The sequence below is a fragment of the Pseudoalteromonas sp. JC3 genome (assembly GCF_030291895.1).
Taxonomy (GTDB): Bacteria; Pseudomonadota; Gammaproteobacteria; order Enterobacterales; family Alteromonadaceae; genus Pseudoalteromonas.
In genome coordinates, this window is record NZ_CP127855.1 from 1 (window position 1) to 107500 (window position 107500).

Sequence of the window (107500 nt, forward strand, 5' to 3'; positions counted from 1 at the left end):
GTGTATCTGTCGGTTTGGCAAAGTTGTTTATATGTTTTGCAAGATGAATTGCCATCTCAGCAATTTAGCATGTGGGTAAGACCACTACAGGCAGAAAGTACTGATGATACGCTAACTATCTATGCGCCGAATCGTTTTGTATTGGATTGGGTACGAGAAAAGTATCTCCACCGCATCAATGAACTGCTGATTGAGATCTGTGGTGATGAAGCACCAGAGCTGCGCTTTGATGTGGGTAGCAAACCTGTGTTAGCTGCACAACCAAGTGTATCTAACGAAAAGGCCTCAAGTGTAGGTCATGCCGCTGATAACATGTCAATGCTGCAAGGCACTCAGCCAAAAATGGCAGAAAAAGTTGAGCCTGCTCCTAAATCTTCGCACAAGTCTAATATTAAAGAGAATTACACCTTTGATAACTTTGTAGAAGGTAAATCTAACCAATTGGCTAAAGCTGCTGCAACACAAGTTGCTGATAATCCAGGTTCTGCATTCAACCCCGTATTTATTTATGGTGGTACAGGTTTGGGTAAGACGCACCTGTTACACGCCGTAGGTAATGGCATCATTGAACAAAAACCGGATGCAAAAATTGTTTATATGCATTCAGAGCGTTTTGTTCAGGACATGGTTAAAGCACTGCAGAATAATGCCATTGAAGAATTCAAGCGTTACTACCGCAGCGTTGATGCATTGATGATTGATGATATCCAATTCTTTGCAAACAAAGAGCGTTCGCAAGAAGAGTTCTTCCATACTTTTAATGCGCTGCTTGAAGGCAACCAACAAATTATTCTAACTTCTGACCGTTACCCTAAAGAAATAGAAGGGGTTGAGGACCGACTGAAGTCGCGTTTTGGTTGGGGGTTAACTATTGCTATTGAGCCACCAGAATTAGAGACTCGCGTTGCTATCTTAATGAAGAAAGCGCAGCAAAGTAATATTAACTTGCCACACGAAGTTGCCTTTTTTATTGCGAAGAAATTACGCTCTAATGTGCGAGAGTTAGAAGGTGCGTTAAACCGCGTGATAGCTAATGCCAACTTCACTGGTCGTCCAATTTCTATCGATTTTGTTAAAGAAGCGCTACGCGATTTATTAGCGCTACAAGACAAACTCGTTACCATCGATAATATCCAGCGCACCGTGGCGGAATATTATCGAATTCGTGTTTCTGACTTATTGTCAAAACGTCGTAGCCGTTCAGTTGCAAGACCAAGACAAGTTGCCATGGCATTGTCTAAAGAACTGACAAACCACAGCTTACCAGAAATAGGTGATGCATTTGGTGGGCGCGACCATACCACCGTGTTACACGCGTGTAGAAAAGTAAAAGCACTTCGTGATGAAAGTCATGAGGTAAAAGAAGATTATCAAAACTTAATTAGAACGCTGTCTTCTTAAGGGTTAAATGATGCAAATAACGATTCCAAGAGAACTATTTTTAAAGCCACTGGTACAGGTGTCGGGTGCCATTGAGCGCAAACATACACTGCCTATTTTGTCTAATGTATTGCTAGAAGTGAAAAATGGCGCGTTACATATGACAGGTACAGATTTAGAGATAGAGCTTGTTGCATCTGTTGCCCTTGAAACCAATGTGCCAGACGCCAAGATCACTTTACCGGCGAAAAAGCTCCTAGATATTTGTAAGAGCTTGCCTGATAACTCGGATTTAGTGCTGAGTAGCCAAGAGCATCAATTGCTACTGACTAGCGGTCAAAGTCGCTTTTCTTTGACAACCTTAGCCGCTGAAGACTTCCCTAATCTTGAAGAGTGGGACGGTGAGGTTGAGTTTGCCATAACGCGTTTAGAGCTTAGAAAATTGCTAGAAGCAACGCATTTCTCTATGGCTAACCAAGACGTACGTTACTATTTAAATGGTATGTCTTTCGAAGTAGATAATAATGAAATTAAAACGGTAGCCACTGACGGTCACCGTTTGGCAATTGCGCAGCAAAAATTACCTGAGTCATTGCAAACGCAGCGTCAATTGATCATTCCTCGTAAGGGCGTGCAAGAGATCATGCGCTTACTGCCTGCGGATGATGAAACTATCACCATTCAATTTGGCGCTAATCATGTGCGTATCATCGACAGCGAATTTACTTTTACGAGTAAGCTGGTGGATGGGCGATTCCCTGATTATCGTCGCGTATTACCTCGTGGCGGGGACAAGTTGGTTACCGCAAATCGCGATTGGCTACGTAGTGCATTTCAGCGCGTATCTATTCTTTCTAACGAGAAGTTTCGTGGTGTGCGATTGAATCTGAGTAATGGGCAATTAAAAATTAGTGCCAATAACCCAGAGCAGGAGCAAGCTGAAGAAATTGTTGAGGTAGGTTACCAAGGCGATGATCTTGAAGTTGGTTTTAACGTTTCTTACTTATTAGACGTGTTAAATACAATAAAGTCTGAAGATGTACAGTTTACGCTTTCTGATGCGAACAGCAGTGCGCTTATTGAAGCCGCTGGTGACGAACATGCAATGTATGTAGTTATGCCGATGCGTTTATAGAGTTATGAGTTTAACTCACCTTAGCCTCAATGCGTTTCGAAACATTGAGGCGATGGCGCTTTCACCTAGCAATGCCGTTAATGTCATTCTCGGTGAAAATGGTAGCGGTAAAACCAGTCTGCTCGAAGCCATTTACTTTCTCTCCAGTGGTAAATCTTTCCGTACCAATCTGCAAAAATTAATGATCAAGCATGAGGCTTCTCATTGCGTTGTTCATGCTAAAAAACAACTACATAACTTGTCTATACCGCTTGGTATTAGTAAATATACCAGTGGTGAAACTAAGCTTCGAATTCAGGGGCAAGCAAGCCGGAAAGTGGCAGAATTAGCACAGGTTTTACCTGTTCAAGTTATTACACCAGAAAGCTATGAGCTGTTTTTTGGTGGTCCAAAAGAGCGTCGTAAGTTTCTTGATTTAGGTGTGTTCCACGTGGAACATCAGTTCTATTCCACATGGAAAATGTTTAATCAGGTGCTCAAGCAACGTAACGCTTTATTGAAATCTAAACCGAGAGATCTCCAATCCCAGCTAAGTTATTGGGATAAGGAGTTTGTACGCCTTGCTGAGCAAATAAATATGTTTAGAGAGGCTTATATAGGTAGGTTTCAGACGCATTTTTTTGATAAGATAGGGGATATAAGCCCTATATTTAAAGGCCTTGAAATTCGCTTTCAAGCGGGCTGGAAGGGGGAACTCGCTGAGGTATTAACGAATCAGTTAGAGCGAGATGTAAAACTTGGCTATACAAGTAAAGGGCCGCATAAGGCTGACTTTAACTTTTATACTCAAGGAAACAGCGTAGAACATATTTTTTCTCGTGGGCAACTCAAGCTCTTACTGTATGCACTTAAAGTAATGCAAAACAGTTTGATTGACCAAGAGAGTAATAAGCAGTCAATTCTGCTTATTGATGATTTACCTTCGGAGCTTAGTGAAGATACTAAGGTGGCGGTATCGCGTCTGTTGGCGCAATGTCAGTCACAGCTGTTTATCACTGCTATTACTCCAGAAAGTATTGCCGCCGTTATTGAACCAATGGAACGTGAAATTAAAATGTTCCACGTGGAACATGGCAGCTTAATAACAAAATAATTGGAAGAAACCATGTCGGAAAATTACGATTCGTCGAGTATTAAAGTACTTAAAGGATTGGATGCTGTAAGAAAGCGTCCGGGAATGTATATCGGTGACACAGACGATGGTACTGGTTTACATCACATGGTGTTTGAGGTCGTTGATAACTCAATCGACGAAGCACTAGCAGGATATTGTGACGATATTTTCGTAACAATTCATACCGATGGCTCTGTATCTGTTCGAGATAATGGTCGTGGTATCCCAACTTCAATTCACGAAGAAGAAGGGGTTTCTGCGGCGGAAGTTATCATGACTGTACTACATGCCGGTGGTAAATTTGATGATAACTCATATAAAGTATCTGGCGGTCTGCACGGTGTAGGTGTTTCTGTTGTAAATGCACTTTCTGAAAAACTACAATTAACAATCCGCCGTGATGGCAAAGTGCATCAGCAAAAATACACAATGGGTGTTCCAGATGCGCCGCTAGGTATTATCGGTGAAGCGGAATCTACTGGTACAGAATTGAGATTCTGGCCAAGTGCTGAAACTTTCTCAGATACAAATTTCCACTACGATATTCTAGCCAAGCGCCTACGTGAACTATCTTTCCTTAACTCTGGTGTAAGCATCATTTTGAGTGATGAGCGCGAAGAGAATAAACAAGATCACTTCAAATACGAAGGCGGTATTCAAGCATTCGTTGCATATCTAAATCGTAAGAAGACGCCAGTTCATCAAAGCGTTTTCCACTTTTCGACTGAGCGTGATGATGGCATTAGCGTAGAAGTCTCTATGCAATGGAATGATGGTTTCCAAGAAAACATCTACTGTTTTACCAATAACATTCCTCAACGCGATGGTGGTACTCACTTAGCGGGTTTCCGTGCAGCACTTACGCGTACGCTTAACACCTACATGGAAAAAGAAGGCTTTAATAAAAAGTATAAAACCAGTGCTACGGGTGACGATGCCCGTGAAGGTTTGACCGCTGTTGTTAGTGTTAAAGTTCCTGATCCTAAATTCTCTTCACAGACAAAAGATAAGCTCGTTTCTAGTGAAGTGAAAGGGGCTGTTGAGCAAATGATGGCTGAAAAGCTAACGGAATTCTTGCTAGAAAACCCAGGCGATGCAAAAACCGTTGTAAACAAAATCGTTGATGCTGCGCGCGCACGTGAAGCTGCACGTAAGGCCCGTGAAATGACTCGTCGTAAGGGCGTTATGGATTTAGCTGGTCTACCGGGTAAACTCGCTGACTGCCAAGAACGAGATCCTGCACTTTCTGAACTATATATAGTGGAGGGTGACTCGGCGGGTGGTTCTGCTAAGCAAGGTCGTAACCGTAAGAACCAAGCCATTCTGCCGCTCAAAGGTAAAATCTTGAACGTAGAAAAAGCACGCTTTGATAAGATGCTTTCTTCTCAGGAAGTGGCAACACTAATTACTGCATTAGGCTGTGGTATTGGCCGTGATGAATATAACCCTGAAAAGCTAAGATATCACCGCATCATCATCATGACCGATGCGGACGTGGATGGTTCACACATCCGTACGCTGCTACTGACTTTCTTCTATCGTCAAATGCCAGAGATCATCGAGCGCGGTTATGTCTATATTGCTCAGCCACCACTATATAAAGTGAAGAAAGGTAAGCAAGAGCGCTATATTAAAGATGATAATGCACTAACTTCATACCTAACGACATTAGCACTTAACGATGCTGCGTTATACCCAGCAGAAGGTGCTGAGCCAATTTCTGGTAACAAGTTAGAAAACTTAGTGCATGATTATCAAAATACGATAGATATTATTGAACGTTTAAAGCGTAAGTACCCGTCTTCAATCATGAACCGCTTGCTTTATCATCCAGAGCTCACCGAGTCAGACTTATCTGATGAAGCAAAGGTAACTGCGTGGACTGAAAACTTGGTTGCTGACCTTGTGAAGAAAGATGAAGACGCCACTATCTTCAACGCAGAAGTTGCATTTGATGAAGAGCGCCATATGTATTATCCGGTGATCAATATTCGTCAGCACGGTGTTGATAAAGCGCATACTTTGAACTTCGATTTTATTACATCTAAAGATTATGTTCGCATTGCGAATACGGGTCGTCAGATTGGTAGTTTGATCAGCGAAGGCGGTTATGTACAGCGTGGTGAGAAGACTCAAGCAATCGAATATTTTGAGGCTGGTCTTGAATGGCTTATCTCAGAGTCTAAGCGTGGCTTGTATACACAACGCTATAAAGGATTGGGTGAGATGAACCCTGACCAACTTTGGGAAACAACGATGGATCCAGATGCTCGCCGTATGCTACGTGTGACTATTGAAGATGCCATTGCTGCAGACCAATTGTTTGCAACCTTGATGGGTGACCAAGTTGAACCTCGTCGAGAGTTTATCGAAACAAATGCACTGAGAGTTGTTAACTTAGACGTATAAACTCAAACATCTAGTAAAAAGGAGGGATTTTCCCTCCTTTTTTTATGCTTTAAAGCTTAAAACCCTCCTGCGCTCGCGGTATACTGAGCATAATTTTCAATCATTGAATCTAGCGTAAGCGCCAAATTACTGCAGGCGTTTACATACGATAAGTACCAGATAAAAATAAGCCAACTATGCAAAAATACGATATCAAAACCTTCCAAGGTTTGATCCTGGCTTTACAGGATTACTGGGCGCAGCAAGGCTGTGTTGTAGCTCAACCTTTAGATATGGAAGTTGGTGCGGGTACATTCCACCCGATGACCTTCCTTAAGTCCATTGGTCCTGAGCCAATGTCGAGCGCATACGTACAACCTTGTCGCCGCCCGACGGATGGTCGCTATGGTGAAAACCCTAACCGTCTTCAGCATTACTACCAATTCCAAGTTGTTTTGAAGCCATCGCCTGAGAATATTCAGGAGCTCTACCTAGGCTCTCTAGAAGCGTTGGGCATTGATACATTAACGCACGAAGTACGTTTTGTTGAAGACAACTGGGAGTCACCAACGCTAGGTGCTTGGGGATTAGGTTGGGAAGTATGGTTGAATGGCATGGAAGTGACTCAGTTTACTTACTTCCAGCAAGTTGGCGGTATTGAATGCTCACCGGTAACGGGTGAAATTACTTATGGTTTAGAGCGCCTTGCGATGTATATACAAGGTGTAGACAGCATTTATGATCTCGTTTGGACAGATGGTCCGATGGGGCGCGTAACTTATGGTGACGTGTTCATGCAAAACGAGATCGAACAGTCGACATATAACTTTGAATATGCGGATGTAGAGGCATTATTTAAGCAGTTTGATCAGTGTGAAAAAGAAAGTGAAAAGCTAATCGAAGCAGGGCTTCCTCTACCTGCTTATGAGCAGGTAATGAAGGCATCTCATGCATTTAACCTGTTAGATGCACGTCATGCTATCTCAGTAACTGAGCGTCAGCGCTATATATTAAGAGTTCGTGCTTTATCAAAAGCTTGTGCACAGGCTTACTATGACGCACGTGAAGCACTTGGCTTCCCGCTTTGTAAGGATAAATAATGTCGATTGAAAACTTACTCGTAGAAATTGGTACCGAAGAGCTACCACCAAAGGCGTTACGCAACCTTGCTGAGTCATTCGCAGAAAATACTAGGCAAGAACTTGAAGCATTAGAGCTTAGCCATGAAGGCGTGAGCTGGTATGCATCACCTCGTCGCTTAGGCATTCAAGTTAAAGCATTGCAAACGCAACAGGCCGATAAAGTGGTTGAAAAGCGTGGTCCAGCTATTCAGGCGGCATTTGACGCGGATGGTAACGCGACTAAAGCGGCGCTAGGTTGGGCTCGTGGTTGTGGTATTGATATTAATGATGCTGAGCGTTTAGAAACTGACAAGGGTACTTGGCTGCTACACAAAGCGAAAGTAGAGGGGCAACAGACCTTAGCGTTACTAAGCGATGTGATCAACAAAGCACTGGCTAAGTTACCTATTCCAAAGCCGATGCGCTGGGGTGCGAACAAGACGCAATTTATCCGTCCTGTGCATACTGTGGCTGCACTACTTGGTAGTCAACAAGTTGAAGGTGAAGTGCTAGGTAAAGCTATCAGCAATGAGCTGCAAGGACATCGCTTCCATCACCCTGAACGTGTTCGTGTTGAACATGCTGATGATAGCCATGCAGTGCTAAAAGGCGCATACGTTATTGCGGATTATGAAGCACGTAAAGCGTTAATTCGAGGCCAAATTGAAGCTGAAGCTGAAAAGCTCGGCGCGCAAGTAGCGATGGATGAAGATCTTCTTGAAGAAGTCACATCACTAGTCGAGTGGCCAGTAACTTTAGTTGCATCTTTTGAAGAAGCCTTCTTGCAAGTGCCTGATGAAGCACTTATCTACACCATGAAAGACGACCAAAAATACTTTCCACTGTTAGATAAGCAAGGCAACTTGATCAACAAGTTCTTGTTTGTTTCTAACATTGAAAGTAAAGATCCGAGCGTAGTGATCTCGGGTAACGAGAAAGTGGTTCGTCCACGTCTGGCAGATGCTCAGTTCTTCTTTGAAACGGATAAGAAGAAAACGCTGGAAAGTCGTCTTGAGTCACTTGATTCAGTGTTATTTCAGAAGCAGCTTGGCACACTAAAAGACAAGTCAGAGCGTATCTCGGCACTCGCAGGTTTTATTGCGGAGCAGCTTGGTGCTGATAAGGCATTAGCAGAGCGTGCCGGTTTACTAAGTAAAACGGATTTAATGACTGAAATGGTCATGGAATTTACTGACGTTCAGGGCGTGATGGGTATGCATTACGCGCGCATTGATGGCGAAGCGGAAGAAGTCGCACTAGCACAAAATGAGCAATATATGCCGCGTTTTGCTGGTGATAATCTACCGTCTAACCCAATCAGTTTTGCTGTGGCGCTTGCGGATAAGTTTGATACTCTGGTTGGCATTTTTGGTATCGGCCAGACACCAAAAGGCGATAAAGACCCGTTTGCACTTCGTCGTGCTGCCATCGGCGCATTGCGTATCATGGTAGAAAAAGAACTACCATTAGACATTCAGGATATCGTTGCCAAAGCAATGACGTTATTCGGTGATAAGCTAAGCAATGCAAATGTTGCCGATGAAGTGGTTGAGTTTATGTTAGGTCGTTTCCGTGCCTGGTACCAAGATGAAGGTATCAGCGTGGATGTGATCCAAGCAGTACTTGCAAGACGTCCAACGAGCCCAGTTGATTTTGATCGCCGAGTAAAAGCGGTTAGTCACTTTAGAACGTTGGCGGAAGCTGAAGCGTTAGCTGCTGCCAATAAGCGTGTAAACAACATTTTAGCGAAGAATAACGTCGCGTCAGAAGCTGCGGTGGAGAGTTCACTCCTGCAAGAAGAAGCTGAGCAAACATTGGCTGCACAAGTTGCTGCGTTAACTGCTGAGCTTGCACCTGTTTACGCTGAAGGTGATTATCAAACTGCACTGACGCGTTTAGCAAGTTTACGTGAAGCAGTAGATAACTTCTTTGATAATGTTATGGTAATGGCGGACGATGAAGCGGTTAAAGCCAATCGTTTAGCGCTACTTGGTCAGTTAAGTAAGTTATTCCTTAATACTGCAGATATTTCAGTGTTACAAAACTAATTGCTGATACAAAAGCCAGCAATTGCTGGCTTTTTGCTGATTGGTAAAAGCAAGTAAAAGGCAGTCTAGCTATGATTAAAAAACAAGGGGCAATGGCGATTGCGCTATTAGCACTTACCGCTTGTAGTAGTAACTTTCAATTGCCAACAACGTCAACTTCACCGGTAGTTGCTGGTGAGTTGGATAAGACAATGTATTTACGCGGTGACTTCACTCTGTGGGATGCCGAACCTCAGTATCGCTTTGAAGAAACACAACCGGGGATCTACGCAACAAAAGCAAGATTCATGAGCCCAGGTAAAGTGTATGAATTTAAAATTGCTGATGAGCAGTGGAGTGAAGGCTACAACTGTGGCTATAAGAGTGAAGGGCAGTTAACGCTAGGACAACCGCTGGTTGCGGATTGTAACACGGTGTATAACTACTTTAGCTTTAAGCCAAGTAAAAAAGGTTGGTACGAAATCCGCTTAGATTATCGTAATCCTCGCTCACCAAAGGTGGTGATTGTAAAATCTTAAAAAAGCGGCATCAGCCGCTTTTTTATTGTCTATGACTCATGAGTTCAAACAGTGTGTTAAAGAGGAGATCACTGACCTTTCTTAATCACATATTTGTAAGGAGATTCGGCCACTGCTTTGGCAACCAAAGTGTGATCCATAAATTCACAGAAGCTCGGAATGTCCCGTGTCGTTGATGGATCATCTGCGATAACTAACAACGTCTCACCTAAGTTCATCCGTCTCACCATGCCTCTAATCATCATTACCGGCTCCGGACAACGTAAGCCTACTGCATCTAAGGTGTGGTCGGTATTATCAAAACTCATTGTGGGTGGCCTTGTTAGTTACGTTGTTAGTGACGAAAACTGCTATTTTAACCGCATGTTGTAAGTAAGCTCAAGTTTGGATAACTCAAGTCTTAGCCAACCGAGGTGAGGTAAATGCGGGTAATAAAAAAGGCAAAACAGCTGTGCCGTTTTGCCTTGGTCACCAAGTTGAAGTTGTGTGCTGGTATTGTCTTATAAAAGCCCAGTACCAGCTGGTTGGAATTAGTTATCTACGCGCTCGAATACGGTAGCGATACCTTGGCCTAAACCAATACACATAGTTGCAAGACCATACTTCGCGTCTTTCTCTTCCATTAGATTGATAAGCGTTGTGCTAATACGTGAGCCTGAGCAACCAAGTGGGTGACCGAGTGCAATTGCACCACCGTTGAGGTTCACTTTCTCATCTACTTTGTCTAGTAGACCTAGATCTTTTAGCACTGGTAGTGATTGTGCTGCAAAGGCTTCGTTTAGTTCAGCAACATCAATATCATCGATAGTAATGCCCGCCTGCTTCAAGGCTTTTTGTGATGCTGGAACTGGACCATAACCCATGATGGAAGGATCGCAACCTGCGACTGCCATTGACTTAACACGAGCACGAATTGGAAGACCGAGTTCTCTTGCTTTAGACTCGCTCATGACCAACATAGCTGAAGCACCGTCAGAAAGCGCTGAAGAGGTACCTGCAGTTACCGTACCCGATGCTGGGTTAAATACAGGACGTAGCTGTCCTAGACCTTCTAGGCTTGTCTCAGGGCGGATAACTTCGTCATGCTCGACAAGTACAGGTGTACCATCGGCATCATGACCTTCCATTGGCAGGATTTCTTTTGCAAAACGCCCTTCAAGGGTTGCGGCATGTGCGCGCTGGTGTGAACGTACGGCAAATTCATCTTGCTGCTCACGACTGATACCATGCATTAGCGCTAAGTACTCAGCTGTTAACCCCATCACGCCAGCAGCTTGCGCAACTGATGTCGCAAGGCCTGGGTGAAAGTCATTACCATGTGTCATTGGTACGTGACCCATGTGCTCAACACCACCGATAAGGTAAGTGTCACCAGCACCTGTCATGATAGCGCGAGCTGCGTCATGCAATGCCTGCATTGACGAACCGCATAGGCGGTTCACGGTTACCGCCGGTACGGTGTGAGGAATGCCAGCTAAGAGTGCAGCATTACGACCAACGTTAAAGCCTTGCTCTAAAGTTTGCTGTACACAGCCCCAGTAAATATCATCAATTGAGTCTGGTGCTACTTGAGGGTTACGCTCAAGTAGGCCTTTCATCAAGTGTGCGCTGAGGTCTTCGGCACGTTTATGCTTAAATACACCGCCTTTTGAACGGCCCATTGGGGTACGAATACAATCTACGATTACCGCGTTTTCCATGTTACTGGCCCTCCACTTGATAGAACACTTTACCTTCATCTGCCCACTGTCTAGTTTGCTCAGAAACTCGATAAATTTCACCAAGATGAGCGTACTTATCAGCCATAGCTACAAAGTTTGCGAGGCCGATTTGGTCTAGATAGCGGAATGCACCACCTCTGAATGGAGGGAAGCCGATACCGTAGATCAGTGCCATGTCTGCTTCTTGCGGTGAAGCAACAATGTTTTCTTGCAGACACAGTAACACTTCATTGATCATTGGCACCATACAACGCTCAATAATCGTTTGTTTATCAAATTCAGTTGGTGCGTCACAAATACCGCTCAGCAGCTCAAGCGCGCTGTCGTCTTTACTCTTCTTCAAACGACCTTTGCGATCTGGTGCGTATTGGTAGAAGCCTTTTTGGTTCTTCTGACCAAAGCGCTCAGCCCCCGCAAGTACTGCGACAGGGTCTTTGTCTTTACGTGCCATGCGAGTAGGGAAGCCATCAGCCATTACACCAGTACAATGGTTTGCCGTATCGATACCCACTACGTCTAGTAGGTACGCTGGACCCATTGGCCAGCCGAAGACATTTTCCATAACCTTATCTACTTTTGCGAAGTCAGCACCTTCTACAACAAGTTGGCTGAAGCCTGCAAAGTAAGGGAATAGAACACGGTTCACGAAGAAACCTGGGCAATCGTTAACAACGATAGGAGACTTGCCAAGCTTTAAGGCATAATCTACCACTGCAGCAACGGTTTCATCCGATGTTTGCTCGCCACGAATGATTTCTACCAATGGCATTTTTGGCACTGGGTTAAAGAAGTGCATACCACAGAAGTTTTCTGGCTTCTCAAGTGCCGTGGCTAACTCATCAATACGAATAGTTGATGTGTTTGAAGTCAGGATCGTACCTTCTGGTAATTGCGACTCTAAACTCGCCAATACCGTTTTCTTGACTTTAGGGTTTTCAACAACGGCTTCTACGATGATGTCTGAGCCTTGTAGATCGTGATCGTTGAGCGTTGCTTTGATTTTACCTAAAGTGGCAACCATCTTGTCCATTGACATGTGGCCGCGCTGTACTTTTTTACCAAGTAGTTTTGCAGCCTCACCCATACCAAGGTCTAGGGCACCTTGCTGGATGTCTTTCATGACAATTGGCGTACCTTTGTAGGCCGATTGGTAAGCGATACCGCCACCCATAATACCAGCACCAAGTACCGCTGCTTGTTTGATCTCTGTTTTACTTTGTTTTGCTTGTTTCTTGGCAACCGTTTTGATGTATTGATCCGCTAAGAAAATACCGGTTTGCGCTGCGGCTTCTGCCGTTTTGGCAAGTTTAGCAAAGTTTTGGTTTTCGAGTGCCATCGCTTCGCTGCGGCTAAGGTTAGCTGCCGCTTTAAGCGTTTGTACCGCCATCATTGGTGCTGGGTAATGACCTTTGGTTTTTGCCATGACTAAGCCTTCGGCCATACCAAAGCTCATACCTTGCTCAACACGATTCATCTTCAATGGGTCAAGCTTGATTTGGCGTTTCGCGCGCCAATCTAATTTACCTGCAATGGCTTGCTCCAAGGTACGAATAGCGGCAGCCATGAGTTTGTCAGCAGGTACTACACCGTCAACCGCACCCACTTTTAGTGCGTCATTCGCTCGGTTTTCTTGACCTGTGGTTATCCACGTCATTGCGTTGTCAGCGCCGATTAAGCGAGGAAGTCTTACGGTACCACCAAAGCCCGGCATAATGCCAAGCTTAACTTCTGGTAGGCCAATTTTTGCGTTGTCAGTTGCAATACGGTAATCCGTGGCGAGCAACCACTCGCAACCACCGCCAAGCGCAAGGCCATTTACTGCCGATAGTGTAGGGAAAGGTAAATCTTCTATTGCGTCGAAGACATCGGTTGCGGTTTTAATCCAACCAACAAGTTCTTCTTCTGAGCGTTGGAAAGTCGGAAGGAATTCAAAAATATCAGCGCCAACAATAAAGTGGTCTTTATCGCTGGTAAAAATTAAGCCGTCGATGTCGTCGCGCTGGCTCAATTCGATAAGTGCTTCGTGGCTTTCCTTTAGTACTTGCTGAGATAGTTTGTTTACTGAGCCTGGTAGGCAAAACTTAAACTCAGCGATATTGCCTTTGCAAAAATCAACTACAAAGGACTCGCGTTTGATTAACATACATGTTCTCCCGTGCTTTACACTGGTACGATGAGTTGTAATTTCAATCAGTGTGGATCCTTTGGCGGCAAATTGCAATGAAAAATTTACCGCACATTTACTGAAATACCTGAGTCGGTTTGCTATGGTGGCTTAACGCACCTCGCATTTAGTGTCATTTATGAGCATGCTCGCAAGTGACAAGCCGAGTTTTGGTCTTCAGCGCCATCTTTAGATAAGCATAATTTGGCTGTATTTCAATTTAGGTGTGTATTCTTTTGGCAGATAAAAAAGGGTTTGCATGACATATTGGTTACCCCGCTTAGCTGCAGGCAGCTTATGTATGGTGAGCTGGCTCTGTGCAGCCGATAGCACTCACGACGAATTTAAAGAGGCTGAGCGTGTCGCTTGGTCTGGTAATTATAATAATTTTAAAGCTGCAACAGCGCAGCTCGATCATCCACTTAAGCCATACGTTGAAATGGCATTTTACAAGCGTCACCCTAAACTCAAGTACCAGCAGGAAATTCAGCACTTTTTAACGGTATACGAACACACCCCATTAGAATGGCCTGTACGTTCAGCTTGGCTCGATTATTTAAAGCGGTATAAAAAGAAAGCACGATTCATCGAGTTCTATCGTGAAACCAGTGATGTTGAACTCAAGTGTACGTATTTGGTGTATCAGTTGGACTTGGGTGCACCGAAAAAAGCCATTCTTGATCAGGTAGCCGATATTTGGACGGTGGGAAAGTCTCAGCCCAGAGCTTGTGATGGTCTTTTTAACCAATGGCAAAAAGCGGGGTATAGAACGCCTGAGCTAGTCTGGCAGCGAATTTCTAATGCTGCGCAATCTGGTCAAACGTCACTGCTAGACTATCTTGAGAAGCTGTTACCAAAAAATGAGGCATACCTTGCCGAGCTATATAAAAAGGTTCGCCAAGATCCGAGTGCCGCTGCTGGGCTTTATCGGTTTAGTAAACGCACCGAAAAAGAAGCCGAAATTGCGGTATATGGTATAAGACGCCTCGTTTGGCGCGATCCTGATTTAGCGCTGCGTGCCTGGCAGAAGATGCAGGATATGTTTACCTTTACTCAGCGGCAAAAGGATAGTGTTGCTTATCGTTTCGCTCTAGCGCTTGCGTCTAAAGGGCATGAAGACGCACGGTTTTGGCTTAATAAAGTGCCCAAATCGTTGCAGGACAGAAAGCTACTACAGTGGCTGATGAGTAACATGCTGAAAGAGCAAGATTGGGAAGGGATTTCGGCCTTATTCGTGGGTCACGAGCAACTAAGCAATGGTCAACAATACTGGCTTGCATATAGCCTCGCGAAGCGTGACGAGTTAGCTAAGGCTAACGAGATTTGGCAGCAATTAGCGCAAGAGCGTGATTACTACGGTTTTTTGGCTGCTGCGCGTTTAGGATTACCAGTCTCACTGAATGAAGAGCCGTTAAATGTTGACCCCAGCATTGTCGAACGAGTATCTCATGCGCCAGGTTTTAAGCGAGCAAAGGCTTTATACGAACTGGAAAGGTATACTCAAGCACGTCGAGAGTGGAACTACCTTACTAACACCTCAAGCAAAGAGGAAAAGCTTGCAGCATCCATATTGGCTGCTGACTTTGATTGGTACGACAGCACTATTTTTACTCTTGCACAGATCAAAGCTTGGAATTACGTTGATTTGCGTTTCCCGATAGCGTTTAAAGAGCTGTTCACTAAATATAGTGAGCGTAATCGAGTCGATGTTGCATGGAGCATTGCGATTGCTCGCCGGGAAAGCTCTTTCGCACCGGATGCACGCTCGAGTGCGGATGCTCACGGTTTAATGCAGCTGCTGCCAAGCACAGCCAAATACGTCAACAACCGCAAACGCGTGGCAAAAAATCGCCTATATCATCCGGCCACAAACATTCGCTTGGGGACCAGTTATTTAGAGTATTTGAAGCGTAAAAATGCTGGAAATGAGGTTTTGGCGACAGCATCGTACAACGCGGGTTATCATAGAATTAAGCGTTGGCTGCCGTCAGAGGCTATGCCTGCTGAGCTTTGGATTGAGCTGATCCCGTACCGAGAAACACGTGACTACGTAAAAAATGTGATGGCATATCGACAGGTTTACCATACCCGCCTTGGTCGTGATGGCAACATATTGGCAAGTATCTTGGATATGAAAATTGTGAAATAACCGCACATGGCTGGTGCTTAGACTCAGTTCGTCGTTTTTAGGTAGCAGCTATGATAGACTCGATAGTATGTGAATTTTTGAAAATGGGTACACCATGGATAAGTTAGCAAATTTATACGCAGAGCACATTGCCACGTTGCAACAGCGTACAAGAACGATAGTAGAACGAGAAGGACTGGATGGACTTGTGATCCATTCGGGGCAAGCAAAGCGTCAATTCCTTGATGATATGTACTATCCGTTTAAAGTTAACCCGCAATTTAAAGCTTGGTTGCCTGTTATCGATAATCCGCATTGCTGGGTTGTGGTTAATGGCAGTGACAAGCCGAAACTCATTTTTTATCGTCCGGTTGATTTTTGGCATAAAGTGCCTGACGAGCCGAGAGATTTTTGGGCAGAGTATTTTGATATTCAACTGCTGGTTAAGCCAGATCAGGTTGAACAGTTACTGCCATACGACAAAGCAAACTATGCCTATATCGGTGAATATTTAGAGGTTGCACAAGCGCTTGGCTTTACTCAAGTGAATCCAGAGCCGGTGATGAACTTCTTGCATTATCATCGTGCATATAAAACTCAGTATGAAATGGCATGTTTACGTGAAGCAAGCCGTCTTGGCGTGCTTGGCCACATGGCGGCGCGCGATGCCTTCTTTGCTGGTGGTTCCGAGTTTGAAATTCAACAAGCTTATCTTAATGCAACTCAGCATATGGAAAACGATACGCCATATGGCAATATTGTCGCCTTGAATGAAAATTGTGCGATTTTGCACTATACCCATTTTGAGCGTAAAGCACCGAGTAAGCACTTATCATTTTTGATTGATGCCGGTGCAAACTTTAACGGTTATGCGTCAGATATTACCCGTACTTATGATTTTGCTAAACAAGGTGAGTTTGCCGAGTTGGTGAAAGTCATGAACGATCACCAAATTGAATTGGGCAGAGCATTACAACCGGGCAAACTATACGGTGAGCTGCATATCGATTGTCATAATCGTGTGGCGCAAGTGTTGAGTGACTTTGGTATTGTTAAGCTTGGTGCTCAGGCCATCGTCGAGAAGGGAATTTCTTCCACTTTCTTCCCTCATGGTCTCGGTCACCATATTGGTCTACAGGTACATGATATGGGCGGATTCATGGCTGATGAAGCCGGCACGCACCAAGCACCGCCTGAAGGTCACCCGTTCTTGCGTTGTACTCGTAAGATAGAGGCTAATCAGGTGTTCACTATTGAGCCTGGGTTGTACTTCATCGATTCATTGTTGGAAGACTTGGCGCAAACAGAAAACAAACAGTATATCAATTGGGATAAGGTTGACGCACTGAAGCCTTACGGTGGTATCCGTATTGAAGATAACATCATTGTGCATGAAGATAGACTAGAAAATATGACGCGAGATTTCGGTCTCGAGTAAGCTGACTTCTAGCGCTAAAAGTAAGTATATTTGGGGGCCGATTGGCTCCCTTTTAGTTTGGAACATTATGTCTGAATATTTCATTCCGAGTGAATCAATTAGTCATCATGAGGAAATTAAGAAAAGCACGTTTATCGTACATTTGGCCCACACGCCAACCATCGAAGATGCTAAAGCGTTTATTAAGCAGATTAATGACGCGTATCCTGATGCACGGCACAATTGTTGGGCACACATAGCTGGGCCCCCTGGTGGCAGCCATGTGTTAGGGTTTTCTGATGATGGTGAGCCTAACGGGACCGCTGGTAAGCCAATGCTCAATGTGCTAATGGGATCAGGGATTGGTGAAATAACCGCGGTGACGACGCGTTATTTTGGCGGTATAAAACTTGGCACCGGGGGGTTGGTTAGAGCCTATGGAGGCACGCTTAATAACGCTTTAGCACAGCTAAGCACGACTAAAAAGGTACCGGCTTCTATTATTGTTGGTCACAGTGATTACCATCTCCAAGGTGTGATAGAGCAGCTATTACAAAGCCAGTTTACAGTGCTAAATTTAGATAAAGAATACACGGCTAATATTACCTGGCAAATAGCAGTAGATAGTCGTGAAACACAACAAATCATTGATGCTATTTATGAATTAACCAATGGTGTTGTATTATTTAAGCAACTCAAGGAGTAGGTTCTACTTCTTTACATTCACTAATTAACCTCTGGTTAAATAACAAAAAGCGCAGCGTACAAAATGCAATTTCGTACCATAATAAAAATACTCGGGCAGTTAGTCGCTCTATTTAGTATCACTATGGTGCCACCAGCCATTGTATCTTTGATATACAAAGATGGTGGTGGTGTACCTTTTGTTTTAGCTTTCATTTTTAGTGTGCTGATGGGTTTGTTTGCGTACTACCCAAACCGCAAGGAAAACGGCGATCTTAAAGCCAGAGAGGGCTTCTTAATCGTTGTTTTATTCTGGTTGGTACTGGGATCGTTTGCATCATTGCCGCTCATTTTCTTAGATAAACCGAATCTATCTTTAGCAGATGCCGTGTTTGAAGCTTTTTCTGGGCTGACAACTACTGGGGCTACGGTATTGACGGGTATAGAACATTTACCCAAAGCGGTATTATTCTATCGCCAGCAGTTGCAGTGGCTTGGTGGTATGGGGATCATCGTATTGGCCGTAGCCGTTCTTCCTATGCTTGGGGTTGGTGGCATGCAGTTATATCGTGCCGAAACACCAGGTCCAGTTAAAGACTCAAAGATGACACCGCGTATTGCCGATACCGCCAAGCACCTTTGGTATATCTATGTGTCTCTAACAGCAGCTTGTACGCTGGCTTACTGGATAGCAGGAATGAATTGGTTTGATGCTATCTGTCATGCGTTTGCTACGATAGCTATCGGTGGCTTCTCGACTTATGACGCTTCTATGGGCTACTTCGATAACCCGCTCATTAACGTTATTTGCGTCATCTTCTTGCTGATTGCTGCCATTAACTTCTCGCTACATTATGCTGCTGTGTCGAGCCGCAATATTAAAGCCTATTTGCGAGATCCTGAGTTTAAAGTCTTTCTATTTATCCAGTTAGCGTTGGTAGTGATTTGTTTTGCGGTATTATCGTCAAGCAATGTCTATGAAACGGGTGATGAAACCTTAGATCAAGCGATGTTTCAGGCTGTGTCAATTAGTACAACTGCTGGGTTTGCGACCGATAGCTTCTCAACGTGGCCGCTGTTTCTACCTATTCTCTTGATTTTCTCTAGCTTCATTGGTGGCTGTGCTGGTTCTACGGGTGGTGGGATGAAGGTTGTGCGTGTCTTCTTACTCTATTTACAGGGGATCCGCGAGCTTAATCGTTTAGTGCATCCACGCGCTATTTACTCGATAAAATTAGGCCGCAAGGCATTGCCTGATAAAGTGGTGGAAGCGGTGTGGGGGTTCTTCTCGGCTTATGCGCTGGTGTTTGTGATTATTATGATTGCATTACTGGGGACGGGACTCGATAACATTACTGCATTTTCAGCAACTGCGGCCTGTCTAAATAACTTGGGCCCAGGATTGGGAAGTGTTGCAGCGCACTACGGCGACATTAGCGATGCAGCAAAGTGGATCCTTACTCTTGCTATGGTCTTTGGCCGCTTAGAGATCTTCACGTTGTTAGTCTTATTTACTCCTACCTTCTGGCGTGGGTAACAGTGCTTAAGTTGTGGGCTCTTTTGCTAGGAGCCTACAACTGACAGTATCACTACCTTGTTTCTGCCACTTTGTGACAAGTTGTCATCTTCCTTTTGAACTTCGCAAAGAAAAAGTTAATAAAAATTTCAAAAACTCGGATTTTCGGGGTTTTCAAGTGTCAGTATTTTTACAACGATTTAACTTGGAGGCGACGATATTGCTTGCCACACGCTTTTCAGATAAAGGGTTTAAAGTGATTGAGGGATTTGCTGCTAGCCATGAGCAGGACTTGGGTATGCAGCTTATAGAACGAAGCGTAATACAGTTAAATAGCTTAATCAATGAGGTCGGTTACTTGCAACATAACCAGCCCACATTAGGTAGTGCTCAATCATATGACTTGTTTCATCAAATTGGCTGTGAGAGTGGTATACGGTTTGTTGTTCAAGTGATTTCAGAAAATGAGCTCTGGCAAAAGCGCCAAATACCAGCGATTGTCGATGACTTCGAGACGGAGGGAGCAGGCTGCTTATTCAAGCATGATGTCTCGGGTATATTATTTGTTGCTAAGCGTAACGGCGAACCTATGATGTTGTTTATTGAGGATAACGAGCTTGGTATGCCACAAAGTTCGCTTGAGGTACAAAGTAAAATGATGACGTTAAGAGATGGTGCGATAGTATTAAAAAGCCATTTTTTAGTCAAATAAACGGATCTTTGTTAGGTATTGCTGATGATCGGGGAGTTGTAATTAATCTGAATTCAGTTTTAAATGGCCTTCCGCTAAAACTGCTACAATAAAAAAGTAGTAGAGTGAACTCAGGAAGGGTTGGATCCATGTTAAAAACTCAAGAGGTTGGGCAAGAAACTTTGCTCACCGCAATCAGCGCTGGAAGTATTGTTGATTTAGAAATTTGTTTACCGGCAAATAGTAAAAGAATAAAAACAGAATATGTCGGTATGCTACAAGGGGCGTTTTTAATTCTTAACCATCCCAACCCTAAGCGATTAGGCGCGGCGCTGGACTTTGTTATGGAAGGGACTTCGGTTATCGTTCGGGCTTTGCTCGAAAATGGTGATGGCCAAGTCATTGCATTCAAATCGCAAATCAAAGCGGTTTCAGTCCATCCCGCGCGGCTTATTTTTCTCTATTTACCCGAAAAGGTACAAACATACAAACTCCGCTCGCAAAACCGGGTGCCAACCTTAATCCCCGCTAAGTTTCACTGTCATGGCAGCAAAGATGTTGGGGTAATAAAGGACATCTCACTTGCTGGTTTACAGCTCGACTTAACGTCAATTGATGCTGAACATATGGAAGAAGGTTTAAAGTGCGAAGTGTTTATCGAAGGTAAAGAAGGGAATCAGATCTCGCTAGAAGGGGATATTCGGCGTATAAAAAGTCATGAGCAAATCGTCTCTCTAGGCATTCACTTAACCTCAGAACCAGAAATAATCCGCAGCGTATTAAAAGACTATTTAATCGATTTATCTATTTTTCAAGACCAACAAGATACCTAGTGAGTACGGCGCTTTACACCATTTAAATGAGATAATTCACCCTTAAAATTGATTGGAGAATTAACTCAATTGGCATTAAACGAATAAAGCGCTTACCTGGAAGAGTTTTTCCACAACACCGATTTGCTTTTTATCGATTAGGAACATGATCACATGGTCGCCAGAGAGAATTATAGTATCGTCATGTGCGATCAGTACATCTTCATCACGGACAATGGCACCGATAGTCGCACCCGGCGGTAATTTGATATCGCGAATAGCACGACCGACAACCTTAGAGGTGTTTTCATCGCCATGTGCTACAGCTTCAATGGCCTCTGCAGCACCTTTACGCAATGAATAAACGTTAACGATATCTCCACGACGAACATGGGTGAGTAGCGCTGATATAGTCGCTTGCTGTGGTGAGATGGCAATATCAATGTCGCCACCTTGCACGAGGTCGACATAGGCACCACGTTGAATAAGCGCCATGGTCTTTTGTACGCCCATACGTTTTGCAAGCATCGCAGCCATAATATTGGCTTCGTCGTCGTTCGTCACCGCGATGAACACGTCTACTTGCTCTATATGTTCTTCTGATAGCAGTTCTTGGTCTGAGGCATCGCCACAAAAAACTACTGTATTATCAAGCGTTTCAGATAGTTGTGTGGCACGAGCTTGATTGCGTTCAATAAGCTTGACGCTATGGTTCTTGTCTAATGAACTTGCCAATCCCGCACCTATGTTACCGCCACCGGCAATCATAATTTTCTTGTAAGAGCGTTCGAGCTTTTGTAGCTCGTTCATGACCGCACGAATATGCTTGGTTGCGGCGATAAAGAAGACTTCATCATCGGCTTCAATTACGGTGGTGCCGAGTGGCTTGATGGCTTTGCCTTGGCGATAAATAGCGGCAACGCGGGTGTCGACGTTTGGAATATGCTCTTTTAATGCAGAAAGTGCATAGCCAACGAGTAAACCGCCGTAATAAGCTTTAACCGCCACGAGTGACAGCATGCCCTCTGCAAATTGCAACACCTGCAAAGCGCCTGGGTAATCTATTAGCCTGCGGATATATTGCGTTACTAGCTGCTCCGGTGCGATGTAATGGTCGACCGGTAGGTCGTCATTGTGAAACAGCTTTTCTTTGTACTTTAAGTATTGCTCAGAGCGGATCCGCGCAATTTTGGTTGGCGTATTGAAAATACTATAGGCAACCTGGCACGCAACCATATTAACCTCATCCGAGCTGGTTACGGCGATTATCATGTCGGCGTCCTCAGCACCTGCTTGACGTAAGATCTCAGGGTGAGCACTGTGGCCAGTGACTCCCTGTAGATCGTATTTGTCTTGCAGCTCTCTTAAGCGCTCGCCATCGATGTCGACAACGGTAATTTCATTTTCTTCACCGACGAGGTTTTCTGCCAGTGTCCCGCCGACTTGGCCGGCGCCTAAGATGATGATTTTCATATTGGTTATGGTCGATTTTCTATTATTGTTTTGTCAACTTTGCGTAGTAAAACCCATCACTCAATCCGGGTAATAGCTGCAAGCCTGGTTGTGTTTGTGTGTCTGCATCGTGCAAAGGTACAAGCGTTGCATCAGGGGTCGCAGAAAGAAAGCGTGCGATCTGTTGCTGGTTCTCTTGTGGCAGTACCGAGCAGGTAGCATAAACTAGTGTGCCACCGGGCTTAAGCAATGGCCAGATTTTATCAATAATTTGTGCCTGTAACGTCACCAAGTTATCAATATCAGAAGCACGTCTTAGCCATTTGATGTCCGGGTGTCTTCTAATAACGCCAGTTGCAGAGCAAGGTACATCCAATAAGATGCGATCATATTGCTCGTCATCCCACCATGCTTCGGGGTCACTTGCATCGCCCTCAAGGCATTTGGCCGACAATCCAATCCGCTCAAGGTTTTGCTCTACACGTAGCAAGCGGTCACCATCAGCATCAATTGCAGTCACTTTGGCATCTGCCAACTCCAAAATATGGCAAGTCTTACCGCCAGGGGCGGCACAAGCATCAAGGATATTTTCACCTGCTTGTGGTGCTAATAATCTCGCGGCTTTTTGGGCAGCGGCGTCTTGCACTGAGCAAGCGCCAGCAGCAAATTGTGGTAGTGCGTAAACGTCGATTGGGCTATCAAGTAAGATCCCGTCAGGGTATTCGCTATGAAGCTGATAGGCTACCCCTTCTTGGTCTAGCAGAGCTGCATAATCGGCAGTAGAGAATTGCGATTGGTTAACACGCAGCCACATTGGTGCTTGTTGTTGGTTCGCTTCTAAAATAGCTTGCCATTGAGTTGGGTAAGCTGCTTTTAGTTGATTGATAAACCAGCCTGGGTGGTTGTATAAACAAGCTGGGATTTCGGCAGCGCTGGTTTCTAATTCGACCTGATGACGTTGGAAGCTGCGTAAAATTGCATTAACTAAGCCTTTCATGCCGGGCGCTCTTAGTGGCGTAAGTGCGTTTACAGTTTCGGCTACTGCAGCATGAGCTGGTACACGCATATGTTGCAGTTGGTAAATACCCACATACAGCAAAAACTGGAAAACACGGCGCTTACCTTTAAGTGGTTGCTCAAGTAATTGCTGGCAATAATGTTCAAGCGAAGGCAAGTACCTTAATACGCCATAGCAAATTTGCTGTAGCAAGGCTTTGTCTTTACCGTCTAACTGGCTGGTGGCAAGTGGTAATTGAGCACTTAACGATGCGCCTTTATCGACGACTTGAAATAGGGTTTGGGCGGCAAGTGCGCGAACATTACTCACGCTTCACCAACCTTAGCACCAATTGCTACCCAGTCAGCTCGACCATTCAAAAAGTCTTGTGCAGACATGGGCTTTTTACCTTGTGGTTGCAAGGTGTGAATTTCTAATGACTGTGTGCCACAGGCAATTACAATACCGTGCTTGTCCGCACGTAGCACATGTCCTGCATCACCTTGTTCGTCAACTACCTTCGCTTGCCAAATCTTGACGCTGTTACCCGCCATATTGGTAAAGCAAACCGGCCATGGATTAAATGCGCGGATGTTACGTTCAATTTGCGCGGCTTCCATCTGCCAGTCAATCTCGGCTTCTTCTTTGCTTAGTTTCTTAGCATAATTCGCTAGCGTATCGTCTTGCTTTTCTGGCGTGATCTCGCCCGCAGATAAGCGTGCTAGCGTATCGATCAGTGCATCAGGGCCAAGTTCAGCAAGCTTGTTGTAGAGATCTGCACTGGTATCAGTAGCTGTAATAGGGCAGCGGGCGATGTGCAACATATCACCGGTATCTAGGCCCTCATCCATTTGCATGATGGTTACGCCAGTTTCATTGTCGCCAGCCCAAATAGCACGCTGAATAGGCGCTGCGCCTCGCCATCGTGGTAAAATTGAGCCATGAACATTCAGGCACCCAAGTCGAGGAGTATCTAAAATAGTTTTTGGTAATAATACTCCGTAGGCAACAACAATCATGACATCGGCATCAAGCGCGGCTAGCTCTGCCTGTGCGTCCGATGTTTTTAATGATTGCGGTTGTAGCACTGGCAGGTTGTGTTCTTGTGCTAATACTTTTACTTCACATGCTTTGAGCTTTTTACCACGTCCAGCTGGACGGTCGGGTGGGCAGTACACTGCCACGACGTCATGTTGTGATTGAATAAGTGCGTCAAGGTGGCGCGCTGCAAAATCAGGCGTGCCTGCGAAAACGATACGCAAAGGATTACTCACGAAATACCCTAAAATCAGTTGGTTGGAGATTGGTTAAGCTTGCTTTGCAGCGAACTTAGCTTCTTTTTCAAGCTTCTTACGAATACGGTCACGTTTAAGTGGTGATAGGTAATCGATAAATAGCTTACCAACTAAGTGGTCTAATTCGTGTTGAATACAAACGGCAAGCAAACCATCAGCGTCCAGCTCATATGTTTCACCACGTTCGTTCGTTGCCTTTACCGTGACCGTTTCAGCGCGATCTACTTTTGCGTATGAATATGGTACTGACAAGCAGCCTTCTTCGCTCACTGTAGTACCATCGCGTTTGGTTATTTCTGGGTTGATTAATACGCGTGGCTCATCGCGCTCTTCAGAAACGTCAATAACGACGATACGCTGATGAATATCAACTTGCGTAGCCGCAAGGCCGATACCATTTTCATCATACATTGTTTCCAGCATGTCTTTAACTATTTGACGTACTTCGTCATTAACCTCTGCTACAGGCTGTGCAACAGTGCGTAAACGCTCGTCTGGAAACTTTAAAACTTCTAATATAGCCATGATTACCCTAAATCAATTTATCGTGTAAGCTAGTGTATGGTCTTATTTTAGCCATTCAAGTTCCCCTTTAACAGGTTTTGGTGGATAATAACCAAAAATAACCACAAGGAAGCCATCATGAAATATCCGATTGCTGCATTAATACTCGCTAGCTGCTCTGTTTTCTCTGTGAAAGCGGACACTTTGGCTGTAAAAGCAGATGCACCACAGCGTTATGTGGTGAAAAAAGGCGATACCTTGTGGGATATTTCAAAAATGTACCTACGTTCTCCATGGAAGTGGAAGCAATTGTGGCAGTGGAATCCTAGTATTCAAAACCCAGATCTGATTTATCCAGGAGACAGTCTTAAGCTACTTTACGATGAAAATGGCAATCCAATACTGGTGTTAGACAAAGGTGTGAAGAAGCTGTCACCGCATACACGTATTGTTAACCAAAAAGTGGCTGCTATTCCTACCTTGCCACTACCCATCATGGAACCGTTTTTGCGTTTCGAGCAAGCACTTTCTGAGTCGGAGTTTTCTGATAGCCCAATTGTACTGGGAGCTAATCGAAATATTAAAAATGCGACTCCGGGTCATCTTTTGTATGTTAAAGCTGATTTAGTAAAAGGTGGGCACTATGCCATCTATCGTCGCGGTGAAATCTATCGTGCAATAGATAGCCAACAATTGCTTGGCTTGGAAGCTGTGTTAGTTGGTTCTGGCCACGTGGTTGAGCAAGGTGACCTAGCTGCGGGGCGTCCGGCAAAGCTACAGTTAGAGGTTGCCAAACAAGAGGTTAGAGCTGGGGATATTGTACTACCCATATCTACCGGACAAAGCTTTCCGGCACAGTTTTCTATGTCTCGTCCTGAGGAGCAAACTTTGGGCCGTATTATTGCGAGCGATAATAAGCTCAGAGAGTTTAGTACCATGAGTGTTGTGGTACTAGATGTGGGTAGTAAAGCACGGCTAAAAGAGGGACATGTCCTTGATATTATAAGGCAATCACCTACAGTTATAGAAAGTCAACACGGTCCGCGCTATATTGAAGATGCATCACGACTTGACAAACTGATCACCGAAATGGGATCTTGGTTTGGTGAGGAAAACGATGACGATAGTGTGGTATGGCATATGCCAAAGGAAAAAGTCGGTGAGCTGATGGTCTTTAAAGTGTATGAAGACTTAAGCTACGCTATGGTTGTTGAAACTTCGGAGCCGATCCGCGTTGGTGATCATGTACAAGCATTCAAGGAAACTGCCAGTAACTAGGTGGTAGAATTTCTCCTTGAGTGAGTCAGTAAACTCAAGGAGAGAGTATGAAACAAGCTAAACTAGCTCAAGCTTTGGCATTAACCCTTTGCCAAGGGCTGGGTATCAAAACCATCACTGCATTACTTAATCACGTCTCCCTTGCGCAATTATTCACATTAAGCCAAGTTGAGCTTTGTCAGCTTGGGCTACAAGAAAATGTTGCTGCCAATTTAGCGAGCACAGATTGGTCTCGTATCGAGCACATATTGGCTTATTGTCAATGTCAGCAAATTCATGTTGTATCTTTGTTTTCTCCTGAGTACTCCGAGCAACTAAAAGAGATCTGTAACCCTCCCTTAGTGCTCTTTTGCAGAGGGAACATTGCGTTATTAAAACAACCACAAATTGCGGTTGTCGGTAGTCGTAGTTCAACGAGAACTGGGCTTGGGCTTGCACATGAGTTTGCACAGGGCTTAAGTCGCTCGGGGTTGGTGGTGACGTCGGGTATGGCAAGAGGGATTGATGGCGCAGCGCACCAAGGTGCACTTGATGTTCAAGGAGGAACCATTGCTGTGCTAGGGACTGGTGTTGATGTTGTTTACCCCAAACGCCATCAACGACTTTATGAAGACATCGTACAGCATGGTTTGGTGGTGAGTGAATTCTTACCAAATACTCAAGCAAATAGTAATCACTTTCCGCGGCGTAATCGCATAATCTCAGGTTTATCTTTGGGTGTTTTGTTGGTTGAAGCCGAAGTAAAAAGTGGCTCGCTGATTACTGCACGCTATGCACTGGAGCAAAACAAGGAAGTATTTGCGATCCCTGGCTCAATTAAAAATCGATTAAGTAGCGGTTGTCATTACTTGATTAAGCAAGGCGCAAAACTCACCGAAAATATTGAGGATATTTTGGAAGAAGTGAGCTTTTTTTGTGAAAACAGTCTATATAGTATAGAAATAGGGGAGCAAAAAGAGGAGCAATGTCCCGTATTAGAAAACCTTGGCTTTGAGGTGACGTCAGTCGACACTTTAACGCAAAGGACCCAGTGGCCAGTAGAACAGGTGATTGCCAGACTATTGGACCTAGAACTCGAAGATAAAGTAGAGCGTGTACTCGACGGCTACATAAAACTCGCGAGGGGTTAAGAAGATGTTTGATATTTTAATGTATTTATTTGAGAACTATATTCACAGTGAGGCAGAAATCTTTGTCGAACAAAATGAACTCACCGATGAACTCCTTCGCGCCGGCTTTAATCAAGGCGAAATATACAAAGCGCTTGATTGGCTTGAGCAACTTGCAGATTTACAACACAGTGACGAAAACCCCTATTTAAATGCTAAACCGGACCATGCAACGCGGATCTACACCGACAGCGAATGCAATATGCTAGACGTTGAAAGCCGTGGTTTTTTAATGTTTGTGGAACAAGTCGGAGTGATTGACAGTACCACCAGAGAAATGGTGATGGATCGCTTATTCGCGTTGGATAAAACCTATATCAGCCTAGATGATTTAAAGTGGGTGATACTAATGGTGCTATTTAATGTGCCGGGTAAAGAACATGCTTATGCGCAGATGGAAGATCTGATTTTTACCGAGCCTGCATCTGTAGTTCATTAACTCTGCTCTAGCATGGCAAGTTTCCTTCGGTAAGTTGAGGTTCTGGTTTCAGCTTACCGCCTTTCAAATAATGTTCCTGCTTAGTTGAAAACACTGATATCAAATACTTGCAAGGGGGAATTTCCATCATTTCCTTGACCCTAAAAACGAGGCTATTATATTAGGCGCATACTTGCACAAGGGGGCGGTGGTAAAGCGATGAGTAAAATAGACCATGCATTATTTAATGCAGACAAACATGCATTAGAAAAAGAGTATGAAGTATGCCCAGAATGTGGCTCTGAGCTGGTAATCAAAAACAGTAAAAATGGTCCATTTATTGGCTGCGCTAGCTACCCGACTTGTGATTATATTCGCCCGCTCGCACATCATGATAGCCATGTAATTAAAGTACTAGAAGATGTGGCTTGTCCTGAATGTGGCAAAGATCTAGTGATAAAAAATGGCCGCTACGGCATGTTTATTGGCTGTACTGGGTATCCTGATTGCCACTATATTGGTTATGAAGATGCGCCACCCACAGCGGCGTTGCCTGCGTGTCCAAAATGCCAAAAAGGCAACCTAATTCAGCGTAAAAATAAGTTTGGTAAACACTTTTATAGCTGTGACACTTACCCAAGTTGTAAGTATACCTTGAACGCCAAGCCTGTAGAGCAGGCTTGTCCTGAGTGTCATTGGCCCGTGCTGGTGGAGAAAACCCGAGCGGGTAAAGCTGTGCTACAATGCCCGCAGAAATCATGTCAAAAGATAGTGGAAATACCGTGAGTAATGACAATAAAGCGGATGCTGCGACAATAACAACGCCCGAGTCGGCACTTCAAGCTGGCAAAGTGATCTGTTATCCAACGGAAGCCATTTATGGTTTAGGTTGTGATCCTGATAACCAAGATGCGGTCACTAAGTTGCTAACAATCAAATCTCGACCCATAGAAAAAGGGTTAATCTTAATTGCCGACAATTATGGTCAATGTTTGCCCTACGTGGATGACAATAAAATCCCGATGGATAAGCGCGCTGATATTTTTTCGTCATGGCCAGGCGCCATTACTTGGTTATTGCCAGCGAAAGCCAGTACGCCGCATTGGTTAACAGGGGGACACGACACTATCGCTATTCGTGTTACTAGCCATCCCATTGTAAAGCAGTTGTGTCAACGTTTTGGTAAGCCGATTGTATCTACCAGTGCCAATGTAACGGGTCAAACTCCAGTTGTTTCGTTGTCGGAAGCTCGTAGCCAGTTTGGCTCGCAAGTTGGCTATTATGTTGAAGGTGAGTTAGGCGGTAATACGACCCCAAGCGTCATCAAAAATGCAATGACTGGCCAAGTGATCCGAGGATAAAAAGTACCATGAGTAAAATAAACCTAGAGACCGTAAAAGCCTTTTTATTACAACTACAAGATAATATCTGCCAAGGCTTAGAGGCTGCCGATGGTAACGCTCAGTTTGTTGAAGATGCCTGGGAGCGTGCTGAAGGTGGTGGCGGTCGCACTCGCGTGATCCGTAATGGCGATGTTATTGAGCAAGGCGGGGTAAACTATTCACATGTTTTTGGCGCTTCCATGCCAGCCTCTGCGACGGCACACCGTCCAGAGTTAGCAGGCAGAAGCTTCCATGCCTGTGGGGTATCTTTAGTGATCCACCCGAAGAATCCCAATATTCCAACTAGCCACGCCAATGTGCGTTTTTTTATTGCTGAGAAAGAAGGTGAAGAGCCGATTTGGTGGTTTGGTGGCGGTTTTGATTTAACCCCATTTTATCCAGTTCTTGATGATGTGAAGCACTGGCACCAAGTAGCAAAGGATTTGTGCGCACCATTTGGTGACGCGGTATACGGTGACTACAAAAAGTGGTGTGATGAATATTTCTATTTAAAACATCGAGATGAGACTCGAGGTGTGGGTGGTTTATTCTTTGATGACTTAAACCAATGGGGCTTTGAAAAGAGCTTTGCATTTATGCAAGCTGTTGGTAATGGCTTCCTTGATGCTTACCTGCCTATTATTGAAAAACGCAAAGATACACCGTATAGCGAACAAGAGCGTCAATTCCAGCTATATCGCCGAGGCCGTTACGTTGAATTTAATCTGGTATGGGATAGAGGCACATTGTTTGGTCTACAAACAGGTGGACGTACCGAGTCTATTTTAATGTCGATGCCACCTTTGGCACGTTGGGAGTATGACTTCCAGCCAGAGCCAGGATCGAAAGAAGCTGAGCTTTATAATTATCTTACGCCAAAGAATTGGCTGGCGATGTAATAGAGTAAAAAAGGAGCCGAGGCTCCTTTTTACTCTTAGCTATTCACTTAGTTTAATTTAAATCCGCGCACTTGCTCATCCAAATCGCGCGCAAGGGTGAGCAACTCTTCACTGATCTGTTTTGAGCCATGGGCATCAACTAGCGAGCGCTCAGCATTATCGCTAATCGCCACTACGCTACGATTGATTTCTTCAGCGGCCAAGTTTTGCTGCTCAGTGGCATCGGCAATTTGCAGGTTTAAGGCATTAATTTCGTGCATCTGTGTCGAGATGTCTTTAAGCGCTTGTGCCACTTTCTTGACCTGATGTGCGCGGTCATCTGCTTCTTCGCAAGAAGCACTCATTGCTGCCACGGTTTGCTGTGCCTCGGACTGTAGTTTATCGATAGTGCGTTTGATTTCATCGGTTGAGTCATGTGTTCGTGTCGCAAGTGTTCTGACTTCGTCCGCAACAACCGCAAACCCTCTTCCTGCTTCCCCGGCTCGTGCGGCCTCTATTGCTGCATTGAGCGCTAAGAGGTTGGTTTGCTCCGCGATACTACTGATCACTTCGAGTACTTTACCCACTTCTAGTGTTTGTGCTTGAAGCTGAGAAACTTGTTCTGCAGCTTGCCTTACATCTTGTGCTAATTGGTTGATACTTTGCTCAGTATGATTAGCAACAGCCATGCTTTCCTCCGCGAGGTGATTGCTGCTATCAGACTTTTCTGATGCAAAGTGGGTGGTATTTTTTACTTCACTTGAAGAGCTTTCAAGCTCATTAATTGCGGCTGCAACAGAGTCCGTCCCTTGTTTTTGCTCTTGAATGGCCAGCTCGGTAGTTTCAGCTGAAGCATATATAGATTCTGCTGAGTGAATAAGTATTTTTGAAGAGTTGGATAACTGCGCAATATTGTCTTTAAAGCTATCCATCATTTTATTGAAGTTAATCGCCAAGCGTCCAAGCTCGTCATCGACTTGGTCGTCTATTCGTAATGATAAGTCTTTGTTCGTCGTTGCGAGGCGCATGGTTCGGCCTAGCGTTTTTAGTCGTACTATAAAGAGCTTCCTAAAAAGTACGCCTAAAATCACAAAGGTGGTAATAAAGATAGCAGAGAGAAGCGCAGTGCTAAACCATGTATTAGTGTGTACCGTATTATCAATATCATCCAAAGAGTAGCTGATCCGCACAACACCGAGCACATCGCCTTCCTTTGCCTGATGACAACCCAAGCAATTTGTTCCTTTATAGCTTTCTTTGGCCACCATCGGCTTTAAATAAGTCATGATGCGACTACCGTCGCGCTGTTCAATAACTAAGGTTTCTTTCCCGTTCAATGCATCAAATTCAGCCTCAGAGTTAGGTGCTTGATTTGCATTACCTGGACCGTAAAGCTTATTAACTTGCTCGGAGCGGATAATATGCGCATCTTCGATATTTGGATGATTGCGAATTTTATCACTCAGAATTTCACGGTTTGCCATGGTGCCGGTCAGCATCATAGTATTGATAGAGTCAAAGTAATTATCTGCCAGTAGCTTAATATTACTTTCGACGGTTTCTTCAGCGAGCGTCTTTTGTTGACTGCTGCTACTAAGGATACTGGCAATCAAGACGAGCACGCCCGTCACAGCCAGTAACGCATAAATTTTATGTTGAATAGATTTCACACGCATCGCACCTGTACACAATTAGAACAGTGATTATGCATCTCTACTCAAGAGCGGGATTTGACCTAGCGCAAAATAGCCGTGTAATTTTAATTAACTAGTACTTTAGTTTTATTCCTGATTAATCATATGTGTCGCAAGCTGAGCGAGGGACTGCCTTAATCCTTCTCTTAATAATGGATTTCCTACCTCTAAGTCTAATGCTTTATTCATGCAGTGCATCCATTGATCCCGTAAATCTTGGTCGATAGGGAAGGGCATATGGCGCATTCTTAGGCGTGGGTGACCATATTTCTCTGCAAATAAATCGGGCCCGCCTAACCAACCAGAAAGAAATTCAAAAAATACCTGTCTGATCCTATCTAATGGCTGTGGATGCATATCGTAAAGCGGCTTTGCATAGGGGTCGGTTGCCATAATATCGTAAAAGCGGTTGGCAAGATCGCGGGCACCTTGTTCTCCACCAATGATTTCATAAGGTGTTTTTTCTGGCGTGGGGGCACTATTTGTTTGTTCTACGGTTGCATCTTTATTAAAGATACGTTTAATTAACTGCTTCATAATGACTCTTTCAAGGCGCTCTTATAACGATGGACAAATACGCGGTATTCGGTAATCCGATAAAGCATTCTAAATCGCCGGCAATCCATGCGCAATTCGCACAGCAATGCCAGCAGCAATTAGAATACGAGGCTATTTTGGCACCAGAAGATGCCTTTATTCAAACTGCATCGACATTTTTTGCCCAAGGTGGTTGTGGTGCGAATGTGACTTTACCTTTTAAAGAGCAGGCATTTGCCTTTGCAGATACCCTCACCGAACGAGCTAAGCTCGCTGGTGCCGTCAATACCCTAATCAAACAGCAAGATGGCAGTATTACAGGCGATAATACTGATGGTGCAGGTCTGGTACGAGATCTCATGAAACACCAAACTAAACTTGAGGGAGCTAACGTACTATTGATTGGTGCAGGTGGCGCCGCCAAAGGCTGTATCTATCCGCTCCTCCAGGCCGGAGCAAAACGGATCGTCGTGACCAATCGTACTGAGTCAAAGGCATTGCAACTAGCAGAGCAATTTTCCTCGTATGGAGAGGTTACAGGGTGTGGCTTAAACAATACCCCCGACATTGGTTTCGATATTGTGATTAACTCCACCTCATCGAGCATCACAGGGCAAGTGCCAGATGTTAGCCCTACTGTTATTACATCCTGCGTAGTTGCCTACGATATGTTCTACAGCGACCAGCAAACAAGTTTCTTAGACTGGGTGGCGCAACATAATCAACAAACGCAATTGATTGATGGCATAGGTATGTTAGTTGAGCAGGCCGCAGAAGCGTTTTACCAATGGCGAGGGGTGAGACCTGATACGTCCGAAATATTTAGGCTTATTAGAGGGTAAATATGAACCAAGCAATACTGTTTAATGATGACATCAGTTATCAACAGGGAGAATTGACGTTTACGGCGATGGCCAATGGTCAGCTGATCCGCTGTAAAATTGCAACCAAGCTTGAGCAGGAAGCTGCAATAGCACACTTTGCTCAGCACCAATTCGATTATGAAATGCAGGCTGAGCAATTAATAGAGGATGAAGCGTTTAATGAGGCGGGAGAGATAAGTTTAGCTTTCCTCTAAATATTCATCTTTGAGTTCCACGTAATTTTGGGCGGACACTTTTAAAAATTGTAACTCTTGTTCGGTGAGGGGTCTGGCTTGTTTTACCGGACTACCGACATATAAAAAACCGGACTCAAGATTTTTATTAGGCGGGACAAGTGCACCACCACCAATAATAACGTCATCTCCTACGGTGACGTTATCCATAATAATTGCACCCATACCTACGAGAATACGATTACCAAGTTTGCAACCATGCAACATGACTTTATGGCCAACAGTCACATCATCACCAATAATAAGCGGGTAACCGTTAGGTACTGAAGCGCTCTTTCTTGTTAAATGCAGTACGCTTCCGTCTTGAACATTGGTTCGTTTCCCTATCTTGATGTAGTTCACATCGCCTCTGGCTGCAACCAATGGCCAAACGCTGCTGTCTTCGCCAATTTCAATATCACCGACCAAAACGGATGATTCATCAATATAAACGCCTTGTGCCAAGCGCGGGGATTTACCTTTATAACTTCTAAGCATGTCTAGATTACTCATCTCTCGTGTCTTGTGTCACTAGTGTAGAGTGTTGAATTGTAAAACTCTAGTACGAAAAAACTGCAAAAAGATAAGTAAAAGTGTCAAAAATAAGCGCTTCGCTTCATTTTTGCTCGAACAAACGTTTTTTCGCAATTTTCTTTAAAAAAAGGGTTGCACTAAAATCGGATCGCCCTATAATGCGACCCCACTGACACGGAGCGCTACGCTGAAAAGCAAAGCAGCAACGAGTTAGCGTCAAGTAAAGCTTAGGTTCGAAACTTCTTATAAAGAAATTCAAAATTAAGTGTTGACAAAAAATTGGGAATGCTTAGAATGCACATCCCTCGAAACAACGAAATGTTTCGAAATGTTCTTTAAAAATATGAAGCAATCATCTGTGTGGGCACTCGTACAGATTGAGTTCTAACAGCAGATTCTAGTTCGCTAGATGACGCAAACAAATTTAGAGTCTCAATTGTAACTGAGTGACTATATAGTCAATTCGTTTTGATTTTACTTTTTTGAAAAGTAGAAACAAACAATCAGAATTCAATGAGCACGAAGCTTAGGCTTCAAAAAAACTTTTAATTGAAGAGTTTGATCATGGCTCAGATTGAACGCTGGCGGCAGGCCTAACACATGCAAGTCGAGCGGTAACATTTCTAGCTTGCTAGAAGATGACGAGCGGCGGACGGGTGAGTAATGCTTGGGAACATGCCTTGAGGTGGGGGACAACCATTGGAAACGATGGCTAATACCGCATGATGTCTACGGACCAAAGGGGGCTTCGGCTCTCGCCTTTAGATTGGCCCAAGTGGGATTAGCTAGTTGGTGAGGTAAAGGCTCACCAAGGCGACGATCCCTAGCTGGTTTGAGAGGATGATCAGCCACACTGGAACTGAGACACGGTCCAGACTCCTACGGGAGGCAGCAGTGGGGAATATTGCACAATGGGCGCAAGCCTGATGCAGCCATGCCGCGTGTGTGAAGAAGGCCTTCGGGTTGTAAAGCACTTTCAGTCAGGAGGAAAGGTTAGTAGTTAATACCTGCTAGCTGTGACGTTACTGACAGAAGAAGCACCGGCTAACTCCGTGCCAGCAGCCGCGGTAATACGGAGGGTGCGAGCGTTAATCGGAATTACTGGGCGTAAAGCGTACGCAGGCGGTTTGTTAAGCGAGATGTGAAAGCCCCGGGCTTAACCTGGGAACTGCATTTCGAACTGGCAAACTAGAGTGTGATAGAGGGTGGTAGAATTTCAGGTGTAGCGGTGAAATGCGTAGAGATCTGAAGGAATACCGATGGCGAAGGCAGCCACCTGGGTCAACACTGACGCTCATGTACGAAAGCGTGGGGAGCAAACAGGATTAGATACCCTGGTAGTCCACGCCGTAAACGATGTCTACTAGGAGCTGGGGTCTTCGGACAACTTTTCCAAAGCTAACGCATTAAGTAGACCGCCTGGGGAGTACGGCCGCAAGGTTAAAACTCAAATGAATTGACGGGGGCCCGCACAAGCGGTGGAGCATGTGGTTTAATTCGATGCAACGCGAAGAACCTTACCTACACTTGACATACAGAGAACTTACCAGAGATGGTTTGGTGCCTTCGGGAGCTCTGATACAGGTGCTGCATGGCTGTCGTCAGCTCGTGTTGTGAGATGTTGGGTTAAGTCCCGCAACGAGCGCAACCCCTATCCTTAGTTGCCAGCGATTCGGTCGGGAACTCTAAGGAGACTGCCGGTGATAAACCGGAGGAAGGTGGGGACGACGTCAAGTCATCATGGCCCTTACGTGTAGGGCTACACACGTGCTACAATGGCAGGTACAGAGAGCAGCGAGCTAGCGATAGTGAGCGAATCCCTTAAAGCCTGTCGTAGTCCGGATTGGAGTCTGCAACTCGACTCCATGAAGTCGGAATCGCTAGTAATCGCAAATCAGAATGTTGCGGTGAATACGTTCCCGGGCCTTGTACACACCGCCCGTCACACCATGGGAGTGGGTTGCTCCAGAAGTGGATAGTCTAACCTTCGGGGGGACGTTCACCACGGAGTGATTCATGACTGGGGTGAAGTCGTAACAAGGTAGCCCTAGGGGAACCTGGGGCTGGATCACCTCCTTATACGATTTAGAACTTATTTGTTCGAAGTGTCCACACAGATGATTGTTGCTTGGCCTGATGGCTAAGTGATATTGCTCTTTAAAAATTTGGAAAAGCTGAAAAATTAAATTCTGATAGATAACGAAAGTTATTTATCGAGTTTTCGAAAGAAAATGCCGATTAATCATTTCGATGATTAATTAGCGTCTACTTTAGTATTCAATATTAACTTCTGGCGAAGTTAAACTGTCTTTAGCAGTACAACTTAAAACTATTTTGGGTTGTATGGTTAAGTGACTAAGCGTACACGGTGGATGCCTTGGCAGTTGGAGGCGATGAAGGACGTACTAACTTGCGATAAGCCTAGTCAAGCCAGTAAGAGGCGCTTGAGACTAGGATTTCCGAATGGGGAAACCCACCTGCTTGCAGGTATCGTTAACTGAATACATAGGTTAACGAGGCGAACGCGGAGAACTGAAACATCTAAGTACCCGTAGGAAAAGAAATCAACCGAGATTCCGAAAGTAGCGGCGAGCGAAATCGGAGCAGCCCTTAAGCTTTAGTGTAGTTAGTGGAATATGCTGGAAAGCATGACGAAACAGGGTGATAGTCCCGTACACAAAAACTTATCTAAAGTGAAATCGAGTAGGTCGGAGCACGTGAAACTTTGACTGAATATGGGGGGACCATCCTCCAAGGCTAAATACTCCCAACTGACCGATAGTGAACCAGTACCGTGAGGGAAAGGCGAAAAGAACCCCTGTGAGGGGAGTGAAATAGAACCTGAAACCGTGTACGTACAAGCAGTAGGAGCCTACTTGTTGGGTGACTGCGTACCTTTTGTATAATGGGTCAGCGACTTATATTCTGTAGCGAGGTTAACCATTTAGGGGAGCCGTAGCGAAAGCGAGTCTTAACTGGGCGATTAAGTTGCAGGGTATAGACCCGAAACCCGGTGATCTAGCCATGGGCAGGTTGAAGGTTGAGTAACATCAACTGGAGGACCGAACCCACTAACGTTGAAAAGTTAGGGGATGACCTGTGGCTAGGAGTGAAAGGCTAATCAAACCGGGAGATAGCTGGTTCTCCCCGAAATCTATTTAGGTAGAGCCTCGGACGAATACTTACGGGGGTAGAGCACTGTTAAGGCTAGGGGGTCATCCCGACTTACCAACCCTTTGCAAACTCCGAATACCGTAAAGTAATATCCGGGAGACACACGGCGGGTGCTAACGTCCGTCGTGGAGAGGGAAACAACCCAGACCGTCAGCTAAGGTCCCAAAGTGTATGTTAAGTGGGAAACGATGTGGGAAGGCTAAAACAGCTAGGAGGTTGGCTTAGAAGCAGCCACCCTTTAAAGAAAGCGTAATAGCTCACTAGTCGAGTCGGCCTGCGCGGAAGATGTAACGGGGCTAAACATACCACCGAAGCTACGGCTGCGAATTTATTCGCGGGGTAGGGGAGCGTTCTGTAAGTGGCTGAAGGTGTGCCGGGAGGCATGCTGGACATATCAGAAGTGCGAATGCTGACATGAGTAACGACAAGAGGAGTGAAAAACTCCTCCGCCGGAAGACCAAGGGTTCCTATCCCATGTTAATCAGGGTAGGGTGAGTCGACCCCTAAGGCGAGGCTGAAGAGCGTAGTCGATGGGAAACGGGTTAATATTCCCGTACTCGGTATGAATGCGATGGGGGGACGGAGCAGGCTAGGCAAGCATGGCGTTGGTTGTCCATGTGAAAGGCTGTAGGCTGGTGACTTAGGAAAATCCGGGTTGCCAAGGCTGAGAGTCGAGACGAGCCACTAAGGTGGTGAAGTTGTTGATGCCCTACTTCCAGGAAAAGCCTCTAAGCTTCAGTTCATACTGAATCGTACCCTAAACCGACACAGGTGGTCAGGTAGAGAATACTAAGGCGCTTGAGAGAACTCGGGTGAAGGAACTAGGCAAAATTGTACCGTAACTTCGGGAGAAGGTACGCTCTTGTTTGTGAAGGACTTGCTCTGTAAGCAAACGAGAGCCGCAGTGACCAGGTGGCTGGGACTGTTTATTAAAAACACAGCACTGTGCAAAATCGTAAGATGACGTATACGGTGTGACACCTGCCCGGTGCCGGAAGGTTAATTGATGGGGTTAGCTTAGGCGAAGCTCTTGATCGAAGCCCCGGTAAACGGCGGCCGTAACTATAACGGTCCTAAGGTAGCGAAATTCCTTGTCGGGTAAGTTCCGACCTGCACGAATGGTGTAACCATGGCCACGCTGTCTCCACCCGAGACTCAGTGAAATTGAAATCGCAGTGAAGATGCTGTGTACCCGCGGCTAGACGGAAAGACCCCGTGAACCTTTACTACAGCTTGGCACTGAACATTGACCCTACATGTGTAGGATAGGTGGGAGGCTTTGAAGCAGGAACGCTAGTTTCTGTGGAGCCGACCTTGAAATACCACCCTTGTAGTGTTGATGTTCTAACTTAGGCCCCTGAATCGGGGTTGAGGACAGTGCCTGGTGGGTAGTTTGACTGGGGCGGTCTCCTCCCAAAGAGTAACGGAGGAGCACGAAGGTTTGCTAAGTACGGTCGGACATCGTACGGTTAGTGTAATGGTAGAAGCAAGCTTAACTGCGAGACAGACACGTCGAGCAGGTACGAAAGTAGGTCATAGTGATCCGGTGGTTCTGAATGGAAGGGCCATCGCTCAACGGATAAAAGGTACTCCGGGGATAACAGGCTGATACCGCCCAAGAGTTCATATCGACGGCGGTGTTTGGCACCTCGATGTCGGCTCATCACATCCTGGGGCTGAAGTCGGTCCCAAGGGTATGGCTGTTCGCCATTTAAAGTGGTACGCGAGCTGGGTTTAGAACGTCGTGAGACAGTTCGGTCCCTATCTGCCGTGGGCGTTTGAGAATTGAGAGGGGCTGCTCCTAGTACGAGAGGACCGGAGTGGACGAACCGCTGGTGTTCGGGTTGTGATGCCAATTGCATTGCCCGGTAGCTACGTTCGGAACTGATAACCGCTGAAAGCATCTAAGCGGGAAGCAGGCCTCGAGATGAGTTCTCACTTTGACTTAGAGTCAACTGAAGGGCCGTTGAAGACTACAACGTTGATAGGCGAGATGTGGAAGTGCTGTGAGGCATTAAGCTAACTCGTACTAATTACCCGAGAGGCTTAACCATACAACGCCAAAGTGGTTTACTAAAATTGTTCCAGACAATTCCTAGCATGACCTCCATCCATGGAGGCCTTAGCTAACAGAAGTTAATAGACTAAAGTAGACAAAAGAATTTAATCGCTTTTCCGGATTTAAGAATTAAACAAGGTGACCAACCTAAGCGGTATCGCGAAATCGGTTCACCTTGCGCAAATGGAATGCTCGTGCGAGGCACGATGTCATTAGACATTTGCACCCAGTTTTCCTGGTGACTATAGCGTTTTGGACCCACCTGACCCCATGCCGAACTCAGAAGTGAAACAAAACAGCGTCGATGATAGTGTGGATTACCCATGTGAAAGTAGAACATCGCCAGGGCCAAATAAGAGAAACCCGTTGCAGCAATGCGACGGGTTTTTTGCTGTTCGGGGTAAAGTACTTCCATGTAGCATCTCCCCTTCGCGCGTCCTTGCGCTCACTTCCTCGAACTGCGAAGCGGTGCTTCGGTTTCTCGTCACCCAAACTCAGAAGTGAAACAAAACAGCCGAAGGGTCGGCCCCGGTCAATGATAGTGTGGGCTTCCCATGTGAAAGTAGAACATCGTCAGGGCCTTATAAGAAAAACCCGTTGCAGTAATGCGACGGTTTTTTTGCTATGTGTGATTTAAAAATCTCGCGAGGTTTTCTAAACCTAAGTAAATGCGCTCCTACCACAGTATAGGCACAGTGCAACATGGTAGGAGGTGGTTTATCCACCGAGCATTTGTAAGCGAGAAGCTGCTATATGGTTTTATGCAATAAGGGCTATAAGGAAGGGTCAATTAACGATATGATGGGCTAAAAAGCGGGGATTTAGCGTGTCATTTCATTTAATTGCACTGTTGGTAATATTTGCATTGTTTGGTACTTCAGCCACTTACTTAATTCGCTTTATGTATAGCTATTGGATTAAGAAGCAGCTTGAAGTGAAGTACATTATTAATGCGAGTATTTGTGCGCTGTTAGTGATGGTGATCTCAGTGATCAATGAGCTTATCCGATAACCTGAGTGCTCATCAGTCTATAGAGGCACAGCCTGACAGGTATGGGCAATACATAGTGTTTGTATTGGCATCACAGGTTCACAACTAACCGCTGGCGCTTTTCCTTTGTTATTCAGCTTTTCTTGCTCTGTAATGGCGCTAACGGCTGCTTCTACATCTTGCTCATCAGTATGCTTCGTTGAATAGATCAGGTATTCTCTTGGTCCACCACAGGTTAATCGCTCACCTACTCCAATTACTTTACACTGATAGCTTGCATCACATCCTATATTTGCTCTTATATCGCTGAGTGTATACGTAGCATTCGAGCGACTTGTTGCATCGCTTGGTGTCATTTCACAGCCAGATAACGCTGCAATTAGCGTGCCGATGCAAGCGAGAGAAATAGCTAACTTCATTATTGCCTCTAGTATGTAGGACGACTATTTTCTAGTTTAACACACTTATTTTCAACGCATTGTGTTGCGGGTTCAATTAAATGCTGACAGATACTCATCATCTGATTTTGCATATTATAGGCGCGCTCTAATGTAGTAATTTGCTCCGCTAACTGCTTAACTTGGGCCTCATCTGCTGATCTTGTTGAATACACTAGATAAGAAGAGGGGCCACCACAGGCACGATCGCCAACGGCAATGACTTTACACTGGGTATCGTTATCACAGCTTTTGTCGGCCACGACGCTTTCCAATGATTGTTTATGGGTTTTGATGTCAGAGGTATCGAGCTTTTTACCATCTTGTTGAATAGGTAAGCTTGCTTCTTTTGATTCTTTAATTTCGGTGTGCTTTTCGCTTACAGGCTTGGTCTCTTGTGCTTTTTGTTCTACAGCCTCTTCTTTAGTTACTTCTTCTTGGCAACCAAACAGCAAAAAGGTTGCAAGTAAAGTGGGGATCATCTTGTTCATTATATGCTCTCCTAATGTTTGCTAAATAAACTACGCAAGTCCTTAAGGAATAGCAAGCTCTGCAGCCTGCATACACTATATGTGATTGCAGGCTGTGAGGGACAGCGCTATAGTAGACCGCCTTTGGTGAGTTTTTGTGGGTCGAGTAATGATTGGAGCTCGTGTTCACTCAGATCGGTTTGCTCAGCAGCGACCTCTATGATTGGACGCCCTTCTTTGTAGGCAAGCTTGGCAATTTGTGCTGCTTTTTCATACCCGATCACAGGATTTAACGCGGTAACTAAAATCGGGTTTTTAGCCAGTGCCTTTTGAATATTCTGCTCATTCACCTTAAAGCTTGAAATAGCTTTGTCCGCAAGTAGCCTCGCGGTATTTGAGAGGATCTCAATGCTTTGCAAAATATTTAATGCAATCACTGGCAGCATAACATTCAGCTCAAAATTGCCAGACTGGCCTGCAACACTAATCGTTGCGTCATTACCTATCACTTGAGCACTGGCCATTGCAGCCGCTTCTGGAATAACTGGGTTTACTTTACCTGGCATGATTGAAGAGCCTGGCTGTAGCGCTTCAAGCTCGATTTCACCTAGGCCAGCAAGCGGTCCTGAATTCATCCAGCGCAAGTCATTGGCTATCTTCATTTGTGCTACTGCAAAGGTTTTAAGTTGGCCTGAAAGTCCCACAATCGCGTCTTGTGAGCCGATATGATAGAAAAAGTTATTGCCTTTACTGAAACGGATCCCGATGTTAGTGCTCAGGTTTTGGCTAAATAATTTAGCGAACTGAGGATCGGCATTAATACCTGTGCCTACCGCTGTTCCACCTTGACCTAACTCGTAGACTTTTTCTAAGGAATGAACAATGCCCTGACAGGCATTATCTACTTGCGCTTGCCAGCCACTTAATGTTTGTGCAAAGGTCACTGGCATTGCATCCATCAAGTGCGTCCGGCCAGTTTTGACGTGATGACCAACTTGCTCTACTTTTTGTTCAATACTACTAGATAAGTGTTTTAGTGCTGGCAGAAGGTCATACACTGCTGTGATTGCACTACTCACGTGAATCGCTGTTGGGATCACATCGTTTGAGCTTTGGCCCATGTTAACGTCATCATTAGGATGAATTGCGACACCGCTTAACTCAGTCGCCAACGTGGCGATCACCTCGTTGGCATTCATATTTGAACTGGTACCAGAGCCAGTCTGAAAGACATCTACCGGAAATTGATCTAAGTGTTTGCCATCAATTAGCTGCTGACAGGCACTCACAATTGCTTTTGCTTTATCACTTGATAGATGGCCAAGGGATTGATTGGTTTCTGCTGCGGCTTGTTTGATATAGGCCAAGGCTTTGATAAAGCTACTTGGCATTGTGATCCCGCTAATAGGAAAGTTATTTACAGCGCGTTGTGTTTGCGCCTTGTAGAGCGCATGCTCAGGAACATCTAATGTTCCCATACTATCGGATTCTTGACGAAATGTAGTCATCGTTGCTCCTAATAAAAAGGGTTAAACTGCTGGCAGGTTTGGCACGCATCTCGCTGGAGCTTCAAAAATTGCCGTGACGAAGTATGGTGATGTTTATAAAACCGTTTTAGTGCCAACAAAGGTTTAAATAATTGATCCATGCATTGTTTACGTATGGCTGTATCAACGAGTGGATCGGCAATCTGTTCTAACAGTTCGGACAATGTATTTTTAAGATAAAGCTCTTGCAGCAGCGGGTTATTATGGCGCTCGTACCATTTCGCCATGCCTATGCCTGCCGAAATATATTCCGCAACCAAGAGCGGCGCCTCAAGTTGTGGTCGCTGGCAGTGGCGATTAAGCTTCGCACGATAAGTTTGTAATAAAGTAGCTAGCTGCATAAATACAAAACCAAACGATGTAATGATAATGGTTATCATTACATCGTTTGGTTGGCAATTCAAGCTTTAGTATTCGCACTGCCAAACGATTTGTTTAGCATTCACCATAGCAGCTCACTATGAGTCTGAAATGAATTTAAGAAAGTGTGATTGAGCTTATACCAATTGCACTAAGTCTCCAATCAATTTGAAGGGTGAAATACCATATTAGCGTCGTTAAAAATTTCTCATTTAGAACAACTAAATAGCAAAATTTTTGCCTAGCTACTAAAGTTATTTCTCCGCTTCAAATAGCTCATTCACCTAATACAATTGGTATTAATTATAGCCGAGGAGATATTGCTGCTCTGAATGCTCTTTCTCTTGTTCTTCGAGTTGCATCAGGTTAGCGACTTCTTGTCGGTAAGCACGACTTTTCGTGAAGGTATTTTTACGCTTCTTCAGAACAAGTCCTTCGCTTTTAAGTTGGCTTGGCATTTGGGTGATCTCTGAAATTTTCATGCTCGTTTCTCCTCTTAGTACTCTTTAAACTTAGCAGAAGTTGTACCAAAATAAATTTCTTTTCTAATTTTAATTGCTTAGTGGAAATTTTAGCTATTTGCCTTGCAATTGAGATAAATTCTTGCCTCAATGAGGCGCATAAATCGATCAAAATAGTGCAAACGAGATGACAAAACCATACTCTCAAGCGTGTGAAAACAATAAACAGCCAATATTAGAAAAGCTCACTCCCTATCTAAATAAACCTTTGGAAGTGCTAGAGGTAGGTTCTGGTACGGGTCAGCATGCGGTGCACTTTGCTGCGGCGTTACCGCATTTAACGTGGCAGACGGCGGACAGGGAGGTTAATCACGCAGGTATTCAAGCGTGGCTTGATGACGCCGAGTTAGAAAATGCTTTACCGCCATTGGCGCTAGACTTACACCATGGGTGGCCTGTTAATCAGCGTTATGATGTGATCTATACCGCTAATACCTTGCACATTGTGTCATCAACGCTCGTTGAGCGTTTAATTGCAGGCGTTGGACGACACCTTAAAGAAAGCGGCTACCTGATAGTTTATGGGCCGTTTAATTATCAAGGTGAATTTACCAGCGAGAGTAACCGAGAGTTTGATGCGTATTTAAAATCGCAAGACAAAGAGAGTGGCATTCGCGATCAAGAATGGGTATTGGCGCTTGCGGCAGAGCAAGAACTTACACTACAGCAAGACTATGCGATGCCGGCTAATAATCGCTTATTGGTGTTTAAACGGTAGTTTTGCTTGGCACTCGGTAAAGTAATGCCCGAGTGCGTCAGCTTCGCGCTTGGTAAAATCCTCGAGCGCGTGTTGAAAGTCAGGTTGAAATAAGCGGTGATACGATTGCCTCCACACCGGCTCAAAACCCCTCACTAACTTGTGCTCGCCTTGAGCACCCGCGTCAAAGACAGCAAGCTGATTAGCAATGGCGTACTCTATGCCTTGATAGTAACACAACTCAAAATGCAAAAAGTCGTAACTATCCTCAATTGCGCCCCAATAGCGACCGTACAAGGTATCACCATCCACAAGATATAAACTAGTGGCAATAATTTCGTGGTTTAAGTAGGCGCAGCAAAGACGAAACTTATCTGGCATCGAGGTGATAACTTGCTGAAAAAAGTCGCGAGAGAGATAGCCGTGGTGTCGCGATCGCTTAAGATAGGTGAGCTGGTAACTAAGAAAAAACGCATCAAGTTGTGCTGTGCTTATTTCTCTGCCAACAGTCCAACTTATGTTAATACCCTGAGCTGTCACAGCTTGGCGCTCTTTCATGACCATTTTACGCTTTCTTGATGTGAGTCGTGCGAGAAAATCATCGAACTCGGCGTAACCTCGATTATGCCAATGAAATTGCACATTGCGGCGCATCGTTAAATGACTTTGAGTGAGAAAATCGCTTTCACGACAAAAATTAATATGGACTCCACTAATGTCTAGTTGGGCGAGACTCGAGAGCGTAGCGTCAATATATTCAAGCAAGCAAGAAGATAGACGTTTAGTTAATATTCTTGGCCCTTGAGTGGGGGTAAAGGGGACGCCACATAGCCATTTCGGATAGTAATCTAATCCATGGCGCTCGTAGGCTTCAGCAAAAGCCCAATCAAAAACGTACTCGCCATAAGAGTGCGATTTAATATAGCCTGGTAAAATTGCAATCAACTCGCTCTGGCGTTCAATCATTAGGTGATGTGGTATCCAGCCAGTCTCTTTGCTGGTGCAGCCGCTCAACTCTAATGCAAGCAGCCACGCGTAGCTCGTAAATACATGTGATGGTGAAACACAGTCCCACTGTGCTTCTGTCACTTCAGTTAGAGAATGAATAAACCTGTGTTGGTACTCAGTCATTGTGGCCGTCAAAAAATGCGAGCAGTGCTTGCTCAAAGTTGCTGTAATCAGGGTTAAACGTGATCCGCGCAAGAAAAGCGTATTGCGTCATGTTTTTCTCGTGACGCTCGCCAAAATGGACGGTTTTACCTGTGCGGCAGTTAATGAAGGCTTGGTCTTCTAAATGGTAACTGGTGCAATTACGATAGAGCCCTTTGCGGCCGTAAAAAATATGTTCAGGTGGCTGCAAAATACCAATATGAGACATATCGACAATGTTGTCGGCTTTCACGCTCCGATAATTCACACCTTGCTTAGTCGATGGCGTTTCCGAGTAGATAAATTGGGTCAACGTTGATTTAGGTTGCCATTTTTCTAGCAGCTTTGCCGTTGCATGATTGTCTATGGTGGTATCGACATCGCTATAGCTGATAAACATCGGTACATCTGGCAAAGTGGTGAGTGATTTGAGTGGCGCCATAGCCTGATGGGCTAACGTTGCGCCATGCCATGGGAAAGATTCATATTTGGCGAAATCCAAATCTGCGTCTTCATCTATCCAATTGACAAATGGCACGTAATCAATCCATTTGGCTAGCCAGCCGTTCTTATTATGTGGCTCCGTGGCGGGTGAGATAAGTGCAACAGAGCCTAAATTATTGGGCTTGTGCTTCGCTATGCTACTCAGCACCAAGGCGGCACCCGTGGAATAACCAAGTACGGAAAAATGCTTAAAATCTTGGCTCGTCTGTACGATGGCATAATCCGTATGGGTTTGCCAATCGTCAATATCAACTTCGGTTAAATCGCTTGGTGCAGTCGCGTGGCCTGGCAGTAACATGGTTCTGACATTGTATCCTGCTTCATAGAGTGCTGCCGCAAGGTAGTGAAAAGTAAAAGGAGAATCGGTCAGACCATGGATAAGTAAAATGGCGTGATCTTTGTTGTCATGCTTAAGTGTAAATGGCGCGATTAAGTCACTTACCTTGGGGTTTGTCAGGTTGAGTATTTTTGCAGTGGGCGTCATTAACGGGCACGGCAGTGTAGCGCGAGGATTGCGGCTTTCAATAATTTGCTTAGTCGAACGAATGTAATCGTTATAGTTTTTTACATTCCCTACATCGACGGTGACGGGGCTTTTATCGATTGCTTCGCGGAATAATCCCGACTTTTTGCTCTTGGTGAATAGCGACATATCACTCACTTGGGTAACACAGTCTTGTGCGATGACCAAAGGTGAGCCAAGCAGACTAAAAGCAAATACTGTGGAGGTAAGGTAGTGGCGCATAGTCGGTCCTTATGAGCATAAAATCACATGCAGTATAGCGAGAACGGATGACGATAAAAATGGTTAGCGGATCGGTAATATGCGTTTTGCAAAAGTTTGCTTGAGTACAATCGTTGATTCAATCCCGCTAATCACCTTACAGGCCCCCAGTTGATGTTTGGCGAACTGTTCATAGCTGGGCAAATCCTTTGCTACGATTTCCAACAGGTAATCATAACTTCCGGAGATCACCGAACAGCTGATCACCTGATCTTCAGATTCCACGTGTTGTTCGAATAAATGCGCTGCAGTTGCGGTATTTTCACTGAGCTTTATAAATGCATAAACCAAAATACTTAGGTCAACTTGCGCTCTATCAAGTGCCGCATGATAGCCTGAAATTACTCCTGTATCTTGCAAGCGTTTTACGCGTCGAAGACAGGGAGTATCGGAAAGGTTTGCCTTTTCGGCGAGTGAGGCATTACTCAAACGTGCATTATGTTGCAAAGCGTTAAGGAGCAATTTGTCCTTGGCATCTAGATTTACCGACATAAACCAAATAAAAGAGTGATTCTTGCTAATCAGTATTAAACTTTTAGAGAAAATTGGCAAATTATGCTCGTGGTGATTTGCTAGCCTTAACTGTGGAATAATCACGAGAAGTAATCATGAGTCCATTAGCCGTACAATTTGACGCTTGGATTAGAGGTCCGTTTGTCGACCTTAACGACAAGCTTGAACATCTTTATTGGCAGCAACAGGATAAAGCAAATGTTGAAGGCGTTGGTGAAACGCTAAAAGCACAGTTATTAGAAGAAGGTAATCAGCTAGTCCAAGCCTTGCTAGAAGAAGGCAATACCGACGAGGGCTTTGAGCAAGCATTCGACTTACTCGGTAACGTTGGTCTATTTATGGCTGCATGCAGACGCCACGAAATTACCGAGCCAAGCCGTGAAAAGGTGTCTCCACTAACGCAAGCATCGGCACTGGCCATGCACATTGGTGCCTCTTTGGGAGTTACGCCGCGCTTCGCAACGGCTCATCTCACCACACACAACCGCGCAATCAACGGCGTGTATAAGCGCTTTACTTCTCATCCGGCAGAGCGCTTATTCATCGACTACAATACTCAGGCCATTCTTGCCTATAAACGCGCGTCCGAATCGTTAATGAAGGTGCATCATTTGGGAATTTCCCATCCCATGTCATTGGTGCTACTCAAACAAGTTAAGCAAGCGCTGCTTGAGGTGATAGAGTCTAATCGAGAGTTATTTAAGGAACTAGATCCCGAGGCATTCTTTTACGTTGTACGACCCTATTACAAACCATACCGAGTTGGTAAAGAGGTCTATCGTGGCGCAAACGCTGGAGATTTTGCGGGTATCAATGTTATCGATATGATGTTGGGGTTATGCCCGGCTAATGACATTAGTTACGGTCAAATGCTGGTGGAAAAATTCCTCTATATGATGCCAGAAGACCAAGCAACCCTGCGTGAATGCATGCGTACGCCTAATTTAATGGATGCGTTTCTGAGTGCATTGAAAGGACCGAAAAGTGATTGGTTTGGCCCTGCCTGTAGCTTGTTTATACAAGTGTGTAAGCTGCATGGAGATACGGCCATACAACATCACAATCAACTCGTCGAAAAGTATATCGCCAAACCTTCGCAGGCGATGCAGCAACAGCACTTAAGCAAAGTGACCGCCAGTGGTCCACCGATTGAAGTCTTACTCAAAGAACTCGCAGACTTAAGAGATAGGCGAGCCGCTGCTGAGCGCGCTGATATCTTTACTCGACATCATGATTTAAAACGATTACGTCAAGCAATAGGGGTTAAGCATGAAGCAATATAGGGATGATTTTCACTTGCCTACGGGTCGCTATTTATTGAGTCATTCCGTTGGTCGTATGTTGAAATCTGCAGAGGAAGATTTCCATCAGCAATTTATGGTGCCGTGGCAACAACAAAATCAAGAGCCTTGGCAGCAGTGGCTAAGCGGTATTGATCGCTTTACCTCAGCCTTAGCCTCTCTATTACACACTGATGCGCGCCTGTTTTGTCCGCAAACAAACCTTTCCAGTGGTTTAACGAAATGGGCGATGAGTTTGCCCGAAAGTGGCATTCGCAAAGTACGCGTATTGATGAGTGAGCAAGACTTCCCCAGCATGGGGTTTGCGTTACAAAATGCGCTGGACAATATTGAGATTGTTTATATTCCCGAAGCGATGAATATGCACGACCTGAGCGTGTGGCAGCAATATATTGACGAGCAAATTGACTGGGTATTTGTCAGTCATGTTTATTCGAACAGCGGTCAGCAAGCGCCTGTCGCTGACATCATTAGCCTTGCTAACCAATATGGTTGTCGAAGTATTATCGATATTGCTCAGTCACTTAGCGTATTACCAATAAATTTAAGCGAGTGGGGCGCGGATTGCGTTATCGGCTCTTGTGTGAAATGGAGTTGCGGTGGCCCTGGCACCGGTTTCATCTGGGTGAATGAGGATGTCTTGCCTTATTGCGAACCAAAAGACGTTGGCTGGTTTTCGCATCAAAATCCATTCGAGTTTGATATTCACCATTTTGCGCTGAGTGAAAGTGCGCTGCGTTTTTGGGGCGGTACACCAAGTGTGGCACCTTATATCTATGCGGGGCACAGCCTTGGCTATTTTGCCGAGCTTGGGGTTGAGCAAGTAAGAGCGTACAACTTTGCTTTGTTATCTGAGTTACAAGCGGCATTGCCTGAATTTTATCGCTCTCCTACAGCGCAGAGTGCTTGCTCTGGGACCGCTATTCTGCATTTTGGCTCGCGGCATGAGGCAGTGATGGAGCAGCTTAAGCGAGCAGGCATTGCTGTGGATAATCGTCGCTACGGTATTCGCGTCTCACCACATATTTATAATAGTCAGGAGGACATCGCGCAGTTGGTGCAGGTTATCAACGAAAGTTAGCTTCCTAGCCCTAGTGCTTTTTTGGTCTTCTTCTTCACCGAGCGCCAATGTGTCATTGGTTGCTTGGGCGCGCGCGCTATCAATGCGTTGAAATCAATTTCTTCAGCAAGTACCTCTCCTTGATGCGCCAAGATCACGGAGTGGGGTTGTAGAGCTTTTACTTTGGCAAGAGATTGGCGATACAAGCGTGGATAGAATACCGGAAAAGGCGCAACAAATTGCCCTTTCACTTTTACCGTCAAGTCCGCCACATAGATGCGCTTACTGGGTAGATGATACAAGCTCAAATCTCTATCCGTATGACCGGGTGTGTGTATCGCTTGCCATTCGTTAAAGTAGGGCAAGCTATCGCCATCAGCTAGGAAAAAATCTGGTGATAATTGTCTTGGATACCAAAGGTTACGCTTGGCCTTGCGCTTTCTCCCAGCAACCCAAAGTGCCAGCGCCATATCGGAGAGGTGCATCATGACACCATCAATACCACGATACCACTGACTGGGAGCATTTGCGGCCGCAATCTTTGCGCCCGTGAGTTTTTTGAGTTTATGCGCGCCACCGGCATGATCTGGGTGCATATGCGTGACCACAATCAGCTTGAGTGCGCTTAGTGGCTTTTGCAGTTGTAGGATGTAGTTGCAGACCAACTCAACATCAGCACGACAGCAACCATCGAGTAACAGCAGATCCGTTTCGTGCTCAACCAGATAAATATGTTGAATATAGCCTTCTAAGACATGGATTTTCATTAGTCACACTCATTTCTCCAATCAGATCTCAACATAGCATAGGTTAAAGACATCTGACCAGTTGTGTGTGGAAGTGATAAATCGCAGACATAAAAAAACCGCAATTAAGCGGTTTTCTTATAAGTGATGGCGGAGAAGGAGGGATTCGAACCCTCGATAGGGCTACAAACCCTATACTCCCTTAGCAGGGGAGCGCCTTCAGCCACTCGGCCACCTCTCCGGCGCAATACTTTAAAAATGGCGGAGAGATAGGGATTTGAACCCTAGATACGCTATTAACGTATGCCGGTTTTCAAGACCGGTGCTTTCAACCACTCAGCCATCTCTCCATGGGCAAAGATAATACTTAGCGATTTAGGCGCTGTAAACCGTTTTTAAACTGTTTGCTTAAAAAATGTGCTAAAAGTGAGGTTTTTTTAAAATTGTGCTAGAAATTAGCGGTTTGACGAAGAGGTTTTGTACAAAAATGCTGGTTGAAGTGGTGCTTTTATGGTCTATTGAAACAAATGCTGACGAGAGCATGGCGGGTTGGGGCGCCATGCTCTGTGCAGACTTACTTATACATAATCACGTCTTTTAACGCTAAGTGTTGACCACATACTGCCAACCACTTCGTCCAATTGATACGACGTTGTTTAGTTGGTTGTGTTTGGTTAAACGTGTTTTGTGATGGGCTGCAAGGTGCAGCTGAATTAAGCATGTCTGGCTCCTAATAAGCTATGATTGAAAACAAGGCTATTTTGCACGCAATTTGTTTAAATTTAAAACGATAAAAATTGATGTTTTCGGATAAAAATAACTAATGAATTAATGGTTTGTTCATTTTTGTTTTAATGGGTTCTTTGCATGTTTATGCATGGTTGCGATTGTCTTGATTAGGCTGTAACCCAATTAATATGTGTGTTTGTGGTTTTTGTTTTTGATTTTTGGTTTTAGTTTTGGTTTTTTATTCATATAAGTTGAGTTTTTGTATTTAAGGGTTTTTATGCTAGTGGTAGTCAACCCTTTAGCGGGTGCTGAGGGGAAAGCGCAAATTGCATGGTTAAAGCAACAATTAACACAACAACAGTTGACGGCAACTTGGTTTAATACCACTGGAAACTTTGTCGCAGATAGGGACACAATTGCTCAAGCAGCTACGGCGGGAGTGAGCGTGGTGGTGATTGGGGGGGATGGCACTTTGCACCTAGTCGCCAATGCCATTGCTGAACGGGATAACACGCTTGCGCTGCTGCCAGCGGGGACGGGCAACGATTTTGCTCGGCAGTTTCATTATTCCAAAGCACAGTGGCGAGCAGCTGTATTTTCAGACAAGATCTCGAGTATTGATTTGGGTAAAGTCGACGGGCGCTGGTTTGTCAATGTTGCTGGGATTGGCTTTAACGCGCATGTCATGAATAACTTAGGACAAACCAAACGGCTAGGAAAGCTGAGCTATACCTATGCGGGATTAATGTCGCTATTTACTGCCAAACTCATTCGCTATCACAGCAATACGTGGCCTGAGCAGGGTATGATGTTGTTACTTGCGAATGGCAAACACTTTGGGGCAGGGTTAACTCCTGCTCCTATGGCTTGCCTTGATGACGGTCAGCTGGAGCTACTATGGTTCACGCCGCAAACGCATTGGCAGCGGATGGTATTGTTTGTCAATATGCTACTTAAACGCCATATGGGTACAAGAAATGTGCACCACGGCCGCATTGCAGAGCTTTATATCGCACAAGAGGGGTATGACATTGAGGCTGATGGCGAGATTGTTGGGCGCACGCCTGCGACGATAACTTGCTGTCGCCGAGCTCTGAACATAAAAAAAGCGCCATTATAAAATGGCGCTGAAAAGTAAGAAGCTAAAGCATTGGTAAGACTTCAACTTCTAACTGGGGACCGAATGGACAACCAAGCGTAGATGCGATCTAAAGGCGTGAGTACAATCGCATTACCTAGGATGACCAAAATAAACCCAATAAAGGTGTTTTGCTGCCACTCAAAGCCTTCAAATAAGGTGCTCAAGGCCACGGCAACAAAAGGAAATAACACTATCAAATAACTCGCTTTCTCAGGCCCAATATTTTTGAGTAGTGAGAAATAACAACCAAAGGCAATGACGGTGCCAAACACGCTGAGGTAAATCAGAGACCACCAATATGATGCCGGCGCTTGGTTGATAAACTGATGTTCACTAAAGGCAACATAGGTTGCTAACATGACAGCGCTGTAAAGCATGCCCCACGCATTTCCCGCCATAACATCAATTTGCTGATTAGAATTGCGTACGCTCACCATATTACCGAGTGACGCGACCACCGTTCCTAATAGAGCTAATGATAATCCCAAGAAGGCCTCGCTTTGCAAATCAAATGCGACCAAGTCGTGCCAAAACAAGCTGACTATCCCAAGCGTGCCCAGTGATGCACCAAAGTAAATTCGCTTTGCAATCGGTTTGGCAAAAAACAACTTAGTGTTGACGATGTTAACGACCAATAATAATGAAAATGCAATTGATGCCATCGCTGACGTTAAATGTGCCTGAGCCCAATATAAGAAGAGATAGTTAGCACCAAAATTACACAGCGCTAAGAGGATGAAAAAGCCGTGATCTCGGCGAGAAAATCGCATTGGCACACGCTTATAGATGACAAACGCCCACATACAAACCGCGGCGAGGCCAAAGCGGTAAAACAGCGACACAAACTCGTTGATGCTGCCAAGTTGATATTCAATGGCAAGCCATGTTGATCCCCAAATCAACACAGTGATGGCGTAAAGAAATAGATTTTTCATGATCGGCTCTAGATTCAAACAGCAGTGGAAGTCTGTAGTTTACGCTGTTATTCTGTATAAGCTATATACAGAATTTGCTAATTTATACCTATACAGATGATTGCTTATGAGTACCGTTATTCAACGCCAACATTCCGCCTTTCTCTATCAGCAGGTGATCCAAATGATCTTGTCGATGGCAGAACAAGAGTCTATTTTACCGGGCGAAAAGCTTCCCTCATTGCGTGTTATGGCGCAAAACTTAAATGTCAGTATCCCAACGGTAAAGCAGGCCTATCAAGCACTTGAAGATCAAGGAAAAGTCATTGCCAAAGAGAAGTCCGGCTACTTTTTATGCCACAGAGCTTCGCACAACGACTCACCGAAGCGTGCACGATTGCCCGCCAAACCTGTAGTGGTGAACAAGCAGGCGTTGATTGAACAAGTGTATAAGGGGATCCATCAGCCACATGCAATCCCCTTAGGTATCGCTAACCCCATTGCCATTGCTGGTACTGAGCAGGTTCTTGCCAAAATTATGCGCCGCGCAATGAAAGAAGCAGGGAACGAACTCATTAATTATGGCCCTATGGACGGTTTAGATAGCTTAAAAAAGCAAATCGTGCGGCGTTATTTGGATATGGGTTTAGCAATAGACATGGATGAAGTGGTGATCACCAATGGCGCGCAAGAAGCATTGGCGATTGCGTTACAAGCGGTAACCAAGCCCGGAGACGTGATAGCGATTGAATCTCCCTGTTATTTTGGCATTGTTGAGCTGGCTGAAAACTTAGGGTTAAAGGCCATTGAAATACCTGTTTGCCCAGATGATGGCATTTGGCTGAGCGACCTTGAACGGGCACTTGAAAAGCATGATATTCGAGCGTGTGTGTTTTCTACCAGTATTAGTAACCCGCTTGGTAGTTTTATGCCTGATACGAGACGTGCGCAGCTGGTGGCGCTATTAGAGCAACGTGACGTGGTGTTGATAGAAGACGATGTGTATGGCGATTTATATTTTACCGAGCAGCGTGGCATTCCGGCACAAGCATTTAGCCAAAAGGGCTTAGTGATCACATGTGCGTCATTTTCAAAAACCGCAGCGCCTAGCTATCGGGTGGGTTGGATGGTCGCCAGTCAATTTAGTGCAAAAGCAAAGCGCATAAAACGTGCGTTGAGTTGCTCATCATCTTTAATGAATCAATGGGCACTGGCGGATTTTCTCAGCTCCGGAGGCTACGAGCGCCATTTAAAGTTGGTCCGTAAACGGTTAATTGAGAATCGAGACCGTATGATCCAAGCGGTGAATGTTGCATTTGGTAGTGAGGTAAGAGTCAGTCGCCCGCAAGGCGGTTGTGTGCTGTGGTTAGACTTAGGTAAGCACGTCGATGGTGCCTTGTTGTTCCAAAAAGCCCTGGAGTGTGGGATCAGTATTACGCCTGGTACGCTATTTAGTGCCAGCAAAAAGTATCAAAATTGTATACGTATCAGTTATGGCTTGCCGTGGGATGCGTCGGTAGAGCAAGCGATTAAAACGCTGGGGGAGCTGGCTGATGCGCAAAGGAAAGGGTTGGCATAACGTACCCTTAATTAAATGTAAGTTATGCCAACGTCAGATTATTTAAATTTAAACAGTTGGTACTCTGACATGGCGGGGATAGACTTTGCGACAATGGCTTCGTTTTTCGCGATTTGCTCAAAGTCGCCACACAGTGCGTCGGCTTTTTTCTCAATAGATTCTGCCTGTTGTTCAACTTTGGTTTCGATTTGTGTTGCGAAGTTTTCCATACGTTGTTCAAAGCTGCTCATATCACCGTTTGCATCTGACATTTCGTTGCCAATCGCAACCAGTAAGCTACCTATCGATTGCATCATGGCACCTTGTACTGCGGTCTCGATTTTTTCTTCAAACTGATTATCAAAATTTTGGCCAAACTCATCAAAGGTTTGCTTGCCCATCACAAACGCACCTTGCTGATAAAACGTATTTTGCACTTCTGTTTCAAGATCATCGATCACAGCATGGATGCTATCTAAACTGGTTAAATTAAAGGTGTGTGCCACTTCATTAAGGGCGACGCCCGCTAGTTTTATGCCTTCAAAAGCAATATCAGCCACTTGTGGTAGGCGGCCTCTTAGTTCATCACCATATTGCGTGAGCATCTTTTTTTGCTGTGTATTAAGTGCGATGCGCTCGCCATTGAGTGTCAGTTCGCCAAGGTTGTTGATCTCAGCTGTTTTGTTTTTGGCCGTTGTGATCACCAAGTTATCAGGTGTGATCCTAACGTCATTCTGAAATTCTACTTCACAATTGTCACCGCTAAACGTGATGTTATTTTTTTCGTGTGCAGCGACGGTGGTTGTCATCATTGTTGCTGCTGTTAGTAGTAAAATTTTATTCATGGTCGATCCTTATTGGCTCAGTTTCATGATTGTTGTTACAAGAACAGTGCCAAATATAAACCCAAGTAAAATCAATATATTGTGTTATATTGTTGAAAGTTAATGTGCTCTAAAAGTGATGAAATTGACTAAAATATAGTTGTTTTTGTCAAAATGAATTAGGCGATAAAAAATTTTTATTGTAAGGATAAGAAACTCTCACTTTTCAGAATGACAATTTAGCGCTAAATAGTGATCTTGAGAGACGGCTCTCATTTTATTAATGACTATTTTATTTTGGAGTTAGTTGTGGGTAAGACATTCTCTTACGATGCGCTTGATGATGATTTTGCAGACGATGAATTTGAAAAGTTGGGTCGTAACCAACATGACAAGCAAAAGCGTAAAGTCAAAAGAAAGCTAGACGACTACTTAGAGCAAAAACGCCTACGTAGAAATCTAGGCGATGATGATTTCGACTATATTGATGACTGATCATTAAACGTCATCTACGAGTCTAGCACTGACAGTAATTCAATTTGGCTGTGTGATTAAGCAGGGCTGTGGGTTACTCAATGCGATGTCTGAGTTATTGTGTCGTTGGTGATAGCCAAGCAAGTGACGAGATATTCAGATAGTAAGCAGCCGCAAATATGCGGCTGTTTTGTTTTGATTAATCTTTAAAAGATTTATGGCAGTCTTTACAGCCTTTTGCCCAATCTTTAAATGCAGAAGCAATCAGCTTTTTGTCGCCAGAGTCAGCTGCAACAGCCAGTGCTTGAGCATACTCGGCAAATTGCTTGGCTTTACCATCGAACTCAGTTCTGTTTGACCAAACGGCTGGTAGGGCATCAGTATTGCCTTTGTCAGAACCGTCGATAAATGCTTCCCAAGGCATTTGCGATAATTGCGCAGCGTTGTGAGCACGTTGCTTAAATACTTCAGCATCAAATGGTACTTTGCCTTTTAGCATGTCGCCCATATTACCAATCTGGAAACGGATCAATTGGAAAGACGCTTGGCGGTATTCAATTGCATCTTCAGCCGATTCAAACATAGTGTTAGCTTGCGCTGTTGCTGCAAGACAGCTAAATAGTGTGACGGTAAGTAGTTTCTTCATAGTAAACCCCTAATATTTTTCCCTATTTTCAATGTAAATTACAAATATAATCAAACAATTACGATAAGTGCCCTGTGACGGAGGCAACTAGTTTTAAATAATCAACTCTCGATGTCTTTGAATATCATGCCTCTGCGCATACTGCGGGTGGCTAAAAAGATTTCTCCCAGCAAAGAGACAAATGCGCCAATAAGCAGCACCATAGCGGCGATAAAACAAGACGATAACGTAATGCCCAATGGCATACTGTACAAGTGTGACATGAACAGCAGCATAACCACTGCACACACAAGCAACGCACTGAGTACACTCATGCTAAATGCAACGTGAATAAAACGAGACCGTTTTAACAGTGCGCGCATTTCACGGCTAAAGTGCATTTTGAGCTCTTCATCTTGCGTGGTATTGATCTTGCGATCAAGTAAACGCGCCCTATCCGTGATCCGTGCTAAGCGGTTTGATAGTACCCCTAAGGTCGCAGCAATACCCGTAATTAAAAATACAGGGGCAACGGCGGTTTGGATAACTTTGGCCATCGTGAGAATGCTAACGACCTCTGGATTCATATAATTACCTCGTTAATTCCAGTTTAGTTTTGATAAGGTGTTGGGTTGCTCACCGATGAGGGTTTGCATCACTCGGTTGCGTTCATCAAGCAAGATGACTCTAGGAATACCTTTGTTGGCATACGTGCTGTAGATATCTCGATTGGGATCGGCAACAAAATGGATGGGCAATTGCATGGTTTCGTTGAATTGCTCAAGTGTAGTGTTAGTTTCTTCTCGGCCAATAGCAACGATGGTTAACTCGGCCTGGGTGAGTAATTCAGATTGTTTTAGTTCACTCAATAAGCGTTGCGAATCGGAGCACCAAGTCGCGAATAAAACCACCAGCTTTTTGTGATTAGCATCGAACCTAACAGCTTGGTTTTTGATATCCGTCAATTGCAAATGTTTAAAGGAGTCGCCGGTGTGGATATAGGTCTGATAGCCATCATCTGCCCGTGGTAGCGCTTCGTTTGAGGCCTTGCAGTCACTAAATCCGGTGGTGAGAACGGTACTAAGTAGTAACATTTTTATTGTTGTTTTCATGTCTATTCCTTGTTTCCGTGTCTGTGTTTTTGAACTCTTGCGCGCATTTCAGTATATTGCCCCACTTAGATGATTTCTTAAAGTCCAATTTCTTATAGCCGTTGATATGATTTACCTTTCTTTATTTGGGCTTGCTTTTATTGCCGCAACATTATTACCTGCGTCGTCGGAGCTGGCGCTGAGTGGGCTCGTTGTGAAACAGCAAGGCGAACTGGTTTGGTTATGGCTGGCTGCGACAATGGGTAATTTACTGGGTAGCTGTGTGAACTACTATCTTGGTTGGTTTATCGCTAAGTGGCGAGATAAGCGCTGGTTTCCGGTTTCTCAACAGCAATATGATAAGGCTTGTGGGCTATTTAATCGTTACGGTAAGTTTTCATTGCTATTTGCTTGGCTACCCATAGTCGGAGATCCTTTGACTGTGGTAGCGGGGTCTTTACGAACCTCTTTTGGGTGGTTTTTTGTGTTAGTCGCGCTCGGTAAAGGCGCTCGTTATGCACTGGTGATTTACCTTGCCTTACAGGTGATTTCTTAACACCAGAGGGCAAGGAAGTGAATATCAGGGTCTTATCGCTTAGCTTCTATACCAATCAAGCGTGAGTGACACTGAGTCAGCAAACCGTAAAGCGTGCGGTTTATCTACGGTGACTTTTGCATATGTCACGTCTTGATGTTGATGACATTCAGCGAGTATGTCGGCCACTAATTTCTCAAGTAACAAAAAATGCCCTTCTTCTACCAGTGTGATGACAGCTTTGGTCACGGTTTTGTAGTTAAGCGCGTGAGCCACGTTATCATGATCTAAACATGCCGTATCCGCTGGATAGTGAATTTCAATATTGATCACGACATCTTGCTTTTTCTCCCGCTCCTCGGGATTAAAACCAATAAAGGTACGTAGCCTTAAATTCGTCACCTTAATAATGGCATTCGACATAGCGTGCTTATCCTTTCACTAGCTGTAAAAATTCGTTGCGGGTTTTGGGGTCGCTTCTGAAGTTACCAAGCATGACAGACGTTCGCATACTAGAGTTTTGCTTTTCAACGCCACGCATCATCATACACATATGTTTGGCTTCAACGATCACGCCAACGCCTTTTGCACCGGTGACTTCCTCAACGGCCTTGGCGATTTGATGAGTTAGCTGCTCTTGGATTTGAAAACGTCGGGCAAACATATCAACAATGCGGGCAAATTTAGACAAGCCGAGCACTTTACCGTTAGGTATATAAGCGATGTGACAACGGCCAACGAAAGGCAGAAGGTGATGCTCACACATAGAGTACAACTCTATATCTTGGATCAGCACCATGTCATCGGCATCCGAGCTGAATACCGCGTTATTGGTGATTTCATCCAGTGTTTGACGGTAGCCCTGAGTCAGATATTCCATCGCTTTCGCTGCGCGCTTGGGTGTGTCTAATAATCCTTCGCGGTCTGCATCTTCACCCACGGCTTCAATAATCGTTTTATAACTCTGTTGTAATTTATCTTGCATAATGCGTTACCTCAAATGGCGGCCACCGTCGATTTGTACCGTGCGTCCTGTCATATAGTTGCTAGAGAGTATCATGTCGACACTATTGATAACTTCTTTGCTACCAGGCTCAATTCCCATAATAGACTTTTTCAAGGTTTTTGCCTTGTACTCGTCACTATCGTCTTGATTAAAGATGATAAGAGAAGGTGCAATGCTATTCACTTTGATGTTAGGTGCAAACTTAGCGGCAAATGACCGAGTTAAGTTATCTAATGCAGCTTTACTTGCGGCATAGGCAATGTGTTTTGGACTGCCTTTTTCTACTACATAGTCAGTAATATGGATCACATCGCTGACGTTATTGCTAGCTGTCAATAAGTCGCTCAAGGCATGATTGATCAAATAAGGGACTTTAGCGTGGATCCGCATCATATTGTCGAATAATGCTGAAAAATCAGGGTTGTTGGCTTCACAATCCCAGCTCGATGCATTGTGGATGATGGCACTGAGTGCGTCGGTATGGGCACGAATTTGGTTGTTGAGTTGTGTGATTGCTTCTGGCTCGTCAAAATCAGCCTTGATACAAATGGCACCTAGCGATGCTAGTTCATCGATAACTTGATGTTTGGTGCGATACGTCAATATGACGGCTTGCTGTTTAGCGAGAAAGTGTTTCACCAAAGCAAGTCCAATGCGCTGTGCGCCACCAGTAATTAAAATAGGTGCAGCTGCGGGGCTCATACGTTAATCACCTTGTGAATTGAGAAATTAGGGTTGGCAGGATGAATAACTGGTTATCTCCTGCCAACAAGACTATTGTTCGTCGTATACTGTAGGAATTGGTTGACGCTTGTGTTGGGTGCGCTGATAAATGGCAATAAGTTTGTCGTTTACTTCACTGCTAACAGGCTTACCTTCAAGGAAGTCATCAATATTGTCATAGCTTAGTCCTAGCGCTTCTTCATCGGAAAGGCCTGGACGGTCGCATTCGAGATCGGCTGTCGGTACTTTATGTACTAATCCCGCAGGTGCCCCGAGAAAAGCCGCTAGTGCGCGAACTTGGCGTTTTGACAGGCCAAACAAGGGCGCTAAGTCGCAGGCGCCGTCACCAAACTTGGTGTAAAAGCCCGTGATGTTTTCAGCGCTGTGATCGGTACCGACTACTAAACCGCGAGTCAGGCCTGCTATTTCGTACTGCGCTACCATGCGCTGGCGTGCCTTTACGTTTCCTTTAATAAAATCCACGCTGGCTTGTGAAGGCAGTGGCACGCTTCCACCGGCCATGGCAGCAAGTGCTTGCTCGTGCATAGCATCGGCCGCAGGCTTGATGTTGACTGTTAAGCGCTGACTCGGTTGGATAAACTCAAGTGCAAGTTGCGCTTCATCTTCATCAGCTTGAACGCCATACGGCAAGCGCATGGCAATAAATTTATAAGCCCCAGTACCATGTTCAGCATTGAGTTCATCGATAGCTAGCTGGCATAGGCGTCCACAAGTTGACGAATCAACGCCTCCGCTGATGCCAAGCACAAGAGTGAAGCAGCCAGAGGCTTGTAATCGTGCTTTTAAAAATGAGACACGTCGTTTGACTTCAAATTCCGGGTCAATAATTGGCTGAACTTTCATTTCGGCCATGATTGCTTCACGCATACTGTTTCCTCAATACTATCGGGGCGATAAACTTCTATTATGTTGGTGCTGACGCGCTTTTTAAAGCCCTAAATGTGCTTTGATGGTGGCGAGCTCTTGCTTTAATTGCTCAATCTCGGCGATCAAGCTCTCGATTTCGCTGTCATTTTGTGTGTAGGTTATGGGTTCTGCCGATGTTGTTGTTGGTTCAACGACTTGGTCACCAAACAAGTGTTGATAACGACTTTCTCGTTTTCCTGGTTCTCGGGCAAGCTTAACCACATAATCATGTTCTTGCATCGCACTTAATGTCGACTCAACGTCCTGTACGGAACTGAATTCTGCGAGGCGGCTGCTGCGGGTACGCAGTTCACCTGGGGTTTGTGGTCCACGCAGTAACAACAAACAGATAATCGCTTTTTGTTTCGCGTTGACTTTAAGGTGACCAAAATCACTGTTACAAAAGCGCTGGCTGTACTTGTCGACGCGACCAGACAGTGCTTCGTCGCAGGTAATTAAGCGTTTTTCTTGTAGGCGAGTCAGTGTATCTAGCACGTCATTTTGAGAGAGTTCCATCACCGGCTCGCGATTTGACTTTTGATTACACGCATTGGTGAGGCCGTTGAGTGACATTGGATATTGTTCTGGGGTGGTGACTTGCTTTTCGATTAAGCTACCCAGTACACGTTGCTCTTGAGTATCTAATTGCATCACTTTCCTTATTTTTGTTGTTGCTGATGAGATTTATAACATCATCTTGATAATAGCAATATAATACCAATATTTACTGTAGCAAAGTGTGCGAGCTAACTTTGTTGGGCCGTAGACGAAGGTGCCTGCATTGTTTGCTGTGGTTTTACTTGCAGAAGTTTGGCTTTTAGCTCATCAAAGTCAATGGGTTTGGTGAGGTAGTCATCCATACCTGCATTGAGGCATTTTTCTCTATCACCTTGCATCGCGTTGGCGGTTAGTGCAACGATCACGCTATTCTGATGGTTTTTTCCGGCAACACCTTGGCGGATCTGCTGTGTTGCCTGATAACCATCCATCACCGGCATCTGACAATCCATTAGAATAACATCGTAAGGTTTGTTAATCGATTGCAAGTGTGCAAGTGCTAACTCTCCATTTTCTTGGCAGACTACTTTTGCACCTAAACGTTCTAACATGGTTATCGCAACGGTTTGGTTTATCCGATTATCTTCCACTAATAAGATTGAGCGTGCTAACAAGGGTTCAGCACTGACCGGTGAATCGGCTTTGACGGATTTCGGCTTGTCTGGATCTTGATAATCAGAGTTGAACACCTGAAGTGCTGCATATGGCGTAATGGGGTAGTACACCCGCTCACAAGAGGAAAATAGCGAGAGCGTTTCACTACTTTGTTCTTCAACGGCAACCACATGAGCGATCTGTTGTTGTGTTAGCTGCGTTTTGAGTGCTTGTTGCTTTTTCCGTGGTATGGCATTGAGTAACTTGGCATCCAAAATAACAGCAAGATGTGAGGATGGTTGTTGTAGCTGAGTCATGAGCATATCAAGTTGCTGCACGTGTAAGCACGTGATATGCCAAGGCTTCAGTAGTTTACTATAGTCTTCATTGATTTCGCTTAATATATATAACGTTGAATTATCAGACTTTTCATGCTCGGTAATGGGTTTGGCAGCAGTTAGTAGCACATTACAGGAGAACGTGCTGCCAACGTGTTCTTTACTAAATGCTTGTAGGTCGCCACCGAGCAATTGAGATAATTGCTTTGCAATGGTGAGACCAAGCCCTGTGCCGCCATATTGCCGAGTGGTTGATATATCTGCTTGGGTAAATGAATCAAAAACTTTATTGAGCTTTTCCTTTGATATACCGATACCTGTATCTTCTACACTGCACCAAAGCCGAGTTTGCTCGCCCGTTTGTTCTGTATGGCAGCTTAATGTTACTGAACCATCATGGGTGAACTTAATTGCATTGCTTAGCAAATTATTGAGAATTTGTTTGAGGCGATTCGGATCAGTTTGCGCGGTATGGACTTTCATACCTGATAAATCGATATGCAGCCGGTTATTGTTGGCATCAGCGGCGCGCACAAACCCAGACAGCATATTACTGAGCATCTCGATAAGATCGCACTCAACAAATTCTATCGTTAGCTTACCAGCCTCGATTTTGGAAAAGTCGAGAATATCATTAATTATAGTGAGCAAAGATTTCGCTGAACTATGTGCCAAGGAGAGCTGGTGGTGTTGAGTCGAAGTGAGTTGTGAGTGCATGACAAGCTCAACCATACCCATTACACCATTAAGTGGGGTGCGTATCTCATGACTCATGCTGGCTAAAAACTCAGCCTTCATTTTTGCGGATTGCTCTGCTAAATCTTTATCAATGATGGCTTGATTTTTTGCCTTTTGGTGGGCTTTATTGATAAAAAGGCTTCCTAACATGGCGGCGATAGACTTCATTAAACGGAGATCGCTTTGACCCCAAGCTGGACTTATTATGTCGTACTCTGCACAAAGAACGCCTAAGGTTTGGTTTTTATGACTGATAGGACAGCAAAGCATCGCCTTAATTTCAAAAGGCTCAAGGTACGTTGTGGTGAGGGCCATTGTTGTTGGGTGGTTTTCAGCTTGTTCCGCCGCAATTATTTGGCCACTCTCAATTTCATTGAATAACGCAGGCGCTATTGCTTTTCGCCAAGGAGGAAAGTGCTCTAAGTTATCCATCGCTGCATTTGAAAAACACACTGGGATCAGCTGGTTTTTATCCTCATTAAATTGCCAAATGCTAACTTTATTAACCTCCACTCCTTTGCTACAGGTATCTGCACAGAGTGTGAGTGCTTTGCTGAGATGGTTATTTAAGATGGCTTCGTGAGAGCTCAAATGGGCAAGGAGCTCATTATTTTTGGCGAATTTATCATGTTCCATCTCCATGATTTTGCGTTTATGAATATTTTGAATGGAACCAAAAATGTGGTTAGTGCGTTTGCCACTGCGAATAGCGCGTGCTTTCACCAGCACCCATAAGTCATCCATCTTTTGGGTTTGGATGATAAATTCTTCTTCGAACTCATGGCCGGTTTTTATAAGTTCATCAATACAGTCTTGCAAGCGCTTTCTGTGCAAACCTGCTTTGAAAAACTCTGTCGTATTCATCCAAGTAGGCTGAAATTGCCTTGGCACGCAGAAAATACTACGGGTGACGTCCGACCAAATAATATCACGGGTTTTGACGTTAATTTCCCATGCGCCAACTTCTGCGAGTATGCCCATATTGGTCAGTGATAAGGCATTGCGTTGAAGTTGCGATAGCAGTCGATTGATAAAGATAAATGCGGCAATAAAGATGACAATCAGCGCGATGATTGCTAAGCGAAAAGGCCATACTGCAGTTACTGCTGGTTGCCAGCCAATGCGGGGCACGGCGTAGAGTTCCCACTCACCGGAGGGCACATTAACACTAAATGCGATGGGGGCAAGCGAATGTATATTACTGTTGCCATAAAAATAATCACCTTCTCGGCCTTTGCCATCCACGCCTTGAATCGCAATCAGGTATTGACTTTCTAATGCGGTAAAGTTTGCTTGTTGATAAAGGTTATCCATATCGAGCACGACAGAGAGTAACCCCCAGAAGTGGGTTTTATCAGTGTAAACTGGAACTCTTGCGATTAAACCAGTCCCGCCCTGAAGTAATTCTAGTGGCCCTGCCATCACGATTTCGCGACTTTCTTTGGCGAGTAATGCGCCGTATTTTTGCGTCGGATGGGTTTGATAGTTTAGGCCTATGGCTTTTTCATTGCCTTTTAAAGGATAAATATAGTCGAGCCGCATATTTGGGGCTGCTCCGATATTGCGAAGGGTTCGGCTACTATCGAATAAGGGTTTTGCGAGCTGTTCGAAGCGAGCTTGAGATAGCTCGGATTGACCTGAAAGGGCAATGCCTAGCCCTCTGACAAGTTGTACATTTTTTGCCAGAATACCCTCTATTTTAGTGCGGTAGACATTCACTTCCTCGGTCGAGCGACTCTTTTCTATTGCGATTAAGCGGCGATAGTTTACTTGATCGACATACCATGCCACCGCAATGATAACGACCAGCAGAAGCCAGAAGCTATATTTCACAAAGCGAAATTTAAGTGGTGATGTCGATAGTTCAGAAATCATGGTGCTTTTGTGTTGAAGACGATGATTTAACTATAGTTCAGTCCTCACAAAGCGAAATCTAATTGAGCAAAATAAAACGTTTTAACTTGATTGTCTTATAACTGTGACACAGTCGAGAATATTGGTTTATTGGCCGATGACATGATATACCTTCCAGCTGTATATTTAGCACATTGTAAAGGATAGCTATGCTTATTTGGATTAAACGAATTGTTGTCGTACTGCTGTTGCTCGTATTACTAGGGACAGCGACCATCTATGGTCTGTTGGCATTGAGCTTGCCAGCACTCGATGGAAAAGGTAGTGCTACGACAATTGAAAATACCGTGACGGTAGCGCGAGATGCGATGGGACAAGCAGTGGTATCGGCGGACTCGCGAGCAGATGCGTCCTATGGTTTGGGCTTTGCGCACGGCCAAGACCGATTTTTTCAAATGGATTTATTACGTCGTAATGCTGCGGGTGAGTTGAGCGAGTTATTTGGTTCCGCTGCAATAGGTTTAGATGAAAGGATGCGATTTCATCAGTTTAGAAAGCGAGCTGAGTTAATTGTACGGTCCTTACCGAGTGCTTATCGATTAACTCTTGAGCGTTATACTCGTGGAGTGAATGATGGTCGAGCGCAATCTGGGTTCACCAGTTTTGAATATTTGCTATTGGGATCAAAACCTAAACCTTGGCAGCCAGAGGACAGCTTGCTAGTTATTTTCAGCATGTATCTAGATTTACAAACAGCCAACTATGAGCGTGATGAAGCCTTGATAGCCCTTAAGCAGCAATATGGTCAAGGTATGCTCGATTTCATTTTGCAGCCCAGCCACCATCAAGCCGCATTAGATGGTAGCGTAATAACGGCACCAACTGCCGCTATTCCAATCTTAGAGCTGCATCTGGCGCAAATTCAGCCTCAGCATATTGAAGATGTACCGTTATATGGCAGTAACAACTGGGCGGTAACCGGTGCGCTGACGAAAACAGGAGCGGCTATGTTATCGGACGATATGCATTTGGGTTTAAGCGTACCATCAATTTGGTATCGCGCGCAGCTAAACTATCAGGAACAGGGTAAAGAGGTACAAGTCACAGGCGTGTCGTTACCTGGCGCGCCTGCCATCGTTGTTGGTAGCAATAATCACATCGCATGGGGATTTACGAATGGCTATCTAGATGCTGCTGATTGGATAGAGCTTAATAGCGACACCAAAACACAGCAGATCGCTGAAGAGATTATGTTACCTAGCGGTGAGGTGCATACTTATCAGTTGGAAATGAGTGCGTTTGGCCCAGTAAAGCAGTTGGGTGATAAAAAGCTTGCGCTGAGTTGGGTTGCTCACCAGCCCTATGCAGTCAATCTAGAGCTCATTCAGCTTGAGCTGTTCTCTGAAGTTGGAGAAGCGACTGCACATGCCAAAAATGTGGGCATTCCAATTCAGAATTTGGTCGTGGTGGATAGCCAAGGTAGTGCAGCGTGGACGCCGATTGGCGCTATTCCTGCTCGCAAGTTTGCTCATGATACTGCGGTGAAGCAGGAAGAGTATGAATCCTCTTGGCAAAATAACGAGAGTATTCGCCCGGTGGTACAAGACCCTGAAAGCGGTAAGTTATGGACTGCAAACGCTCGAGTCGTGTCTGTCGCGGATAATCAACGCTTTGGTGATGGCGGTTATGCGCCAGGTGCACGCGCCGCACAAATTCGTGATGGCCTGATTAGTAAGCAAGTTTTCACCGAAGCAGATTTCTATCAGCTGCAACTGGATAACCAAGCGAAGTTTTTAACGCCTTGGCATGAGCGTTTAGTCACGCTATTGCAAACGCAAGACCCAAGCTCCTTTGATAAAGACTTAAAGTTACTTAAAGACTGGCAGGGCTGCGCGTGTGCTGATTCAGTTGGCTACACTTTGGTGAAAGCTTATCGCAATGCCTTGATAGACACATTATATGCGCCGTTAGAGCAGTATTTACAAACGCAGAGCCTGTCGCTGAAGTCTGTTAAAGGTTATTTCGAACCCGGTCTTTGGCAGCTTTTAACTGAGCAACCAAATAGCTGGCTTGGCAGCTATAGCAATTGGAATGAACTTGAGCTGGCGGCATATCAACTAGCCAAACAAAAACTCAGTGAACGCTATGGCAGTAATATGGCCGCTTGGCGTTGGGGAGATGTGAATGCACTTAAGGTGCAGCACCCATTCTCCAAACAAATGCCTATGCTAAGTGGGTTGTTAGATATGCCAACCACACAAGCCTTTGGTGATACCTTTATGCCAGCAGTGCAAGGTAAAGCATTTGGTGCATCACAGCGCTTTATTGCACAACCTGGCCATTTAGAAAATGCGATTTTAACAGTTGCTGGTGGCCAAAGTGGACATCCGCTATCACCATTTTATCGTACGGGGTTTAATGACTATACTGAAGGAGGCAACACCCCCTTGTTACCAGGCAAAATAACTCACCAGATTGTCATTTCACCTAAGTAAGGCTTTGCACTGAACGTATCGGAGGGTTAACTGACGCCCTCCGATACACGCAAAATCGGTGCTGCGGTAACGCGGTTTCGACCTGAATGTTTGCTGTCGTAAAGTGCGGCATCCGCATGTTGAATGACAACCTCAAAAGATTGACTAGGGTCCCAATTTGCAACGCCAAAACTCATGGTGACTTTAAGTATTTCGTTTTCAAAACTGGTGGCTTCGACGGCTCGTCGTAATTTTTCCATGCGCTGCATTGCCTCTCCACTAGAGCAAGGCGCCAGCACAATTAAAAATTCTTCACCACCCCAACGAACGGCAATGTCTGCAGGGTGAATATGTGCTTTGATTGTTTCGGCCACGCTTTTTAAGATTTGATCTCCTTTGTCATGGCCAAAGGTGTCATTGATTTTTTTAAAGTGGTCGATATCCGCCATCACCAAACATAAAGGAGAGTGAGTAGAGATACAGTTTTCTTTAGCATGGGTGATTAATTCGCGCGCATAGCGACGGTTGAACATTTGAGTGAGCGGATCGTGTGCAGCGAGTTCTTCTAATTTGTCTCTTTGTTGCACCGTCATTTTACGTATGTGGCTGATTGTGTAGATCATTGGAATACCACATATGAGCACATTGGCAAAATGGACATAGGGAATTAACTGTTGATAGCGATATTGATAGGCAACATCACCAAACAATAATTCTAAGACTGCGAATAGCGTGATCAACACAACGGAATAAATCACGGCATTGCGTAACCTGAGTTGGTAGTCTAACAACATGAGGCAAGACACTGTCCAGAGATAGTACTGAAACCCGAGTGACATGCCGAGATAGGCACACACCAGCGTCGCATGGACGGCGACTTCAAGGCAGAAAACCCGCAGTGCAATAGAGGGCTTACTCGCATCAATGAGTTTAATGCCAACGTACCACATCAGCACACTACCCACGTTGACCCAAGCAAGTATGTTCACCTCTAAATGCCAAAATACACCAATGAGGCCAGCGTGTAGCCACATGCAATACGCGGCCACACGTCGTAATAATGCAAATTTTAATGCTTCTACTTGGTCTGGTTTGCTATAAGGGTGGTATTTAGTCAAACGTAAGCTCTTGTGGTATTCACAATAAAATAAGTATAGAAGCTCTATTGTGATTTGCCGTCTATTTGACCTAAGCTCTGGTTATTCGCTCAGCATCCAGCAAGGTACGCTGTAGTAGAGTGAGAGGTAGATAATAAAAGCTTTGGAGTTGATATGTCTGTAGAAAAAGCGCGGATCACGCTATGTAACCTAGAAAAGCCTGACTACGATCAGGTTAAGTCATTAATGGATGAAGCCTACCCAGATCTTGGTGGAGCGTGGCCGAGTCATACGATATTTAGGTTGATTGACCAGTTTCCTGAGGGACAGATCGGTGTCAAAGACGGTGAGCGTCTCGTCGGTATCGCGCTGAGTGTTCAAGTTGACTATCAAACCTTTTCTAACCCGCATACCTATGAAGACATTGTTGACGCGCATAGCCGAATTTTTAGTGATAGTAATGCTGATGCGCTGTACGGGCTGGATGTAGTGATAGCCAAAAGCCATCGTGGTCTACGCCTTGGTCGGCGACTGTATGATGCCCGTAAAGAGCTTTGTCGTCAGTACAACTTGCGTGCGATTTTAGCAGGTGGTCGTATTCCGCTTTATAAGCAATTCCGTGGCAGTATGTCGCCAATGGAGTATATAAACAAAGTCGATCATAAAGAATTACACGACCCCATTCTAAGCTTCCAACTTGCCAACGACTTCCAAGTAAAGCGACTGCTTAAACAATATCTACCGGAAGATCAGGACTCCGAAGGCTATGCGACCCTACTTGAGTGGAATAACATTCTCTTCGAGCCCACCGATACCGTGATCGAAAGTAAGAAAACCATCGTCAGAGTGGGGGCTGTACAGTGGCAAATGCGCCGGGTGGAATCGGTAGAGGAGCTAATGAAACAAGTTGAGTATTTTGTGGACACGGTTTCGGATTACCAAAGTGACTTTATCCTGTTCCCTGAATTCTTTAACGCGCCACTAATGGGTCTCGGAAGCTATAGAAATCAGACCGAAGCTATTCGTGCGTTGGCGACGTATACCGAGCAGTTTAGAGCCGCTATGTCGCAAATGGCGATTGAGTACAATGCCAATATTATCACCGGCTCTATGCCGCTACTTGAGGGCGACAAACTCTATAACGTCAGTTACTTGTGTCACCGCTCTGGCAAAGTGGATGAACAACGTAAAATTCATATCACCCCTCACGAAGACTACGATTGGGTTATCAAAGGCGGTGATAAAATTGAAGTGTTCGATACGGATGCGGGCCGAGTAGGGATCCAAGTATGCTACGACGTGGAGTTTCCAGAGTTATCACGGATCATGGCTGAAAAAGGGCTGGATATTTTGTTTGTACCATTTTGGACTGACACGAAAAACAGTTATTTAAGGGTGAGGCACTGTGCGCAAGCTCGTGCGGTTGAAAACGAATGCTACGTTGTTATCGCAGGAAGCGTTGGCAACTTGCCACAGGTAGAAAGCCTAGATGTGCAGTACGCGCAGTCAGCGGTGTTGACGCCATCGGACTTTGCTTTTCCTCATGATGCTGCACTCAACGAAGCAACACCAAATACGGAAATGCTGTTATTTAGTGACTTAGACTTAGATAAACTCAAAATATTGCATAGTGAAGGAACGGTGCGTAATTTACGAGACCGAAGAAAAGACCTGTATTCTGTGGAGTTGAAACAAAAATAGTATGGCGTGGGTTTATTTAATTATGGCTGGCTTGTTTGAAATAGGTTGGCCCGTTGGTCTGAAAATGGCTCAACAAGCCGATACTCGTTGGTTAGGCATAGTGATAGCCGTTGGTTTTATGGCCTTGAGCGGCTGGATGTTATGGCTGGCGCAAAAGCAAATTCCACTGGGTACCTCGTATGCGGTGTGGACGGGTATTGGCGCGGCAGGCACATTCTTAGTGGGTATCTTTTTCTACGGTGACCCAAGTAGTTTTATGCGCTACTTGGGCGTGTTACTTATCATCAGTGGGGTTGTGGTACTTAAGTTAGCATAACCAAAATAGCCGCAATGGCGATGAGTAAGAGTCCCATTGAGTCGCGCTTCTTTACCGGCGCTTTGAGCCATAAAAATGAGATAAGCAAAGTGAAAAACACTTCGATTTGGCCAAGGGTTTTCACGTAGGCTACATGCTCAAGGCTCATTGCGCTAAACCAACCTATAGAACCGATGCAACTGCTAACACTAATTGCCAGCGTCAGTTTACGACGTTGCCACAGCACGCGCCAAGAGTGTGGTTCGCGTATCGTCAAATACATACTCAACATCACAGTTTGGCAAACCAGCACTAACAGCAACACCCAGGCTGCACTGTGGGGGAAAGGTAGGCCCGATGCGATACTGGCTTCACGCACCCAAAGAGAAGTAAGCGCGAAGCTTGTTCCACAGGCAAGTCCTACTAGAGCAGTTTTACCATTGAAAGCACGCAGGCTAAACCCACTCAATAACAACACCGCGATGGCGCCGATAAAGACACCAAACCAACCGAGTAAAGTTAAGCTCGAGCCAAAAAAGAGTACGCCCAAAATCGCCGCCACGAGTGCCTCACTCTTCGCAAGTCCAGCACCTATGGCGTAATTATTTTGCTTAAACAGCACCACCATTAACCCCGTCGCGATGATCTGCATGACACTGGCCCCCAGCACAAAGGCTAAAAAGTCATCGCTAATGACGAGCGATTCTGCAGGAGCAATCTGGTAAAGGCTCCAAAGATATAACCCCGCAAGTGGGCTGGCTAAAATAAATCTTGCTAGAGTGACGCTGGCTGTGGAGGCGCTTTCACTCAATTTGCTTTGAAAAGCATTTCGCCAAGCCTGAGAAAAAGCCGCTAGCAAGGTGAACAAAATCCACATGAGAGGTGACTCTACAATGCTCGAATGTGTATCAGCATACCGGATAGGAGCGAGTCTGAATAAATGCATTTTCGTGATAGTGAAAATAATTCAATGTGTATCAAGGTGCTAGGGAAGCAACTCTTGTGGTTGGCGTACTGCGACAATTTGCCACATGTTCAATTTTCAGTATCACGATATGATTAAGATCGATGCTACAAGATTGGGCCATAGGTTAGGGTATTACGTATTCACTTATGGCTTTTCTTTTTAACGCTATTCTGCTCTACTGAGTTGAATAATCAAAAGGTTGAAGGAGTATCTTGTGGGTATACTAATCATCTGTGCAATTCTTGCTATCTTACTACCTTATTTTGCCAAAATTCCTGTGGCAGTGGCGATGAACAAAGAAGGGGGCTATGACAACAAGCTCCCGCGTGAACAGCAAAAGAAGCTGACAGGGCTGGGGGCAAGAGCATTAGCCGCACATCAAAACTGTTTTGAGTCATTAGCTGTTTTTGCTGTCGCCTTAGCCGTTGCGTTTGGCACCCAAACCTACACTTCTCTAGTCGAATGGCTAGCCATAGGCCATATTGTCGCTCGAGCATTATATTGTGTGCTGTATTGGGCGAATATTGACGTGCTGCGCTCCATCGTATGGGCGCTAGGACTCGGCTGTGCTATCGCCATTATTGTGGTGTGTGGTTTATAGTTGTCCTTTGCATGACTCTACACTTAGGCTAATTTAATTAACTCTGCTGAAATCTCTTTCACTTCAGCGGAGTTAACCTCTAGTTGTGTCAATGCTAAGTTTGCGATACGCACTCGGTATAAGTCGATAACCCGATAACCACAGTGATGTGCCATTCTTCTGATCTGGCGATTGAGTCCTTGGCGCAACACTATTCTGAAGCGGTCATGTGCGATTTGTTCAACGGTACAGGGTAGGGTTATTTGGCCCTTCACTGGCACGCCGGCTGCCATTTTAAGGCAAAAACCTGGATCTAGAGGCTTGTCGACTTGCACCTCATATTCTTTCTCTTGATGATGGTCTGGGTGGATTAACTGCTGACACAGTGCCCCATCGTTGGTGAGTAGTAGTAACCCCCGGCTGTCTTTGTCTAACCGACCTATTGGATAAACACGACACGATTTAGGTAGTACATGATAGATACTAGCCGGGTCATCTGGATTCACTTTGCAGTCTATACCAACAGGTTTATGGTAAACAAAGAGCCTTCTCGCTTGCGGGGGCGCGACCAGTTCACCATCGACCATAATGGAATCGGTCAAATTGATGTGATCTATGTGATTGGCCAAGCGACCATTTACGGTCACTCTTGCGCTGTCAATTAAGCGAGACGCTTGTCGCCTAGAGCAAACACCGCAGTGGCTGAGATATTTAGCCAAACGCATCGGATAGGACATAGACATTCACATGATCAAAATGAGATAACAGCGCGTATTGTAGGGCAACAGACTGTTTGGATCCATGTATGGGGAATATCAATGGCCATTGCGTTTTCAAAGTTAAAACAACATCAGCCGCTGCAAAAGGTAATAGTGCATTCCATTGATTTAGCGCTTTATCAAGTCAGTGTGCTTATTAATAACGTGGAATATTATGTCACGGAAGAAAATGGTGAGTTTTTAAAAGCACATAACCCGCTGCAAATTCAAAAACGCCTGCTTGATATTAGCTACATGGAAATGGTGATTAGACATCAAAGTGCTTATGACGAAATGGTAGGGCACTCAGTATCAGGCAATGACAATACATTAGAAGTGCCCTTTGGTCGTAATAACCTCTTCTAAGCGTTATCTGTGGTTCGTGAGCACTTCACTCACCGCGGTTGCAAAATCGCGTTGGTGAGCGATCCCTATGTTAATCAATCTTGTGTCTTTTAGTGCACAATTTTTTGGTCTTGTTGCGTCGTCACTCGGTTGGCTCAGCGGCATGAGATCTTGCGTCGGTAGCTGCAAAGCCTTCGCCATGACCTGCGCCATTTCATATTTAGTGAATGCTTGATTGCCACTGATATGAATAATCCCACTAAGGTTAGGCTGTGCGATAACATCCTTGAGAGTTAGCGCAATATCATTGACATGGGTGGGGTAGCGAATGGCCCAATGATCGTGACTTGAAGCGGGGTTGGCTAACAGCTGTTTTGCAATAACGGTTACCGCAGATTCTTCCAGCGTTTTTACCTCGCCGTATAAAACTGGCACTCGCACTATGGTGTGTAGTGCGCTGTCTGCCAGTATTGCACGCTCCGCAGCTTGCTTAGTTTGACCGTAGAAGTTCACAGGATTAGTGATATCTGTTTCAACATAAGGTGCTGAGGTACCGTCAAACACATAGTCGGTACTAATAAAGAAAAATCGAATATCTCTTTCGCGGCAGGCTTGGGCTAAGAACTCGGTTGCCGCAACATTGAGCGCAAGCGTCGCCGCTTGGTCTCGCTCACATTGTTCTGGCCTGCGCTCTGCTGCTGCGTGAATAAGTACCTCTGGGCTGTGATTATCTAAGAAATCTAAAACCGAACTGTGGTCAGCCAAGTCAAGTTTGTGAAGTGGCGCGGCTGCTCGGCTAAAGCCACATCCTAAAATTTCGTGGGTACTACTTAGCTCTTGGCAAAGTGCGCGGCCAAGTAAGCCCGTTGCACCAGTGATCATAACTTTAGACATAGAAAACAGCATCCTTTTTTGAAAGAGCCAGTACAGTAGCAAAGTCGGAAGAAAAACGACATATTTGTGTTGTGTGACTCTATTTTGGACAAGGAATCGAGTTACAGAAATGAATAATAAAAGTTTATTGAACCGTATGTGTTTTTGTTGATATAGACATCAAGCAGCAATGGGCGTGCCGAATTGTAGTTATCTGATTTTAGCTTAGTTTGAGAAGATGTAGAAGTCATCACTCCTACATCTCCAATTCGTTTAAGCCGTTTGTTCTGTCAGTGGCTTTTCAGATTGTTTTTCCCAATGCTTGGTTTTAAGACCAAGCACACCGACAAATACACCAATACCGATCGTAAATAATGCAATTTGCAGATAAAGGTTGGGCAAGTCTTCGATATTATTAGGATCAAAGCTACCAGCGAGCAGACCCGAGAAGATATTACCAATGGAGTAAGTGAGTACGAAAACCCCCATCATTTGCCCAGCAAAACGTTTGGGAGATAACTTACTTACTGCGCTCAACGCCACTGGGCTTAAGCAAAGTTCACCCACGGTGTGCAGAAAGTAAGTGGTTATCAACCACATTGGCGCTACTTGTAGGCCTTGGGCTGCATATTGGGAAGCGAAAAACATCACAATAAATCCGCTCGCCATGATGATAAGGCCAATCGCACATTTTACGCTATAGGTTGGCGTGATCATACGCTTGGCTAAGTTAATCCAAAGCGCTGCAAAGAAAGGTGATAAGATAATAATGAAAAAGGCATTGGCAGATTGAAACCAAGCTGTGGGAATACTAAAGCTGCCTATTAAGCGGTCCGTATAATCACGAGCAAAGAGGTTAAGCGAAGAGCCTGCTTGCTCAAAGCCAGACCAAAAGCAGGTAGAGGCAACGCAAACCAAAAAGAGAGCCCACATTCGGCGCTTTTCATTTTCATCTAGGTTTCCAGCAAAGTAGATATAACCATAGTACAAGAAAAACGTAATGGTGAAAGCGAAGGCTACATACTTTGCCAGTACCACAGGGTTTATCACTAATACGCCAGTAAATGCAGCAATGGTAACTGCTGCGACAGCCGCAATTGCAAGGCCTATAGCACTCCATGCTTTTACGCTCTCTTTTCCTTTCATGGGGTTAGTTGGCTCGTTACCGACAGTGGCAATATATTTGCCTGTTAAACGATACGTGATAAGGCCGACTGCCATACCGACAGCCGCTGCGCCAAAGGCCCAGTGCCAGCCGACATTTTCCATAAAGTAGCCGCACACCATATAACCAATCACAGAGCCTAAATTGATCCCCATATAATAAATGGCGTAACCACTGTCACGACGATTATCCTCATCATTATAGAGCTGCCCAACCATGGCACTGATGTTTGGCTTTAATAAGCCCGTACCACTGGCAACAAAGATAAGGCCCACAAAAAAAGAAAACTCGCTAGGAATGGCGAGAATAATGTGGCCACACATGATGATGATCCCGCCGTACCAAACCGCGCGTTGACCACCAAGGAGGCGGTCGGCTATCCATCCGCCAGGTAACCCTAAGAAATAAACCGAACCAGTGTAGAGGCCATATATTGCGGCTGCAGATGCGACAGTAAAACCAAGGCCTTCTTGTTGTAAGGTTGCCGTCATGAAAAGCACTAACATGGCACGCATGCCATAATAACTCATTCGCTCCCACATCTCGGTGAGAAACAGTGTAAACAGACCTTTTGGATGACCAAAAAAGCCTGTGTCACTTGTTGTGTCCTGTGATGACATATTTCACTTCCATTATTATCGTTTTTTGGAAGTCAATATTAGTACGTTATTCAAGCACCGAATGCAACCGCATGAAAGGAAACATTACATCATCTTTTTTAACATTTGTATGTCATCGATTTCCACATTGGCTAATCCTTTGTACTGGTATGGTGCAAAGTGATTGCGAAGCCAAACACTAGGGCAGCCAGCACGGTGTGCTCCTTGTACATCGGTATCTAAGCTATCGCCAACATGCAGAAGTTGATGTGGTGCAAGGTTAAAATGCTGGCAGGCAAGCTGGTAAAGCTCAGGGTGAGGTTTAGCGCGGCCATCAATTCCAGCGCGAAGCACTAAGTCAAAACTATCGCGAAGATTAAATTTATCTATCTCGACATTACCATTAGTGATAGCAATAATGTGATATTGACTGCGTAACTGAGCAAGCAGGCTGATGACGGCGTCGCTGACCGTGATATTACTGCGGGCATCGGCAAAGGCTTGGTAGGCACGTAGTGCGTGCTGTCTACTTGTTGCGGTATCAAAGCCCAGTGCCGTGAAGCCCCATTCAAGTGCCACTTGACGCCACTTTGTCACATCTTCTGCAAGCGCACTGTTTTGTTTGAGCGTTTCGTTTCGACATTGAGACCAGAATGATCGCCCCCTCGCTTGCCACTCGGGAATAGTATTCAGGTGCGCTGTCATGGCGTTAACGGCCGCAATGATAATAGGCCTGTTGTCGTATAGTGTATCGTCTAAATCAAAACTGATGGCGGCAATGTCTGAAATGGGCTTATTGAATCTCATTGTTACTCGTCTTTTTGCTTTTTCGCTCTTGGGTGAGCGCTATCATACACTTTTGCTAAATGTTGAAAATCTAAATGGGTGTAGACCTGAGTGGCTGATAAGCTGGCATGTCCAAGCATCTCTTGTACCGCGCGCAAGTCACCGCTGGATTCTAGCATGTGGCTGGCGAACGAGTGCCTCAGTTTATGGGGGTGAATAGGTGTACTAACCCCTTGTTTCAGACCCCATTCTTTCATTCTTGCGCGGACATGGCGAGGACTGATCCGGCGCTTTAATTTGCTCACAAAAAGCGCGGGTTCTTCCAATGTTGCAAATTGCGGCCTTATTTTGAGCCAATCAGCTAGTGCGTTTAGCGCTTTACCACCGACAGGCACAACACGCTCCTTGCCGCCTTTACCAAGCACGCGTATTTCACCGTCTTTGACATCCAATAGGTTTGCGCCAATCAACTCGCTTAATCGCAAACCACTAGAGTACATTAATTCCATCATGGCCTTATCACGAATGGCAAGCGCATCATCTGCCTGAATTTCCAGAAGTTGTCCCATTTGGTCAACATCAAGGTTCTTTGGGAGTGGCTTTTGAAACTTAGGCCCTCGGATCCCTTGCGCGGGATTGACGACTGCCTGTTGCGATTGTGACTTGAGCTTGAGAAATTTATATAAGCTCCGAATACAACTGAGCTTAAGGTTGATGGTTCTTGGGCTGTAATTTTGACCGCGAAGCTTCATGCTGTAGCGGCGAATTTGCTCGCCACTGACTTCTAGCCAAGAAGAGGCGTGGTCACAAAAATACTGCGCTGCTTGAATAAGCTGAGTGTTGTATTGGGTTAGTGTATGTTCTGAGTAGTGCTTTTCGTGGCGCAAGTGTGCCATAAAGGCGGTTACTGGTTGCGTCCAATCTTCCGATAGTGGTGTTAGGCTCATGCCAGTGCTTCGAGCTTAAGCGATAATGTTTGAATAAAAGCCGTGATCAACATATTGTCGTGTTGTGGCGAAAAGTGTTCTGGTGAGCGGCTGGCAAAAGCCAGAATAAAGCGACCTTTGTCTGACGCATCAACGCGGTAAAGTGCTACCGATCCTACTTCAATATCGGCAAACAAGAGTTCAGCTTGTGACTGACTGAGTCGTCCTAAGTAGCAGTTGTTACTGCTCAGTTTAGCTGACACGAGTTCCAAAAGCGTATCATCGATGTTGATGAGTTTACATGTTTGGATGTCCGGGTGGTCCTCAAAGCGCTGTGCTAACGTATGATTGATTGCACTCAACTCAGTACAACGCATGATAGCCAATTGGCATTCACTCAATTGCTTGAAAACCAGCTCGTTGGCTTTTGCATAATGGACCATGTCTTTGATCTGCTGCTGTAGTGAGTTGACTTCATCGCGGAGCATCCGCTGTTGGTGCAAAGCAAGGTTTGGAAGCCCTTGCTGCTGGTGGTGTAGCTGCAAATCCAATAGCACATAAGGGTGCCTGAGCAAAAAATCAGGATGCTTGCGCAGGTACTCAATGACTAATTGTTCAGTCGAATTTGCTTCTTTTATGGTCATATTGCGATTTGCCCATCAAAAACATGCTCCGCCGGTCCGGTCATTTTCACTACTTGACCTTGACCGCCCCAACGCACTTGAAGACTGCCACCTGGTAGGTCGACCCTAACGGTTTCTTCTAACTTGCCTTGCATTATGCCTGCAACTACGGCAGCACATGCTCCTGTGCCACAGGCAAGCGTTTCGCCAGCGCCGCGCTCCCAAACACGTAGCTTAACGTATTCACGAGAAATCACTTCCATAAAGCCAATATTGGCCTTTTGTGGGAAACGTTCATGGTGTTCAAGGAGTGGTCCAAGTGTAGCTACCTCTGCGGTTTCTACACTATCGACAATAATCACGCCATGAGGATTGCCCATAGAAACCGCGCTACAAAACACCGTATGTTCGTCGGCTCTTAAAATATAGGTGTTTTCTTGTTTGTTTGCACGAAACGGAATGGCTTGTGGGTTAAAGTTTGGTTTGCCCATATTCACGGTAACTTGGCCGTCTTTTTCGGTATAAAGGGTGATATTGCCGCCCTTTGTAGAGACACAAACCTTGTGTTTGTTCGTTAAGCCCTTCATGCGGACAAAACGAGCAAAACAGCGAGCACCGTTACCACACTGCTCAACTTCGTTACCATCGGCATTGAAAATACGATAATGAAAATCTAAGTCCGGGGAATAAGGCGCTTCAACCATCAACAGCTGATCAAAGCCAATTCCAAAGTGGCGATCTGCTAACTTCTTAATTTGGTCTCGAGACAAAAACACATTTTGGGTGACATTATCTATCACCACAAAGTCGTTGCCTAAACCATGCATTTTTGAAAAGTTTATAAACATAGAGTGGTTATCTTTTGGTATAAAACCATGGCCTCACTTTACTAATACTTTGCCATGGATACCTCGACTAGGGAAGCTGCTTGGCATTAAGCCTTGTTTTGCACCCCTAGGATGTATCCAAGTCGATTATTGTGGCAGTAGTTGCTCAAATTGCCACAGAGATTCTAACGGCTCTCTTTGGCGGATTAGATGGTGTTGGTTGTTATCAACCATGACCTCTGCACAGCGGGGGCGTGAGTTATAGTTTGAACTCATGGTAAAGCCATACGCGCCTGCACTGCGCTGTACTAATAAGTCGCCAGCCTTAATTTTAAGTACTCGGTCTTTACCTAGAAAGTCACCCGTTTCACACACTGGACCAACCACGTCGTAATTTATCGCGTCAACGTCGTCTCGCGGTGTGGCTGGTACGATATTTTGCCAAGCCTGATAAAGCGATGGTCGTAACATGTCGTTCATACCAGCATCAACAATGGCAAAATGCTTATGCTCGGTTGGCTTAATAAATTCGACTTTAGTCACCAACACACCGGCATTGGCAGCAATCGCTCGACCAGGCTCAAAAATGAGTTCTAGATCATTGAACTGCGCCAATCGCGCTTTAATCTCTGCAGCGTAAGCACTCGGATGCGGCGGTTTTTCACCGTCATAGGGCACGCCAAGACCGCCACCGATATCGAGGTGATGCAAGTAAATTCCCGCTTTTTCAAGTTGAGAAATTAGGGCCAGCACTTTATCTAACGCCGCTAAAAATGGATTAACCTCAACCAACTGAGAGCCGATATGAAAGTCGATCCCAACCACTTTTAAACCCGGTAGGGCATAAGCGAGCTGGTAAACATCAAATGCGGCTTTGATATCAATACCAAATTTGTTCTCTTTTAACCCGGTTGAAATATAGGGGTGAGTTTTTGCATCGATATCTGGGTTTACACGCAATGAAATTGGCGCAATTTTATCCAGTCTGGTTGCCACTTCACTGATGCGGTGAAGCTCTGCAATTGACTCAACATTAAAGCATTTAATCCCAGTCTCAAGCGCAAACGCAATTTCATCTTCCGTTTTCGCAACACCAGAAAAAACGACTTTTTGAGGATCTCCCCCTGCTTTTAGCACTCGCGCAAGTTCACCCTTCGACACGATATCAAAACCAGAACCAAGCTGAGCCAAGACATTCAACACGGCGATATTTGAATTCGCCTTTACTGCGTAGCACACTAAGTGGGGATGACCGGCTGCGGCATCCGTAAAAGCGTGATAATGCCGCGTTAAAGTCTTCTTCGAGTAGACATAGCAAGGAGTACCATATTGCTCGGCGATTGTGGTTATGGCGACATCTTCAGCGAATAACTCGCCATCTTGATAATTGAAATAATCCATTTTAACGCTCCTGTTGTTCTGCTTCAGGCTGGTTTGCTTGTGCTGCTTTCGGTTGGTTTGGTTTTTTAGCCTGTTGTTCAGGCAAATAAAGCGGACCGCTTTGACCGCAACCCGATAATCCGATTAAAGTAGTAAAAACAAGTGCCGTTACGCTAAATTTATAAGGTGTCGCTTTCATTAGATAATTCGTGTCAGTGCCTTTATAATCGCAGAGTAACAGAATTGATAAAAAAAGCAGCTTTTCGCTATTGAAATTTCGTCTTCATCAAATTGCTCAAATAGCGAGTTAAGCTTAGGCACCATGCCGCAGTGCGTCAGTAAGAGGAAATCACGATGACAGAAAGTGAATATCATGAGTTAGCCGATGCGCTAATGTTGACTATTGAAGAGCAGATCGATGATTGTGACGCTGATTTAGATTACGAATCAGCATCGGGAATTCTAGAAATTATTTTCCCTGACAAGAGCAAAATTGTTATCAACAAACAAGCACCATTGCACCAAGTCTGGGTGGCGACTAAGTTTAATGGTCATCACTTTGAGTTGCGTGGCGATCAGTGGATTGATAATCGCTCCGGTGCTGAGTTTTGGCAATTTATGAGCGACGCGGCGACTAAACAGGCAAATATCGCAATAGAGTGGCAGCACGATTAATGTTGGAGTTTGTAGATTATCCTGCCAAAGGACAACATAAAGCGAGTATTATTTGGCTCCATGGTTTAGGCGATTCAGGAAACGGCTTTTTACCCATTGCCTCTGAGTTAAACCTGCCTGAGGAATTGGGTGCACACTTTATTTTTCCACATGCACCAGAGCAGCCGGTCACCATAAATGGTGGTATGGTGATGCGTGCATGGTATGACATTAAATCATTTGATCTGGATAAAAGAGCGGATGAGCAAGGTGTGCGAGACTCATCAGCTCAGGTTGAAGCGTTAATTCAGGCACAGTTAGATAAAGGTATTCCAGCTAACCGCATTATCTTAGCTGGATTTTCTCAAGGGGGCGTGATCGCGCTCCATCTTGCACCGCGTTTAACTGTTAAATTGGCTGGTGTCATGGCACTATCAACTTATATGTGTGTGCCTGAAAAACTCAGCGCAGAAGCACAGCAAAGCGAGCTCACTATTTTTATGGCGCATGGCAGTGCTGATCCTGTCGTGCCTATGTTTGCAGGTGAGCACGCATTTAACACGTTACAACAGCAAGGCTATGAAGTGAGCTGGCAAGACTACCCAATGGAGCATCAGGTCTGTCTTGACGAGTTAAAAGCCATTCGCGCTTGGTTAATTACGAGACTGAGCGATTAATATTAAGTGGTATAAGGTACTGGTGACAGATACAGGAGCAAAGCAATGTCACAAAAGATTGTCATAAAAACGTCGGTGAGTAAGCAACCCTCAGAGCCCTCAGCGGTGACCTATCAATGGCACTGGAAACGCATTTTTATGGCAACGGCAGCATTTGCTGGCATTGCGACCGCGGGGGTTTATGGTGTCGTGAATAACGTCAATGCAGATGAAGATGATACCCAAGTGGCAGTACCTATGCATGCCACCATTGCGCAAACCGATACATCACTGAATGACTCTCCTGAATCAGTAGACTCTAATGAAGAGCGTGAGGGCGAGCAGCTAAGTGCGGATACCTCACCTGATACCGTTTTAACGACGCCCTCAATAGAGGTCGCTCAAGTCATTGCACTAGACCAAGAACAGCAACAAGCTTCTGAAGAAACAGAAACAGAAACAGAAACAGAAACAGAAACAGAAACAGAAACAGAAACAGAAACAGAAACAGAAACAGAAACAGAAACAGAAACAAGGGCTGAAGCTAAAAATCAATTTGATGCTGAAGCGCGCATAGCCAGTGTCGCGCTAGGGGCAAAAATCGACACGCAATTTATCAGCCGCGCTGTACTCACTACTATGATTGATGACCGCGAACCAACGAATGTGTTGAAAGAGGTAATTGCGACCACTCAGTTTAGTGACAAGCTGTACTTTTTCACTGAAGTGCACGCGCTTAAGGATCAAGTGGTGTCGCACCTGTGGTTTCATCAAGACGAGCTGATGGCAGAAGTGGAGCTGCCGATCCAAGCCGCGCGCTACCGTACTTATTCAAGTAAGAACGTCATGCCGAGTCAAACCGGAGATTGGCGTGTTGAGGTGGTGACGCAGTCTGGACAACTGCTTGCCCAAAAGACGTTCCGCATTGTGGATAATAGTCAGCAATAATCTTACTCGCAGTATTGTGTATGGCAGCATGTGACTGACTGCCATCACCACATAGTTAACTATTTGCAGCGGCAATAACGCTGCAATAAATGAAAGGCAAATCATGACAGAACAAGTTTCCATATTACGTATTGCAACGCGCAAAAGTGCTTTGGCGCTATGGCAAGCCGAATTTGTTAAGGCAGAGCTTGAAAAACACCATGCGAATCTAAAAGTAGAGCTCGTGCCGATGTCGACGAAAGGCGACAAGATTTTAGATACGCCACTGGCAAAAATTGGCGGTAAAGGGTTGTTCGTCAAAGAGCTTGAGCAGGCCATGTTAGAAGGGCGCGCAGATATTGCAGTGCATTCAATGAAAGATGTACCTGTTGATTTCCCTGAAGGGCTCGAGCTGCATACTATTTGCGAACGCGAAGACCCAAGAGACGCGTTTGTGTCTAATACTTATACCTCACTTGCAGAGTTGCCTGAGGCTGCTGTGGTTGGCACATCAAGCCTGCGTCGCCAATGTCAAATTCGAGCGGCTCGTCCGGACTTAATCATTAAAGACTTACGCGGTAATGTGAATACTCGCCTAGCCAAGCTAGATGCGGGTGAGTTTGATGCCATTATTTTGGCCGCTGCGGGACTTATCCGTTTAGAAATGGTGGATAGAATCGCAAGTTATATTGAACCTGAAGCTTCATTACCGGCCAATGGTCAAGGCGCTGTCGGCATCGAGTGTCGTAGCGATGATGCTCAAACTAAAGCATTCCTCGCACCACTGGAGCACACTGATACACGTATTCGTGTACTTGCCGAGCGGGCGATGAACCGCCGTTTGGAAGGAGGATGTCAGGTTCCTATAGGTGCTTACGCCGAAGTCTCGGGCGATCAGGTGCACTTGCGCGGTTTAGTAGGTGCTGTCGATGGCAGCGAAATTTTGCGCGGCGAATGCTCAGGTATGGTTGCAGAGGCTGAGCAACTTGGAATTCAATTGGCAGAATCCTTACTTGCGCAAGGTGCAGATAAAATTCTTGCTGAGGTTTATAGGGACGCTTAAATGAAAGTTGTGCTAACTCGACCCGTTGGCAAATCAGAGCCTTTATCTGAGTTGCTGACACAGCAGCAAATTAGCTCAGTGATTTGCCCAGTATTGCAGCTTAACGAAGTGGCGGTGAGTGACACCGCCAAAGCAATGATAAGCGAAGCCGAGTTAGCTATTTTTGTCTCGCCAGATGCGGTGCGATACTTTCACCAATTAGAAGTACCATTAGCTGGACATTGCGCAGCTTTTGCTGTTGGCGAAGGCACGGCCGATGCTATCCAGCAGACCCTAAATATCAAGGCTAAATACCCTAAACAACCTGATTCCGAAGGCTTGCTTGCACTCCCGCAGCTGTCCTCTGTTGAGGGCAAGCGTGTATTGTTGGTCAAAGGGAAAGGCGGGCGTCCCGTTATTGCGCAAACTTTAAAAGCGCGGGGGGCCATCCTTGACAGTTTGGTGGTTTATGAACGCGTTGCCGTAAAAGACAATGCAGATGGCTGGTTAGACCACTGGCGAAGCCAGCAGATTGAAGGTATAGTCATTACCAGTAATAGTGCAGCGGATGCGATTTTTAATACGCAGTCGTCAGCAAGTAAAGATTGGTTGGCTCAGCGCACTTTCTTTGTTGTGAGCCAACGTATTGCTGAGCATGTACAGCAATCCTATAACATCGAACAGTCTCAAATTGTGGTATGTCATGGCCCTGATAATCGTGCCATCGCAGGGAGTATCATCGACTATACCAAGCAGCAAGGGCGCAAAATGACTCAGTCTGAATCGCAAACAAAGAATACAAATACCCAGCAAGCTGCAAAAGCAGCAGAGCAAACCGTAACGCCACATCACGCTAAGGCTGGTGTGAGTAAGGTTGCGCTCCTTGCATTATTAGTGGCACTGGGTAGTGGCGCTGGTGCTGGCTATGTTTATTTGCAACAGCAGCAACAGTTGCAACAAGCGTTGTTAGCTAACCAAGCGATTAACGCTGAAAATCAGCTACTAAACACACAGCTGAGTGGCGCTAAATCGCAACTTCAGCGAGTAGAAAATGTGCTTGATTCGTTGCAAGACAATGTCGCAAAGCGATTGGCTGAGCAGCAGCAACATGTGGAAACCCAGCTAACGCAGACGCTTGCCAAGGCGCAGCAGCAAGTAAGCGGTGCCGTGGCCTCTGAAGCATTGTATTTACAGCGCCTTGCTGCATTTAAGGTCGCGGCAGAGCAAGATTATCTTGGCGCAATCGCTATTCTGCAGCGCTTGCAAGAGAGCTTAGAGTCTGAGTCCAACACGGCTGCTGTTCAGCAGGCGATTGCTAAAGATATTGCCGCTTTGAAGGCCTTGCCTAAGCCACAAACGGAGTCACTTTACTTTGAGCTTCATGGTTTATTGTCTCAAGTTGATACGCTAACGATCAAAACCAAGCAGATTCCGCAAAAGGCAGCGAGTGAAGATGCTGCGCTATCGCAACAGGTTGATGATTGGCAAGCGAACTTAAAGCGCTCTTGGCGGGGGTTGGTTGATGACTTTATTACCATACGTCATCATGATGAAGTGGTGATAGACCCACTGCTCGATAAAAACGAGCAGCTGCTTATACGCACGCAGCTGCGTGCTTATTTAACCCAAGCACAAACCGCATTAATGGATCAACAGGCGAGCATTTACTTCAGTGCGCTTGATAGTGCAGCCGACACATTGGCGCGTTATTTTGATACGCAACACGCGCCTGTGAGCGCGATGCAGCAGGCTTTAAACAAGCTGAGCCGCAGTGAAGTTCAGCGCCAAGAGTCGATTGAGCTTGCCACCCCAGCAGCAGTAAAAGGGTGGCTAAAATGATGGCAAAAATCATCACCTTCGCGCTTATCTTTATCGCGCTAGCCGCCAGTCATTTGCTCATTGATGAGAAAGGCTATGTGTTGATCTCTTTCAATCAAACCACGATTGAAGGCAGCATAGTGTCTTTCACTATCTTGTTGTTGCTTGTCATCACCGCTTTAGTGTTGTTGGGTAAGGTAGTGCGTTGGTCGTGGCATCGCCTAGTCAATACGAAAGGTCATTTTTCCAGAAAGCGCAAACTAAAAGCGCAACAAGCATGGAACGAAAGTTTGTGGCTATTTATTAACGGCGAAGTGGAACAAGCCGCAACTTTGTTGACGAAAACGCCGCAGCCGGATGAACGCCAAGACTATGTGCGTGCCATCGCAGCCAAAGCGGCGTTAAAACAAGGAGATATTGTCAAAGCGAATACGGAGCTAGAAGCAATATCAGATGACAACCAAGGGCAGCTCGCGGCACTATGGCTAGAGGCAAATAATAGTGAACAGGCGTTGGCTTTACTTGATGATAAAATGTCTGCGGCTAAACCAACTTCTGCGGTGCTTAGCGGTTACATTTTAGCTTGCCTACAGGCTAAGCAACCCGAGCTGGCCGCTGCACAAATCGCGAAGTGGCACAAAAAGCTCAACTGGAGTGATACACAGTGGCAGAGTGTGTTCGAGCGCATGTTTGTGATAGCCCCAGAGCAAGCAGACACTTTGTTTAATATGCTACCTAAGGCAGTAAAAGCGCATGCAATACCTGCTCTTAATAAGGTGAAGCTGCAACAGGGACGCATAGCGGAAGTGTTGGGCGAGCTCAAGAAGCTGCTTAAACAAGGTCAATATCACCAGTTGGCGGACTATCTGCAACACAGCACGCAAAGTAGTAATGAACTCAAATTAGCACTGCAGCAGCAATTGAAAAAACATCCAGATGACAAGGAGTTGCTGTTCTCATTGGCTTGCCTTTGCAATGCTGAGGGGGATTATGAACTTGCTGCGAAGATCTTTGATTCTTTAAGCGCAAACCCTTGGGAAGCGCGCTGGAGTAAGCAAGCTCAGCTCGCCTACGAAAAAATGCATACCTACGAGAAAGCGTATTTAATCGCAAAATCGTAACGAAAAGCCTGCGCAGCAATGTGCAGGCTTTTTTGTACTAAAGTTAGCTATACTCAATTCTGACATATGTCCTTGCTATCTCAGTTTAGGTGCGTATGATCCCAAAAATTTTAACTGCAAATCGAGTCTCTTATGATCAATAACACACTCCCACTATTAGATTTACATCGCCACTTAGATGGTAACGTTCGTGCTACAACGATTTTAGAACTTGGCCAGCAGTTTAATATGGATTTACCAGCAACGGATCTCGAAGGTCTACGCCCGTATGTTCAAGTGTTGAACAATGCACCTAATCTAATGGCGTTTCTTGAAAAACTAGATTGGGGCGTAAAGGTACTAGGTGACTACGATGCTTGTCGCCGTATTGCGATTGAAAATGTTGCCGACGCAGTTGCACAAGGTATTGATTACACTGAGCTAAGGTTTAGCCCTTACTACATGGCAAAAACCCATAATCTACACCCGCAGGGCGTTGTTGAAGCCGTAGTCGACGGTGTACAAAGTGCAGTTAAAGGCCAAGACATTAAGGTTAACCTGATCGGGATTATGTCACGCACATTTGGTGTTGAGAAATGCCAATATGAGCTAGACGCGCTACTTGCCTTTAAAGAGCAGTTGGTTGCGATTGACCTCGCGGGTGACGAGCTGGGCTTCCCGGGCGAGCTGTTTATTGAACATTATAAGCAGGTTCGCGATGCTTACCTTGGTGTGACGGTACATGCTGGCGAAGCTGAGGGCGCGGTAAGTATCTGGCAAGCCATTAAAGAACTTGGTGCAACACGTATCGGTCACGGAGTTAAAGCAATCCATGACCCAGCTCTGATGGACTATTTACGTGATAATCGTATCGGGATCGAGTCTTGCCTAACCAGTAATATCCAAACAAGTACTGTCGAAAGTTTAACCACGCATCCATTGAAAGCATTTTTAGATCATGGTGTATTGGCAACCATCAATACCGATGACCCTGCGGTTCAAGGTATCGAGTTGGACAACGAGTATAGCCATGCAGCTGCGGCGGCAGGTTTAGATTTGAGTGATATCCATAAAGCGCAGCGCAATGCGGTTGAGATTGCCTTTTTAAGCGAAGCTGATAAAAAAGCGTTGCTTGCAAAGAAAGCGTAGGCTGAAATTGCTGTGTGGGATCACCCCGCACAGCTAAGATAACTCTCTTTTAGCGCCGCAACGACTTGGCTACGTGTCACAATTCCAATCACTTTGCCTTCATTGAGTACGGGATAAACCTTAGGACTATTTTGCTGCATACGTTGTGCAAGGTCGACAACGGTTGTTGCAGCTTCGATACTGAGGGCAGGCGTAGCCAGTAAGTCTCTCAGCTGTACTTTACCATCACAAAAGTAGCTGGAATTAAGCAAAGGCTTGAGTAGCTGCTGCTCTGAAATAAATCCAACAAGATGACGCTGTGCATCTATCACTGGCGCACCAATTAAATGATGCTTTTGTAGCAAACTAATCGCGTCGGTTAGTTCGGTCTCGGCGGTTAACTGTGGGAAATCGGGTGACATGATGTCACGAACATAGAGTTTACTCATCATATTTCTCGCGGTGTTTGTGTGTAATATGAGAGTAGCGGGTGAGACTGCTTTGGTAAAATGGATTGTTTTGATTGGTTCGTTCTGTTTTTCCAATGTGTGACTAAACACCTGCCACACATTGGATAAATTGCTATTAAATAACTTGGCTTAAGTTACTTAACCTGAGGTTTGGATAAGGAATGTTCCAACTCATTGTTTCTAAAGCACAACTTAGTTTTTTCCTTGTCTAGCCAGAGAGTTTTAGGGAAAATAAGGCGAATTTACGCACCAATAGCTGGCTATTGGAAGTGAATTCAACGCAGTTAGCGCTAAAACTGGCTGCTAGAAAGGCATTAATTATCCGCAGCTCAGGTTACTTAATAAACGCAAAAGCGTCGGCGTACATAAAGTCGCGCTCAGCTCCATGATTGATAAAGTCATCACGCACGATACCTATCATGTCAAAGCGGCCAGCCATATAAATACTGTACGGTTCTAAAGAAACGATATCTTTCATCACAGCCTGATGAACGAAGCCGCGATGGCCTTGCCATGCCTCACTGGCATTTTCTACCACAGGAATAAACTGAAAGTGTTTATTTGAGGCGGCCCAAGCTTCCATCTCCGCTTTTGCATATAGCGCAGATTCTTCTTTTACACCCCAATAAAATAAAACAGGTTGGTCGTAACCTGTTTCAGCCAAGTGATCGGCCATAGATTTGACATAAGAAAACCCAGTGCCGCCGGCAAGTAGAACTAGTGGACGCGCTTGATCAACACGGATCTGAGATACGCCAAGACCAACTTCTAATGCAACGGTTTGCTTTGTATCAAAAGCGTTACGTAGGTGATCTAGTGATTGCATGGCATAAGAGTCTGCGCCAGAAGCACCGATATGTAACTCTAACTGCTCTGTTTTTGAAGGGCTGCTGGCAATCGAGAAAGCACGTTTGTCTTTTTCACCAAGTACCAATTGCAGATACTGGCCGGCTTCGAATTGCACCGCTTCTTCAGGTTTTAATATAACTTTGTGAACAAATTCCGTAAGAGGTGTAATTGAGACAACCTCTGCTGCTAATACTTGCATGTGTTACCTTTATTAAGCACGTGGCTAAAGTCTGTGCACTCTAGCATAGCTGAGTGCACAATGTTAGATGATATATGTCATTTGATGGTGATCCCTAGGGTATCCCAAATTTCGTCAACGCGTTGTTTAACCTTGGGATCCATAACGATAGGCTCGCCCCATTCACGGTCGGTCTCACCCGGCCACTTGTTGGTTGCGTCCATACCCATTTTAGAACCAAGTCCGGACACAGGGGAAGCAAAATCGAGATAATCAATAGGCGTGCTTTCAACTAAGGTGGTGTCTCTTGCGGGATCCATACGTGTTGTTATCGCCCAAATCACATCATTCCAGTCGCGAGCATTTACATCATCATCACAAACAATGACAAACTTGGTGTACATAAATTGTCTAAGGAAAGACCATACGCCCATCATCACGCGTTTAGCATGACCTGGATACTGCTTTTTCATGGTGACGACCGCCATGCGGTATGAGCAGCCTTCTGGTGGAAGGTAAAAATCGACGATTTCCGGAAATTGCTTTTGTAAAATCGGCACGAATACTTCGTTGAGCGCAACACCAAGAATAGCTGGCTCATCAGGCGGGCGGCCCGTATAAGTGCTGTGATAAATAGGATCTTTGCGATGTGTCATATGAGTGACAGTCATTACAGGGAAGTCGTCAACTTCATTGTAGTAGCCGGTGTGATCGCCATATGGGCCTTCTGGCGCGAGCTCGCCCGGTTGAATATATCCTTCTAAGACGATTTCGGCACTCGCTGGTACTTGCAGTTCGTTTGAAATTGATTTAACAACCTGCGTCTTACTACCACGCAGTAGACCTGCAAATGCGTATTCGCTTAGCGTATCTGGAACTGGGGTTACCGCACCTAAAATCGTCGCGGGATCAGCGCCAAGTGCAACAGATACCGGATACGGTTCGCCGGGGTGCTCTTTGCACCACTCCTGAAAATCAAGCGCACCGCCACGATGTGATAGCCAGCGCATAATAATTTTGTTTTTACCCAATAGCTGTTGACGATAAATCCCTAGGTTCTGACGCTTTTTATAAGGACCTTTGGTTACCGTTAACCCCCATGTAATTAAAGGTGCGGCATCACCAGGCCAGCAATGTTGAATAGGTAGTTTAGTGAGATCAACCTCATTATCGCTCAGTACAACTTCCTGACATGGGGCTTTTTTCACTTCTTTGGCTGGCATATTCAACACTTGTTTGAATACCGGTAGCTGGCCAATGGCTTCTTTAATTCCCTTCGGTGGATCGGGTTCTTTTAAAAAAGCGAGTAACTTGCCGACTTCTCTTAGTTCACTGACATCGCTTTGTCCCATCCCCATTGCGACGCGCTTTGGTGTGCCAAATAGGTTAGCCAGTACCGGAATGTCATAACCAACAGGGTTTTCAAATAGGATAGCGGGTCCACCTGCTCGCAGCGTTCGGTCTGCAATTTCAGTCATTTCTAGTTTGGTGGAAATGGGCTGCTTGACGCGAACAAGTTCTCCTTGTTTTTCAAGCTGGGCTATAAAATCTCGTAAGTCTTGGTATTTCATCGGCGCACTGTGAGTTGAGTTTGGCCTAGTATATCAACTAGGCATATTTTTCCTAGCTGTACGGATGGGATGGTGAAAAGGTTTAGTGACTCACTTTTGCGTCTACACTATTGCGAAATAGACTACACTTTCAGAGCGTATCGGCTTGTCAGTACGCCGGAGCAAGTGTATAAATTGTTATAAAAAGATGTGTGTGTTGAGTTGTTTTGATATGAAACAAGCAAAAATCGACTTTCGATGTAGCTCACATACCCTTTGCGCTATAGTCGCCGCGGTTGCATAAAACGATATCCTGAGGGGTCTGAGTTTGAAGTTGATGTCAAAATTGCTCGGGGGGCTGCTGTTGCCGTTTTGTATGACCGCACCAGCTCACGAGTTACCATATTATACTTTTTCTAATCATGGCGCGGTGATGTTGATCATCGAGCCCACGTCTGGAAAGATTTTAGATGCCAATAAAGCTGCTGCCGCATTTTATGGCTACAGCGAGGCTATATTAGAATCGAAAGCCATTCAAGATATCAACTTATTTACTGCCGAGCAGGTTGCTAATGAACGTCAAGCGGCATTAAATGAAGGCCGCAATTATTTTATCTTCCAACATCAAACTGCAGACGGTAGTACTAAAACAGTGAGTGTTCACTCAACGCCGTTTGAAGATAGCGATGGTAAACCAAGGTTACTTTCTATCATTCAAGATATGAGTGAGCAGCGTAAGCTACAGCAAGATCTTTGGCATTACCAAGCCAATCTTGAACAACAGGTCATGCTGCAGACTGAAAAAATCAAGCAAGCCAATATGGTACAGGTCATTTTGTTAACTGCGGTAATTGCTGTGCTTATTCTATCGATGGCGGTATTGATGACCGTTTTGGTCAGGCTAAGGCGCTCCAATCAGCGAGCACAAGACCAAGGTGCGAAACTCAGTGCCATTTTTGATGGTATTAAAGCATATCTGGTGTTTACGGATGAAACTCATCACATTGAAGCCGCTAATGGCTCAGTGTTAAAGGATTTTGATAGTTTAGAAGCGTTAAAATCAAAATCTATTTATACCTTATTTGATGTGCTTGATAGTGAAAAGCTGCTGACGGAAGGAACACTTGAGTGCCAACTCGATGCGCGTTTTGGCTATCGCAATGTGCGGGTTTCTTGTGCCCCGGTGGTAAGTGAAACACAAGCAAAACTGGGTTTTATCTATGTTATTCAAGATATTACGGAAGAGCTTGAGAACGAAAGAGAACAGCGCTTGGCAAGTACGGTATTTTCGACAACCTCTGAAGGTGTGTTGGTCTCCGACAAACATAATCAAATCCAAATGGTAAATCGTGCATTTAGCGAAATTACAGGCTTTGGCATGGATGAAGTGATAGGGGAGACTCCATCAATCCTGAACTCTGGACGTCACGATGAGCGCTTTTTCAACGCGTTATATGATGACTTGGTTAACAAAGGCCATTGGGAGGGAGAGATTTGGAACAAGCGCAAAAATGGTGAAATTTATCCGAGTTGGCTGCAAGTATCTGCAGTATTTAACGATGCTCGGGAAATTGATATGTATGTTGCGTTATTCAGTGATATTACCTCGAGAAAACGTAACGAACAGTTGATGTGGCAGCAAGCCAACTTTGATAGTTTGACAGGTCTTGCAAACCGCCATCATTATCACGTTAAATTTGATTTAGCGTTAAAACGAGCAGCTCAGCTAGAAGAGCGCTTTGCAATTTGTTTTATCGATCTTGACCGCTTTAAAGCAGTGAATGACACGCTTGGACATCATATTGGTGATCTACTACTCAAAGAAGCTGCAAACCGTATTAATGAGTGCGTGCGCAGTTCTGATACCGTTGCAAGATTAGGTGGGGATGAGTTCGCGTTATTGCTACAAGATATAAGTTCTATCAGTGATTTAGAGCAGGTTGCGACTAAGATTTTACGTGCACTAGCCAACCCTTTTCATTTGGAAGGGCACGAAGCTTATGTATCCGGTAGTATGGGGATCACGCTTTACCCAGATGACGGCACCGATCGAAAAATCTTGCTACGTAATGCCGATAGTGCAATGTATAAAGCGAAGGAGCATGGTCGCGACTGTTTTCAATTCTATACTTCAGCGATGCATCAACATGCCAAAGCGCGTAGCGTGTTAGAAAGTGCCTTGCACAAAGCGCTGTCTAATCGAGAATTATCACTGGTGTACCAACCTATTTTTTCACAGCTTGGTAGAGGCGACCTCGTTGGCTGCGAGGTGTTGTTAAGATGGAAAAGTGAGTTGCTAGGCCATGTTTCTCCAGAGCAATTTATTCCCGTTTGCGAAGAACTAGGGCTTATCTTACCCATTGGAGAATGGGTGCTGTATCACGCTTGTTCTCAAGTTAAAGCTTGGCAAGACAACTACGGTAGACCCTTATTTATTGCAGTTAACGTTTCTAGTATCCAGTTTAAACGCCAAGATATGGTTGCATTAGTAAGAAAAGTACTTAAAGACACCAGACTAGAAGCTAAATATCTGACATTGGAAATCACAGAGTCAGTACTAGTTGAAAACTCAGACAAAATATTGTCACAATTAAAAGCATTAAGAGAAATCGGCGTAGAACTGGCGATTGACGACTTCGGTACTGGATATTCGTCGTTGAGTTATCTCAAGCGCTTCCCGCTTTCTAAATTGAAAATTGATAGAACCTTTATTCGTGATTTACCTGAAGATGAAGAAGATAAAGCGCTCGTCAGTGCGATTATATTGATGGCGCATAAATTGAACTTAAGGGTCATTGCGGAAGGGGTTGAAACCCCCGCACAATGCATGTTTTTAAAGAATTTACTGTGTGATATGACACAAGGCTATTTTCATTCTAAACCGGTGGCACAACAAGAGTTTGAAGCAAACGTTTTGACTGTGCAGTATCACAAGCAAAGTCACAGTTAACAGGGGTGGTCTTGGCATAACTTAGCCAGGGCTGTCTGTGCTTTATGATTACCTTGCTCTGCGGCAAGTTTAAGCCAGTGGATCGCTTTTTTAATGTCTTTTGCACCGCCTTCACCGTCGCGAAGCATTGTCCCATAGTTATATTGTGCCCAAGGGTTGCCGGTTTTAGCCGCTGCTGCAAATCCCGTTTTTGCTTCTTCAAAGTTTCCTTGGCTGTAAGCGTGAATTGCTTCTTGGTTCTGTGCAGAGATCTTAGGTCCATTATATAGTGGCTTCGGCTTTTTAAATCTTTGTCTAACAACGCCGCCGAGTACATGGATCCCTACAGGCCTGTATACGGAGACTATGGTTTCATCGTCAAGTAAGTCTAATAGATTGTCTTTTTCTAGCGTCAGCCTTTGTGGCTTAAAATAATGATCGGTCATTAGCATGCTGACACGGATATCTCGGGTGATGTTACGCATTGTTCGATAAGTGTAGGCACTTTCCTTCACTTCAATGTTGTCATCTGTCAGCTCAGTAATTTGTAATATCTGAAAAGCAGGATCATAAACTTGCCCAGTGTTCTTGCCAGCGTCAAAAATAATCAGGTCATCGATTTGTGGGGATGCTAAGTATGTTTGATAACTAGCGATTTGTTGTTGATGCTGGTTATAAAAGTAAAATGCAATAGTGACCACAATTAGTGCCGACACGGCAACTTTATATTTACTGATGAAGTTGAATATTGTGTCGTAAAAGGAAAAAAATACGCTTTTGATTTCCATATTCTATTAGTTAGTTAGGTGTGGGTATGTCTAAGGTAGGCAACTTGAGTGTAGGGGACAAGTGTACTTGTCCCCATAAGTGTAAGATTTTATTTCCCTGCCATTTTCGTTTTGGCATCGGCTGCCATTAAGGCAAATACGGCGTATGCCGCGGTATTTTGCTTTAGTTTTTCTGGATCGACTTTATCAAGCGTGTCATCGGCTGTGTGGTGATAATCAAAATAATCGGTTCCATCTTGGTGTAAAGCGAAGATTGGCGCTGATGTAGCATTTTTCAGCGGAATTAAGTCAGGACCACCATGTGCGCTATTCTTGCCAATATAAGTAACGCCAAGTGGCGCCAATTGTTTTGCAATCTCACGCACAACCGGTAAGGAAGCGGCATTTACGTTTGATTCAAACGCATACACTACATCTGCACCAAAATCGGACTCGGATGCGGCTACGATGCGGTCTAATTCTGCCTGATGCTTTTTAAAATAAGCTTTTGCTCCCCAAAGACCGAGTTCTTCTGCTGCAAATAGGACTACGCGGACACTACGTTTAGGGCGTTTTACATCGGCAATATGCTTAGCTGCCGCCATCGTTAATGCAACACCAGCACCATCATCGAGTGCACCAGTACCCAGATCCCAAGAGTCTAAGTGACCACCAATCAAGACATATTGCTCTGGAAACTCAGTACCAGAGAATTCACCGATGACGTTATAACTGGTTCCTTCACCTAAGTCCTCAGTTTGAATATTTAGCGCGACTTTAACTGCATGACCAGAGTTGATAAGGCGTGCTAGCTGATCCGCATCTGGGTTCGCAACTGCAGTGGACGGGATCTTTGTCACTCCCGCTTTATAGTGACTGCCGCCAGTGTGCGCGAAGCGGTGGTGGCTGGTGCTGACTGAGCGCATCATATAGGCGATAGCGCCTTTTTTAGCCGCTTCTACGGCGCCGCTATTACGAGCTCTTACTGCCGGTCCATAGCCATTACCATCAATATCGCGGTTCATGCGGTAATTAATAAAAGCTATTTTACCTTTTAAGCTGTTGTCTGGCGCAGCAATCAGCTCATCGAGAGTTTCAAACAACACTACTTCGCCACTTAAGCCATCTTTTGGTGTACTGACACTGTTACCGAGCGCTGTAAGGTGTAGCGGTTGTTCGCTCGGTATCAGGATTTTTGCAGACTCATGGTAGCGGCGCCATTCAGGAAAGGTTGCTTTCTCAAGCCAGACTTTGTCAAAGCCCAGTTGCTCAAATTGTTTCTTTGCCCAAGCTACCGCTTTTTTATCATTTTCGGTACCTGGTAAGCGTGGGCCTACTTCTGTGGTGAGGGATTCTAGTAGTTGCCAACTTAGGTTGCTGTGGCTTGCGGCTTCTCTAACTTGTTTAACTTGTTCTAATTGTTGTGTAGTAAATTCTTCGGCTTGCAGTGCTGTACTCAAACCTGCGCTTAATAAACCAAATGCCAATAGTGATTTAAACTTCATGATAATCCTTGGTAAAAATGGAGTTACCGAGAGATTAAAGCATAAATTGTGATGTAAGTCCGTGTATTGCGATGAGGATAATTCATCCACAATCTAGGGGCGCTTTATCTTGGAATAATAGAGTAAAGCGGTTAGCGAATTTACACATTTGGTATAAAATACGCGATTAAGATAGCGAATAGGAAAGCACTGTGTCGATCACTTCATTTTCTCAATTACCTCTAAACCAAGCGCTTGCTCAGCGCCTTGTAGATCTTAACTACATGGTGCCAACAGCAGTACAGTCTGTGAGTTTAGCGCCGGCGCTGACCGGACGAGATTTAGTCGTGAAAGGGAAAACTGGATCTGGTAAAACACTGGTGTTTTCACTTGCGCTGCTGAATAAGTTGCAGCCCGAGTGCAATGAGGTTCAGGCTTTGGTGTTATGTCCAACGAGAGAGTTGGCTGATCAAGTCGCACAAGAGATCAGAAAAATTGCGGCTTTAATTGGTAACGTCAAAGTGCAAACACTCTGCGGAGGAACGCCAATTGAACCTCAAACACGGGCGTTGCAACACGGTGCGCATATTGTTGTTGGTACACCTGGTCGAGTTGAAGAGCATGTTTTTAATGGCTCACTCATGCTAACTGAAACGCAGACTGTGGTATTCGACGAAGCTGATCAGATGCTGGATATGGGCTTTACTGAAACGCTAGAAAGCATTTTAGTGTATGTCCCTGAAGTTCGACAAACACTAATGTTTAGTGCGACTTACCCAGATAAGATCATGAAACTGGCGAAGCAATATATGCGTGAGCCAGAGTTTGTTGAAGCAAAAGAAGAACAAGCACACCACAGCATTAAGCAAACCTTTTATAAGTTAGACAACAATAAAATGCGCTTTAACGCGCTGAGAGTGCTGTTAATGCAGCACCAGCCGCAAAGCTGTATCGTTTTTTGTAATACCAAAGCTGAGACTAAGCGACTATTCGAAGAATTACGCCAAACCGGACTTGCTTGTGTCGAGTTACATGGCGATTTAGATCAAGGTGAGCGTGAGTGGTCATTGCTCACCTTTGCTAATAAGAGTGCCAATATTTTGGTTGCCACTGACGTGGCTGCTCGAGGGCTCGACGTTGAGGAAGTTGAGCTTGTGGTTAACTATCATTTGGCGCTTGAGCCCCAGACGCATATTCACCGTGTTGGTCGTACGGGCCGGGGTGAGCACAAAGGTATCGCAGTATCTCTTTATGGAGAAAAAGAAGCCTTCAAAATAAAACAGTTGGCGGAAATATATGGTCAAGAGCTAAAACATGGCACGTTGCCGGGCCATTCACTGCTCGAAAAACCAGCCTATAAGTCGAATATGGTGACCCTCATGATTGAAGGTGGAAAGCAACAAAAGCTTCGCAAAGGAGATATCGTCGGCAGCTTGACAGGTGAAGAGGGCATTAACTTTAAACAAATTGGTAAAATCAATATATATGATGTACAAACCTTCGTGGCTGTAAAACGCGAGGCAGTAAAGCCTGCACTACGAAAGCTTAACAATAGCAAAATTAAAAATAAGCGCTATAAAGCCCTACGTGCTTAAGGTCTGCTTAAGTATCTCATACTCGTTCATTAAGCGTTTGAAAGTCTCCTCATCACCTGATTTATCTGGGTGATGAGTCAGGGCCAGTTTTCTCCAACATTGACTTAACATCCTGCGATCATATCCGTTAGGCAGTCGCCAGCGTGTTTTAATCGCGTTTAATTCGTCAGCCTTGATATTAATTCGCTGGCGAGCGCCATTGAATGCAAAGCGCTGCCAAAAGTTATCCAACAGAGCACTCACTTCTTCACTGCTGGTTTCATAGTGTTGCCAATCTAAATAGTAGCTTCTGAGCGGATCATCTAATGCTAATTGATGTTCACCTAGTCGTGGAGCTAGATAAACATTGAGCGCTTCAACATGCAGGTATTGACCCTCAGCGAATACTTCTTGCTGAAGTTGGTACAGGGCATTCATGATCAGAAAGTTGCGCTTGAAGAGATTTTTATTTTCATCTTCATCAAGGCGAGGTAGTTGCTGTTGTTCCATCAGAGCGGCGGCAATAGTGTGTACTTTTAAAGATTGATTTTGACAAATTAATTTAAAAATAACATCTGTAAGCGGATTGAACATTGTCGCCTCTTTAGTCTTGGTGTATCTTCACACTACCACGCAGACTAAATGATAAGCAATGGAGAGCAACAATGAATTTATCGAGGCTACTAAAGCCCAGATCTGTGTTTGCGTGTTGTTTTTATCTCTCTACTACTTTTCATGCGGAATATGCAGTGAGTAATACTTCACTCACTGAACGCATTACGGAAATGAAGCTGATTACGAATTGGCAACAAAAACAAATTCTAGGCAAGGAACTTCTCGCTGAAAAAAAGCTCGGAAAAGAGAAAAAAGTGGACATTTTGTTTAGCCTTGGTAAGTCTGCTTATAGTCACAATCAGTTTAAAGATGCACTAGCTTTTCTTAGCCAGCTAGAATTAATCACCCAGTCAGAGCCCTTAACTGACAACCACTTTACTGCTGTTAAGCTACAAGGGATCTGTAATTTCTATCTCGGTCAATACCAACAGGCAATAGAGTTTTACTCTCGTGCTTTAGCGCTGGCTGAACAGCGTAATATCCCTATTGAAATGGCTAACTTACACAGCAACCTAGGGTTGGCCTACTTTAAAAACTTTACTTTAGATCTTGCACTACAAAACTATTTAAAAGCGGACGAGCTCTATCAGGAGTTTGGCAATGCTCAAGATCACGCTGACATTCTACTCAATATTTCAGGGGTTTATATTCGTCAAGCTGCCTACGATAAAGCGGAGGAGATGCTACATACCGCGCTTAAAGCTTTTAATGAATTGGGTGATGAATATGGTGTCGCGCTTGCTCATGCAGATCTTGGAGTCCTGTATACGGAAACGAAAAAGCCTGAATTGGCTAAAGCTTCTTATCAGGCCGCCATTACGTATTATGAAGCTCAAAATGATGTTCGCCATTTATCGTACGAATACGTTAACCTCGCACTTCTTAGCTATTCCTTAGATCAGCTTGACGTTGCTGAAAAAGAGGCGAATTTTGCACTTTATTACGCTGAAAAGGCTCAAAACCCCGCTAATGTTATGGAGGCGCAATATACATTAGCACAAATATTTTTTGCACAAGGCAGACTTGTAGAAGCCTTAGCGAATGCTGAGCAAAGTTTAGCTGCCAGCCGATTGATGCACGAGCAGAAGAAGGAGCGAATGTCGCTACGTTTACTAGCGCTAATTGAGGCTGCTCAAGGTAATATACAACAAGCTAGAGAATATGACTCGCAAAATCTGGAAGCGCAAAAGCGCTTAATGAATGATGACGTGCTTAAGCGAATCAATGATTATCGTGCTAAGTATGAAGCGAGTGAGCTTTCTCGAGAAGTTGAAGTGCTCAAGCAAGAGCAAAAATTACAGCTACTGAAAGAAGAGCAGCGCAGCCAGTTACAATTGTTGGGTGTTATCATTGCACTATTAACCTTACTGACAACTTTCGCACTTTACCGACGTAAGGTTGAGCAAAGAGCAAAACTGGAGCTAAGTCAAAAAGTCGCACTCAGAACATCTGAGCTTCAGCAAAAAGCGGATGAGTTAAAAGCGGCAAATCAAGTGAAAAGTCAATTTCTAGCAAACATGAGCCATGAAATCAGAACGCCACTTACTACGGTGCTGGGACATGCAGAAGACTTGTTGGTCGAACAAGATTTAAATGCTCAGGCACAAGCTTCAGTCAGAACTATCTATAATCAAGGGTTACACTTACGAGATCTCGTCAATGATATTCTTGACCTAAGTCGAATCGAAGCTGAGCGCTTAGAGCTTGAATCAACAGAGTTTTCGGTAAGCAGCTTACTTGCGGACTTATGCGATATGTTTCAACAAAATATCCAGAGTAAGGAATTAGAGTTTATCGTTTGTGACCAGGTCAGGGCTAACGCTTACGTGCGTTTAGATTACATTCGAGTAAAACAAATACTAATAAACTTGCTAAGTAATGCCCTAAAGTTTACCGAAAAAGGCCGTATTGAATTAGAAGTATCTGAAACGCACCATGGCTTACAGTTTGTGGTGAAGGACACAGGTATTGGCATGACTGAGCAGCAGATAGGCCGAATTTTTGATAATTTCCAACAAGCTGACAACAGCATAACAAGGCGCTTTGGTGGCTCTGGGCTCGGATTAAGTTTGTCGAGCCAGCTTGCGCATATGATGAATGGTGAAATAAAAGTTCAAAGCATTATTGATAAAGGCAGTATCTTCTCTTTTCATGTACCTTGTACTGTGTATCTCAATGTCGCGGCCACTGAAGCGCAAGAACCTCAGCTAAAGCAACCTTTGTTATCAGGTACTGTGTTGGTTGTAGAGGATCACCCTGAAAACCGCCAATTATTCTCTCGTATGATCGAGCGGACGGGGGCGACAGTCATTGTAGCCGAAAATGGTGCTCGAGCGGTTGAACAGTGTCTTAGTGATTTTCCTGATTTGGTGCTTATGGACATTCAAATGCCAAGAATGGATGGTGTCGAAGCATTAAGGATTATTCGTTCTGCTGGCTATTCTGGGCCGATATACGCGCTAACCGCTAATGTACTGATGGAAGAAGTCAAATCATATATTGATTCTGGATTCAATGGACATATTGGCAAGCCGATTAATAAAAATGAATTGCTGGGAGTTCTGAATACGCATTTGAACTTTGAGCATGGCAAAGCATATGAGCTTAATATCGATTTATCGGACTTAAGAGATAGCTTCGCAAGTACTTTTGAACAAGAGCGTTATTTACTAATTGATGCTTGGCAAAATAAAGAGCTGCTCACACTCCAGGCTATTTGCCATAAGTTGGCGGGGGCGGCATCTATGTTTGAATTTCCCGAACTGGCAAGTATAGCCATAGAATTTGAAAAAGTGTTAAAGCAAGGAAATGAAGATCAGTTTCAGTCTTTGTTCTTAGCGATGTGCGATCAGCTAAAATCTAAAGAGTCTTTAGCGTCCTAAAATAGTTCTATATCATCAGCATTCCCCACATTTGAGTTTTCAGGTTGCTCAATATTACTGATTGATACCCGTGAACTGTCTTTTCTGGTGTCTAGTTCCGGGGTGTAATCTGAAATCTTAAACATGGATAACTTGGAATGAATACTTTGCGATAGTGCTATGAGGTCACGATTGGAGACAGCCTGTATTCTTGTACTTGAAAGTGCATCTGAATTCAGGTGCACCATTGACTCTATGCTCTCTTGAGCTTCGTCAGAGGCTTGCTTCTGTTCTCCAACTTGTCGATGAATATCGTGAGACATTTGGTTGATAGAGAGCATCGCGTTTTCTATTTCATCAACCTCTTTTGTAGAGGCTTCGCTTAATTTTACCGTGTTATCTGTTTCCTCTAGTGCTGCTTGCATGAGTGCGTAAACAGAATCTGTACCGGATTGAATTTTTCTGATAACCAGACTTACTTCTTTTGTAGATTGGCTTGTTCTTGCCGCTAAATTACGAACTTCATCAGCAACGACGGCAAAGCCTCTGCCCAGCTCGCCAGCTCGTGCTGCTTCAATCGCAGCGTTTAGCGCAAGTAAATTGGTCTGCTCTGCAATAGCACTAATAACTTCAAGCACTGAGCTAATTTCGTTGCTGTCTGTTTTGAGCAACTCTATTTGTTCATTGGTTTTTTTGATGTTATCTGCAAGAGTTAGCAGGCTTTTTTGGCTTTTGTCAGTATCTAATCTGGTTTGCTTCACTGCCGTTGTAGCGTTTTCTACAGATGCGTAGATCTGCTCTAAGCTAGTATCTAAACGCGCGGAAATCTCTAACATAGACTGTATCGAGGTGGCTAAGTATTCTCCGTGAGTATGTTGTAGCGTCGCTTTTTGCGTCATGGATGCGTAGGTATCTCTTAAACTATCTGCCATTGGGTGAAGTCGAGAAGAAGATGCGTATACTTCACTAATTATATGTTCTATAACGGCGAAGCAATCATTCATTAGTAGGCAGGACTTAGAAATATTTTTATCTTGTTCGTTAAAGCGATACGTTAGGTCGACACCATTGTCGTTGATAAAGTTGCGAACGAGATGTTCCATATGCTTTTCAGCGGAAGAGGTTTTCTTAAAGTATAAAAGCTGGAATAGCACCCCCAGTACTAGAGCTCCGAGAGCAACAGCTATTTTGGCTGTATCAGAAGATAGCAAGGTGATTGCGAGTGTTACCGAAGCCAGATTAAACAGTGTGACTGTGACAATAATACGACTCGGCTTCATTCTAAGTCCCTAGGTTCATTATACAAATACGGTTTAAATTCACTAGATAGGTATAGAACAAAAACAGGCAGTTGGCGAACCTGAAAAGCAAAAAGCCAGCATAAGCTGGCTTTTCAAAAATTAGACTTAGAGTCTACTTACTTACGACGCATTGAGTCGAAAAACTCATCGTTTGTTTTGCTCATGGAAAGCTTATCAATAAGGAATTCCATGGCATCGATCTCACTCATTTCATGCACAATCTTACGCAAGATCCACATCTTTTGAAGCTCATCAGTCTTCGTTAGTAGTTCTTCACGACGAGTACCAGAGCGGTTGAAGTCGATAGCTGGGAATACACGTTTTTCCGCAATCTTACGGTTTAGGTGTAGTTCCATGTTACCCGTACCTTTAAACTCTTCGTAGATAACTTCATCCATCTTAGAGCCGGTATCGATAAGTGCCGTTGCGATGATGGTTAAGCTTCCGCCTTCCTCAACATTACGCGCAGCACCAAAGAAGCGCTTAGGTTTGTGAAGTGCATTGGCATCAACACCACCAGTTAATACTTTACCTGAGGAAGGAATAACCGTGTTGTATGCTCGAGCAAGACGTGTGATTGAGTCAAGTAGAATAATAACATCCTTCTTATGCTCAACTAAGCGTTTTGCTTTTTCGATTACCATTTCTGCTACTTGAACGTGGCGGTTGGCAGGTTCGTCAAACGTAGAAGCAATTACTTCACCTTGAACAAGACGCTGCATCTCAGTTACTTCTTCCGGACGTTCATCGATTAGTAGTACCATCAATGTTGCATCTGGGTTGTTGTATGTGATGGACTGAGCAATGTTTTGAAGCAACATTGTCTTACCCGCTTTTGGTGGTGCAACGATAAGTGCACGCTGACCTTTACCAATTGGAGAAGCAAGGTCTAATACTCGAGCGGTAATATCTTCTGTACTACCGTTACCTCGCTCCATTACCATACGCTCATTAGCATGAATAGGCGTTAGGTTTTCGAATAGGATTTTGGTACGAGAGTTTTCAGGCTTATCGAAGTTAACTTCATTAACTTTCAATAATGCAAAGTATCTTTCGCCATCTTTTGGTGGTCTGATTAAACCACTGATGGTATCACCGGTACGCAGGCTGAAACGTCTAATCTGGCTCGGAGAAACATAAATATCATCAGGGCCAGCTAGGTAAGATGCTTCTGAAGAACGTAAAAAGCCGAAGCCATCTTGTAAAATTTCTAAAACACCGCCGCCGTATATATTCTCGCCGCTTTTCGCGTGCGCTTTCAAAATAGCAAAGATAATATCTTGTTTTCTTAAACGAGCTACGTTTTCAAGTCCCATGGACTCAGCAAGTTTTACAAGTTCATTGATTGACTTGTCTTTTAATTCGCGTAAATGCATATTGGTGGGTTCTTTATTACAGTTGTCATTCTCGTTAGTTTCACGAGAGAGGTTGATTTGATAAAGCTTAAAGGTTTGTGGCTTTATAAGTTAGCAGCTAGGCGTCAGGTCGTCCAGTGTTTATACAAATTTTATTCTATTAAAAATGATATAGATCAGGTCTACAACTGCGGCAGTGATGCCGCAGAGTATGTAACAGCCTGAATTACAGGTTGTTTTCTAGGAACTCAACAAGTTGAGTCTTAGATAGAGCACCAACTTTGGTTGCTGCTACTGCACCATCTTTAAACAGTAATAGTGTTGGAATACCACGGATACCGTACTTAGGTGGAGTTCCTGCGTTTTGGTCAATATTCAGTTTGCCGATCGCAACGCGGTCACCGTGTGATTCTGCAACTTCATCAAGGATAGGCGCAATCATCTTACAAGGGCCACACCATTCTGCCCAGAAATCTACTAGTACAGGCTTGTCAGATTTGATTACGTCAGCTTCAAAGCTGTCATCAGTTAGTTGGATAATTTTGTCGCTCATTACGCTCTCCGTTAGAATTAGGCGAAATATTTAATGCGTATTTAAACACTCTTGTTTCTTATTGCAAGTTTAAACGTTATGCTTTATTGCTATGACTAAGACACATTTGACCAATAAAACATTCAACGACTTTGCTTTAGCGCCGGAAGTGGTCGCCGGTTTACAGGAAAATGGCTTCGAATTTTGTACGCCAATCCAAGCAAAGTGTATACCTTACATCTGTGAAGGCCGCGATATCGCGGGTCAGGCACAAACTGGTACGGGCAAAACCCTTGCGTTTTTGACCGCGACCTGTCATCGCCTATTGCAGACTAAAAAGGATAAAAAAACGCAACCTCGTGCAATTATTATGGCACCGACTCGAGAGTTGGCTATCCAAATACATAAGGACGCGCAAGTCATTGCGCCACGTTGTGATCTTAAGCTTGCCCTTGTATATGGTGGCGAAGATTACGAAAAACAACGGGCTCAACTGGAAAAAGGTGCGGATATACTAATCGGAACGACTGGGCGTTTAATCGATTTTTATAAGCAGGGTGCTTATAACCTCAATGATATCGAAGTGGTTGTGCTAGATGAAGCAGACCGAATGTTTGATTTAGGTTTTATCAAAGACATTCGTTATTTGTTTAATCGCATGCCAGGTCGTGAAGAGCGATTAAATCTATTATTCTCTGCAACACTGTCATACAGAGTGCAAGAGTTAGCATTCGAACACATGACCAATCCTATTCATGTGCAAATTGAGCCAGATGTTAAAACGGGCAAGCGTATTCAAGAAGAGCTATTTCACCCGTCAACAGAGGACAAAATACCTTTACTGCTTACTTTGATTGAGGAAGAGTGGCCAGAGAAGGCAATCATTTTTGCTAATACTAAGCACAGCTGCGAAAACGTATATGCATGGCTGAAAGCGGATGGTCACCGTGCTGGTTTGCTTACTGGCGATGTGAACCAAAAGAAACGCCAATCAATATTAGCGCAGTTTACGCGTGGTGATGTTGACTTGCTGGTTGCGACTGATGTTGCAGCACGTGGTTTACATATTCCTGAAGTAAGTCATGTGTTCAACTTCGACTTGCCGGATGACAGAGAAGACTATGTTCACCGCATTGGTCGTACGGGTCGAGCTGGTGCATCTGGGCATGCGATTAGTTTCGCGTGCGAGCAATATGCCTACAATTTACATGAGATAGAAGAATACATAGAACATGCAATTCCTGTTTCTCATTATGATAAAACAGCACTATTAACTGACTTGCGTGCGCCTCAAGTAAATAAACGTCGTCATTCAGGCCATGGTAATAGTGGTAACAAGCAACGTGGTGGCGGTCGCCGAACTGGTGGCTATAGAAAACCACAATCCAAATAAACTTGGATAGTAAAGTAGTAAGCGCTTAATGCGATTTGTTGAGGTTTGAAAAGTGGCAAAGACTGCTTCGAAGGAAGATATTTACGCTGTAATAGACTTAGGTTCTAACAGCTTTCATATGTTGATAGCGAAACATATGGCAGGCGGTATTCACACAATCGGCCGTGTGAAAAGGAAGGTGCGGCTGGCATCTGGGCTTAATGACCAAAATGAATTGTCGCTTGAGGCGATGCAAAGAGGATGGGAGTGCCTTGCTTTGTTTGCTGAGCGCTTACAAGATATCCCCAAGCAAAATGTCAGTATTGTAGCGACTGCGACATTGCGTTTGGCTACTAACGCTCACACATTTATCGAAAAAGCGGAGCAGATCCTTAATCATCAGGTAAATGTGATAAGTGGAGAAGTGGAAGCTAAAACGATTTACAAAGGTGTCGCTCACACATCCGCCTGTCAAGGTAAGCAACTCGTTATTGATATTGGCGGCGCGAGTACCGAAGTTGTGATCGGAAAAGGCTTTGATGCCTTACTGTATAAAAGTTTAAATATGGGTTGTGTGACTTATCTTGATAGATATTTCAGCGATGGCCTATTAAGTCTGAAAAACTTTGACGCTGCAGAGCTGGCTGCAAAACAGGTTATTCAGCCTATTCAAGCCAAATATAAAAAGCTTGGCTGGGAGTTAGCCATTGGTGCGTCAGGTACTGTTCAAGCCATTCAGGAAATTTTCGCTGCGATGGGCGAGAATGAACAACTGACTCTGAGCAAGTTGGAAGAAGTAAAGCTTAAAGCAATTGAATGTGAAACGGTGGCTGCGCTAACTTTACCTGGGCTAATTGAAGAACGCCGCTTAGTCTTTGTATCGGGCCTTGCAATTTTGATTGCACTATTCAAGTCATTGGATATTCAATCTATGGGTCTTGCCGGTGGCGCACTTCGTGAGGGTGTACTTTATAGTATGATCCCTGATTTTCAGGCTGTCGATATCTGTCAGCGCACATTGGATGGTTTCACTCAGCGTTATCATGTTGATACCGAGCAGGCGCTGCGAGTATACGAAGTGGTGTCTGATATTATCGCCCAAGTGTCATCAAGCTGGGGTCTCGATGAACAAGCGAGTCTTCACTTGGCAAAGGCAATCGCATCTCTTCATGAAGTAGGCTTGCTGATTGACTATAAACAGTACCATAGACACAGCGGCTATATATTGGCGAATACTTCAATGCCTGGATATAGCAAAGCGCAAAAAGATATTATCGTTGCTATCGTTAAAAATCATAGAGCTGACCTTGTTGCCAAAGATTTTGATCGATTAGGTTGTCACTTTGGATACGCTAAGTTGTTATGCGTCGTAGTTCGACTTGGTGTTTTGTTATCTATGCGTAGAAAAGACGATGTTCTACCTAAAGTAACAGTGCAAGCCAACAATAAAGAGAATAAGTCCCTGACTATGCAAATGCCCAATCCTTGGCTATCCCTTCATCCGTTGATGTTAGCGGAGCTCATTCAAGAAGCAGCTTACCTATCAAAATTCGGTTGGGAATTAAAAATAGAGCGCATTTAGCGCTCTTTTTGTTTGTAAAACATGCAAAAACAACTGTCTTAGAGTGATTTCTATCCAAACAATCTGTTTTTCGCAATTTTCTTTAAAAAAAGGGTTGCACTAAAATCGGATCGCCCTATAATGCGACCCCACTGACACGGAGCGCTACGCTGAAAAGCAAAGCAGCAACGAGTTAGCGTCAAGTAAAACTTAAGTTCGAAACTTCTTCTCAAGAAATTCAAAATTAAGTGTTGACAAAAAATCGGGAATGCTTAGAATGCACATCCCTCGAAACAGCGAAATGTTTCGAAACGTTCTTTAAAAATATGAAGCAATCATCTGTGTGGGCACTCGTACAGATTGAGTTC

General features: G+C 44.7%; 97 protein-coding genes, 2 tRNA genes and 3 rRNA genes. 49 read left to right on the forward strand and 53 right to left on the reverse strand.

The genetic code is table 11. The features are described from left to right. The 7 genes from dnaA to QSH61_RS00035 all read left to right on the forward strand — a co-directional run bounded on the left by dnaA (position 1) and on the right by QSH61_RS00035 (position 9704). Entirely contained in the window at positions 1-1401 is a 1401-nt protein-coding gene (dnaA, locus tag QSH61_RS00005) for a chromosomal replication initiator protein DnaA (protein WP_206473599.1), read from the forward strand. A 10-nt stretch (positions 1402-1411) separates the two neighbouring features. Further along, on the forward strand, positions 1412-2515 hold the full coding sequence (gene dnaN / locus QSH61_RS00010; protein WP_017218529.1) for a DNA polymerase III subunit beta: 1104 nt from the start codon (positions 1412-1414) through the stop codon (positions 2513-2515). A 4-nt stretch (positions 2516-2519) separates the two neighbouring features. Further along, positions 2520-3608 carry a DNA replication/repair protein RecF gene (recF, locus tag QSH61_RS00015; protein ID WP_010604162.1) on the forward strand — a complete coding sequence of 363 codons (1089 nt, stop codon included), beginning with the start codon at positions 2520-2522 and terminating at the stop codon, positions 3606-3608. Between the two features lie 12 nt (positions 3609-3620). Beyond that, positions 3621-6038, forward strand: coding sequence for a DNA topoisomerase (ATP-hydrolyzing) subunit B (gyrB, locus tag QSH61_RS00020; protein ID WP_017218527.1), 2418 nt, complete (start codon positions 3621-3623; stop codon positions 6036-6038). Between the two features lie 176 nt (positions 6039-6214). Continuing rightward, positions 6215-7117, forward strand: a complete 903-nt coding sequence (gene glyQ, locus QSH61_RS00025; protein WP_010376835.1) for a glycine--tRNA ligase subunit alpha — start codon at positions 6215-6217, stop codon at positions 7115-7117. Continuing rightward, positions 7117-9186 (forward strand): glycine--tRNA ligase subunit beta, encoded by a 2070-nt coding sequence (gene glyS / locus QSH61_RS00030; protein WP_010604164.1) that lies wholly within the window; start codon positions 7117-7119, stop codon positions 9184-9186. Before glyQ ends, glyS begins: the two co-directional genes overlap by 1 nt. Before the next feature lie 71 nt (positions 9187-9257). Next, on the forward strand, positions 9258-9704 hold the full coding sequence (locus QSH61_RS00035) for an early set domain-containing protein (protein ID WP_010604165.1): 447 nt from the start codon (positions 9258-9260) through the stop codon (positions 9702-9704). 68 nt (positions 9705-9772) lie between these two features. Here the strand turns inward: QSH61_RS00035 and tusA are convergent, their stop codons facing one another. From tusA to fadB, 3 genes are all read right to left on the reverse strand, one after another. Continuing rightward, positions 9773-10012 carry a sulfurtransferase TusA gene (tusA, locus tag QSH61_RS00040; protein WP_010376829.1) on the reverse strand — a complete coding sequence of 80 codons (240 nt, stop codon included), beginning with the start codon at positions 10010-10012 and terminating at the stop codon, positions 9773-9775. Between the two features lie 222 nt (positions 10013-10234). Continuing rightward, complete coding sequence (gene fadA / locus QSH61_RS00045; RefSeq protein WP_010604167.1) at positions 10235-11404, reverse strand: acetyl-CoA C-acyltransferase FadA; 1170 nt, start codon at positions 11402-11404, stop codon at positions 10235-10237. 1 nt (position 11405) lies between these two features. Further along, positions 11406-13568 (reverse strand): fatty acid oxidation complex subunit alpha FadB, encoded by a 2163-nt coding sequence (fadB, locus tag QSH61_RS00050; RefSeq protein WP_206473606.1) that lies wholly within the window; start codon positions 13566-13568, stop codon positions 11406-11408. 280 nt (positions 13569-13848) lie between these two features. Here fadB and QSH61_RS00055 point away from each other — a divergent pair, with 280 nt between their 5' ends. The 6 genes from QSH61_RS00055 (at position 13849) to QSH61_RS00080 (ending at position 20858) form a co-directional block, all read left to right on the forward strand. Continuing rightward, positions 13849-15738, forward strand: a complete 1890-nt coding sequence (locus tag QSH61_RS00055) for a transglycosylase SLT domain-containing protein (protein WP_206473612.1) — start codon at positions 13849-13851, stop codon at positions 15736-15738. A gap of 94 nt (positions 15739-15832) precedes the next feature. Beyond that, on the forward strand, positions 15833-17155 hold the full coding sequence (gene pepQ / locus QSH61_RS00060; protein ID WP_174170121.1) for a Xaa-Pro dipeptidase: 1323 nt from the start codon (positions 15833-15835) through the stop codon (positions 17153-17155). 67 nt (positions 17156-17222) lie between these two features. Beyond that, on the forward strand, positions 17223-17840 hold the full coding sequence (locus QSH61_RS00065) for a YigZ family protein (RefSeq protein ID WP_010604171.1): 618 nt from the start codon (positions 17223-17225) through the stop codon (positions 17838-17840). Between the two features lie 63 nt (positions 17841-17903). After that, positions 17904-19355, forward strand: a complete 1452-nt coding sequence (locus QSH61_RS00070) for a TrkH family potassium uptake protein (protein WP_010604172.1) — start codon at positions 17904-17906, stop codon at positions 19353-19355. Between the two features lie 157 nt (positions 19356-19512). After that, the gene (locus tag QSH61_RS00075) at positions 19513-20046 is read left to right on the forward strand and encodes a hypothetical protein (protein ID WP_227387647.1); all 534 of its coding nucleotides are present in this window, start codon (positions 19513-19515) and stop codon (positions 20044-20046) included. Between the two features lie 128 nt (positions 20047-20174). Further along, positions 20175-20858 (forward strand): flagellar brake domain-containing protein, encoded by a 684-nt coding sequence (locus QSH61_RS00080; protein WP_010604174.1) that lies wholly within the window; start codon positions 20175-20177, stop codon positions 20856-20858. Between the two features lie 75 nt (positions 20859-20933). Here QSH61_RS00080 and trkA read toward each other — a convergent pair whose 3' ends face one another. The 4 genes from trkA to def are packed head-to-tail and all read right to left on the reverse strand — an operon-like array spanning position 20934 to position 25106. After that, positions 20934-22310 carry a Trk system potassium transporter TrkA gene (gene trkA, locus QSH61_RS00085; protein ID WP_010604175.1) on the reverse strand — a complete coding sequence of 459 codons (1377 nt, stop codon included), beginning with the start codon at positions 22308-22310 and terminating at the stop codon, positions 20934-20936. A 22-nt stretch (positions 22311-22332) separates the two neighbouring features. Continuing rightward, complete coding sequence (gene rsmB, locus QSH61_RS00090) at positions 22333-23616, reverse strand: 16S rRNA (cytosine(967)-C(5))-methyltransferase RsmB (protein ID WP_206473613.1); 1284 nt, start codon at positions 23614-23616, stop codon at positions 22333-22335. Beyond that, positions 23613-24560, reverse strand: coding sequence for a methionyl-tRNA formyltransferase (gene fmt / locus QSH61_RS00095; protein ID WP_174170119.1), 948 nt, complete (start codon positions 24558-24560; stop codon positions 23613-23615). Before fmt ends, rsmB begins: the two co-directional genes overlap by 4 nt. 33 nt (positions 24561-24593) lie before the next feature. After that, positions 24594-25106, reverse strand: a complete 513-nt coding sequence (def, locus tag QSH61_RS00100; RefSeq protein ID WP_102055799.1) for a peptide deformylase — start codon at positions 25104-25106, stop codon at positions 24594-24596. A 117-nt stretch (positions 25107-25223) separates the two neighbouring features. On the opposite strand from def, the gene QSH61_RS00105 reads away from it, so the two are divergent. The 6 genes from QSH61_RS00105 to hemF all read left to right on the forward strand — a co-directional run bounded on the left by QSH61_RS00105 (position 25224) and on the right by hemF (position 30231). Next, entirely contained in the window at positions 25224-26363 is a 1140-nt protein-coding gene (locus QSH61_RS00105; protein WP_174170118.1) for a LysM peptidoglycan-binding domain-containing protein, read from the forward strand. A gap of 47 nt (positions 26364-26410) precedes the next feature. Then, positions 26411-27493: a DNA-processing protein DprA gene (dprA, locus tag QSH61_RS00110; RefSeq protein WP_102055801.1), complete on the forward strand. Its 1083-nt coding sequence runs from the start codon at positions 26411-26413 to the stop codon at positions 27491-27493. Positions 27494-27497: 4 nt separating this feature from the next. Further along, the gene (locus tag QSH61_RS00115) at positions 27498-27971 is read left to right on the forward strand and encodes a DUF494 family protein (protein WP_010376797.1); all 474 of its coding nucleotides are present in this window, start codon (positions 27498-27500) and stop codon (positions 27969-27971) included. Positions 27972-28169: 198 nt separating this feature from the next. After that, positions 28170-28736, forward strand: coding sequence for a DNA topoisomerase family protein (locus QSH61_RS00120; protein ID WP_174170117.1), 567 nt, complete (start codon positions 28170-28172; stop codon positions 28734-28736). Beyond that, the gene (tsaC, locus tag QSH61_RS00125) at positions 28733-29311 is read left to right on the forward strand and encodes an L-threonylcarbamoyladenylate synthase type 1 TsaC (protein WP_010604182.1); all 579 of its coding nucleotides are present in this window, start codon (positions 28733-28735) and stop codon (positions 29309-29311) included. The genes QSH61_RS00120 and tsaC overlap by 4 nt, the downstream gene beginning before the upstream one ends. A gap of 8 nt (positions 29312-29319) precedes the next feature. Continuing rightward, the gene (gene hemF, locus QSH61_RS00130; protein WP_010604183.1) at positions 29320-30231 is read left to right on the forward strand and encodes an oxygen-dependent coproporphyrinogen oxidase; all 912 of its coding nucleotides are present in this window, start codon (positions 29320-29322) and stop codon (positions 30229-30231) included. 47 nt (positions 30232-30278) lie between these two features. Here hemF and QSH61_RS00135 read toward each other — a convergent pair whose 3' ends face one another. Continuing rightward, complete coding sequence (locus tag QSH61_RS00135) at positions 30279-31886, reverse strand: methyl-accepting chemotaxis protein (protein WP_069021911.1); 1608 nt, start codon at positions 31884-31886, stop codon at positions 30279-30281. Between the two features lie 105 nt (positions 31887-31991). Beyond that, on the reverse strand, positions 31992-32441 hold the full coding sequence (locus QSH61_RS00140; RefSeq protein WP_010379482.1) for a group II truncated hemoglobin: 450 nt from the start codon (positions 32439-32441) through the stop codon (positions 31992-31994). A 29-nt stretch (positions 32442-32470) separates the two neighbouring features. On the opposite strand from QSH61_RS00140, the gene aroE reads away from it, so the two are divergent. Beyond that, entirely contained in the window at positions 32471-33283 is an 813-nt protein-coding gene (gene aroE, locus QSH61_RS00145) for a shikimate dehydrogenase (protein WP_174170116.1), read from the forward strand. Between the two features lie 2 nt (positions 33284-33285). Then, positions 33286-33519 (forward strand): DUF1488 family protein, encoded by a 234-nt coding sequence (locus tag QSH61_RS00150; protein ID WP_102055806.1) that lies wholly within the window; start codon positions 33286-33288, stop codon positions 33517-33519. Here the strand turns inward: QSH61_RS00150 and QSH61_RS00155 are convergent. Then, positions 33505-34050 carry a gamma carbonic anhydrase family protein gene (locus QSH61_RS00155; protein ID WP_039840733.1) on the reverse strand — a complete coding sequence of 182 codons (546 nt, stop codon included), beginning with the start codon at positions 34048-34050 and terminating at the stop codon, positions 33505-33507. The genes QSH61_RS00150 and QSH61_RS00155 overlap by 15 nt on opposite strands. 567 nt (positions 34051-34617) lie before the next feature. On the opposite strand from QSH61_RS00155, the gene QSH61_RS00160 reads away from it, so the two are divergent. From QSH61_RS00160 to QSH61_RS00175, 4 genes are all read left to right on the forward strand, one after another. Next, positions 34618-36150 (forward strand): 16S ribosomal RNA (locus QSH61_RS00160). A 266-nt stretch (positions 36151-36416) separates the two neighbouring features. Next, a 23S ribosomal RNA gene (locus tag QSH61_RS00165) occupies positions 36417-39299 on the forward strand. A gap of 239 nt (positions 39300-39538) precedes the next feature. Beyond that, positions 39539-39652 (forward strand): 5S ribosomal RNA (gene rrf, locus QSH61_RS00170). Together the 16S, 23S and 5S rRNA genes form the textbook arrangement of a ribosomal RNA operon. A 478-nt stretch (positions 39653-40130) precedes the next feature. Continuing rightward, positions 40131-40316, forward strand: coding sequence for a hypothetical protein (locus tag QSH61_RS00175; protein WP_010378060.1), 186 nt, complete (start codon positions 40131-40133; stop codon positions 40314-40316). Positions 40317-40333: 17 nt separating this feature from the next. On the opposite strand, the gene QSH61_RS00180 is transcribed toward QSH61_RS00175, so the two are convergent. The 5 genes from QSH61_RS00180 to QSH61_RS00200 all read right to left on the reverse strand — a co-directional run bounded on the left by QSH61_RS00180 (position 40334) and on the right by QSH61_RS00200 (position 43591). Continuing rightward, positions 40334-40714, reverse strand: coding sequence for a hypothetical protein (locus QSH61_RS00180; protein WP_206472075.1), 381 nt, complete (start codon positions 40712-40714; stop codon positions 40334-40336). 8 nt (positions 40715-40722) lie between these two features. Beyond that, complete coding sequence (locus QSH61_RS00185) at positions 40723-41223, reverse strand: hypothetical protein (RefSeq protein ID WP_174171018.1); 501 nt, start codon at positions 41221-41223, stop codon at positions 40723-40725. 107 nt (positions 41224-41330) lie between these two features. Next, on the reverse strand, positions 41331-42710 hold the full coding sequence (locus QSH61_RS00190) for a class II fumarate hydratase (RefSeq protein ID WP_206472077.1): 1380 nt from the start codon (positions 42708-42710) through the stop codon (positions 41331-41333). An 8-nt stretch (positions 42711-42718) separates the two neighbouring features. Next, complete coding sequence (locus QSH61_RS00195) at positions 42719-43129, reverse strand: hypothetical protein (RefSeq protein WP_010604192.1); 411 nt, start codon at positions 43127-43129, stop codon at positions 42719-42721. A gap of 279 nt (positions 43130-43408) precedes the next feature. After that, on the reverse strand, positions 43409-43591 hold the full coding sequence (locus tag QSH61_RS00200) for a hypothetical protein (protein ID WP_010378070.1): 183 nt from the start codon (positions 43589-43591) through the stop codon (positions 43409-43411). Positions 43592-43757: 166 nt separating this feature from the next. Between QSH61_RS00200 and QSH61_RS00205 the strand changes: the two genes are divergently transcribed. After that, the gene (locus QSH61_RS00205) at positions 43758-44348 is read left to right on the forward strand and encodes a DUF938 domain-containing protein (RefSeq protein ID WP_174171016.1); all 591 of its coding nucleotides are present in this window, start codon (positions 43758-43760) and stop codon (positions 44346-44348) included. Here QSH61_RS00205 and QSH61_RS00210 read toward each other — a convergent pair. The 3 genes from QSH61_RS00210 to QSH61_RS00220 all read right to left on the reverse strand — a co-directional run bounded on the left by QSH61_RS00210 (position 44328) and on the right by QSH61_RS00220 (position 47256). Continuing rightward, positions 44328-45458: a GNAT family N-acetyltransferase gene (locus tag QSH61_RS00210; RefSeq protein WP_206472079.1), complete on the reverse strand. Its 1131-nt coding sequence runs from the start codon at positions 45456-45458 to the stop codon at positions 44328-44330. The two genes, QSH61_RS00205 and QSH61_RS00210, sit on opposite strands and share 21 nt — an antisense overlap. Then, positions 45451-46725 (reverse strand): alpha/beta hydrolase, encoded by a 1275-nt coding sequence (locus QSH61_RS00215; RefSeq protein ID WP_206472081.1) that lies wholly within the window; start codon positions 46723-46725, stop codon positions 45451-45453. The genes QSH61_RS00210 and QSH61_RS00215 overlap by 8 nt, the downstream gene beginning before the upstream one ends. Positions 46726-46788: 63 nt before the next feature. Continuing rightward, positions 46789-47256 (reverse strand): Lrp/AsnC family transcriptional regulator, encoded by a 468-nt coding sequence (locus tag QSH61_RS00220; protein WP_128725299.1) that lies wholly within the window; start codon positions 47254-47256, stop codon positions 46789-46791. Positions 47257-47372: 116 nt separating this feature from the next. On the opposite strand from QSH61_RS00220, the gene QSH61_RS00225 reads away from it, so the two are divergent. Both QSH61_RS00225 and QSH61_RS00230 read left to right on the forward strand, forming a co-directional pair. After that, entirely contained in the window at positions 47373-48560 is a 1188-nt protein-coding gene (locus QSH61_RS00225) for a PrnB family protein (RefSeq protein ID WP_206472083.1), read from the forward strand. Beyond that, positions 48547-49659 carry an aminotransferase class V-fold PLP-dependent enzyme gene (locus tag QSH61_RS00230; RefSeq protein ID WP_206472085.1) on the forward strand — a complete coding sequence of 371 codons (1113 nt, stop codon included), beginning with the start codon at positions 48547-48549 and terminating at the stop codon, positions 49657-49659. The genes QSH61_RS00225 and QSH61_RS00230 overlap by 14 nt, the downstream gene beginning before the upstream one ends. On the opposite strand, the gene QSH61_RS00235 is transcribed toward QSH61_RS00230, so the two are convergent. The 4 genes from QSH61_RS00235 to QSH61_RS00250 all read right to left on the reverse strand — a co-directional run bounded on the left by QSH61_RS00235 (position 49656) and on the right by QSH61_RS00250 (position 51105). After that, complete coding sequence (locus tag QSH61_RS00235; protein ID WP_206472087.1) at positions 49656-50405, reverse strand: MBL fold metallo-hydrolase; 750 nt, start codon at positions 50403-50405, stop codon at positions 49656-49658. The two genes, QSH61_RS00230 and QSH61_RS00235, sit on opposite strands and share 4 nt — an antisense overlap. A gap of 127 nt (positions 50406-50532) precedes the next feature. Continuing rightward, a tRNA-Ser gene (locus QSH61_RS00240) sits at positions 50533-50625 on the reverse strand. Positions 50626-50643: 18 nt separating this feature from the next. Then, positions 50644-50734: transfer RNA gene (locus QSH61_RS00245), tRNA-Ser, on the reverse strand. Positions 50735-50958: 224 nt separating this feature from the next. Further along, entirely contained in the window at positions 50959-51105 is a 147-nt protein-coding gene (locus tag QSH61_RS00250) for a hypothetical protein (protein WP_017219379.1), read from the reverse strand. A 285-nt stretch (positions 51106-51390) separates the two neighbouring features. Here QSH61_RS00250 and QSH61_RS00255 point away from each other — a divergent pair, with 285 nt between their 5' ends. Next, positions 51391-52233 carry a diacylglycerol/lipid kinase family protein gene (locus QSH61_RS00255; protein WP_174171010.1) on the forward strand — a complete coding sequence of 281 codons (843 nt, stop codon included), beginning with the start codon at positions 51391-51393 and terminating at the stop codon, positions 52231-52233. Positions 52234-52274: 41 nt separating this feature from the next. Here the strand turns inward: QSH61_RS00255 and QSH61_RS00260 are convergent, their stop codons facing one another. After that, positions 52275-53189 (reverse strand): DMT family transporter, encoded by a 915-nt coding sequence (locus QSH61_RS00260; RefSeq protein WP_039490974.1) that lies wholly within the window; start codon positions 53187-53189, stop codon positions 52275-52277. A gap of 106 nt (positions 53190-53295) precedes the next feature. On the opposite strand from QSH61_RS00260, the gene QSH61_RS00265 reads away from it, so the two are divergent. Next, positions 53296-54747 carry an aminotransferase-like domain-containing protein gene (locus QSH61_RS00265; RefSeq protein ID WP_026345634.1) on the forward strand — a complete coding sequence of 484 codons (1452 nt, stop codon included), beginning with the start codon at positions 53296-53298 and terminating at the stop codon, positions 54745-54747. 38 nt (positions 54748-54785) lie between these two features. On the opposite strand, the gene QSH61_RS00270 is transcribed toward QSH61_RS00265, so the two are convergent. Further along, the gene (locus QSH61_RS00270) at positions 54786-55571 is read right to left on the reverse strand and encodes a YggN family protein (RefSeq protein ID WP_206472089.1); all 786 of its coding nucleotides are present in this window, start codon (positions 55569-55571) and stop codon (positions 54786-54788) included. A 288-nt stretch (positions 55572-55859) separates the two neighbouring features. Here QSH61_RS00270 and QSH61_RS00275 point away from each other — a divergent pair, with 288 nt between their 5' ends. Further along, positions 55860-56045, forward strand: a complete 186-nt coding sequence (locus QSH61_RS00275; RefSeq protein ID WP_010604204.1) for a PA3496 family putative envelope integrity protein — start codon at positions 55860-55862, stop codon at positions 56043-56045. Between the two features lie 178 nt (positions 56046-56223). On the opposite strand, the gene QSH61_RS00280 is transcribed toward QSH61_RS00275, so the two are convergent. The 3 genes from QSH61_RS00280 to QSH61_RS00290 form a co-directional block, all read right to left on the reverse strand. Next, positions 56224-56670, reverse strand: coding sequence for a c-type cytochrome (locus QSH61_RS00280; RefSeq protein ID WP_206472091.1), 447 nt, complete (start codon positions 56668-56670; stop codon positions 56224-56226). A 101-nt stretch (positions 56671-56771) separates the two neighbouring features. After that, positions 56772-57236, reverse strand: coding sequence for a DUF2721 domain-containing protein (locus QSH61_RS00285; RefSeq protein ID WP_017219384.1), 465 nt, complete (start codon positions 57234-57236; stop codon positions 56772-56774). Positions 57237-57248: 12 nt separating this feature from the next. Beyond that, a complete protein-coding gene (locus QSH61_RS00290; RefSeq protein WP_206472092.1) occupies positions 57249-57761 on the reverse strand; it encodes a TlpA family protein disulfide reductase in 513 nt (170 codons plus the stop codon). A gap of 106 nt (positions 57762-57867) precedes the next feature. Here QSH61_RS00290 and QSH61_RS00295 point away from each other — a divergent pair, with 106 nt between their 5' ends. Beyond that, entirely contained in the window at positions 57868-58296 is a 429-nt protein-coding gene (locus tag QSH61_RS00295; protein ID WP_095727083.1) for a YqaA family protein, read from the forward strand. Positions 58297-58335: 39 nt separating this feature from the next. Here QSH61_RS00295 and folX read toward each other — a convergent pair whose 3' ends face one another. From folX to QSH61_RS00325, 6 genes are all read right to left on the reverse strand, one after another. Further along, positions 58336-58698, reverse strand: a complete 363-nt coding sequence (gene folX, locus QSH61_RS00300; protein ID WP_010378103.1) for a dihydroneopterin triphosphate 2'-epimerase — start codon at positions 58696-58698, stop codon at positions 58336-58338. A gap of 7 nt (positions 58699-58705) precedes the next feature. Further along, complete coding sequence (gene folE / locus QSH61_RS00305) at positions 58706-59260, reverse strand: GTP cyclohydrolase I FolE (protein WP_010604208.1); 555 nt, start codon at positions 59258-59260, stop codon at positions 58706-58708. A gap of 6 nt (positions 59261-59266) precedes the next feature. Further along, positions 59267-59983 (reverse strand): dihydromonapterin reductase, encoded by a 717-nt coding sequence (folM, locus tag QSH61_RS00310; protein WP_095727080.1) that lies wholly within the window; start codon positions 59981-59983, stop codon positions 59267-59269. A gap of 72 nt (positions 59984-60055) precedes the next feature. Beyond that, positions 60056-60892 carry an NAD(+) synthase gene (gene nadE, locus QSH61_RS00315; RefSeq protein WP_039490991.1) on the reverse strand — a complete coding sequence of 279 codons (837 nt, stop codon included), beginning with the start codon at positions 60890-60892 and terminating at the stop codon, positions 60056-60058. A gap of 60 nt (positions 60893-60952) precedes the next feature. Continuing rightward, positions 60953-61582 (reverse strand): YceH family protein, encoded by a 630-nt coding sequence (locus QSH61_RS00320; protein WP_010604211.1) that lies wholly within the window; start codon positions 61580-61582, stop codon positions 60953-60955. A gap of 95 nt (positions 61583-61677) precedes the next feature. Then, positions 61678-65034 (reverse strand): ATP-binding protein, encoded by a 3357-nt coding sequence (locus QSH61_RS00325; RefSeq protein ID WP_206472094.1) that lies wholly within the window; start codon positions 65032-65034, stop codon positions 61678-61680. A 188-nt stretch (positions 65035-65222) separates the two neighbouring features. Here QSH61_RS00325 and QSH61_RS00330 point away from each other — a divergent pair, with 188 nt between their 5' ends. After that, positions 65223-67508 (forward strand): penicillin acylase family protein, encoded by a 2286-nt coding sequence (locus tag QSH61_RS00330; protein ID WP_206472096.1) that lies wholly within the window; start codon positions 65223-65225, stop codon positions 67506-67508. A gap of 26 nt (positions 67509-67534) precedes the next feature. On the opposite strand, the gene QSH61_RS00335 is transcribed toward QSH61_RS00330, so the two are convergent. Further along, positions 67535-68605 (reverse strand): GGDEF domain-containing protein, encoded by a 1071-nt coding sequence (locus tag QSH61_RS00335; RefSeq protein WP_174171004.1) that lies wholly within the window; start codon positions 68603-68605, stop codon positions 67535-67537. Positions 68606-68758: 153 nt separating this feature from the next. Between QSH61_RS00335 and QSH61_RS00340 the strand changes: the two genes are divergently transcribed. Both QSH61_RS00340 and QSH61_RS00345 read left to right on the forward strand, forming a co-directional pair. After that, entirely contained in the window at positions 68759-70285 is a 1527-nt protein-coding gene (locus QSH61_RS00340) for a carbon-nitrogen hydrolase family protein (RefSeq protein WP_010604215.1), read from the forward strand. Position 70286: 1 nt separating this feature from the next. Then, complete coding sequence (locus QSH61_RS00345; RefSeq protein WP_010604216.1) at positions 70287-70601, forward strand: DMT family transporter; 315 nt, start codon at positions 70287-70289, stop codon at positions 70599-70601. Here the strand turns inward: QSH61_RS00345 and QSH61_RS00350 are convergent. Then, positions 70588-71457 carry an EamA family transporter gene (locus QSH61_RS00350; protein ID WP_206472098.1) on the reverse strand — a complete coding sequence of 290 codons (870 nt, stop codon included), beginning with the start codon at positions 71455-71457 and terminating at the stop codon, positions 70588-70590. The two genes, QSH61_RS00345 and QSH61_RS00350, sit on opposite strands and share 14 nt — an antisense overlap. A 304-nt stretch (positions 71458-71761) precedes the next feature. On the opposite strand from QSH61_RS00350, the gene QSH61_RS00355 reads away from it, so the two are divergent. Continuing rightward, positions 71762-72148: an MAPEG family protein gene (locus QSH61_RS00355; RefSeq protein ID WP_010604218.1), complete on the forward strand. Its 387-nt coding sequence runs from the start codon at positions 71762-71764 to the stop codon at positions 72146-72148. 23 nt (positions 72149-72171) lie between these two features. On the opposite strand, the gene QSH61_RS00360 is transcribed toward QSH61_RS00355, so the two are convergent. Continuing rightward, positions 72172-72864, reverse strand: coding sequence for a pseudouridine synthase (locus tag QSH61_RS00360; protein WP_174171021.1), 693 nt, complete (start codon positions 72862-72864; stop codon positions 72172-72174). A gap of 81 nt (positions 72865-72945) precedes the next feature. On the opposite strand from QSH61_RS00360, the gene QSH61_RS00365 reads away from it, so the two are divergent. Next, a complete protein-coding gene (locus QSH61_RS00365) occupies positions 72946-73251 on the forward strand; it encodes a DUF6482 family protein (protein ID WP_174171001.1) in 306 nt (101 codons plus the stop codon). A 3-nt stretch (positions 73252-73254) separates the two neighbouring features. On the opposite strand, the gene QSH61_RS00370 is transcribed toward QSH61_RS00365, so the two are convergent. The 8 genes from QSH61_RS00370 to lptM form a co-directional block, all read right to left on the reverse strand. After that, positions 73255-74124, reverse strand: a complete 870-nt coding sequence (locus tag QSH61_RS00370) for a dTDP-4-dehydrorhamnose reductase family protein (RefSeq protein WP_174171000.1) — start codon at positions 74122-74124, stop codon at positions 73255-73257. A 252-nt stretch (positions 74125-74376) separates the two neighbouring features. Next, positions 74377-75888, reverse strand: coding sequence for a peptide MFS transporter (locus QSH61_RS00375; RefSeq protein ID WP_206472099.1), 1512 nt, complete (start codon positions 75886-75888; stop codon positions 74377-74379). Between the two features lie 84 nt (positions 75889-75972). Further along, complete coding sequence (locus QSH61_RS00380) at positions 75973-76674, reverse strand: HAD-IA family hydrolase (protein WP_206472100.1); 702 nt, start codon at positions 76672-76674, stop codon at positions 75973-75975. Between the two features lie 2 nt (positions 76675-76676). After that, complete coding sequence (locus QSH61_RS00385; protein ID WP_102055832.1) at positions 76677-77600, reverse strand: tyrosine recombinase XerC; 924 nt, start codon at positions 77598-77600, stop codon at positions 76677-76679. Further along, positions 77597-78223, reverse strand: a complete 627-nt coding sequence (locus QSH61_RS00390; RefSeq protein ID WP_206472101.1) for a DUF484 family protein — start codon at positions 78221-78223, stop codon at positions 77597-77599. The genes QSH61_RS00385 and QSH61_RS00390 overlap by 4 nt, the downstream gene beginning before the upstream one ends. Further along, a complete protein-coding gene (dapF, locus tag QSH61_RS00395; protein ID WP_174170997.1) occupies positions 78220-79050 on the reverse strand; it encodes a diaminopimelate epimerase in 831 nt (276 codons plus the stop codon). Before dapF ends, QSH61_RS00390 begins: the two co-directional genes overlap by 4 nt. Positions 79051-79176: 126 nt before the next feature. After that, a complete protein-coding gene (gene lysA, locus QSH61_RS00400) occupies positions 79177-80430 on the reverse strand; it encodes a diaminopimelate decarboxylase (protein WP_206472102.1) in 1254 nt (417 codons plus the stop codon). A 1-nt stretch (position 80431) separates the two neighbouring features. Then, positions 80432-80608, reverse strand: a complete 177-nt coding sequence (gene lptM / locus QSH61_RS00405) for an LPS translocon maturation chaperone LptM (protein WP_099031388.1) — start codon at positions 80606-80608, stop codon at positions 80432-80434. A gap of 155 nt (positions 80609-80763) precedes the next feature. Between lptM and cyaY the strand changes: the two genes are divergently transcribed. The 7 genes from cyaY (at position 80764) to add (ending at position 87755) form a co-directional block, all read left to right on the forward strand. Continuing rightward, the gene (cyaY, locus tag QSH61_RS00410; RefSeq protein WP_010378141.1) at positions 80764-81084 is read left to right on the forward strand and encodes an iron donor protein CyaY; all 321 of its coding nucleotides are present in this window, start codon (positions 80764-80766) and stop codon (positions 81082-81084) included. Continuing rightward, a complete protein-coding gene (locus QSH61_RS00415; RefSeq protein WP_174171020.1) occupies positions 81084-81740 on the forward strand; it encodes an alpha/beta hydrolase in 657 nt (218 codons plus the stop codon). The genes cyaY and QSH61_RS00415 overlap by 1 nt, the downstream gene beginning before the upstream one ends. Positions 81741-81785: 45 nt before the next feature. Further along, positions 81786-82667, forward strand: a complete 882-nt coding sequence (locus QSH61_RS00420) for a DUF2914 domain-containing protein (protein WP_206472103.1) — start codon at positions 81786-81788, stop codon at positions 82665-82667. Between the two features lie 103 nt (positions 82668-82770). Continuing rightward, positions 82771-83709: a hydroxymethylbilane synthase gene (gene hemC / locus QSH61_RS00425; RefSeq protein WP_206472104.1), complete on the forward strand. Its 939-nt coding sequence runs from the start codon at positions 82771-82773 to the stop codon at positions 83707-83709. After that, positions 83710-85527, forward strand: coding sequence for a uroporphyrinogen-III C-methyltransferase (locus QSH61_RS00430; RefSeq protein ID WP_206472105.1), 1818 nt, complete (start codon positions 83710-83712; stop codon positions 85525-85527). Then, positions 85524-86627, forward strand: coding sequence for a heme biosynthesis HemY N-terminal domain-containing protein (locus QSH61_RS00435; protein WP_206472106.1), 1104 nt, complete (start codon positions 85524-85526; stop codon positions 86625-86627). The genes QSH61_RS00430 and QSH61_RS00435 overlap by 4 nt, the downstream gene beginning before the upstream one ends. Positions 86628-86759: 132 nt before the next feature. Then, on the forward strand, positions 86760-87755 hold the full coding sequence (gene add / locus QSH61_RS00440) for an adenosine deaminase (protein WP_206472107.1): 996 nt from the start codon (positions 86760-86762) through the stop codon (positions 87753-87755). Positions 87756-87775: 20 nt separating this feature from the next. On the opposite strand, the gene QSH61_RS00445 is transcribed toward add, so the two are convergent. From QSH61_RS00445 to ubiD, 3 genes are all read right to left on the reverse strand, one after another. Continuing rightward, positions 87776-88186 (reverse strand): CBS domain-containing protein, encoded by a 411-nt coding sequence (locus QSH61_RS00445; RefSeq protein WP_370599214.1) that lies wholly within the window; start codon positions 88184-88186, stop codon positions 87776-87778. A gap of 352 nt (positions 88187-88538) precedes the next feature. Continuing rightward, positions 88539-89252 (reverse strand): NAD(P)H-flavin reductase, encoded by a 714-nt coding sequence (gene fre, locus QSH61_RS00450; RefSeq protein ID WP_010604238.1) that lies wholly within the window; start codon positions 89250-89252, stop codon positions 88539-88541. Between the two features lie 77 nt (positions 89253-89329). Beyond that, a complete protein-coding gene (ubiD, locus tag QSH61_RS00455; RefSeq protein ID WP_174170991.1) occupies positions 89330-90802 on the reverse strand; it encodes a 4-hydroxy-3-polyprenylbenzoate decarboxylase in 1473 nt (490 codons plus the stop codon). A 316-nt stretch (positions 90803-91118) separates the two neighbouring features. On the opposite strand from ubiD, the gene QSH61_RS00460 reads away from it, so the two are divergent. After that, on the forward strand, positions 91119-93731 hold the full coding sequence (locus tag QSH61_RS00460) for a sensor domain-containing protein (RefSeq protein ID WP_206472108.1): 2613 nt from the start codon (positions 91119-91121) through the stop codon (positions 93729-93731). Here the strand turns inward: QSH61_RS00460 and QSH61_RS00465 are convergent. Then, entirely contained in the window at positions 93728-94498 is a 771-nt protein-coding gene (locus QSH61_RS00465) for a tetratricopeptide repeat protein (RefSeq protein ID WP_102055841.1), read from the reverse strand. The genes QSH61_RS00460 and QSH61_RS00465 overlap by 4 nt on opposite strands. An 89-nt stretch (positions 94499-94587) precedes the next feature. Beyond that, on the reverse strand, positions 94588-95982 hold the full coding sequence (locus QSH61_RS00470) for a M20/M25/M40 family metallo-hydrolase (RefSeq protein ID WP_174170988.1): 1395 nt from the start codon (positions 95980-95982) through the stop codon (positions 94588-94590). A gap of 191 nt (positions 95983-96173) precedes the next feature. On the opposite strand from QSH61_RS00470, the gene dbpA reads away from it, so the two are divergent. Continuing rightward, positions 96174-97556 carry an ATP-dependent RNA helicase DbpA gene (dbpA, locus tag QSH61_RS00475; RefSeq protein WP_102055843.1) on the forward strand — a complete coding sequence of 461 codons (1383 nt, stop codon included), beginning with the start codon at positions 96174-96176 and terminating at the stop codon, positions 97554-97556. On the opposite strand, the gene QSH61_RS00480 is transcribed toward dbpA, so the two are convergent. Then, positions 97545-98129, reverse strand: coding sequence for a DNA-J related domain-containing protein (locus tag QSH61_RS00480; protein ID WP_010604244.1), 585 nt, complete (start codon positions 98127-98129; stop codon positions 97545-97547). The two genes, dbpA and QSH61_RS00480, sit on opposite strands and share 12 nt — an antisense overlap. A 155-nt stretch (positions 98130-98284) precedes the next feature. On the opposite strand from QSH61_RS00480, the gene QSH61_RS00485 reads away from it, so the two are divergent. Further along, on the forward strand, positions 98285-101032 hold the full coding sequence (locus tag QSH61_RS00485; RefSeq protein WP_286122871.1) for an ATP-binding protein: 2748 nt from the start codon (positions 98285-98287) through the stop codon (positions 101030-101032). Here the strand turns inward: QSH61_RS00485 and QSH61_RS00490 are convergent. The 3 genes from QSH61_RS00490 to trxA form a co-directional block, all read right to left on the reverse strand. Further along, the gene (locus tag QSH61_RS00490) at positions 101029-102291 is read right to left on the reverse strand and encodes a methyl-accepting chemotaxis protein (protein WP_206472110.1); all 1263 of its coding nucleotides are present in this window, start codon (positions 102289-102291) and stop codon (positions 101029-101031) included. The two genes, QSH61_RS00485 and QSH61_RS00490, sit on opposite strands and share 4 nt — an antisense overlap. 137 nt (positions 102292-102428) lie before the next feature. Further along, positions 102429-103688: a transcription termination factor Rho gene (gene rho, locus QSH61_RS00495; protein ID WP_010604247.1), complete on the reverse strand. Its 1260-nt coding sequence runs from the start codon at positions 103686-103688 to the stop codon at positions 102429-102431. Positions 103689-103893: 205 nt separating this feature from the next. Continuing rightward, the gene (trxA, locus tag QSH61_RS00500; protein WP_010378172.1) at positions 103894-104220 is read right to left on the reverse strand and encodes a thioredoxin TrxA; all 327 of its coding nucleotides are present in this window, start codon (positions 104218-104220) and stop codon (positions 103894-103896) included. 91 nt (positions 104221-104311) lie between these two features. Here trxA and rhlB point away from each other — a divergent pair, with 91 nt between their 5' ends. Beyond that, positions 104312-105592, forward strand: coding sequence for an ATP-dependent RNA helicase RhlB (rhlB, locus tag QSH61_RS00505; RefSeq protein ID WP_010604249.1), 1281 nt, complete (start codon positions 104312-104314; stop codon positions 105590-105592). Positions 105593-105644: 52 nt separating this feature from the next. Further along, a complete protein-coding gene (gene gppA, locus QSH61_RS00510; RefSeq protein WP_174170983.1) occupies positions 105645-107153 on the forward strand; it encodes a guanosine-5'-triphosphate,3'-diphosphate diphosphatase in 1509 nt (502 codons plus the stop codon). The last annotated feature ends 347 nt before the right edge of the window (positions 107154-107500 follow it).

Bases quoted from the DNA above. Each gene is read 5' to 3' on its own strand.
- fre (WP_010604238.1), bottom strand. From the start codon at position 89,252: ATGCAAGTATTAGCAGCAGAGGTTGTCTCAATTACACCTCTTACGGAA.
- QSH61_RS00195 (WP_010604192.1), bottom strand. From the start codon at position 43,129: ATGATAACCATTATCATTACATCGTTTGGTTTTGTATTTATGCAGCTA.
- QSH61_RS00205 (WP_174171016.1), top strand. From the start codon at position 43,758: ATGACAAAACCATACTCTCAAGCGTGTGAAAACAATAAACAGCCAATA.
- trkA (WP_010604175.1), bottom strand. From the start codon at position 22,310: ATGAAAATCATCATCTTAGGCGCCGGCCAAGTCGGCGGGACACTGGCA.
- QSH61_RS00460 (WP_206472108.1), top strand. From the start codon at position 91,119: ATGTCAAAATTGCTCGGGGGGCTGCTGTTGCCGTTTTGTATGACCGCA.
- QSH61_RS00295 (WP_095727083.1), top strand. From the start codon at position 57,868: ATGATTTACCTTTCTTTATTTGGGCTTGCTTTTATTGCCGCAACATTA.
- QSH61_RS00065 (WP_010604171.1), top strand. From the start codon at position 17,223: ATGTCTGAATATTTCATTCCGAGTGAATCAATTAGTCATCATGAGGAA.
- QSH61_RS00200 (WP_010378070.1), bottom strand. From the start codon at position 43,591: ATGAAAATTTCAGAGATCACCCAAATGCCAAGCCAACTTAAAAGCGAA.
- dnaN (WP_017218529.1), top strand. From the start codon at position 1,412: ATGCAAATAACGATTCCAAGAGAACTATTTTTAAAGCCACTGGTACAG.
- recF (WP_010604162.1), top strand. From the start codon at position 2,520: ATGAGTTTAACTCACCTTAGCCTCAATGCGTTTCGAAACATTGAGGCG.
- QSH61_RS00420 (WP_206472103.1), top strand. From the start codon at position 81,786: ATGTCACAAAAGATTGTCATAAAAACGTCGGTGAGTAAGCAACCCTCA.
- QSH61_RS00185 (WP_174171018.1), bottom strand. From the start codon at position 41,223: ATGAACAAGATGATCCCCACTTTACTTGCAACCTTTTTGCTGTTTGGT.
- lptM (WP_099031388.1), bottom strand. From the start codon at position 80,608: ATGAAAGCGACACCTTATAAATTTAGCGTAACGGCACTTGTTTTTACT.
- rho (WP_010604247.1), bottom strand. From the start codon at position 103,688: ATGCATTTACGCGAATTAAAAGACAAGTCAATCAATGAACTTGTAAAA.
- QSH61_RS00340 (WP_010604215.1), top strand. From the start codon at position 68,759: ATGTCTGTAGAAAAAGCGCGGATCACGCTATGTAACCTAGAAAAGCCT.
- add (WP_206472107.1), top strand. From the start codon at position 86,760: ATGATCAATAACACACTCCCACTATTAGATTTACATCGCCACTTAGAT.
- QSH61_RS00180 (WP_206472075.1), bottom strand. From the start codon at position 40,714: ATGAAGTTAGCTATTTCTCTCGCTTGCATCGGCACGCTAATTGCAGCG.
- QSH61_RS00430 (WP_206472105.1), top strand. From the start codon at position 83,710: ATGAAAGTTGTGCTAACTCGACCCGTTGGCAAATCAGAGCCTTTATCT.
- QSH61_RS00375 (WP_206472099.1), bottom strand. From the start codon at position 75,888: ATGTCATCACAGGACACAACAAGTGACACAGGCTTTTTTGGTCATCCA.
- QSH61_RS00370 (WP_174171000.1), bottom strand. From the start codon at position 74,124: ATGTCTAAAGTTATGATCACTGGTGCAACGGGCTTACTTGGCCGCGCA.
- QSH61_RS00105 (WP_174170118.1), top strand. From the start codon at position 25,224: ATGAAATATCCGATTGCTGCATTAATACTCGCTAGCTGCTCTGTTTTC.
- QSH61_RS00135 (WP_069021911.1), bottom strand. From the start codon at position 31,886: ATGCGTGTGAAATCTATTCAACATAAAATTTATGCGTTACTGGCTGTG.
- lysA (WP_206472102.1), bottom strand. From the start codon at position 80,430: ATGGATTATTTCAATTATCAAGATGGCGAGTTATTCGCTGAAGATGTC.
- QSH61_RS00055 (WP_206473612.1), top strand. From the start codon at position 13,849: ATGACATATTGGTTACCCCGCTTAGCTGCAGGCAGCTTATGTATGGTG.
- hemF (WP_010604183.1), top strand. From the start codon at position 29,320: ATGAGTAAAATAAACCTAGAGACCGTAAAAGCCTTTTTATTACAACTA.
- cyaY (WP_010378141.1), top strand. From the start codon at position 80,764: ATGACAGAAAGTGAATATCATGAGTTAGCCGATGCGCTAATGTTGACT.
- QSH61_RS00150 (WP_102055806.1), top strand. From the start codon at position 33,286: ATGAACCAAGCAATACTGTTTAATGATGACATCAGTTATCAACAGGGA.
- QSH61_RS00115 (WP_010376797.1), top strand. From the start codon at position 27,498: ATGTTTGATATTTTAATGTATTTATTTGAGAACTATATTCACAGTGAG.
- QSH61_RS00035 (WP_010604165.1), top strand. From the start codon at position 9,258: ATGATTAAAAAACAAGGGGCAATGGCGATTGCGCTATTAGCACTTACC.
- dprA (WP_102055801.1), top strand. From the start codon at position 26,411: ATGAAACAAGCTAAACTAGCTCAAGCTTTGGCATTAACCCTTTGCCAA.
- gyrB (WP_017218527.1), top strand. From the start codon at position 3,621: ATGTCGGAAAATTACGATTCGTCGAGTATTAAAGTACTTAAAGGATTG.
- QSH61_RS00325 (WP_206472094.1), bottom strand. From the start codon at position 65,034: ATGATTTCTGAACTATCGACATCACCACTTAAATTTCGCTTTGTGAAA.
- QSH61_RS00280 (WP_206472091.1), bottom strand. From the start codon at position 56,670: ATGAAGAAACTACTTACCGTCACACTATTTAGCTGTCTTGCAGCAACA.
- QSH61_RS00480 (WP_010604244.1), bottom strand. From the start codon at position 98,129: ATGTTCAATCCGCTTACAGATGTTATTTTTAAATTAATTTGTCAAAAT.
- QSH61_RS00225 (WP_206472083.1), top strand. From the start codon at position 47,373: ATGAGTCCATTAGCCGTACAATTTGACGCTTGGATTAGAGGTCCGTTT.
- glyS (WP_010604164.1), top strand. From the start codon at position 7,117: ATGTCGATTGAAAACTTACTCGTAGAAATTGGTACCGAAGAGCTACCA.
- fadB (WP_206473606.1), bottom strand. From the start codon at position 13,568: ATGTTAATCAAACGCGAGTCCTTTGTAGTTGATTTTTGCAAAGGCAAT.
- QSH61_RS00320 (WP_010604211.1), bottom strand. From the start codon at position 61,582: ATGCAATTAGATACTCAAGAGCAACGTGTACTGGGTAGCTTAATCGAA.
- QSH61_RS00470 (WP_174170988.1), bottom strand. From the start codon at position 95,982: ATGAAGTTTAAATCACTATTGGCATTTGGTTTATTAAGCGCAGGTTTG.
- folM (WP_095727080.1), bottom strand. From the start codon at position 59,983: ATGAGCCCCGCAGCTGCACCTATTTTAATTACTGGTGGCGCACAGCGC.
- ubiD (WP_174170991.1), bottom strand. From the start codon at position 90,802: ATGAAATACCAAGACTTACGAGATTTTATAGCCCAGCTTGAAAAACAA.
- QSH61_RS00235 (WP_206472087.1), bottom strand. From the start codon at position 50,405: ATGAAAATCCATGTCTTAGAAGGCTATATTCAACATATTTATCTGGTT.
- QSH61_RS00285 (WP_017219384.1), bottom strand. From the start codon at position 57,236: ATGAATCCAGAGGTCGTTAGCATTCTCACGATGGCCAAAGTTATCCAA.
- QSH61_RS00155 (WP_039840733.1), bottom strand. From the start codon at position 34,050: ATGAGTAATCTAGACATGCTTAGAAGTTATAAAGGTAAATCCCCGCGC.
- QSH61_RS00365 (WP_174171001.1), top strand. From the start codon at position 72,946: ATGGCCATTGCGTTTTCAAAGTTAAAACAACATCAGCCGCTGCAAAAG.
- aroE (WP_174170116.1), top strand. From the start codon at position 32,471: ATGGACAAATACGCGGTATTCGGTAATCCGATAAAGCATTCTAAATCG.
- QSH61_RS00380 (WP_206472100.1), bottom strand. From the start codon at position 76,674: ATGAGATTCAATAAGCCCATTTCAGACATTGCCGCCATCAGTTTTGAT.
- tusA (WP_010376829.1), bottom strand. From the start codon at position 10,012: ATGAGTTTTGATAATACCGACCACACCTTAGATGCAGTAGGCTTACGT.
- QSH61_RS00215 (WP_206472081.1), bottom strand. From the start codon at position 46,725: ATGCGCCACTACCTTACCTCCACAGTATTTGCTTTTAGTCTGCTTGGC.
- QSH61_RS00210 (WP_206472079.1), bottom strand. From the start codon at position 45,458: ATGACTGAGTACCAACACAGGTTTATTCATTCTCTAACTGAAGTGACA.
- QSH61_RS00390 (WP_206472101.1), bottom strand. From the start codon at position 78,223: ATGACCATAAAAGAAGCAAATTCGACTGAACAATTAGTCATTGAGTAC.
- nadE (WP_039490991.1), bottom strand. From the start codon at position 60,892: ATGCGTGAAGCAATCATGGCCGAAATGAAAGTTCAGCCAATTATTGAC.
- QSH61_RS00120 (WP_174170117.1), top strand. From the start codon at position 28,170: ATGAGTAAAATAGACCATGCATTATTTAATGCAGACAAACATGCATTA.
- fadA (WP_010604167.1), bottom strand. From the start codon at position 11,404: ATGGAAAACGCGGTAATCGTAGATTGTATTCGTACCCCAATGGGCCGT.
- QSH61_RS00350 (WP_206472098.1), bottom strand. From the start codon at position 71,457: ATGTGGATTTTGTTCACCTTGCTAGCGGCTTTTTCTCAGGCTTGGCGA.
- folE (WP_010604208.1), bottom strand. From the start codon at position 59,260: ATGCAAGATAAATTACAACAGAGTTATAAAACGATTATTGAAGCCGTG.
- QSH61_RS00270 (WP_206472089.1), bottom strand. From the start codon at position 55,571: ATGAATAAAATTTTACTACTAACAGCAGCAACAATGATGACAACCACC.
- QSH61_RS00070 (WP_010604172.1), top strand. From the start codon at position 17,904: ATGCAATTTCGTACCATAATAAAAATACTCGGGCAGTTAGTCGCTCTA.
- QSH61_RS00260 (WP_039490974.1), bottom strand. From the start codon at position 53,189: ATGAAAAATCTATTTCTTTACGCCATCACTGTGTTGATTTGGGGATCA.
- QSH61_RS00345 (WP_010604216.1), top strand. From the start codon at position 70,287: ATGGCGTGGGTTTATTTAATTATGGCTGGCTTGTTTGAAATAGGTTGG.
- pepQ (WP_174170121.1), top strand. From the start codon at position 15,833: ATGGATAAGTTAGCAAATTTATACGCAGAGCACATTGCCACGTTGCAA.
- QSH61_RS00490 (WP_206472110.1), bottom strand. From the start codon at position 102,291: ATGAAGCCGAGTCGTATTATTGTCACAGTCACACTGTTTAATCTGGCT.
- QSH61_RS00445 (WP_370599214.1), bottom strand. From the start codon at position 88,186: ATGATGAGTAAACTCTATGTTCGTGACATCATGTCACCCGATTTCCCA.
- QSH61_RS00385 (WP_102055832.1), bottom strand. From the start codon at position 77,600: ATGAGCCTAACACCACTATCGGAAGATTGGACGCAACCAGTAACCGCC.
- QSH61_RS00415 (WP_174171020.1), top strand. From the start codon at position 81,084: ATGTTGGAGTTTGTAGATTATCCTGCCAAAGGACAACATAAAGCGAGT.
- glyQ (WP_010376835.1), top strand. From the start codon at position 6,215: ATGCAAAAATACGATATCAAAACCTTCCAAGGTTTGATCCTGGCTTTA.
- QSH61_RS00255 (WP_174171010.1), top strand. From the start codon at position 51,391: ATGCTAGTGGTAGTCAACCCTTTAGCGGGTGCTGAGGGGAAAGCGCAA.
- QSH61_RS00220 (WP_128725299.1), bottom strand. From the start codon at position 47,256: ATGTCGGTAAATCTAGATGCCAAGGACAAATTGCTCCTTAACGCTTTG.
- QSH61_RS00190 (WP_206472077.1), bottom strand. From the start codon at position 42,710: ATGACTACATTTCGTCAAGAATCCGATAGTATGGGAACATTAGATGTT.
- QSH61_RS00140 (WP_010379482.1), bottom strand. From the start codon at position 32,441: ATGAAGCAGTTAATTAAACGTATCTTTAATAAAGATGCAACCGTAGAA.
- dapF (WP_174170997.1), bottom strand. From the start codon at position 79,050: ATGTTTATAAACTTTTCAAAAATGCATGGTTTAGGCAACGACTTTGTG.
- def (WP_102055799.1), bottom strand. From the start codon at position 25,106: ATGGCTATATTAGAAGTTTTAAAGTTTCCAGACGAGCGTTTACGCACT.
- QSH61_RS00250 (WP_017219379.1), bottom strand. From the start codon at position 51,105: ATGCTTAATTCAGCTGCACCTTGCAGCCCATCACAAAACACGTTTAAC.
- QSH61_RS00330 (WP_206472096.1), top strand. From the start codon at position 65,223: ATGCTTATTTGGATTAAACGAATTGTTGTCGTACTGCTGTTGCTCGTA.
- hemC (WP_206472104.1), top strand. From the start codon at position 82,771: ATGACAGAACAAGTTTCCATATTACGTATTGCAACGCGCAAAAGTGCT.
- QSH61_RS00290 (WP_206472092.1), bottom strand. From the start codon at position 57,761: ATGAAAACAACAATAAAAATGTTACTACTTAGTACCGTTCTCACCACC.
- folX (WP_010378103.1), bottom strand. From the start codon at position 58,698: ATGTCGAATGCCATTATTAAGGTGACGAATTTAAGGCTACGTACCTTT.
- QSH61_RS00080 (WP_010604174.1), top strand. From the start codon at position 20,175: ATGTTAAAAACTCAAGAGGTTGGGCAAGAAACTTTGCTCACCGCAATC.
- QSH61_RS00230 (WP_206472085.1), top strand. From the start codon at position 48,547: ATGAAGCAATATAGGGATGATTTTCACTTGCCTACGGGTCGCTATTTA.
- QSH61_RS00360 (WP_174171021.1), bottom strand. From the start codon at position 72,864: ATGTCCTATCCGATGCGTTTGGCTAAATATCTCAGCCACTGCGGTGTT.
- QSH61_RS00435 (WP_206472106.1), top strand. From the start codon at position 85,524: ATGATGGCAAAAATCATCACCTTCGCGCTTATCTTTATCGCGCTAGCC.
- QSH61_RS00465 (WP_102055841.1), bottom strand. From the start codon at position 94,498: ATGGAAATCAAAAGCGTATTTTTTTCCTTTTACGACACAATATTCAAC.
- rhlB (WP_010604249.1), top strand. From the start codon at position 104,312: ATGACTAAGACACATTTGACCAATAAAACATTCAACGACTTTGCTTTA.
- QSH61_RS00265 (WP_026345634.1), top strand. From the start codon at position 53,296: ATGAGTACCGTTATTCAACGCCAACATTCCGCCTTTCTCTATCAGCAG.
- trxA (WP_010378172.1), bottom strand. From the start codon at position 104,220: ATGAGCGACAAAATTATCCAACTAACTGATGACAGCTTTGAAGCTGAC.